The sequence below is a fragment of the Nisaea acidiphila genome (genome assembly GCF_024662015.1).
Lineage (GTDB): Bacteria > Pseudomonadota > Alphaproteobacteria > Thalassobaculales > Thalassobaculaceae > Nisaea > Nisaea acidiphila.
In genome coordinates, this window is the sequence record NZ_CP102480.1 from 453,219 (window position 1) to 566,304 (window position 113,086).

The following is a 113,086-nucleotide window of genomic DNA, read 5'->3' on the forward strand; positions in this document are numbered from 1 at the left end:
CGGAACCAGAGCCCGATCCTGAGCCGGTTCCCGTCGGCACAGGCCTCGACCGATATGGAGGCCATCGTAGACAAGCTGCTGTAGCGGCACAGAGAACAGATTGAGCACCGTACAACCCACAGCCCCGACAGCGCAGACAGGAACCGCCGGCCAGACGCAGGCGGTTCAGGTCGAAGCCCGGGTGACGAGCGGCGCTGAGGCCCTGCAGACCACCGGTGCCTCCCGGCCCGCGGCACAGCCTGCTCCCGCGCCTCAAGGGCAGGGCCAAGGTCAGGCGCAACCTCAAGCGCCTCAGTCACAAGGACCTCAGTCCCAAGCACCGCAACCTCAGACATCTCAACCGGCAGCGCAGCCTTCGCCGCCGCCGCAATCCGCTCCGCCCGCCCAAGCTCCAGCGCAACAGACGCCCGCACCGCAATCCCCTCCGCCGCAACAATCCTCTGCGCAGCCGGCGAGCCAGCCGACGCCCCAGGCGAGTTCGCAGCCCCCGGCTGCATCTTCTCCGCCATCTCAGACGCGACCGGCTCCGGCACAGACGGCGCCTCCCCCTGCCGCTCAATCCTCGGCGCCTTCGGCACTACAGCAGGATGCGACCGTTACCCGCGTGCTCACCAACGGAACCGTTTCCGTGCGGACCGCGGCCGGAGAGGCGACGCTGCAAATCAATCCGCGGCAGATCCCGGCCTTCCTGCGCGCCAATGCGGCCGTGACGTTGACCACGCGGCCGACCGACGGCGGTTTGCAGGTTTTCCTGCAGCCCCGCAACGCCGCTTCGGCGGATGACGCGGCGGCATCGGGAACCGCTCGCCCGGCCGCGACGTCGCAGGGTGCCGCAGCGCAGACGCAAGCGGCCGCGCCACGGCCACTCCCTCCTCTCACCGACGGACAGGTCGCACGGGCCATTGTGCTGCGCCCGACCTCGCTGTCGCAGGGAATAGCCAGTACGCCGTTGCCCGCAGCGGGTGGTAACCCGCAACAGGCCGCACAGGCTGCTGCGCGCTATCTTCTGGCTTCCAGTCCGCAATTTCGTCCCGCCTTCTCTCCCGCGCCCACTCTGACGTCGACTCCGGCGGCCGTGCCGAACGCGGCGCAAGCCCGGGCCCCGGCGCCGCAGGTACAAGCGCCGGCTTCGAGCGGGACGACCCCCGCCACCGCACAGCCTGTCTCTACCGGGCAACCTGCCTCGGCTGGACAGCCGGTGCCGGCGCCTCAGCAAGCACCGCAAGCCTATCCTCCGCAGGTGCCGCAGAGCTCCGGAGCGGCTGCCGCGGCAGCCCAGCCGGCGACGCCCCAACCGCCACTACCTCAAACGCCGCTGCAGCAATCGGCAACGCCGGCCGCGACCATTCCGCCATCCGGCTCACAACCGCAACAGCCGGCAGCTTCCGGCCCGGCGGTCACCGCGTCCGCGCCCGCTCAAGCTCAGCAGCCGGGAACGCCGACTGCGGCGCCCCCGGCGCCAACAGGTACCGCTCCCCCCCAAACCAGCACACCGGCTGCGGCACCTCCGACGCAGGCGGCGGCTTCCCCACTCGCACCGGCTCAGACAGCAACGACACAGACACAGTCCGCCCCACTGGCGCCGCAACCGACGCCCCAGCAACCGGCAGCACCTGCGGCCTCGTCCCAGACTGGTTCGGCGGCCTCCGCCGCCCCCCGTCCCGTCACGGCGTTACCTCCCGGCACCGACTTTCCGGTCCGGGTCCTTTCGGTCGGGCAGCCGGCAAGCAATGCCCTCGGTACGCAGCCGTCGACCGGCGGCACAGTGATCTCAGGCACCGTCGTTGCGACCGGCGGGAACGGCCAAGCGATCGTGAACTCGTCCGTCGGCCTGCTGGACGTGGCGGCCCGTACGGAGAGCAGCCAGTTGCAGTCCGAGATCCGGATGGAAATGCTGTCCCGCGCCGCTTCCGACTCCGCCGCGCGTCCGGGAACCCAGGCGCCGGCGTCCCTCGCCGTGCTCTCCCGCGAATGGCCGGCGCTGGAAGAAAGTATGCGAGCCCTGGAGCTTGCCTCGCCCCAGACGGCGGCCCAACTCGCCGCGACCGTTTCCCGGCCCGGACCGCAGCTCACCGCTTCCATGCTGTTCTTCCTCGCCGCAGTCCGTGCCGGGTCGCTGGGCGGCTGGATCGGGCGGGATGCAAGTCAGGCCCTCGGGAGTTCAAACGGACGGCTGCTCTCCGCTCTCAGCGGCGACTTCCAGTCGCTGAACAGGGCGAGCGAGGGAGGCCCCGAAAGCGGCGGCTGGCGCGCATTTTTCATGCCGCTCCAGAACAACGACGCCCTTGAGCAATTGCGCTTTTTCGTGCTGCCGGCACCGTACCAGCAACAGGATGAAAACCGGGGCGAAGAGGAGGAGGACAGGGAGGAAGAACGGCGCGACGGTGAGACCCGTTTTATCGTCGATCTTCTGCTAAGCGGGCTCGGCGCGTTTCAGATCGACGGCGCCGTCGCCCAGAAGTCGCTCTCGCTGTTGATCCGGACCCACCGCGCCCTGCCGAAGGACATGCGGGCGGACATTATCGATATCTTCGAAAAAACAGCGGCGCGCACCGGCATGGAAGGCGCCGTCAGCTTCAAGGTACAGAAGGAGTTTCCGCCGCTTCCGGTCGCGGAACTGCTCCCCGACGGGCGTCAAGGGCCGGACGTCTTCGCCTGACGGGCTATCCCTCGCGGCGCTTCATCATGTTGAGCGCGATCTCATCGAGTTCCATCTGCTCAAGCCGGGCGACGCGCTCCGCCTCGCGGGCCTCATGCTGTTCCTGCGCCGCTTCCGCCTTGCGAAGCTCCTGATAGGCATCCAGAACCTCTTCGTTGGCGGCATCGATTTCCGTGCGCTTCTGCGCGATCCGTCCGGCCAGGGCCTGCTCACGCTGCTTGAAATGGACCATGTAGGCCTCAAGCGTCCGCCGCGCTTCGAGAGAGCCGCCGGCGGCCTGTTTCTCCCGCTCGAATTCGCGGTCCATCTCCTCGGTCTCGGCGATCATTGCCGCCTCTTCCTCCAGGAGCACACCCATCGCACGGCGCTTTTCGTCCAGTTCCCAGGTCCGGAGCCGAACTAGCTGCTCGAACTGGCTCACGGCTCAGCCTGCTCCTCGTCGTCACCGGGCTCCGGCGGCGCCTCGCCGATCATGGAGAGGATCGCGTCGAGTTGGTGATACCCGGACTCAAGGGAAGCGGGTTCGTTCTTGTCCTGCGAGAGGAACCGCTCCAGCGACTCGTGATAGAGGATCGCCTCATCCACCTGCGGGTCGCTGCCTTTCCGATAAGCACCGAGCCTGATCATGTCCGCCATATTGTCGTAGGTCGCCATCAATGCCCGGGCCCGGCGGACCAATGCGTTCTCCTCGGCCGTATTGCAGTCGGGCATGGTCCGCGAGACGCTGCGCAAGATATTGATGGCCGGATAGCGCCCCCGGTCGGCGATGCCGCGCTCGAGCACGATATGCCCGTCGATAATCCCGCGCACCGCATCGGAGATCGGCTCGTTGTGATCGTCGCCCTCGACCAGGACCGTGAAGAGACCGGTGATCGAACCGTCCCCGGTCCCGGGGCCGGCGCGCTCCAGCAATTTCGGCAATTCGGCAAAGACAGTCGGCGTATAGCCCTTGGAAGCCGGCGGCTCGCCCGTTGCAAGTCCGATCTCGCGCTGGGCCATCGCGAAGCGGGTGACGCTGTCCATCATGCACATCACGGTCTTGCCCTCGTCACGGAAATACTCCGCCACGGCAAGGGTGAGATGCGCCGCCTGCCGGCGCATGAGCGGCGACTCGTCCGAGGTCGCGACGACGACGACACTGCGGGCCAGCCCTTCCTCGCCCAGATAGTCCTGAATGAACTCCTGCACCTCGCGTCCGCGTTCGCCGATCAGACCGATGACGTTCACCTCGCTGAGAGTAAACCGGGCGATCATCGACATCAGCATGGACTTGCCCACGCCGGAACCGGCGAAAATGCCCATGCGTTGGCCTTTACAGACCGAGATGAAAGTGTTGATGGCGCGCACGCCGAGATCGAGCTTCTCGCCGACACGCTGGCGAGCATGCGCGGGCGGCGGCTGGGTCTTCACAGGACAGCCCTTCGGCCCGTCGCCGAGCGGCCCCTTGCCGTCGACCGGCTCGCCCATGGCGTTGACGACGCGGCCGAGCCAGCCTTCGTGCGGATAGATTACCGGAGCGGCATCGGAGATTTCCGCACGGCTCCCGATACCGATTCCGTCAAGTGCTCCGAACGGCATCGCCAGTGCCCGCCCGTCCTTGAAACCGACGATTTCACAGCTGACTCGCTTCCCGCCGCGGGCCTGCAGATGCAGACGGTCGCCGATCGAGAGCGCACGATCCACACCGCCAACCTCGACCATCATGCCGAGCACCGCCGTTACCCGCCCATAAAGGCGGAACTCAGCGATCTTGTCGATTTCAGATGCGAGATTTCCGAGCGCTGTCGCCACGTAAGGGTCTCCGATCCGGCATCCGGCCCTTTTCGGCACCTGCCGCTAACCTATTTTGTTAATCGTACCATCAAGACAGCTATCTGGCACCTTTTCGACGGTCAGGGCTTCGAGTTAACTGTTTGTTTATCAGACGGCGTTAACGTTTATGATAATTCATTTTTAGGGAGGGTCTTATGCGAGTACTCCTTGTAGAGGACGATACGGCTACCGCGCAAAGCATCGAGCTCATGCTCAAGGCTGAAGGCTTTGTCGTCGACGTGACCGAACACGGCGAAGACGGTCTCGAGATCGGTCGTCTCTACGATTACGACATCATCCTGCTGGATCTGATGCTTCCGGATCTCGACGGGTACGAGGTCCTCCGCCGTCTGCGCAGCTCGAAGGTCGAAACGCCGATCCTCATCCTCTCCGGTCTCTCGGAAATGGATAACAAGATCAAGGGGCTCGGTTTCGGCGCCGACGACTATCTGACCAAACCGTTCGATCGGCGGGAACTGATCGCGCGGATGCAGGCGATCATCCGCCGCTCCAAGGGTCATTCGGACTCGGTTATCGAAACCGGTCCGATCTCGGTCAACCTCACAACTCGAAGCGCGGAAGTCGGGGGCAAGCCGGTTCATCTGACCGGCAAGGAATTCGCTATCCTCGAGCTGCTCTCCCTGCGCAAAGGGACGACCCTGACCAAGGAAATGTTCCTGAACCATCTCTATGGCGGGATCGATGAGCCTGAACTGAAGATCATCGACGTCTTCGTCTGCAAACTCCGCAAAAAGCTCTCGAAGGCAACCGGCGGCGCCAACCATATCGAGACCGTCTGGGGCCGCGGCTACGTCCTGCGCGATCCGGACGAAGATACTGTGAGCGAAAAGGCGAAAGTCAAGGAACCGGCCGAATAAGGCTGGGGGTCCTGCGAAAGAAAACGGGCTGAACCATACGGTTCAGCCCGTTTTCTTTTGCCTGGAAACTAGAAAGCCCCCGGAAACCAGAAAGCCCTAGATGGCAGCCTTCTGACCGGCCGCAGCGCTCGGCATATACATCCCGCGCTGTCCCTTAACCGGCTGGAACTTATCGGTAATACTGATAACCGTCTCGGCGCCGCCGAGATAGAGATAGCCATCCGGCGACATCTGCCGGGCGATACCGTCAAGCACCTGACGCTTGGTGTCCTGGTCGAAATAAATCAGCACATTGCGGCAGAAGACGATATCGAAGTTGCCGAGCGACCGCGGATCCTGCAGCAGGTTGAACTCGCGGAATGTCACCATGCGGCGGATCTTCTCGTTCAACTGCCAGCGATCGCCATCCTGCTGGAAATACTTCACCAGCAGCTGGACCGGCAGGCCGCGCTGAACTTCGAACTGCGAATAAACCCCGGACCGGGCACGGGCAATCATCTCGCTGGAAATATCCGTCGCAACGATCTCAATCCGCCAGCCCGCGAGTTTCGCTCCGAGTTCGTCAAGAACCATGGAAAGCGAATAGGGCTCCTGCCCCGAAGAGCACGCCGCGCTCCAGATCCGGATATGCTTCTTGCCGGCCCGTGACTCCATCAGCGTCGGCAGAACGACGGTCTTGAACTGCTCGAACGGCGTGCGATCGCGGAAAAAGAGCGACTCGTTCGTCGTCATCGCGTCGGTGATCGCGTTTACCAGACGCTCGTCCCGCCGGGTCCTCAGCGTCGAGACGATCTGTTCAATCGAGTTCAGACCGTGGCTGCGGGCCACCGGCTGCAAACGGGTTTCCAACAGGTACCCCTTGTCCGGCGTCAGCACGAGGCCGGACTGCTTGTACAGCAAACCGGAAAGGAATTCGAAATCTGAGCTGTTCATACCAGCCTACCCCCTCGCCAACCGCTGGACGCTGGCGCCGATATCCGCAACCGGGAGAACTTCGCAGCACAGTCCCGCTTGCGCAACCGCACCCGGCATACCCCAGACGACGCTCGTATTCTCATCCTGCGCTACCACGTCACCACCCGCTTCAACGACAGCCCGGCACCCCTCCCGGCCGTCATGCCCCATTCCGGTCAGGATGACCGCAAGGACACGGCCATAGACTTTGATGAGGCTTCTGATCATAGGATCGACCGCTGGCCGACAGAAATTCTCCGGCGGATCCTGATTCAGCGCGATGACCTTGTCCGTACCCTCGCTCTTGACGGTCATATGATAGCCGCCCGGCGCGAGGTAAATCCGTCCTGGTGCGACTACATCGCCCGACTTGGCTTCGGAGCAGACCCAACCGGAGGATTTCGTGATGTGCTCAGCAAGAATCGTCGTGAAGGTCGGCGGCATATGCTGGGTAACGAAAATCGGCAACCGGGTGGTCTTCGGAATATCCGACAGTACGCGGAAGAGCGCCTGAGGGCCGCCCGTGGAACTCCCGATCGCAATCACATCGGGTTTCCGGCCGCTCGGCTTGCGCAGCGAGATATTCCCGGAAGCCGGAGCTGCGGTGGGCCTGGCCGTCGTTCGCGCGGTTCCGGCCCGGGGCGCGGCAGCGGGAGCACCCGATGCCGCAGCGCGTGCCGTCGCAGTCGCGCCGGAGGGCGGCGCGGCGCCGGATTTCCGGCGGCGCTGCGCACCGAACGCTTTCACCTTACTCAAAAGATCGCTTGGGAAGTCCGCAGCGCCGGTCATTTCCGACGTCGAACTCGGCTTCGTCAGATAGTCCCGCGCACCGAGGGAGAGCGCCTTCAGAGAGATTTCCGCGTTACGGGCCGTCAGGGTCGAGGCCATGACGATCTGGACCTTCGGATCGACCTTCAGTAGTTCGGGAAGAGCCGTGATACCGTCCATGCGCGGCATCTCGATATCCAGAACAATAATCTCGATGTCATTATTCTTCAGGGTATCGATCGCGCGCTGCCCGTCGCCGACGGACGCAACGATCTTGACGTCCGGATCCGCTTCCAGAAACCGGGTAAACAATCCGCGGATAACCGCGGAATCATCCACCAGCATGACCCGATACGGGTCTTTCGACCGCGGCTTGGCTTCCGCGGACGCGCTCTGTCCGCGCATTTAGAGCAATCCGATCTGAGAAAACTTGGTTTCAATGATCTCGCTGTCGAAGGGCTTCATGATGTACTCATTCGCCCCCGCGGCAAGTGCTTCCTGAATATGCGCCATGTCGTTCTCCGTGGTGCAGAACACCACGAGAGGGCGGTCGCCTTGCGGAAGTTTTCGCAATTCGCGCAGGAAATCGATGCCGCTCATGATGGGCATGTTCCAGTCGAGCAAAACCGCGTCCGGCAATGCGGCCTTGCAGGCATCCAAGGCAACCTGACCGTCTTCGGCTTCCGATGTCTCGAATTTAAGCTCTTCGAGAATTTTCCGCGCCACCATACGAACGACCTTGGAGTCATCCACGATCAGACAAGTCTTCATCTAACAGCTCCGCGAATCGTCACGAGCAGATTGTTACACACTCTTTCGAGCGTTGCACACTAAGCCGCCTCTTCACCCTGGAAGCGCAATACGGACGGCACGTCGAAAACGACCAGGAGGCTATCGTCAAGACGATAAATGCCGGTCGAAACCTCTCGGATATTCTCGCTCAGCGTGGAGGGATGCTGCTCGAACATGGCCTCGTCAAGCGAAAGCACTTCGCCCACGGAATCGACCATCAGGCTGTAGAGTTCCCCCTGATCCTCGACAACCACGCTCATGCCCTCTTCATCGTCTTCGCGCGGCGGCAGATTCAGCCGGCTACGGATGTCGATCGCTGTCACAATTCGGCCGCGCAGATTGAGCGAGCCGGCCACCTCCTTCGGAGACAGCGGGATGCGGGTGATCCGCTGCGGACCGAGCACGTCATGCACCTGGAGAACGGGGATTCCGAAGAGCTGCTTGTCGATCATGATCGAGACGAACTGTTTCAGTTCACCCAGCGCGACAAGGCTTTGCCCGGTGGATTGGGTCGCAGGTAAATCCGTCATCACTCCCTCACGCGTCGATGGTTTGCGCCAGCGTTTCCAGCAGCGCGTCACGGTCAAGTTTGGCGATATAATCGGTGAAGCCGACCTCGCGGCCCCGGTCCAGATCGCGCGGCCCGGTGTGCGAGGAAAGCGCGATGATCGGCGTCTCCTCCCAGCGCTCCATCGAGCGCAGGCGCTTGGTCAATTCGAACCCGTCCATGCCCGGCATTTCGATGTCGCTGATGATGGCGTCGAACTCGCCGCCATTCTCGCAAAGCTCCAGGGCCGCTTCGGCCTGCTCCGCGACAGTGACCTCGTATCCCGCGACGGACAGAAGCGGCTTGATCAGGTTGCGGAAGAAAGCGCTGTCATCGACCAGGAGAACCCGTTTCGTCACATCCGGCTCCTGGCTGTCGGAGTCGGCGGAACCGAACCAGTCACCATAAGCCTGCGTAAGATAATAACCGGCATCGATGACTTCGGTCGCCTTGCCGGCAATCACGGCGCTGCCCATCAGCCACGGATGGTCCGGACGGACTTCGATGTGGATCCGGTCCTCGACGATATCGACGATCTCGTCGACGATCAGGCCCATCGAGCGGTCGTGATCGGTGAAGACCAGAACCGGTTGGCGGCCTTCCTTCTCGAGTTCCTTGTCCTCGAACATCGGGATGAGCGGCATCAGCTGGCCGCGATACTGCACCAGCGGCCGGCCCTCGGAATACTCGACCGACGCAAGATCGATCTCTTCCAGACGCGCGACCAGGGCGAGCGGCACGGCCTTCGGGCTCTGGCCGCCGGCACGGAACAGAAGCAGCGACGAGACGTCGGAGCGATGCGCCAGCTGGCGGGCCGTGTCCTTCGTATCTTCGTCGACCATCTTGAGCTCCCCGCTCGCGGCGGCGATACCGTTCGGGTCCAGGATCATGATCACGCTGCCGTCGCCGAGAATGGTATTCCCGGAGAAGAGCGTGATGTTCCGGAGGATCGGCGCAACCGGCTTGACCACGATTTCCTCGGTGTCGAACACCCGGTCGACCATGATCCCAACGGAATAGGTACCGACCTGGAGGACAACGATAAACGTCTCTTGCGGCATTTCCTCCGCTTCGTCATCGAGACGGAGCATGCGACGAAGCGATACCAGCGGCAGCAGGCGGTTGCGCAGGCGCAGCACCGGCGTGCCTTGGACTTCTTCGATCTTGTGCTCGCTGTTGTTGGAGGCCCGCACGAGTTCGACGACACTGAGCTGCGGAATGGCAAAACGCTCGCCGCCGGCTTCGACGATGAGAGCCGACACGATCGCCAGGGTCAGCGGGATCTTGATGATAAAGGTCGAGCCCTTGCCGAAGACCGACTTCAGCTCGATCGTGCCGCCGATCTTCTCGATATTGGTGCGCACGACATCCATACCGACGCCACGCCCGGAGACCGAGGTGACCTGGGCCGCCGTGGAAAAACCTGCACGGAAGATGAACTGCTGAATCTGCTGCTCGGACAGGGTGTCTGCTTCGGACTCGGCAACCAGACCGTTGGCGACCGCCTTGGCCTTGATCTTCTCCGGATCGAGGCCCTTACCGTCGTCCTTGATCTCGATGATGATATGGCCGCCTTCGTGATAGGCGTTCAGGGTAATGGTGCCGCCTTCGGACTTGCCTGCCGCTAGGCGGTCCGGCCCGTCCTCGATGCCATGGTCGGCTGAGTTGCGCACCATGTGGGTCAGCGGATCCTTGATCAGCTCAAGCACCTGACGGTCGAGTTCGGTATCGGCACCGAGCATCTGCAAGTCGATTTTCTTGCCCAGTTCGAGCGACAGGTCGCGGACAAGACGGGGCAGCTTCGACCAGGCGTTGCCGATCGGCTGCATGCGCGTCTTCATCACGCCTTCCTGCAGTTCGGAAGTCACCTGGCTGAGACGCTGCAGCGGGACAGTAAACTCGCTGTCCTTTTCGTTGCGGGAGATCTGCATCAGCTGGTTACGGGTCAGCACCAGCTCGCTGACCATGGTCATCAGGTTTTCGAGCAGATCGACATTCACACGAATTGTCTGGTTCGCAACCGCGGACTCGCGAACCTGCTTATCCTGTTCCGGCTGCTGCTTAGCGACGTTCTGACCGCCGCTGACAGCGACTTCCTGCTTCGGAGCCGGCGGTGCGGGCTCCGGCTCGGCTTCCGCCTCGACGGGTTCGGCCTCGGCTTCCGGCTCGGCATCGCCTCCAGCCATGTCTTCCGGCCCCGGCGCTTCCATGAAGGCGCGCTCCAGCTCGTCCAGACTTACTTCACCCGGCTTCAGCTCGCGCTCCGGCTCCTGCGGCGCAACGTCCACGTCGGCTTCCGGCTCGGCGGCGGGCGCCGCACCGGCATCGCTGAGCGCGCCGCCTTCGGCAACGACGTTCAGACGGTCGATCAGATCCTGATCGTCGCCTTCCGGCTCCACCTCGTTCTCCTCAAGAGACGAGAGCAGCCACTTGATCCGATCGAAGGATTCGAGAATGAGCGTGATCGCGTCGGCCGAAACCTCGAGGCTACCGTCGCGGATCTTGCCGAGAACATTTTCCGCCGCGTGCGCGACGGCCTCCAGCCGGGGCAAACCGAGGAACCCGCAGGTGCCTTTGATCGTGTGCACCAAGCGGAAAATGTTACTGAGCAGAGCCTGATCGTTCGGATTTTGCTCCAGTTGAACCAGTTCGACATCGAGTTCCGAGACGCTTTCGGACGTTTCGGTCAAGAACTCGCTGAGTAGCTCATCCATAAATCTAACCCCACACTTCCTCGTTCGGCCGCCGCCGGCTCCTCGGATATGCCGATATGCAAACCATCCGGGGACGCCTATGACTGAGACGGACTAACCCTAGTTCAAACCAATAAAAAAAGCGTTAACCCATTTAAGGAAACGACCTGTGCGCCAAATGGCTGGCCAGAGCCTGGCTTGTCACAGCTTCCACAACCTTACTTCGACTTTCCCCCCGGCCTCTTCGGCCCCGAAACCGAGGCCGAACCTGCGGGCGTTGCGGGCCGCAACGTAGGCGACCACCGACTTGCTCGTAAGGTCATCGGCCACGGCGTCCTCCTCCAGAGCAAACGCAACATCGGGCAGCAGGTTGGCACCGTCGCCGCTCGCAATGAGTGACATTCTTTCGCCGCCGCCATCGCCCGCGCTCAACAAGATCGTACCGCCTCGCGGCAGGCATTCGCAGAGAGCACAGATAAATCCGAGAGCAGCTTTGACGCCCCCCAGCGGCGGACGGACAAGCTTCGGTTCCTGCGCGCATTCGAGCTCAAAAGCGATCTTGCGGGCCTTGAGGTAAGGCTGCGCGAGAGCAGCACCGTCCGCGAGCGAATGATCGTCCGTCGATCCGGCGCCGCCAAAGGCGACTCGGAAAAAGGAAAGCCGCTCGGAGGCCTGTCGCGCGCTACTGCCGATCAGCGACAGCGCTTCCTGCCCGAGATCCCCGCCTCCATCCGCCCCGAGGTCGGATATCAACTCGGCGCCGTTTACCGTGGCGCTCACAGGACTGACGAGATCATGGAAAAGCCGCGATAAAAGTATATCAATCAAGCTCATATCTTCGTTCATGTTTCCTGCCCCATGGCGCCCGGCCCTCAGACCGGCACCTTATCACACATCTCTGTCGCGCCTTTATTCCGCATTTGCGAATGGCATCACATCGAAACTTGTTGAAGTTTGATTCCGCTTTCCTTCACAATTTATTAATCGCGTCTCCTTAAGTGACGCGACAGCATCGGGACGCAACTATCAAGAGGGTTAGATGTCCAATTTTCTGACACCTGGAAGTTTCGTATTGCTGGCGGATGAACCGGACTGGGGAATTGGGCAGATACAGTCGGTCGTTGGAGATCGTGTCACGGTGAATTTCGAACATCGCGGCAAGCAACTGATCAACAGCGCAAAGGTCGACCTGGTCGACGCCGACGGAATGGTCGAGGAGCGGCGCGCCGCCCGCTTCGGCTAAGTCATCTGTCCCCGCCTGAGAATGTCTCAGGGGCAAGGAATTCCTGCGCTCATGATGCCCCTACCCCGATTGTCGCCCGCGTGGGTCATATCCGAGACCGAAACCGGAACGAACAGCGCCGCCGAAGCGTTTCTCTCTCATCTTGAACGGAGACAGTGGGCGGTCGCAACGCCCGGGCCCGGAGAGCCCATCTCCGGACTTACGCCGGACCTTATCAGTATTGATTTTTCCTCGACCTCCGAGACGGTTCCCGGAAGCTTTCAGAGCGTCGTCGCCGAAGCGCAAAGGCGCGAAATCCCGCTCCTAATCCGCGGCCCGGCGTCCCTATTCGTCACCTGCAGCGAAATCTTCGCGATCAGACCCGCTCCGGTCCTTGCGGAGAACCTGTTCGATTGGTGGGGACCGGAGCGCATGGACGAGGAACTGCTCCGAAACACTCCGGAAACGCCTGTCACCGACATTACCGTCGGATCTCGCTGGGCGATGGTCGAGACGAAGAACTCGGTCGGACTCGCGGCCATGCCGATGCTTGCAGGCGGAGCGGCCGGCCCCTCATCCGAACCTGATTTCAAAGGACTCGTTGGAACGCCTCTGCGCCTGCTTGCTGCGGGATTGCGGCAAACCGCGGGAACCGAACGCACCCTCGCCTGCGCCGCCGTCAATGCCGGGATCCAGCGGTTGGACGGGCTCTCGGCCGATGATGGCCTGCTCTCCGAGCCCGGCAGAGAAGGCGGCCGCACGGTAATCGTGGGCCGCTTCCCCGAGCTCGCCCGCAAACGGCCGGGGGCGATCGTGCTGGAGAAAAACCCGGGGCCGGACGATTTGCCGTCCGATGCCGCACCGTACGTCATCCCGGGCGCGGACACGCTCGTCGTCACCGCCTCGGCATGGAGCAACGGGTCCCTCGCGGGATTGCTCCGCCTTGCCTCCGGCTGCTGCGTCAGCCTGGTCGGCCCGGGAACTCCGCTTTCCCCCTCTCTATATGCCTACGGCATCCAGAGGCTGGCAGGCTTCGTTGTCGAAGACCGGGAAACTACAAGAACAGTGATCGCAAGAGGCGACGGCGTGAAGGCGTTCAAGCCTTTCGGACGCCAGGTTCTGCTTTCGGCCGTCTAACGGCCGGTTATTCGACGGAACAGCCGATGCGCTCGCCGGCATCGGACACGACGAGAGTCTCGCCGACCTGCATGGTAACCCAGCAATCGTCCCATTGCTTGCGGCTGCGTGCCTCCACCTGAACTGTGCGCGACCCGGCCTTGAACTCCATTTTCCCTGAATCGCCGGCGGATACGACGAGAATATCCTCGGTCCAGAGTTTCACCCTGACCCGCGCTTCCGTGGAAGAGTCGTTGCGGACATTGATGTGGTCCATTTTGGGACCCGGCTTTTCCTCTTCGCCGAAGCAGGCCGTCAGGCCGAAGAGGGCCACTGCCATCAGGAAGGTCGAAACAAGTTGCGGCATGATGTTCCGCCAAGACAGAGAAGAGAGAAATTTCCTTACAGTTCTTACACCTAAGCGCCGCTCTTGAGAAGTACGTCTATTAAAAATCGAAAACAAAGCAATTATTTTATCGCTAATTTCAAAGCATTTTCAGCCCTTTGAATGTCATCCGGATGGTTAATATTGAAGAATGGATCGGTTGGCTCGTCGGCAAAATGGACAACGGAAAGCCTGAAATTCGCCGTCCAACGGTCAACTTTGCGAATCTCCTGATCCAGCACCGCGCTCCGGAGATTTCCGGCGAGCCGCACCGGCCAGAGACCGATGACCGGATGGTTTCGCCCCCCGGACTCCGCGCAGGCAAGATCCGCCCCTTCGGCCTCGATCGCCGCCGTAAGGCGGCCTGCAATATCCTCCGGAACAAACGGGGCATCGGTGGCCACCGTGAGGATCCATTCCGCGTCGAGGACATGCTCTTTCGCCCACATCATCCCCGTCAGTACTCCCGCCAGCGGCCCCTGGTGTCCGGGGATGACATCCGCCACGACCGGGAGGCCGAAGTCGGAAAAGCGCGAAGGGTCACCGTTCGCATTCAGCACCATCGTTCCGACCTGTCCCCGCACCCGTTCGATGACGTGCGAAAGGATCGGGCGTCCGGCGAGCATCCTCAGTGATTTGTCGCCACCGCCCATGCGGCGCGATTGACCGCCGGCCAGCAACACCCCGACGATGTCTTGCCGCTCAATCGGCATCGCCGGCCACACTTGATTTTCGCGCGCTCCGGGCCGGCTCCTCACTGACCGAGGAGAGGTCTGCGTCATAGACAAGCCGCTCCTCGCCCGAGAGAGCAATGAACCGCTTGCCTTTGGCCCGCCCGATCAGCGTCATTCCGGCTTCGCGCGCGAGATCGACGCCCCAGGCCGTGAAACCCGAGCGAGAAATCAGGATCGGAATCCCCATCTGTACCGTCTTGATCACCATCTCGCTGGTAAGCCGCCCCGTCGTGTAGAAAATCTTGTCGGCCGGATCGATGCTGTTCAGGAACATGTAGCCCGCGATCTTGTCGATGGCATTGTGGCGGCCCACATCCTCCATATAGATCAGAGGCTTGTCTTCGCGGCAAAGCACGCATCCATGGATCGCGCCCGCTTCCAGATAGAGACTCGGCGTGTTGTTGATCTGCCGCGACAATGCATAGATCCAGGAAGTCCGAAGCACTGCATCTTCCGGCAGCTCGATATCTTCGAACTTCTCCATCAGATCGCCGAATACCGTGCCTTGCGCACAGCCGGACGTGCGAATCTTCTTTTGCAGTTTCTCTTCGTAATTCGTTTCGCGTTCGGTACGAACCACGACGAGCTCGAGGTCCTCATCATACTCGATACCGGTAAGTACGTCGTCCGGCCGGAGCATGTTCTGGTTCAGCAGGTAGCCGACGGCGAGATAGTCCGGGAAATCGCCTATGGTCATCGCGGTGACGATTTCCTGACCGTTCAGAAAAATCGTCAACGGCCGCTCCATGATGACGGATATCTCTTGCTCCCGCCCCTCATGATCGAGGCCGGTAAGGCGCCGCGTCAGGCGTGGGTCGTCCGGATGTGGCCCGACGAGATAGTCCGGAATGTCTTGCTTCATGAGCTAACTATGGGCAGTGCTCCGGCATCAGGCAATCCACATCGCGGTAAAGCGCGACCTCGACGTTTCGTCATATCGGCGCAATATTGAAGATGGCAAAGTCGGGCGCTATATCTGGTCGTGCATATCGGCCTAGCGAAAGATCCGCCGGCCATCAGGGAGAAGACATGCTCGATCCGTTCGGACGCGACATCAGCTATCTCAGGGTTTCAGTAACCGACCGCTGCGATTTCCGCTGTGTCTATTGCATGTCGGAAAACATGACCTTCCTGCCGAAGAAGGACCTCCTGACACTGGAGGAGATGGACCGGCTTTGTTCAACCTTTGTCGATCTCGGGGTTAAGAAGCTCCGCTTTACCGGCGGCGAGCCCCTCGTCCGCCGCAATATCATGACGCTCTTCCGCAACATGCGACGCCATCTGGAAAGCGGAGCGCTCGAGGAAGTGACGGTCACCACGAACGGCAGTCAGCTCGGTCGCTTCGCTCAGGAACTCTATGACTGCGGCGTGCGGCGGGTGAACGTCTCGCTCGACACGCTGAATCCCGAAAAGTTCCAGAAGATTACCCGCTGGGGCCGGCTCGACCAGGTGCTCGAAGGCATCGAGATCGCCAGACGTGCGGGGCTGGCGATCAAGATCAATGCCGTCGCGCTCAAGGGCGTAAACGACACCGAACTCGGCGACATGCTGCAATGGTGTGGCGACAATGGCGACGACATGACCGTGATCGAGGTCATGCCGATGGGCGATATCGGCGGCGAGGATCGGCTTGACCAGTACCTGCCGCTCTCGATGGTCCGTGCGAAACTCGCCGAACGCTTCACGCTGAAAGATATCGACTACAAGACCGGTGGCCCCGCCCGGTACGTCGAGGTCGGGGAGACCGGCGGGCGGCTCGGTTTCATCACGCCGCTCACCCATAATTTCTGCGAGAGCTGCAACCGGGTGCGCCTCACCTGTACCGGCACGCTCTATATGTGCCTCGGTCAGGACGACGCCGCGGACCTGCGCGCGCCGCTGCGCGAGAGCGAGAGCAATGCGCCGCTCGTCGCCGCGATCGAGGAGGCCATCGCGCGCAAGCCGAAAGGCCACGATTTCATCATCGACCGCCGGCATAACGGCCCTGCGGTCAGCCGCCACATGAGCGTCACAGGCGGATAAATCCGCCGCTTGGCTTCACGTATCGCATAACCCGGCGTCTATACGGTTTCAGCAGATGGCCGTGGATCCCGGATCATGAGACACCGTTCCCGACAACTTCAGAGCTTTGCCTTGCGGCAGATGCAGTTCCAGTTGCCGCTCAGTGCCTTTTCCGTACTCGGCTCCCGCTGCGCCGGCTGTCGGGTGTCCATGTCCGGTCTCGACCCACGGTCGATGCTGCTCTGCCTTTATCTGCTGCGCTAGACGTCGCGTCGGTCACTCGATGACAAAACGATGGGCGTAGGTTCTCCCGTCGCTGATGGTCAGCTCGGTGAAGCCCAGCATCTTGCAGAAATCGAGAAAATTGAAGAGCGACTCAACCTGGAGCTCGCGGAGAATCTTTGTCGTTCGAGCGACATTCGTCATCAGGGCCAAGACTGCGCGGGCTTGTGCGAGCGTGGTCATATGGTCGTCGTAGAGGCTGACAATGATCAGCTTCTCCGCATCCCCTCCCTTGGCGAACATCGCCCGCTGCGGAGGGTAAGGACGCTCGCTGACACTCTTCGCGACGCCCGAAACGAAAGCCAGGCGGCTTTCCCGCGTCGCCTGGGGGATCTTCTGCGCCTTCGAGACGTACTGCTCCTCGCTCACGGTATCCGGATAATAATAACCCGCGTGCCTCGACGAGGCCGACGCCGGGAGCGATGCCGACACAAGCAGAAGCGCCGCAATGGCCGTCATCGTCAATTTACCAAACAATTTCATCTAGAAGCCCCCCGGTTCCGGAACGCGCAACGCCGCACGGTCGGCAGTCGATTGCACGTGGATCATGCCCGACGGATCATGCATAGTCGCACCAGACGAATAAAGGCCGTTGAGGCCGTCTCGCGCATTCCCGGGCATCCCGGCCCGGATCCTGAAGGATATTGCCCCGCATGAAGATCGCCTTCACAGCCTCCCGAGCGCCGGACGCGCAGGAAGCTTATGCCGCCCTGACAGCGCGCTACGGCAACGTGATGCATGCCGAGGCGGATGTCATCGTCGCGCTCGGCGGCGACGGCCAGATGCTGGACACGTTGCGCGACAATTTCGATCGGCCGGTGAAGGTCTTCGGCATGAACCGCGGTACCGTCGGCTTCCTGATGAACGAATACTCGCCCGACGATCTCGAAGCGCGGATCGAGGCGGCGGAACAGGTGACGCTGCACCCGCTCCGCATGGATGCGGAGAAAGAGAACGGGACCGTCGAGCAGGCGCTCGCGATCAACGAGGTCTCCATGCTGCGTCAGACGGCGCAGGCCGCAAAAATCAGGATCACCATCGACGGCACCGTGCGCCTTGAGGAGCTGGTCTGTGACGGAGTGATCGTCGCGACCCCGGCAGGAAGCACGGCTTACAACCTCTCGGCGCATGGCCCGATCATCCCCCTCGGCGCGGGTGTTCTCGCGCTGACGCCGATCAGCGCCTTCAGGCCTCGGCGCTGGCGCGGCGCCCTTCTTCCGCACGAAGCGAAGATCGAATTCGAAGTTCTCAATCCCGGCAAGCGCCCGGTCAGCGCGACTGCTGATTCGACGGAAGTCCGCGATGTCGTCCGCGTCCGCGTGCGCGAGGACCGCTCCGTCAAGCTCACCCTGCTCTACGACCCGCAACACAATCTGGAAGAGCGCGTTCTGAAAGAGCAGTTCGCGCCCTGATACCGCATGACAGACAAGCCCGATCTCGGTGCGCTCTTCGGAGCGACGCCAGCCGAAACTTTTCTCGGCATCGAAAAATGCAGCGATCCGAGCCGCGCCGAGGGCTCTTCCGCCTTTATCGGAGCGCCCGGCGCAACGCCTTATGGATCGGTTGGCGCCTATTGCCGGAATGCACCGGATGCCCTGAGGAAGGCCACATCCTCCCTCACCGCGAATGTCGACCGGCATAATTTCGACCTCGGCGGACCGATCTTTCCGACAGGTAGCCGCCGTGCCGTGGATTGCGGCAACCTCCCGTTCGATGAAGCGGATTTTGCCCGGAACCGCGAGGTCATTTCCGACACCGTCCGGAAAGTCGTCGGCAGCAGCGCCGTTCCGATCCTCGTCGGTGGCGACGATTCCGTGCCGATTCCCATGCTCGATGCGCTCGCCGCCACCGGCGAGCGCTATACCGTACTGCAGATCGATGCCCATATCGACTGGCGGCGAAATCATATGGGGGAGGAGTACGGTCTCTCGTCGACCATGCGACGGGCGTCCGAGATGCCGCATATCGAGAGGATCCTCCAGGTCGGCGCGCGCGGCATCGGCTCCGCCCATACGGACGATTACCAGGACGCGGTCGCCTGGGGCGCGCGTTTCTTCACCGCGCACGACATTCACCGGGACGGCATCGCGCCGGTGCTGGACCTGATCCCGGAGGGAACGGAGATTGTTGTCTGCACCGATGTCGATGCGCTCGATCCGTCGCTCGTCCCAGGCGTCATCGGCCGCACCCCCGGCGGGCTCGCTTACCACCATGTGCTTGATCTTTTTAAGGGCGCAGCGGAACGCGGAAATATCGCGGCGATGGACTTCGTCGAATATGTTCCGGAAGCGGATATCGACGGCCTGGGAGCGCTGACGACCGCTGGCCTGATTGCTGCCGCCATGGGCCTCATAGCCCGGCAGGACAGCCATTCCGGGGAAACATGAACGGGCAATCAATCGGACTATCCCACATCGACTGTCGGGGCGTTAACGATTTGATTACCAATACAAGGGTATGTTGCTGTCGGCCTGCGAGATCGGAACTCTACGTTTGTGGGGAATGAGGGATGACCGATTACTGGGACAATGTGGACACGGATGGTCCGTTCGAAACCAATGACCTGAACGCTTATCTCGAAGAGCGCAGAAGGAAAGCCGCGCAATATCTGCGCCTTGCCAAGCGTGCCCAGGCGAAGATCGAAAAGCTGCAGAAGATCGAAGAAGCGCACCGCAAGGCACTGGGCCAGAACGACTAGGCCGACCTCTCTCCCGCATATCCGGCCAGCCAGGCCGAGAACGCATCAAGATCCCGCTTCAGACCAGAGAACCCGCCATTCCGGGTCATCCGCTCGGTATCGATATAGAGAGCCCGGTTGATTTCGATCTGGATCGAGTGGCGTCCGGCAGACGGATCGCCGAACCGGCGGATCATTTCCGCGCCTTTGTAGGGATCGTTCACCGAGACCGAATATCCGCGCGCTCTCAGCCAGCCCGCGACCGCCTCGACGAATTCCGGCGCCGCCGTCCGCCCCTCGCAGTCGCTGACCACGAAATCGGGCCGCTTTGCACCTGCATCGACATTCATCTTGGCGCCGACCGGTTTCATTGAATGCCAGTCGACATGCCAAACGGCGCCATGCGCAGCGTGAAGCCGGTCCAATCCGGCCCGCACGGCGGCATGGTATGGGCGGTAGAACTCCTCGATCCGCCTCTCGACCTCGGCGACCGAGAGCGGCCCGTCGTAAATCGGGATACCTTTGAGGATCTCGCGGCGGATCAGCCCCATGCCTCGAACGCTCTTGTCCGTCGGCACAGCGCCTCCGGGCCATGGAGCGTCCAGCATGGACTCGTCGATATCGTCGTCGCCGCGGTTCACATCGATATAGGTCCGCGGAAACTCCGCCGCGACAAGCCCGATCCCGTGCCCGAGACAACCCGAAACCAGTTCGTCGACAAAGGCGTCCTCCCCGGTCCGAAGATCGGAAAGACTCACCCGGGTCACGAAGTCGTGCGGGATGGTGCGCCCCGAATGCGGAGAGTCGAACAGCACCGGAACCGCCTCGCCTCTAGGCAAGTGCTCTGTCAGGACATTGGGGATACGCCGGACCCGGGGACCCGGCGCCTTTTCAGAGACCATCGTTCAGATGACAGGCAGAGATTCGGCCAGGCGCGATTTCCCTGAGCGCCGGCTGTTCGACCCGGCAGCGCTCCGTCGCGTGCGGGCAGCGCGGATGAAAGTGGCAGCCGGGCGGCGGATCGATCGGCGACGGGATCTCGCCCTTGATCGGGACAAAGGTGCGCTTGCGCGTGTCCAGCCGCGGCACCTCGTCCAGAAGCGCCTTCGTGTAGGGATGGTTCGGTTCGCGGAACAGCTCGTCCGTCGGCGCGCTCTCGACTACGCGGCCGAGATACATGATCACGACTCGGTCGCTGAGATGCTCGACCACACCCAGATCGTGGCTGATGAAGAGATAGGTGAGGTTCAGATCCTCGCGCAGGTCCATGAACAGGTTCAGGACCTGGGCCTGGATCGAAACGTCGAGCGCGGCGACGGACTCGTCGCAGACCAGGAAGTCCGGCTTCACGGCGAGCGCGCGGGCGATGCCGATGCGCTGGCGCTGACCGCCGGAGAACTGGTGCGGATAGCGCCGGACATAGCTCGGGTCGAGCCCGACCCGCAGCATCACCGACTGCACGTAATCCTCGACCTCGCTCTGGGAAACGATGCCGTGCACGCGAGGCGCCTCGCCGATGATGTCCCGCACGCGCAGCCGCGGGTTCAGCGAACTCATCGGATCCTGGAAGATCATCTGGATCTTCAGCTGCGCATCGCGCGCTTCCGCGCCGCGCAGATCCGAGACATTGCGCCCGCGATAGAACATCGTCCCGTCGCTCGGCGCATGCACGCCGGCCACCACGCGGCCGAGCGTGGACTTGCCGCAGCCGGACTCCCCGACCAACCCCACCACCTCGCCGTCGGCGATCGAGAGCGAAACATTATCGACCGCATGCACGGTTTCCTCGCGCACATTGGCCCCCAGGCGCTGCCCGATCTTCGCGGCCAGGTCGAGATGCTTGGTGAAGCGCTTGGAGATACCGTCGAGCTGCACGATCGGCGTCGCTGCTTTGTCCATTTCCATCGCCATGATCAGACAGCCTCCGCCACAAGCGGGTGATGACAGCGGATCTGCCGTCCGCCGGCGGCACCGGAAAGCACTGGCGCCTGTTCGCAGGTCGGCGTCGCGTGACCGCAACGCGCGGAGAAGGCGCAACCCGCCGGAAGGTTCAGCAAGGAAGGCGTCATCCCGGGAATCTGCTCCAGTCTCTTGCCGCGCGCATTGCGGCTCGGCACGGAACCGATCAGGCCCGCCGTATAGGGATGCATCGGCGCATCCAGCACATCGTCGACCTCGCCGAACTCGACCACGCGGCCGGCATACATCACCGCCACCTCGTCCGCGAGACCGGCGACGACCGAAAGGTCATGGGTGATCCAGATCATCGCTGTCCCCGTTTCGGCGCAGAGCTTCTGCACCTCGTAGAGGATCTGTCCCTGGATCGTGACGTCGAGCGCCGTCGTCGGCTCGTCCGCGACGATCAGGTCCGGCTTGTTCAGCAGCGCGATCGCAATCGCCACGCGCTGCCGCATGCCGCCGGAGAACTGGTGCGGATAGCTCTTCAGCCGTTCGTCGGGAGACGGGATGCCGACCTGTCCCAGCGCATCGCGGGCCCGCTGGCGGGCCTCGTCGTCGGTCACCTTGTGATGCGCCTTGATGGCCTCGATCATCTGCGTGTCGATACGCAGGACCGGGTTCAGGGTCATCATCGGATCCTGGAAAATCATCGCGACGTTGTTGCCGCGGAGCTGGCGCATCCGCTCGTCGCTGGCACCGACGAGATTCTCCCCCCGATAGAGGATCTCCCCGCCGACCACCCGGCCCGGCTCATCGACCAGCCCGAGGATCGAGAACCCGGTCACGGTCTTGCCCGAGCCGGACTCGCCGACGAGGCCCAGGATCTTGCCCTTGCCGACGGAAAAGCTGACATCGTCCACCGCCTTCACCACACCGGCCTTGGTGAAGAAGTGGGTCTGGAGATTACGGACCTCGAGGGTCGGTAGTTCGCTCATTGACCTCGGTCCTATTTCTGCAGGCGCGGATTGAGAACGTCACGCAGACGGTCGCCCACGAGATTGATGGTGACGATCGTGAACAGCAGGGCCAGCCCCGGATAGACGCTGATCCAGTACTTGCCGCTCATGATGTATTCGAACCCGTTCGAGATCAGCAGCCCGAGCGAGGGTTCGGTCACCGGCAGGCCGAGACCAAGGAAGGAAAGCGTCGCCTCCAGGGAGATCGCGTGCGCAACCTGCATGGTGGCGACCACGATCAGCGGCGGCATGCAGTTCGGCAGCATGTGACGAAAAATCACGCGCGGCTTGGAGAGGCCGAGACAGGTCGCCGCCTCGATATATTCGCGCCGCCGCTCCACAAGGGCGGAGCCGCGCACGGTCCGCGCATAATAGGCCCACTGCACGACAACCAAGGCGACCATGATCTTGTCGACGCCCTTGCCGAGGGTCGCGAGCAGCACCAGCGCCACAAGGATCGCCGGAAAGCTCAGCTGGATATCGACGACGCGCATGATCACGGTATCGACCTTGCCGCCGAAATAGGCCGCGCTGAGACCGAAGGTGACGCCGATCAGGAGCGCGATGATACCGCTGCCGATCCCCACGCCGAGGCTGATCCTGAGGCCGTAGATCATGGCGCTGACCATATCCCGGCCGAGCCCGTCGGTACCGAGAAAGGCCGTGACGCCGCTGCCCATCTTCTCGCCCGGCTGAAGCAGGTTGTCCATGAAGGTCACCGAAGCGAGATCGTACGGATCGGTCGGCGAGATCAGCGGACCGAGCAGCGCGATGATAACCACGAGCAGCACACCGAACGCGCCGAAGACGGCGATCTTGTTTTCCGCGAAATCGGAAAGGAAACGTCGGAACGGCGTCTCCACCTCGGCGACTTTCTTTTCCCGCCCGGCGGCGCCGAGCCCGGCATCGTCCTGAACGGCCGTCATGATTTCATCTCCTGCAGGCGGACCCTCGGATCCAGAACGGAATAGAGCACGTCGACGATGAGGTTGATGACCACGAACAGCATCACGATGAACATCAGGTAGGCGACGATCACCGGGCGGTCGAGGAAGTTGATCGAGTCGATCAGCAGCTTGCCCATTCCCGGCCAGGCGAACACGGTCTCGGTCACGACCGAGAAAGCGACCAGGCCGCCGAATTCCAGACCGAGCACCGTCACAACCGGGATCATGATGTTCTTGAAGAGATGAACGCCGATGATCCGCGCTTCGCTCAGGCCCTTTGCACGGGCGAACTTGATGTAATCCTGGTGGACCACTTCGCGGGTCCCCGCGCGCGCCAGCCGGATCACCATCGACAGTTTGAAGAGGGCGAGGTTGACCGCCGGCATCAGGACATGTGACAGCCCGTCCAAGGTCAGGATGCTGATATCGATACCGAGCACCTCAACGGTGTCGCCGCGTCCCGTGGACGGCAGCAGACCGAGCATCACGGCGAACAGCAGGATCATCATGATCCCGACCCAGAAGGTCGGCAGGCTGAAGCCTAGGATGGACCCGGTCATGATCGTTTTGGAAACCCATGAATCAGGCTTCAGGCCGGCATAGATCCCGAGCGGAATCCCGATCACGACGGCGATGAAGAGCGCCGCGAAGGCAAGCTCGAAGGTCGCGGGCATGCGCTCGACGATGAGCTGCATCGCCGGCTCCTGGAACACGAAGGAGCTGCCCATATCGCCTTGCAGCGCGTTTCCGATGAAACGCAGATACTGCATGTAGAAAGGCAGATCGAGGCCCATCGACTTGATGATCGCCTCACGCTCCGCCTGGTCGGCATCGTCGCTGACAAGCATCTCGACCGGATCCCCGACAAGGAAGACACCGCCGAAAACCAGGAGCGACATAATGAGCACGACGAGCGCCGCCTGAAGCAGACGGCGAATGATGAACACAGTCATCTTTTATCTCGACACCAGCAAGGTTAGGGAAAGCGGCCGGGAACGCGCCCGGCCGCTTTCCATTGTTTTTTGTTATTCGGCGCTGAAATCGTACGCGGTTGTGCGCTCATCCGTGCGCGGCGCGTATTTCAGACCCTTCTTCGTGGCCCAGGTGTTGACCTGATAGTGCAGCGGAATGATGCCCTGGTTCTCACCGATGGCAATGTCCGTCGCCTTGGCCAGCAGCTCCTGCCGCTTCGCGTCGTCCACCGTCGCGAGCGCCTGCTTCAGCAGGTCGTCAACCTTCGGATCGGAATGACGACCGCGGTTGGACGCGCCCATGCCCTTGGACTTGTCGTGGGTCGCCAGCAGCGACTTGATCGGCGAGGAGGCCTCACCGGTGCCAGAACCCCAGCCGACCAGCACGAAGCTGAACTCCGGGGAGCCGTCCGGACCGCCCTTGGACGCGCGCTTGAAGTAGACGTTCTTCGGCATGGTCACGACCTTGGTCGGAATACCGTTGGCCGTCAGCAACTGGCCGATCGCCTCGGCGATCTTCGCGTCGTTGATGTAACGGTCGTTCGGACCATGAATCGTCAGGCCGAACCCGTCAGCCCAACCGGCTTCCGCGAGAAGCTTCTTCGCGGCCGCAGGATCGTAGGGATCCGGCTTCAGGTTCGACGACACGCCGAAGAAGCCTTTCGGCAGCAGCTGGCCGGCCGGAATGGCGATCCCTTCCATCACCCGCTCCACGATGGCGTCGCGGTTGATCATCATCGAAATCGCCTTGCGGACGCGGGCGTCCTTCAGCGGATTCTTGTCCAGCGGGTTGCCGTTCTTGTCAGTCACGAAAGGCGACTTGTCCCGGAACTGGTCCATGTGAAGGTAGATCACGCGGTTTGAGATACCGGAGCTCAGCGCGACGCGCGGATCCTTTTCCAGACGCGCGACATCGACCGTCGGCACGTTGTCGATCGCATCGACGTCACCCGCCAGCAGGGCCGCGACACGGGCCGGCTCGGACTTGATGAACTTGAAGGTCACCTTGTCCCAGGGTTGAGCGATCGGGCCGATATAGCCGTCGTACTTCTCAAGGACGATCTGCTCGCCCTTCTTCCACTCGACGAACTTATACGGGCCGGTCCCCACCGTGGCGGTGCCGTCGTTGAAGTCCTTCGCGGAGATGCCTTTGTTCGTGCCGGTGCTGTCGGTGCCCTTGGCTTCGGACGACATGATCAGGATCGTCGTCAGGTCGTTCGCCATCAGCGGATAGGGCGATTCCGTCACGATGTGGAGCGTAAGGTCGTCGACCTTCACCAGCTTCTTGCCCTTGGTGTAGGTGCGGAAGCTGGAGTTGCCGCCTTCATAGCCGTCGGCGCGCTCGAAAGAGAAAATCACGTCGTCGACGGTCAGGTCGGAGCCGTCGTGGAACTTCAGCCCCGGACGGAGTTTGAACTCCCAGGTGGTGTCGTTGACCGTCTTCCAGGATTCGGCGATCGAGCCGAAGATCTGCTGGTTGGAGTCGAAATCGACGAGACGGCCGAACACATGGCCGATCATGCCGTTGTTCGGTCCGAGATTGTGGAAGTACGGGTCCATAGAGGACGGTTCCGAGCGAACGCCGATCACGATATCGGCGGCCAGAACATTCGTGGTCATAGCGGATAGCGCCACGGCCGCAAGACCAAGCCTGCGCAGTGCCTTCATCCCTGCCTCCTGTCGTCAGTCACAGATTGATTTTGCGTCGGTTGTATAAATTTCCGGCGCTTTGGAAGGGTCGAGCATGGCGCATAAAATTCGGCACCGCAAGGCCAGTGCGGGCATACGGGAATACCACGGCTTGTCGCCCGCCAGAGCTTCGCGCTACGATCTTGAAAACGGCCGGAAAACCGTTCGATGGCAACAGGTGGGGGGAACTGCCCATGTCCGATGCCGTTCCGGCAGCGCTTTCGGACGACTATCCCGTCGAGCTTGAAGCTCCGGATATCTCGCCCTATCGGGACGGCAACTCAGGCGTTCCCTATTTCACCACGTTCGAGTCTGGCCGCGCGGGTCCCGAGGTCCTGATCACGGCGCTTGTTCACGGCAACGAGCTGTGCGGCGCTATCGCTCTCGACGATCTTTTCCGCCACGACATCCGCCCCCTCCTCGGCCGTCTCACGCTCGGCTTCTGCAATGTCGCGGCCTATGCGGAGTTCCGCGCCGATTACCCCGCCTTGTCGCGCTTCATCGACGAGGATTTCAATCGGGTCTGGGATCTCGAAATGCTTCAGGACAAGACGCGGAGCCTGGAGCGTGCCCGCGCACGGGAGATCCGGCCACTCGTCACCAAGTCGGAAATCCTGCTCGATCTGCACTCCATGCAGCATGCGACGGGCCCTCTGGTACTCGCCGGCCGGCATGCCAAAGGACGGACGCTGGCGGAACAGGTCGGGGCGCCGCCGCTGATCGTGCTCGATGCGGGACACAAGGCGGGCCGCCGCCTGCGCGACTACGATTTTTTCGACGATCCGGACGACCCGCGCACCGCCTTGCTGGTCGAGTGCGGGCAGCACTGGTCCAGTGCCGCCGCGTCGGTCGCGATCGATGTGACCTACCGTTTCCTGCACGCCGTCGGACAGATCGGGCGCGAGACGCTCGAAGAACGCTGCGGACCTTCCGCGCCGCCGGCGCAGAAGGTTGTCGAAATCGTGCGAGCGGTGACGGTGAAGACCGATGCCTTCCGGTTTCATGGCGATTTCCGAGGGATGGAGGTCATCCCCAAAGCAGGCACAGAAATCGGCCGTGACGGCGACGAACCGGTGCTGACACCGCATGACGACTGCATCCTGGTCATGCCGACAAGGCGGCTCAGCCGCGGACTGACCGCCGTCCGTCTCGGCCGTTTTATTGAATAACCACCCGTTCCCGCTTTATACTGAGACTTCCATTCCCGAATACCGAGAAAGCGCCCGGCGACCGCCGGGACGAATCACGATTTGACAGACCCCACAGCGCCCGGCGCATCAGAATCCGCCCCCTCCGGCTCGCAGGCGACACCGGAAACCCGTCAGCATGTCCTGCGAAAGGCCCTGGTTGCCATTGCCATCGGCACTGCCGGGGGATTTCTCTTCGCCTTTCTCAAACTGCCGCTCCCCTGGATGATGGGAGCGATGGTCGCAACCACGATCTGTTCCATCGCGGGTCTCAATATTGGACTGCCGCAGCCGGTGCGGATGGTGATGATCGCCATCCTCGGGGTCATGCTCGGGAGCGCCTTCAAGCCGGAGCTGCTCGATCACCTGGGCAAATGGGCCGTCTCCGTCACGGGCCTGTTTTTCTATGGGATCGTCGCCCTGGTGCTGGTCTTGCTGTTCCTGCGCAAGGTGGCGAAATACGATCCGGTCACCGCCTATTTCTCCTCCTCTCCGGGAGGACTCAACGAGATGGTCATCGTCGGCAAGGCGATGGGCGGCGACGACCGGATCATTGCCCTCACCCACGCTTCGCGCATTCTGATCGTGGTCATGATCATCCCGTTCCTGTTCCGGATATTCGGCGGCTACGAGCCGCAGTCCGGCATGCTGCCGCCCGGAAACGGTTTCGACATTCCGGCACATGAATGGGCGCTGATGGCGGGCTGCGCCATTGTCGGCCCGCTCGTCGCCCGCCGGCTGAAACTGCCCGCCGCTCCCTTGCTCGGCGCCATGGTGCTGAGCCTCGTCGTGCATCTGACGGGCTGGAGCAAGAGCGCGCCGCCCAGCATGCTGATCGCCGCGGCCCAGGTCGTGATCGGAACCGGCGTCGGCTGCCGCTTCGCGGGAACACGGGTGAGCGAGGTCCTGAAGATCATCCAGACTTCCTTCGGCGCCTCGCTGATCCTGCTTTCCACCGCCGTCGCCGCCGGCTTCCTGCTGCAGGATCTGGTGGGGCTGCCCTGGTATGTGCTCGTGCTGGCCTACGCGCCCGGCGGGCTCGCGGAAATGAGCATGGTGGCGCTCGGGATCGGGCAGGACGTCGCGTTCGTCGCCACCCACCATCTCTTCCGGATCGCTTTCATCGTGGTTCTTGCGCCGCTCGCATTCCGGCTAATACGAAAGGCTTGGACGGCCTAGACGGTGCATATTTGCACTGCGAGCAGCGCCGACGGTGAAAAGGTGGCTAGGCGCAGTCTCCGACTTCGCCGTTCGCGGCCGCGTCAATCTTGGCCGCGACCCACATCCGGGCCGTGTCAACATCCTCGAAAATGCGGAACGCCGCACCGGCCAGCGCATATACCGGGCCGAGGATCGCTTCGCACAAATGGTATCCTTCGGTTTCTGGCGAAACGACGAAAGCGGACGCGACAAGGTTTCCATTGCGCTCCGGGTCCCGCATGTTTTGCCGGATCATATCCAAGGCTTCGGCCGTGAACATCACGCTGCCGTCAATGATGGCGACAGATCCCCATGGTCCGGATTCCGTCAAGCGGATGCGCTCTTCCCGAGTCCGCTCCGTCGACAAAATAAGTGCTTCGAGATTGAAGGGACCTGTGTTTCGCGACATCAAAATCCTGCCATCTGTCCAGATTGCACGATTCCCATGCGGTGCCATTACCATGCAATTGCTCCACGGTTCCGGTCTCCCTTCAAAAACCGTAGCGTAGCTTAGCGCTTTGTACAATAGTTTCAAAAATTTGTGGCCGTAGTCGGTGTCGTCTGTCAGCTAAATTTCGCGGTAACTCCACCATCGACGACGAGTTCGGTTCCGGTGATGTAGCGCGCATCGTCCGACGCGAGGAACAGCACCGCCCTTGCCACGTCCCAGGCATCGCCCATGTGGCCCATCGGACATTGCGCGTCCCGCAGCCGGTGCATCTCGTCGATATCGCCCTCGGAATAGGCATCCGGCAGACCGACCTCGATCATCGGTGTCTTCATCAGCCCCGGCAGCACGCAGTTCGACCGGATATTGCGGGCGGCATATTCCAGCGCAACGGAGCGGGAGAACGGAATCAGCGCCCCTTTCGTGGTCGAATAGGTGATGTAATCGACGCCGGTGTGACGGATACCGGCAATCGAGGAGGTATGAACGATCGCGCCCCCGCCCCGCTCCAGCATGTGCGGAACGGCTGCCTTGGTGCAGAGGAATGCGCTTGTAAGATTGACCTTTGCGACCCGGTCCCAGGTCTCGATATCGGTTCCCTCGACACCTCCGACCACGGCAATGCCGACATTGTTGTGCAGAATGTCGATCCCACCGAAAGCCCCCAGAGCGGCCTCGGTCATCGCAGCCACCTCGGCCTTCGAGGAAACGTCGCAACGGACAGCGATCGCCTCCCCGCCCTCTCCCTCGATGATCGAGCGCGTCTCTTCCGCCGCTTCGAGATTGATATCTGCGCAGACCACTTTCGCGCCTTCGCGCGCCATCAGCGTGGCGCTTGCCTTGCCGTTACCCCATCCAGGCCCGATCGAGCCGGCCCCCGTGACGATGGCGACCTTGCCCTCCACGCGTCCCATGCGCGCCTCCCCCGTCAAATTAGTTTTTCAGTTTTCTACCGGCGGAAGCGCACCACCATCTGGGCACGCTCCGCGGCGCGCGCGCTCTCGACGTGGTGCGGTACCGGCGCGATCCCGAGTTCGCGCTCCTTGTAACGGTCGATATCGACCTGCGTCAGTTCGAATAGATCGCAAAGCCAGATCGTGATCTTGGCGAAAATACGCTCGATCAGGAGCATGAGAGTTCCTCCGAAATCGGGATTCTGGTGTCCCATTTCTCATCAAAGCATGGGCCTGCCGTGGTGGAAAGACCACCTTGGCGCACCTCACTCTTGTGAATTTGAAACCGACGCACGGCCGAGGGTGAGAAAGGCGGCGAAAGCCGAATTGGCTCTTGCCGTGACCTCTTTCTGAGTCGGTGCCTCGATTGCGTCGATGACCCGACGGATCTGCAGATCGCCGATCATCAGATCGACATACCAGTTGGCCGCGGCAGCAGCGGAGTCGAATTTTAATGTCCCGCCGCGCATTGCGCGAGCCACCAATTCCTCGATCAGAGGCACAATCTTGTTCCGTCCGCCCTCGGCGATGACACGGCCAAGTTCTCCCGTGCAGTCGGAAGCGGCGGCCCGGTTCAGCAGGATGGGGCGCTCTGAAAGCAATACGCAGATCAGGACCGGCCCGAGACGCTCCAGCGCAACCAGCGGATCTTCCGTCTCCGCCATGGCCTTTCCGAGCCCGTCACGGATCAGTCCGGCATTGTCCTCAACCATGCGCTGGAACAATCCGCGCTTGTCGCCATACCACCGGTACATGGTCTGGTTCGACGCCTTCGCCGCCTTGGCAATGCGCAGCATCGAGGTCGCGTTGTAGCCATATGCACGCAAGAGGTCATAGGCAACGCGCGATATCTCCCGATGCCGCTCCGCCCTCGTTTCCGTCCTCATCTCGAGCCTCAAATTCTGCTTGCCTCTCCATAAGCGTACATATATGTACACTAAAAATTTGGATCATCAAAGCAAGGAGCACCGGATGCGCCGCCCCGTCGAAATGTTCGCCGTGATCAGCCTCCTTTTCTGCGGAGCGATATTCGGCTTTTTCTATGCGTGGGTCTGTTCGACGATGTGGGGGCTGGACGCCGCCGATCCACGCGTCGCGATTGCCGCCATGCAGGCGATGAACGCATCGGTGCGAAATGCCGTATTCGCGCCTGCCTTTTTCGGCACGCCCCTCGTGCTCGCGCTGACGGCGCTGATCGCCTGGCCTGTACATCGTGCCGCGGCCCTCTGGTTCGCTGCATCCGGGATCGTTTATCTGCTCTTCGGAGCCGTGCTGACCATGGCAATCAACGTACCGATGAACGAAGCGCTCGCCAGGCTTGCGGTTCCAGAATCGGTCGCCGCCGCCGAAGATATCTGGACTGGGTATTCCAAGGAATGGCAATTCTGGAACGTGACGCGAACGATCGCGTCCGGTCTCGCGCTCGCCCTGGCCGGGATTGGAACATTATCCATCGTCCGCCGGAGAAAGCTCGAACTCCCTGCCACCGGCAACCGGGATGCCGCCACCGCTGCTTAATCGGCCGGGCAGATACCTTCGATGAGAAACGCGTCGACCTCCCCCCAGACCTTCTCGCGGAGTTCGTCGCGTTCGAGCAGAAGTTCATGCCGCGCGCCCTCGAAACTGACGAGCCGGCAATCCGGCAGCATCGATGCGATCTCGTGCTGGGCCGCATTGGAGACCACCATCTCGTCGCCGGCGCTCAGGATCAGAACAGGCACTGTGATCCGCGAGAGGTAGGCCTTCCGGTTTACGAGGCGAATCGACCGTAACGCGGAGTAGAACCATTGGTAACTCGGCCCGCCGAGCGCAAGGTCCGGATTGGCGTCGATCTGGGCATGGATGCGGGCGAAACGGACAGGGTCACCGGTCAGGGGGTTGCCTTCGAACCCGCGGTACTTGTCGCTATAAGGGCCGGTTCCGGGCACGTAATTCTTGCCGAAACCGACGCCGACCGCCGTCCGCGCGAGGCCGTAGGCGACCGGACGCGGCCAGGCGCCTGTTTCGATATCCGCCATCGGCGCCGAGAGGATCACGCGGCTGAAGAGCCCCGGATGATCGTGCGCGGCGCGGAGTGCGAGATGCCCACCCATGGAATGGCCATAGAGGACCAGCGGTCCAGGCTGCTCGCGGAACCGGGTCAGGGTCAGCACCTGTTCCAGATCGTTCAGGAAATGCGCCATGTCGGCGATGTGCCCCATGCGCCGGTTGGCCAAAAGCCGGTCCGAAAGCCCCTGCCCGCGCCAGTCCAGGGTAATCACCCCGTATCCGCGGGCACGCAATTCACCGATCGTCTCGAGCGCCTTCTCGATGAACTCGGTAAAGCCCGGCAGCATCAGGACGGTGCCCGCGGCAGCACCGCCCGGAGCCGGAAAGCGCGCGATCCGGATCCGCACCCCGTCGGCCATGACGGGGAACTCTATGGTGCCTCCGGTACTTTCGACCGTCGGCAGCGATTCCGGAGCGACGGCTTCAGACATTGAGCAGCAGATACTCCCGTTCCCAGGCGCTGATCACCTTCTGATACGCGTTGGATTCCGCGAGCTTCACGGCGGTGAAGACATCGACGAAACGCTGGCCGAGAATCTCCTTCAGCGGTTTGGCCCGATTGAGGCGCATCAGCGCATCTTCCAGGTGGCGCGGCAGCTTGGCGGCGAGCGAATAGGCGCTGGTCTCGATCGGGGCCGAGGGCTCGATCTCCTCGACCAGGCCGAGATAACCGCAGGCAAGCGAGGCCGCCATGGCGAGATAGGGGTTGGCGTCGGCCCCGGCGACCCGGTTCTCCACACGGCGCTGCTCCGCGCCGGAGACCGGCACGCGCAGCCCCGTGGTCCGGTTGTCGACGCCCCAATGCATGTTGATCGGCGCATCGCTGTCGGGGATGAGCCGACGGTACGAATTCACATAGGGCGCCAGAAACGGCATGCCGGCCGGCAGATACTTCTGCAACCCGCCGATAAAATGCAGGAAAGCTTCCGAATGGGTACCGTCCTCGTTGGCGAAGAGGTTCCGGCCGGTCTTGGCATCGTAAACGCTCTGATGCACATGCATCGCGCTGCCAGGCTCGCCCTGCATCGGTTTGGCCATGAAAGTCGCGTAGACCTTGTGGTCGAGGGCTGCCTGGCGGACCGTCCGCTTGAACAGAAAGGCCTGATCCGCGAGTTCGAGCGGATCGCCGTGATTGAAGTTGATCTCCATCTGCGCCGCGCCGGCCTCGTGGCTCAGCGTGTCGACATCGATCGCCTGCGCCTCGCAATAGTCGTAGATGTCCTCGAACAGCGGATCGAATTCGTTCACCGCGTCGATGCCGAAGGCCTGGCGCGCTGTCTCCGGTCGCCCGGAACGCCCGACCGGCGGCTCGAGCGGGTAATCCGGATCCGGGTTCACCTTGACGAGGAAGAATTCGAGCTCCGGCGCCACCACCGGACGCCATCCCTTTTCCTCGTAGAGCTTCAGGATGCGCTTCAGAACGCCCCGCGGGGCAATGTCCACCGGGCTGCCGTCGGCGTAGACGGCATCGTTGATGACCTGCGCCGTGGGCTCCTTGTACCAAGGCACCATGCGGACGGTGTCTGCTTGCGGGATCAGGAAAATATCGCTGCGGCGCGGGTCGAGATCCTTTTCCTCGATATAGTCCCCAGTCACGTCCTGCCCGAAGATCGCCTCCGGCAGACGCAGTCCGCGCTCTCCGATCCCCTCGAGAAATTTTGCGGCAGGCAGGATTTTGCCCCGCGGGATACCCGCGTGGTCCGAGACCATGCATTCCACTTCCGTAATTCGCCGTTCGCTGATCCAGGCCCTGAGATCGACCGACATGAGTGCTCCGAGAGCAGTTTCGACATGATCATACGGCTCGCCCGGATTGGATCGGCGTGGTAATGGCTGAGAATTCCAATCCGGACCACCGCGATGACCGACGCGACCTATTATCACGCAATCACCCCCGAATTCGAGAAGCGTCCTGCTCTGGCGGACGAAATCGAGGCAGACGTTTGTGTTATCGGCGGAGGTCTCACCGGAATCTCCGCCGCTTTGCACTTCGCCGAACGCGGATTCGACACCGTGCTGCTGGAAGCCGGCCGGATCGGCGACGGCGCCTCGGGGCGCAATGGCGGCCAGATCTGCATGGGATATAGCTGCGGCATGCCGGTCTTCGAACGCACCGCCGGCATGGAACAGGCAAAGATTGCGTGGGATATGGCGAGCGAAGCCATCGGCGATATCAATGCCCGAATAGAACGGCACGGTATCGCCGCCGGCTATCGCCGCGGCTATCTCCATGCGGCCCTCAACGCCCGCCAATTGGGCGGGCTCGAAGAGATGGCGGAAAGCTGGTCCGGAACTTACGGCTTCCGGGATATGAAACTGCTCTCGCGCGAGGAAACAGCGGCGGCGACAGGATCCGAAATCTATCGCGCGGCGTTGCTTGAACAGGGTAGCGGTCACATGAATCCGCTGGCCTATCTGCGCGGCCTCGCCTTCGCCGCAGAGAAAGCCGGCGCCCGCCTGTTCGAGGACAGCCGCGTCACCGGCCTAGCCCGCGGCAGCCGCGTGGCGTTGGAGACCGAAAAAGGCAAGGTCCGAGCGCGGCAGGTCGTTCTTGCCGGAAACGCCTATCTCGGGAGCCTTCTGCCCGAGATCGAATACCGGATCGCACCGGTCCTGAGCGCCGTTGCGGCGACGGCACCGCTGCCGCCCGAGCTTACCGCCCGCATCCTGCCCGGGGACGAGGCTGTGGCGGACAGCAACACGGCATTGAACTATTTCCGCAAGACACCGGATAACCGCCTGCTCTTCGGCGGACTTGCGAGCTATTCGGGACGGCCGCTGACAAACGCGGCGGGCGCCCTGCGCAAAAAAATCGCCGGGGTTTATCCGAAGCTCGCAGAGATCGATATCGACTATTGCTGGTCGGGCAAGATCGCCATCACCTTTACCCGGATGCCGGATTTCGGCCGGATCGACGGAAATATCTATTACGCACAGGGATATTCGGGACACGGGGTGGCCCTGACAGGACTGGCGGGCAAACTCATTGCAGAAGCAATGGCAGGAGACGCCGAGCGGTTCGACCTGTTCGCGAAACTGCCAAATTACCGCTTCCCGGGCGGGCCGGCCCGAACCGCACTGCTGGCGCTCGGAATGACCTGGTACAAATTGCGCGATCTGGTCGGGTTATCGAAATAAGGGGCGGTCTCAGCGAGCCACCGGCTTCTGCAGGTCACCAAGACGTTTCGGATTGCGGTTCACGATCGTCATGGTCTGCTGGGCGAGCCGCCGGCGCACCGCGGAGGCGAGCACGCGTGCCGCCCTCGGCGCCAGATGCAGATCCGGGCCCACGATGGATTTCAGACCGCTGTCGAACCAGTTAGCCGTTCCGGATTCGCTTGAGAGTGCATGTGCGACGATGGCGAGTTCGCCCACACTCGCGGTCCGCAGACTGGAGGGCCACGCCTCACCGTCAAATCCGCGCGCCGTAATCCGTTCGTCTTCGGCAGCCTCTTCCGGCGCCGTGCCGGAAGATGGATCGGAAGTTGATAGGTCGCTCATGTCCGGTCTCCCTTCTGGAAACAAGGTACATTTCAGCGCGCCGGCATTCTGCTTGGCTGATTTCCGCGAAATGTTGGGAAATGTTAAGCAGCGTCAGGATCGACTTCAACAATTTTATCTTTAATAAATCAAATAATTAGAAAGCGATTTATCTTTAATTTTATCTTTATTCTATCAACCACGGCGATAGCTCAGGAAAACAGGCCGAGAAGCGCGCTGGGGCGCTGGTTGGCGATGGACAGCGTCTGGGTCGAAAGCTGCTGCTGCACCTGTACCGCCGTCAATTCTGCCGCACTTCGCGCCATATCCGCGTCGACAATGTTCCCCAATCCCTCCTCCGCCGCATCCGACAGAGACTCATTGAAGCCGATCTGCGAGTCGATGAAACGGGCCGACGCCGCAAGCCCCGCCAGCGCATTGGCAACCGTATCGATCGCCTCGACCACGTAACCGTCGGACGCTTCCGAATTCGCAACATTGTCGAGATTCGCATCTGCGTTGCCGAATTGCAGATCGATCGCGCTGATCTGGTAATTGTCGATCGTAAAGGTCCCACCGCCGATATTGGTCAGCACGGTCATGGCAGAAGATCCGTTCACGATGAGGTTCTTGTCGTTGAACCGCGCGTTATTGACGAGACTGTCGAACTGGTCGCGAAGCGCGAGGAAGTCCCGTGCGACGATGGATCTCTGCTGTGCCGTCAGGCCCTCGTTTCGGCCCTGAACGGTCTTTTCCCGCATGTCGGTCAGCACATTGGAAACGCCGGTCGCAGCGGCGAGCGCGACCTGGATCACACCGCGCGCTGTATGAAGACCCTGGTTCACGGCCTTATAAGCGGCAAGCTCCGCTCTCAGCCCTTGGGCAATCGCGAAATTCGAGGCGCCGACTTCCGCACCTGTCACTTTCAGGCCGGACGAGACCCGATTCTGCACGGTTTCAACCTTGCGATTGATCGCATTGAGGGTGCGCAGCGCTGTGAAAGCGCTCGTGTTGGTCCGGATCGAATTCTCTACGGCCACGCGTACCGTCCGTTCTGGCGGTTCAGCTCCGTTCTGGAGCGACAACGTTTATTAACATTAATCGCAGTGCGGCATTAACCATTTTTTGCGTTTCGCGGCGGGCGGGCGGGAACCGTTCGGCTTCCGGCTAGAGGCCGAGCGCTTCTTCCGGCGGTTTGAATGCGAGACCGTGCGCGTCGGCGACCGCTTTATAGGTCACCTCGCCGCGATGGACATTGAGCCCGTTCAACAGATGCCGGTCCTCGCCCAGCGCTTGCCGTCCCCCCTTGTCGGCAAGCGCCAGCACGAATGGCAGCGTCGCGTTGTTGAGCGCAAAGGTAGAGGTCCGCGCGACGCCGCCCGGCATGTTGGCGACACAATAGTGCACGACATCGTCGATCAGGTAGGTCGGCTCCCGGTGCGTGGTCGGCTTCGACGTCTCGAAACAGCCGCCCTGGTCGATGGCGACATCGACGAGAACGGCCCCACGGCGCATTTTCGCGACATGCTCCCGGGTCACCAGTTTCGGCGCCGCGGCACCCGGCACCAGCACCGCGCCGACCACGAGATCCGCCTGCAGGACATGCTCCTCGATCGCATCCACCGTCGAGTAGATCGTGTTCAGCATCGGCCCGAACTGGAGGTCCAACTCGTAGAGCCGCTCCAGGTTCCGGTCGATCACCGTCACCTTGGCCTCGAGACCCATCGCCATTCGCGCGGCGTTTGTGCCAACCACCCCGCCGCCGATCACCACGACATTGCCGGCCGGAACCCCCGGTACGCCTCCGAGCAACGTCCCGCTGCCGCCCTGTGCCTTCTCGAGGCAATGGGCGCCCGCCTGGATCGCCATCCGGCCTGCCACCTCGCTCATCGGGGCCAAGAGCGGCAGACCGCCCCGCGCACTGGTGACGGTTTCGTAGGCGATCGCGATACAGCCGCTCTCGACGAGCGCGGTGGTCTGCGGCAGGTCGGGAGCGAGGTGCAGGTAAGTGAAGAGGATCTGCCCCTCTCGCAGCATTTCGCACTCGACCGCCTGCGGTTCCTTCACCATCACGATCATGTCGGCGCGCCGGAAAATCTCCCCGGCGGTGTCCGCGATCTCCGCGCCCGCCGCGACATACTGATCGTCGTCGAGACCGATGCCGTAGCCGGCATGGGTCTCGACAAGGACCTTGTGCCCGTGATGAACGAGCTCGCGAACGCTGGACGGGATCAGGCCGACCCGGTTCTCATCCGTCTTGATCTCCTTCGGAACGCCTACCAGCATCTCATGCCTCCCTTTCCGGCAATGATTCTCGCCTGGATCCTGTGTCTGCCTCACCCGCATGGCTGTCAAGTTAGACAGTCTTACACGCGCAGAAGCTGCCCTTATCCGGTCGCAAAAAAGTCATCTTTGAGCGCAAGGATTTCCTTTGTCAGGTATGTGAACACCCAATACGATGGTTCACATGAAAGGGCTGCTTTTCGTCTTCCTGGGAGTTGGCGAAGTGGCATGGGGAGAGGGTCATGGCCGTCGAAACGTATAACCTGAAGCGTTCCTGCGTCATTCTTGGCGCGATCGTTCTGAACGTTCTCGTCTGGCTCAGCGCGGCATTGCCGGGTCTGGTCGTCTAGACTGCTCGGGGAGGCACCGCCTCTTACCCTGTTCATTTATTTGCGGACGGGGTTCGCCGGAATACCGTGCTCAGGCTGGAAGCTGTCCCGGATCGGGATTAGGCTCTCCCGGTTTGGTTTTCCGGAGCGTTCTTCATGTATCGTCATATTATCGTCGGCCGCGGACTGATCGGCTCTGCCGCCGCACGGCATCTGTCTGCCTGGCAGGACGGCGTGGCCGTTGTCGGCCCCGACGAGCCGGAGTACCGGCTGAGCCATGACGGTGTGTTCGCGAGCCACTATGACGAAGGGCGCCTGACCCGGATCTACGACCCGGCACCGGAATGGTCGCTGACCGCGGCGCGCTCCATTGCCCGCTACCCCGAGATCGAGGCCGAGAGCGGGGTCGATTTCTTCACATCCGCGGGCTACCTCGGGATCGTCGGCTCGGAAGACATAGAGACGAAACCCGCAGTGGCCCTCGCACGCGAAAACGGAGGCAACACCACCGCTATCGACGCTTCCACGATGCGCGAGCTCTATCCCTTTTTGTCTCTTCCCAATGATTGCGCCGGGATTCGGGAAACCGAGACCGCTGGCTATGTCAGTCCGCGGTCCCTTGTCCGGGCGCAGACCAGAGTTGCGGAGAAGAACGGCGCCGAAATCATCCGAGCAGCCGCGAAATCGCTCGACGTCCGGGGCTCGACGGTCGCGGTGACGACAGACGACGGCCGCACCCTTGAGGCGGAACGCGTGCTGATCGCGACCGGTGGCTATACCGATGCCTGCAAGCTCCTGCCGCGCCCGCTGGCGCTCACGGTCTACGGACGGACGGTGGTTCTGTTCCGGGTGACCGACGCCGCGGCGGAAGTACTGGAGGGCATGCCGACCATCATCGACAAGTTCGCAGGCTCCTACATCCTGCCGCCGATCCGCTATCCGGACGGGCACGCCTATGTGAAGATCGGGATCGGAACCGAAGCGGACACCCAGCTGAAATCGCTTGCCGACCTGGACGGCTGGTTCAAGTCGACGGGTTCGGAGCGCAACCGGATCGAGTTCACAGATGTGATCGAACGGCTGATCCCGGTGCTGAAGGAATGCCCGGAGCGGCATACCGACACCTGCGTGACGACCTACAGCAAGTCCGGCCTGCCCTATATCGATTTCGTCGCGGGCGACCATCTCGCTGTCGCGGTCGCCGGTAATGGCAAGGGCGCGAAAGGGTCGGACGATTGGGGCTATGCCGCCGCCCGCCTGATGGAGGGCGGCGAATGGGACCACCCGATCCCGCGCTACAGGCTGAAGGCCAGCTTCGCCTGAGGCTTAGAGCGCCATCGGCGTGCCGCGGGCGGTATCGACGCAGGCCGCCGCCACCGCATCCATGATCGCCTCGGCATCGATTCCGTGAGTCTGATAAAGATCCGGCAGATCGCCCGACTGGCCGAACCCGGTCACGCCGAGCGGGAACAGACGCCGTCCGAGGGCACTGCCGATCCAGCTGAGGGTCGCCGGATGGCCGTCCTGCACGGTGACGATCCGGACCTCCGGACCGAGCTCGCCCATGAGCTTCTCCAGATGCGATTTCGGCAGGTCCGGCCGGCGGATACGGGCCTGCCAGCCAGAGTAAAGCCGGTCGGCGCTGGTGACCGCCAGCACGCCGACACCCGGCAATTCCTCTTCCAGCATCTCGCAGGCCTGCAGCACTTCGGGCGCCACAGCCCCGGTGAAAACGATCACCGCAGGTGCGTCCTGGCCCGGCTCGCGCAGCCAGTAGCCGCCCGAGACGATATCCTCGCGCAGATCCGCCGTGATCGAGCGTTCCGGCTGTTCCAGCGGGCGGGTCGAGAGCCGGAGATAGACCGCGCCGCCGTCATCGGCCTGCATATGCGCGAAGCCCCAGCCCATGATCTCCGCCAGCTCGTCCGTATAGGCCGGCTCGAAAGAGGTCAGGCCGGGCTGCCCCATGCCGATCAGCGGCGTCGAGACCGACTGATGCGCGCCGCCTTCCGGTGCCAGCGAGATGCCTGACGGGGTCGCCACCACCATGAAGCGGGCGCCCTGGTAGCAGGCATAGTTCAGGCTATCGAGCCCGCGCTGGATGAAGGGATCGTAGAGTGTGCCGACCGGCAGCAGCCGCGTGCCGAAAAGCGGGCCGGAAAGGCCGAGCGCCGCCAGCATGATGAAGAGATTGCTCTCGGCGATGCCGAGCTCGAAATGCTGTCCACCGCCGTGGCGCAGCCATTTCTGCGCCGAGGCCACCTTCTCGTCGCGGAAGACGTCGTTCCGCATGTCGAGGCTGAAGATACCGCGCTGGTTCACCCAGGGACCGAGATTGGTCGAGACCGTCACGTCCGGCGAGGTCGTCACCAGCCTTGAGGCAAGCGCGGAATTGCCGCGGGCGAGCTCGTTCAGAACGGCGCCGAAAGCCTGCTGGGTCGAGGTCCGGGACTGCTTCTTGATCGCGAGGCTGTCCGGCAGCTCGACCTTGTCCGCCTGATGAATACGCGAGCCGCCCCGGTTGAAGGAAACGCCGGCGATATAATCCCGCACCTCTTCCTTCGGCATTTCCAGATGTGCGAAAGGATCCCATTCCCCGCCTTCCGGTACACCCATATGGCTGCGGAACATCTCCATCTGATCCGGTGTCATCAGCCCCGCGTGGTTGTCTTTGTGACCCGCGAGCGGCGTGTTGAAGCCCTTGACCGTGTAGGCGATGAAACATTGCGGACTGTCGTCCTTCACGCCGTGGAAGGCGTCCAGGACGGCCTCCATGTCGTGTCCCGCGAGATTGGTCATCAGCTCATGCAGGGCATGGTCGTCATGGTCGTCGAGGATCGCCTTGATCCCCTTCACGCCGTGCAGATCCCTCTTCAGATGCTCGCGCCAGCTCCCCTCGCCTCCCGACTGGCCCTTGAAGGTCAGGGCGCTGTAGAGATCGTTCGGGCACTCATCGATCCAGTTCTCCAGCGCCTCGCCGCCCGGAAGCTCGAACACGCGCTGCAGCTTCTTGCCGTATTTCAGCATGTTGACGTTCCAGTCGACGGTTCCGAAGAACTGCCGGATCTTCTGAAACAGGCCGTCGGAGACCACGCCGTCGAGGCTCTGGCGGTTGTAGTCGATCACCCACCAGAGGTTCCGGACGTCGTATTTCCAGCCCTCGAGCATGGCCTCGTAGATATTGCCTTCGTCGAGCTCGGCATCGCCCATGATCGAGATCATGCGGCCGGCCGGCTGCTGCTGCAGGCCCTGGTCCTGGATCAGGTGATGCAGGCGGACATAGTCCTGCACCATCGAGGCGAAAAGCGTCATCGCAACGCCGAGACCGACGGAGCCGGTGGAGAAATCCACCTCGTCCCGGTCCTTTGTGCGGGACGGATAGGATTGCGCCCCGCCAAGCGACCGGAAGCGCTCCAACGCGGACTGGTCCTGCCGTCCCATCATGTACTGGATAGCGTGGAAGATGGGACTCGCATGGGGCTTCACCGCCACCCGGTCCTGCGGCTTCAGCACGTCGAAATAGAGTGCCGTCATCAGGGTCGCGACGGAGGCGCAGGATGCCTGGTGCCCGCCGACCTTGATACCGTCGCGCGAGGGGCGGATGTGGTTGGCATTGTGGATCATCCACATCGCCAGCCAGAGCACTTTTTTCTCCAGCACGCGCAGGGTCTCGATCTTGTTTTGCGGTTCCACCAAGCCCATGACGTTCCCAATCAGACGGTCGTTGATTGGGCGAATATGCTGTCGACGAAATAAAGTGTCGATAGGGGGACCGGAAATAACAAGATTCGAACCGAAGCAGTTCCCCTAGCACCTGCTATTGGCTGCGAGAACGGGACTTTGACTAAAATCCGTTCCTGACGGGACAAACCAGCAGATCGGACCGATCCGCCGCTCCCTACTTTGTCTCGCAATCAACGAAAACGGCGACCTGGGGGTGGTAGCGACCGACCACGGAAAAGAGTTCACGCCACCAGCTCGGAGGACGAACGGTCTCATGCGCGTTTTCGCCGGTCGGCAGCAGAGCCTGCGCTGGATAGCATGCGACCGCGGCATAGACGAACTTGCGTGCCTGCGAATACAGCTCCTCGACGACCCAGAGGAGATCCGACTCGGGAATATGCTCCAGCACATCCGTGCAAATGACCCCGTCCGACTGCATCGCCGGCAACTCGGAGAAATCGGGAACGCCCGGATCGTAGAGCCGGATCTCGGAAACACCCCAATAGTCCTGAACCGACCCGGTTTTACCGTTCTTGTCGCGAAGCTGGACAGAGCGGTACTGCAGACCTTTGCCACAGCCGTAATCCAGGACCGTTTCCGCTTCGTGCTTTTGCACAAGTTCGCGAACGCGCGGAAGATGGTTGAGAATCTGCTGCCCCGGATAGGCTTCCGCCGCGGCAACCCGCACTTCACCGTTCCCGGTATCCCGCACAAACCCCTCGGCATGCATCGTCTTGTAGAGCGCCAGAAGTTCGAGATAACGGGGGCTTGGATTCGAGCGGCTGTATGAATGCATCACGCGGTTCGCCTCAGAGTTCACCGACAACAGGCTTAGGCGCTCGATCCAGCGACGTCCAGTTCCCTGACGTCGGCTCCGGTTTCTTCCCGCATCTGTTCTCGCCACATTGCCGCATAGATGCCGTCCCGCGCGAGCAGTTCGGTGTGGCTGCCCCGTTCGGAGATTTCTCCGTCGCGCAGCACGATGATTTCGTCGGCATCAATCACAGTCGAGAGCCGGTGAGCGATGATCAGGGTCGTATAGTTGTGGCTGACCTCGGAGAGGCTGCTCTGGATCGCCTTCTCCGTCTGGCTGTCCAGCGCCGAGGTCGCCTCGTCGAAGAGGAAAATCTTCGGCCGCTTCAGGAGTGTGCGGGCGATCGCGACGCGCTGTTTCTCGCCGCCCGAAAGCTTCAGGCCGCGCTCGCCGACCGTGGTCTCGTACCCCTCCGGCAGCCCCAAGACAAAATCGTGGATGCTGGCGAGCCGCGCCGCCTCCTCGACCTCTTCCCGGCTCGCCGACGGACGGCCGTAGGCGATGTTGTAGTAGATCGAGTCGTTGAAGAGGACCGTGTCCTGCGGAACGATTCCGATCGCACGCCTGAGACTGTCCTGGGTCACGGTGCGAATGTCCTGACCGTCGATCCGGATCGCGCCGCTGTCGATATCGTAGAAACGGAACAGCAGGCGCGAAATGGTTGACTTGCCGGCGCCGCTCGGCCCGACCAGCGCAACGCTCTTCCCGGCCGGGACCTCGAAACTGATCCCCTTCAGGATCGGCCGCGCCGCGGAATAGCCAAACTTCACGTCCTCGAAGCGCACTTCCCCCTTGTCGACCACAAGCTCGGCCGCGTCCGGCGCGTCCTCGATTTCCCGTTCCTCATCCAACAGCCGGAACATCTGCTCCATGTCGGTCAGCGACTGCTTGATCTCGCGGTAGACGAAACCGAGAAAGTTGAGCGGCAGATAGAGCTGGATCAGGTATGTGTTCACCATGACGAAATCGCCGACCGTCGCCCGGCCCGCCGCGATGTCTCCGCCGGCAAGGATCATCACCAGCGTCAGACCGGCCGCGATGATGCCGCCCTGCCCGACATTGACCAGCGAGAGACTGGTCCTGCTCTGTACCGCGGCATCCTCGTAGGAGCGCATGGACCGGTCGAAACGCTCTTCCTCGTGCCGCTCGTTGCCGAAATACTTCACCGTCTCGTAGTTCAGCAGACTGTCGATGGCCCGCGTCGTGGCGCGATTGTCCATCGAGTTCATGCGCCGGCGGAACTTCAGCCGCCATTCCGTGACCAGCGTGGTGAAGAGGATGTAGGAGCCGATCGTCCCGAAGGTGACCACCGCATAGCGGTAGTCGAACATCGCCCAGAGGATCCCGCAGACGAGCAGGATCTCGAACAGGGTCGGCAGAATGTTGAACAGCATGAAGTTCAGCAGGAACTCGATTGCCTTCGTGCCCCGGTCGATCACCCGCGAGATGCCGCCGGTCTGCCGGTCGAGATGGAAGCGCAGGGAAAGCTGATGCAGGTGCCGGAAGGTCTTTAACGCCGCCATCCGGATGGCCCGCTGGGCGACCCGCGCAAAGAAGAACTCCCGAAGCTGTGCGAAGGCCTGTTGCCCCAGCCGCGTCAGGCCGTAGGCAAGGATGATCCAGATCAGCACCGTGAAATCGAAGGCACCGCCCGAAATCAGGTCCACCGCGTCCTTGTACAGCAGCGGAACATAGACCGACGCTCCCTTGGCAAGAGCGAGACACAGCAATGCGATCACCACGCGCGCGCGCATCTCGAACTGCCCCTGCGGCCACAGATAAGGCAGCAGCGTCTTGATGGTCTGGATATCGGCCGTCGCCGGGGCGTCAGACTCGGTGAGATTGGCGGTCGGTCGGCGAGGCATAGGATTTCCAGTCGGACGGCGCGGCAATGAGGACCGCTTGTTTATTTGTTCGATAAATATGGAACTATTTAGCAGGTGCGCAAGCCTACCTCTGTCGAGCCGCTCCGAGAACCCGCGACGCGATCGAAGTGCCATAGGCCACAGTTCGAAGTATCCGACTTCGATATTCTGGGCAACCGATGCAAGGTCCGGCTTTGTCCCCATCCCGCAGCGGACCTGCTCCACGATCCAGGAGGGACCCCTATGGCGTTTTCCCTTAGACTGGCGTTGACTGCTTCCATCATGGCGTTGCTGGCCGCCGCTTCCGCGGATGCCGAGGTCGGGAATGTCCGACTGGTGAAGATCTGGGCCTATTCGAAGGCTGCGAGCACGGCTGACTGGAACGATCTTTACCGACGCGATCCCGTCGAACTGAACGAACGGCTGCGCACGCCGGATGGAGGGGCACTACATGTTCGCTTCGTCGACGACACGGATCTGCGGCTCGGTTCGGCCGCCGAGATTCTTATCGACCGGTTCGTCTTTGATCCGTCTAACAACGCAGGCGCACTGCAGGCCGAGATGGGCAAGGGCGTCTTCCGTTTCATCAGCGGGCGCATGGCGAAGGACGGCGTCCGGCTCGGAACTCCGAGCGCCTTCATCGGCATCCGCGGAACCGACTTCATCGTCGATGTCCGCGACGACGGCTCGACAGTTGTCGCGGTGCTGGAGGGAGAAGTCGAGATCACACCCCGTGCAGGCGGGCCTGCCGTTGCCATTGCGGCAAACCAGACAGCCCTGGTCTCGCTCAACGCCACGGCCGTACAGATCGGCGTCGCAGCGGTCACGGTGGATGCCGGCCTCGATTCCGACGCCGGCATAGATGCGGATTCAGGCTCCGGCGGTGCGGGAGGTCAAGGCGGCGGAGATACCGGCGGAAACGACTGAGAAGCCGCCGCCCCGGATGACCGAATGGCTCTTCACCGGCCAATCAGAGGCCGGCTTGACCGCTTTGCGGCCGGTCCGGCCCCAATAATACCGCAATCCGAAGACCAATCTGCGCCGCTCCCTCCGCGGCATCCCGCCGGCGGGCCGGGACATTCCGTTTCGGGAGGGGAAAATGAAGCGGATCGCAGCAGCGCTGGTATTGGCCTGTATCCTGTCGCAAGTCCCGATTGCCCATGCCGCGGTCGGCATCGTCAGCCTGGTAAAGGTCTGGGGTTACAAACAAGAGCCGAGCGCCACGAACTGGGAAGCGCTTTACCGTCGTGACGCGGTCGAGATGAACCAGCGCCTGCGCACGCCAGACGGCGGCGCCCTTCATGTCCGCTTCGTTGACGATACCGAGCTGCGGCTCGGATCGGCCGCAGAGGTTACGATCGACCGCTTCGTATTCGATCCTTCGACCGGCGCCGGCAGCCTGCGCGCGGAAATGAACAAAGGCATGATGCGTTTCATCACCGGGCGCATGGCAAAGGAGGGAGTGCGGATCGGAACGCCGACGGCGGTCATAGGCATCCGCGGAACGGACTTCGTGATCGAGGTCGCGGACGACGGCACCACCACGGTTGCGGTTTATGAAGGCGAAGTCGTAATTACGCCGCGCACCGGAGGCGATAGCGAGACCGTTGCCGCAGGGCAGAATGCACGTGTCGCCTTGAATGCGGCTATTGTTGAAACCCACGTTGCGGCCCCTCCGCCCGATGAAGGGCTGGACGACGGAGCCGGGCATGACGGATACGCAGACGGCAATGGCGGAGACGGGAGCGACAGCGGCGGCGGTGACAGCGGAGGGGGTTGCTAGTTGACGCGGGATCAGGACGCGACGTTGAAGCTTTCGCCACAGCCGCAGCGACTGGTCTCGTTCGGGTTGTTGAAGACGAAGCCGGAATAGTACTTGTCTTCCTGGAAATCCATTTCGGAGCCGAGAATGAACATCACGGAGGCCGGGTCGACGAAGATCGTCACGCCCTTGTCCTCGACCATGTCCTCGAACTTTTTCCGTTCCTTGGCGTATTCGACGAAGTAGCTGAGGCCGGAGCAGCCTTTCGCCTTCACGCCGACGCGCAGTCCGAGAACGCCGTCCTCGGGATTGGCCGCCATCAGGGTCTTCACCCGATCGGCTGCGGCGTCTGTCAGTGTGATCGGGGCTTTACCGGGTTGAAACATAACGTCTCTATCCTCTGTTGGCCTTTCGACTCAATATAATGATGCGCCAGATCAGATTCTAGAACATGTTGAGGGCGAGCTTCGCCTCGTCGCTCATCCGTTCCGGAGTCCAGGGATCGTCCCAGGTAAGCTCGACCTGCACACGGCCGACGCCCTCGACCGACGCCGCTTTCTCCCCGACATCGATCGGGAGCTGCCCCGCGACCGGGCAGGCCGGCGCCGTCAGGGTCATCACGATCTTCACGTCCCCGTTCTCGGCGATCGCGATTTCGTAGATCAGTCCAAGCTCGTAGATATCGACCGGGATCTCCGGATCGTAGACCTCTTTCAGAGCGAGGATGATCGCCTCTTCCTTGGCAACCGGAACACCTTCGGCAAGCGGCTCGCCGACTTCGGCGACAATGCCCTCTTCCGGCGGCGGAAAATCGAGAAAGTCATGCATTCCGGGACCACCGGGCATCATGCGAAGATCTCCCTCACCTTTTCGAGACTGTCGGCCAGCGCGTCGATATCCTGTCGCGTGTTGTACATGCCGAGGCTGGCACGGGCCATCGCAGGCACGTCGAACCTGTCCATCAGCGGCTGGGCGCAATGGTGCCCGGCCCGGACCGCGACGCCGGCCTGGTCGATGATGGTCGAAATGTCGTGCGGATGGGCGCAATCCATGACGAAGGAGAGAACGCTCGCCTTCCCGGGCGCGGTCCCGATGAGACGCAGCCCCTCGACCGAGGCGAGGCGCTGGGTCGCGTAATTGAGGACATCGCCCTCATGCTCGCCGATCGCCGCCATGCCGATGGCGGCGACATAGTCGATCGCCGCACCGAGCCCAACCGCCTGGACGATCGGGGGCGTGCCCGCCTCGAACTTGTGCGGCAGGTCGGCCCAGGTCGATTTCTCGATGGTGACCGTATTGATCATGTCGCCGCCGCCCTGCACCGGCGGCATCTTCTCCAGCAGCTCTTCCTTGCCGTAGAGAATGCCGATCCCGGTCGGCCCGTAGAGCTTGTGGCCGGAGAAGGCGTAGAAATCGCAGTCGAGATCCTGCACGTCGACCGGCATGTGGGTGACGCCCTGGGCACCATCCACGACCAATATCGCACCGGTCTTGTGGGCCAGCGCCGCGATTTCCTTCACCGGCAGCACCGTGCCCAGCACGTTTGAAACATGCGGGACAGCGATGAGCTTCGTCTTCTCGGTGACCAGCGCTTCCATGTCGGCGATGTTGAACGCGCCCTCGTCGTCGACATCGACAGCCTTCAGCACCAGGCCCTTCTCGTCCCGGACCATCTGCCAGGGCACGATGTTGGAATGGTGCTCCATCGTGGTGATGATGATCTCGTCGCCCGGCTCCAGAAACGCGCGGGCGTAGGACTGGGCGACGAGGTTCAATGCGTCCGTGGTGCCCCGGGTGAAGATCACCTCGTGGCTGTGCTTCGCATTGATGAAGTTCTGCACTTTCTCCCGCGCGCCCTCGTAGCGCGCGGTCGCGAGTTCGCTCAGGTAATGCAGCCCGCGATGCACGTTCGCATACTCCGCCTCGTACATCCGCGTAACCGCCTCGATCACCTGCCGCGGTTTCTGGGCGGAGGCCGCAGAGTCGAGGAAGACCAGCGGCTTACCGCGGACTTCCGTCGCAAGGATCGGGAAATCCCGGCGGATCGCCTCGACGTCGTAAGCGGATTCGCTCATCACGCGGCTTCCTCCCGTGCGATCCGCGCGGCCAGCCAGCCGGAGATCTTCTCGCCGAAGGCCAACGCGACCTTGTCGACCCGGATCTCGTCCAGCGCATCGCGCAGATAGGCCTCGATCAGCATGTTGCGCGCGTCGTGCTCGTTGATGCCGCGGGCCTTCAGATAGAAGAGCTGCTCGGCATCGAGTTCACCCACGGTCGCACCGTGGGAGCATTTGACGTCGTCCGCATAGATCTCGAGTTCCGGCTTGCTGTCGATCTCCGCCTTGCGGGAGAGCAGCAGGGCCCGGTTCATCTGGTAGCCGTCGGTCTTCTGCGCCGGACGCTGCACCAGGATCTTGCCCTGGAAGACGCCGCGGCCGTTCTCGTCCAGCACACCCTTGTAGATCTCGCGGGACTCGCTGTTCGGCTTCGCGTGCTCGATGAAGGTGGTGTTGTCGAGATGCTGGTTCGCGGCCGCCATGTAAACGCCGTTCACCGCATAGAGAATCTCGGATCCGTCGAGCTTGCTGCGGATCTCGTTGCGCGCCAGCTTCGCGCCGCAGGACAGCGCGAAATTGTCGTAGATCGTCTTCTCGCCGCAATGCACGTGGGTCATCGCGACGTGATAGGCCTCGCGGGACTCGTTCTGCAGCTTGTAGTGATGGAAGACCGCCTCGTCCTCGACCGTCACATGGGTTACGGAGTTGGAGAAATAGCCGCCTTCGCCGACATGGCTTTCGACCAGCGTCGCCTTGGCGTTGGGGCCGATCCAGACCACGTTGCGCGGCGCGAAGGCGACCGGCGCGTCACCGCCGGATCCGATCGAGATGATGTGAATCGGCTTGGCGATATCGGCGTCCCGTGCGACCTCGATCAGCACGCCGCCGGTGATGCCCGCGGTGCTGAGCGCGGCGAGCGGAAGTCCTTCGGTCGCACTCTCGTCCTGCAGGGCGTGCTTTGTAACGCCGTCCTTGCGCTGCAGCGCGACCGCCAGCGGCGTGACCATCAGGCCGACCGGCAGCTTGTCGAGCGCGGAGCGGCTTTCGTCCAGACGGCCGTTCACAAGGACGATCTCGATGCCGGCGATGCCGGCGATCCGCTCCCGCGGAATCGCCACCGCCTCGGCTTCCTTGGCGAGTGCGCTGAAGGTCATGCCGCCGAGACCGCGTAGGCTGGTGTACTTCCAAGCCTCGGTCCGGTTCGTCGGCAGGCCGAGTTCAGCGAACCGGTCAGAGCCCTTCCGCGTCACCTCTCCGAACCAGTCGGGCGTCCCGTCGAGCGCCGCGGCCGCGCTGAATGCCTTCAGCAGCGGATTGTCATGTGCCATGTCGTTCGGCATGTCTCTCTCCACGCCCGATCAGGCGGCCTTGCCGGTGAAATCCGCGTAGCCCTTTTCCTCGAGCTCGAGGGCGAGTTCCTTGCCGCCGGATTTCTGGATCTTGCCGTACGCCATGACATGCACATGGTCGGGCTGAATGTAGTTCAGCAGGCGCTGGTAGTGGGTGATCACCAGCATGGAGCGACCCGTATCGCGCAGCGCGTTCACGCCGTCGGCGACAATCTTCAGCGCGTCGATATCGAGGCCGGAATCGGTCTCGTCCAGCACACAGAGCATCGGCTCTAGCACGGCCATCTGCAGGATCTCGTTCCGCTTCTTCTCGCCGCCCGAGAAGCCGACATTGACGGCGCGCTTCAGCATGTCGTCACCCATCTCAAGCGACTTCGCCTTCTCGCGCACCAGCTTCAGGAACTGCATCGCATCCAGTTCCTCCTGCTCATGGTACTTGCGCTTGGAATTCAGCGCCTCGCGCAGGAAGGTCATGCCCGGCACACCCGGGATCTCGACCGGATACTGGAAGGCGAGGAAGAGACCCTCGTTGGCCCGTTCGTCCGCTTCCAGCTCGAGCAGATCCTTGCCGCCGAAGGTGACGGAACCTTCTGTCACCTCGTAACCGTCGCGGCCGGCCAGCACGTAGGACAGCGTGCTCTTGCCGGAACCGTTCGGGCCCATGATCGCATGCACCTCGCCCGGCTGAATGGTCAGGTCGATCCCTTTCAGGATCTCCTTGTCCTCATCTTCCAGCGAAGCATGCAGGTTCTTGATTTCCAAAAGAGCCATTTCTCTCTCCGAGCGTACTTTTTTCTTTGGTTCCGGCGCGTCAGCCGACGCTGCCTTCCAGACTGATGCCGATGAGCTTCTGCGCTTCGACGGCGAATTCCATCGGCAGTTCCTTCATGACTTCCTTGCAGAAGCCGTTGACGATGATCGAAACCGCGTCCTCTTCCGAAAGGCCGCGCTGGGCGCAGTAGAAGAGCTGGTCCTCGCTGATCTTCGAGGTCGTCGCCTCATGCTCGACCCGCGCGGTCGGATTGCGGGACTCGATATAGGGGACGGTATGGGCGCCGCACTGATCGCCGATCAGCAGGCTGTCGCACTGCGTGTAGTTGCGTGCGTTCTCTGCCCCCGGCAGCACCTTTACCAGGCCGCGATAGGTATTGTCGGCCTTACCGGCGCTGATGCCCTTGGAAATGATCGTCGACTTCGTGTTCTTGCCGATATGGATCATCTTGGTGCCGGTATCGGCCTGCTGGGCGTTGTTGGTGATCGCGACCGAGTAGAACTCGCCGACCGAATTATCGCCCTGCAGGATGCAGCTCGGATATTTCCAGGTCACGGCGGAACCGGTCTCGACCTGGGTCCAGGAGATCTTCGAATTGTCGCCGCGGCAGGCACCGCGCTTGGTCACGAAATTGTAGATGCCGCCGGCGCCGGTCTCGTCGCCCGGATACCAGTTCTGAACCGTCGAATACTTGATCTCGGCATCCTTCATCGCGACCAGCTCGACCACAGCGGCGTGGAGCTGGTTCTCGTCGCGCTGCGGCGCCGTACAGCCTTCCAGATAGGAGACGTAGGAGCCTTCCTCGGCGACGATCAGGGTGCGTTCGAACTGACCCGTATTTTCCGCGTTGATCCGGAAATAGGTCGACAGCTCCATCGGGCAGCGCACGCCCTTCGGAATGTAGACAAAGGAACCGTCGGTGAAGACCGCGCAGTTCAGCGTCGCGAAGTAGTTATCCGAGTACGGAACCACCGAGCCGAGATATTTCTTCACCAGCTCCGGATATTCCTGCACCGCCTCGGAGATCGAGCAGAAGATCACGCCCTTTTCGGCCAGCTTCTTGCGATAAGTGGTCGCGACGGAGACGGAATCGAAGACCGCGTCGACAGCGACGACGCCAGCCAGAACTTCCTGCTCCTTCAACGGAATCCCAAGCTTCTCGTAAGTTCTCAGCAGTTCCGGATCGACCTCGTCGAGGCTGTTCGGGCGCTCCTTCACCTTCGGCGCGGCGTAGTAATAGATATCGTTCAGATTGATCGGCGCATACTCGACCTTGGCCCAGTCCGGCTCTTCCATGGTCTTGAAATGCTCATAGGCCTGGAGACGCCATTCGAGCAGCCATTCCGGCTCTTCCTTCTTCGCGGAGATGAACCGGATGACCTCTTCGCTGAGACCCTTCGGCGCCATCTCCGACTCGATGTCGGTGACGAAGCCGTACTTGTATTTCTCGGTCCCGAGTTGTTCGACCTGTTCGATTGTCTCGACAGTTGCCGCCATGATCTCTTGTCCCGTGTTCTAAACCGTCAAACTCAAAAACCCGTTCGGCCCGTCAGCCGTCGACCGTCGCCGGGCTCCGCGCGGCTTCCGGCGCCGCCGGGCGCAGCGGAAACATCTCCGTCGGATCCAGCAGATCGGCTAATGTCACTTCCTCAAGCGCCTTGCGCACAGCCAGGTTGACCCTGTTCCAGTTCCCGCTGATCGGGCAGGAATTACTGACTTCGCAACCGCCTTCGCCTTCGTCCACACAGGCGGTCAGAGCGATCGGACCGTCGATAGCCTGCACGATCCGCGCGACCGTCACCTCCTCGGCCGTCATATCGATCGAGTAACCGCCATTGGCCCCGCGATGCGAGGTCACGAGCCCCGTTCCCGCGAGGATTTTCAGCAGTTTGGAGACTGTCGGAAGCGGGATCGCCGTATCCTCCGAAAGCGCGGCAGCGGTCCGCACCCGGCCAGGCTCACGCGCCATCTGACCAAGCACCACAACCGCGTAATCCGTCATTTTGTTTAGCTTCAGCATTCGCCGTCCCGAAAGCGGACCAATTTTGTACCAATTAATTAAACGTACGGGCGCATAAATCAACCGCAATCTGCAGTCTCGCGGGAAAAATTTTGAAAGGTTCTAATTCCGGAAAGGCATCTTTCATGTGACACATTCGGGACGATCAGGCGAGCGAAATATTGCAGTATGCAAAACCGCGTACACCGATACGCCGGGCCGATCCCAAGCAATCAAGAACAACACCGACGTCCCGTCATGAGCTCGCCGCATCCCCCCTCGCAACCGCTACTCGCCGTGCTCTGGATGATGGGTGCGCTCGCCTCTTTCACTTCCATGGCGGTCGCCGCGCGAGAGCTCACCCAGGACCTTTCCGTCTTTCAGATCTCGTTCATGCGGACCGTGATCTGCCTCGCCCTGCTCACGCCCTATGCCTACAAGCTCGGCTGGCAGAAAATGAAGACGGACCGGCTGAAGACCCATGTCGGCCGAAACATCATCCATTTCACCGGGCAGTTCGGCTGGATCTACGGTGTCAGCATCCTGCCGCTGGCCGCCGTATTTTCGCTGGAATTCAGCGCCCCGATCTGGACTGCCATCCTCGCCGCGCTACTGCTGAAGGAGCGGATCACCCGGATACGCGCGCTCTCCATTGCGCTCGGTTTCGCCGGCATTCTGGTGATACTCCGTCCGGGGTCGGACCTGATGCAGCCGGCTTCTTTCGTCGTGATCGGCGCCGCAATCTGCTTCGCGTTCACCTACGTTTTCACCCGCGGGCTCGCAGCGACCGAGAGCGCGTTCAAGATCATTTTCTACATGAACCTGATCCAGTTTCCGATCGGCCTCGTGTTGTCCGTACCGGTTTGGATCACGCCCGGCACGGAGATGCTACCGTTCATTGCCATTCTGGGGATCGGCGGCATTACCTCGCACTACAGCATCGCGAGGGCGATGGCCCATGCCGATGCGGCCGTTGTCAGTCCGCTCGACTTCCTCCGCCTGCCCCTGGTCGCGGTGATTGGCTTCCTGCTCTACCAGGAGCCTTGGAATCCCTATGTGATCATTGGCGGCGCGATCACATTTTCCGGGAATTTGCTCAATATCCTGTCGGAGCAGAAAGCCCTGAAACGAAGGATGAGGCCGGAGCCGACACCGCCTCAAACCTGACATGAGGAACCGGGGATAAACCCGCTCCTCCCGAAACGCCTTTATCCATGCCTGTTTTCCCAATAAAATCACCGTAAATAAGGGAAAGGCATTCGGACAGAATGCGTCGAAACAAGACCTTGGAAATTCTGACCCTGCGGGACGGGTCATGGGCGATTGAGGGAGCCGCGCGCGATATCGAAAGCGCGGAGGAGACAGCTTTGAAACTAATGTCCCGTGCCGGCGTCATGGGGGTGCGTGTCGTCCGGGAAAGTATCAACGACATTCACAACCCTGAACCCGGCGATATTCTTTTCGAGAAACTCCGCGCTACGGGCGGGGGGGACCGCATCTCCGTCGGCGATGTCTCCGGCAACGCTCCGAACTGCGAGGAAGTCGAGGAACTGTTTTCAGGTCCGGGCCGCAAGACCATCAACCGCCTCTTCCGCGCCTATCTCGACAAGCAGGGCGTGACCCCCACAGAAGTCATGCACAACGCCCGCGAAATGAAGCGCGTGATGGATTTCGAGAGCATGCTCCCGTCCGCCGTAGCAAAAGTTGCACAATTGCAGACGCGTGGCGAAGACGGCGGAGACATGAACGAGCGCCGCGATATCCTTTTCGGCTTCGCGGACAAGATCAACGAGCGCGCCCGCAAGGCCGAGAACAGGTCCCTGCCCTCAATTACGAAAGACAGCATCAACGACGCGATCGAGAGCATCAACAAGTCGGCAAACGGAGAGTCTCCCGGGTATCTCTTCCGTGTCGCGGCGAGCCGCGACCTCGTCGGCGTCCGCAGCTGGTGGAGCAAGTTCGCGACGTCCGTCGACTGGGCGGAGGCTTGCGAGTCCGAGCCGGCCATCGCCAATCTCGACTGGTTCATCAGCGATGCACTCAGCAATGCCTCCGTTCTGCAAGACCTGCTCGGCGAGCAGGACAGTCTGGCCGGTGCGCTGATCGCCCTCATGGAAATCGCGGACGGCGTACGCGAGATCGATCCCGAACTGGCGAGCCAGCCGGAAAACATCGAGGCGACGGCCGCCAAGATCAACAAGCTCTTCAAGAAAGCCAAATTGCCGGAGTCGAAGCTGGCGGTGATGGACCGGGTCTGCCGACAGCTGCAGAGCAGCGGGTCTTTGACCAAAGACAAGAGCGAGGAGCCGAAGGTTTTCCGGGAAATGCTGCAGAAGCTGGTCCCCGGCACGGAACTTGTCGGCGGCCCGGAAATGGCCGAAGCCATTACCCACCGCCAATCGCACATCATAAACAAAGGCGGCGAAGGTGGCCTGAAGGCGGCAACGGCGAGCGTCCTGCCCGCATTGCGCGACCCGGGCCGCAAGGCCGGATACCTGCTCTCTCTGGCGGAAAGCGAACTCGGCCGGGATCTCCTGAAAGACGAGATCGAGCACCATCTAAACGGGCTCTTCATGACTCCCGGCTCGGTCAACCAGATTGTCCGCGGATCGGTCGCACCGAACAAGAAGATGGAGAAGGTCACCTCGATCTTCTACCGGATCCAGAAATCCAACCTGCCGGACGCGCGCAAACAGCAGCTCACGCAACACCTGGACGAGCTCCTCGCGACCTATGTCGTCGACGGCCGGATCCTCGACCGGGTCGACGACCCGGACAAGCCGCTGCATATCCGCGCCTTCATGCTTGTCAGCATGTGCCAGCCGGAAATGCTCCCCGACGGCAAGGCCTCGAAACTCGCGCGCGAAATCATCGTCAAGCATTTGCGCCGGCCCAACTTCGAGACCGAACTGGTGGCGCAAATCCCGGACCCCGCGAAGAAGGAAAAGATCCTCCGGGACTTCCACGTGCAACTGCACCGGAGCGGCTTCTTCAGCTAGTCGTCGCCGCGGTTGAGGAATTCATGCAGCTGCTGCTCGCCGATGTCGCAATTATAGCCGCCCCCGCCACTGGCCGCCGCGGGAACGCGGCGAACCGCTCTATCCGGAGTACGACCGGCGACCTCCAAAATCATCTTGCGCCGAACGGCGGCAGCGAACGACTTGATGCCTTTGGCGGCAATCACGAAGGCACCGTCTCCGCCGACGACGCATTCCTCGTAATAAATGTCGAGATCATCCAGCTTCGGAAACCCATAGGGCGACGGACGCTCGTTCAGGATGGGCAGGGCATTGATCACCAAGCCGGAGGCGATCGCCCGGTCCCGCGCATCATCGACGCGGGTTCCACTATTGTTGGGCCCGTCTCCCGAGATGTCGATAACCTGGCGTTCGGCAAAGAAACGCGAATCCCGGAAATATTTGACCGCGAAATCGAGCATGTTGCCGATTGAGGTGCGGCGACCGCCCATATGCGGTTTCACATCCAGTGTTTCCGCAAAATCAAGCGCCGCCGCCGGGCTGTCGATCACGGTCCAGCCGACAACCACCCGCTGATGATCCCCTCCCGCCCATTCGATGTAGCTGAGTGCTATCCGTCCCGTTTGCCCGGACAGCATCGTGTTGATCACGGTCGGGTCGCGCAGTGCCTGCACGTAGCCGTCACGCTGCAGGTCGGCCTCCCAGAAATCGACCGACCCCGACACGTCCACGGCCAGCATCAATTTCAGATCGACGAGCTGCAGCGGGCTTTGCGCTAAGGATGCAGTGGAGGATAGGGCGACTGCGGAAAGCGCTCCGAGCGCTGCCTTACGCCAACCTCCGATAAGAGCCGAAAACGGCATACCAGGTGACCTCCACCCGTATTACCGCGCATTTTCGGGCGGAGAGGCAACCCTATGATGCGAGGAACTCTCTCAACAATGCGTTATAGGCGTCCACATCCTCCAGATAGGGCGCGTGCCCCACTCCCTCCAGACGAACATGTCGGCCTGCCGGATAGAGCGCCGCAAGCGACTCCGATTGACGAAGGGTGACGATCTTGTCGCCGGCACCGGAAATCAGCAGAACCGGGCAGGAGATCGACGGCGCCACGGGGCGCGTATCGGCATGGTGCAGCATGGTCGCGCAAGTCCGGAGCCCCGGCGCGGTCACCCCGCGCGCGATCTCTTCCACCTCGGCCCGGACCGCTTCGGGTGCCCCTTCGGCCACCATCATGCCGGACCGGTTCGCCGCGTAGGCAGCGCTCCCCTCTTTCTCCAGCGCCGCGATCCTGGTCGCGTAGCTGCCCGAGATCGGTTCGCTCGCCGGCTTCGCATTGCCGGAATGGGTGCAGGAAAGGATCATGTGATTGACCCGGGGGCCAGCCTCGCCCGCGATCGCCTGGGCGACGACGCCGCCCATTGAATGGCCTATCACAGAGAACGACCCGACACCGAGATGATCGAGCAGCGCGAGCGCAAGGGTGGCAAAAGCGGTCTGGTCCGGTCCGACCACCATCGTTTCGCCATAGCCCGGTGCGTCCCAGCCGATCACGTGCCAGCTGTCCGAGAGCGCGGCATATTGCGCCCGCCAGGTCGCGGAATTGCCGCCCAGCCCGTGCAGTGCCAGCAGCACCGGCTTGCCCGCGCCGTCCCCGGCCTCGCGGTAGGATACGTGCCCGGCAGCCGTATCCGCCCTCTTGCGTTCAGGATCCTGTGACATTCCCTGCTCCTCCGGCTCAGCCGCGCCCCGCATGATGATAGGCTTCGTTCGGCATCATATGCACGGCGCTGGCGACACGGTTCGACATATTGAAGAACCCCGCGACATTCGCGATGTCCCAGATATCCCGGTCAGTGAAACCCGCGTCCCGCAGGGCTTGCCGGTCTGCCTCGACAATTTCATAGGGCGTCCGCGTCAGTTTTTCGGCAAAGGCGACCATCTCCCGCTGCCGCGCATCCAGCTCGGCATAACGGTGATTGAATGCGAGCGCCTCGCCAAGCGCAGGCGCCCCCGACAGTTCGCGGACCGCCGCACCGTGCGCCACAAGGCAGTAATAACAGTGATTTATGGAGGAAACGACAACCGCAATCATCTCCCGTTCCAGCTTGCTGAGTCCGGACGGGCCGAGCATCAGCGTGTTGTAGAGCGTGGTGAATCCCTTCAGATGGGTGTCGTCGAAACTGTAGGCCTTGATCACGTTCGGCACGAGGCCGAGCTTTTCGGCGCAGAGATCCCAGTATTTTCGGGTTTCCTCGGAGAGTTCCCCCGCGTCCGGCACCGGCAGCCCCAATTCCAGGGCATGCACCTTTTCCTTGCTCACTCTTTCCTCCCGGTCAGTCCGCACCGTCGAGCGCCGCCAGTTCACCGAGCGTGACCGGCTTGATTGGCGGACGAATGCGGTAGTAGCCGATCTCTTCCGGATGCTTTCCGTGTGCGTCGGCCAAGATTTCGGTCACCGTGAGGCCGCACATGCGCCCCTGACAAGGGCCCATTCCGGCCCGCAGAAAGGCCTTGGCCTGGTTAGGCCCCGGCGCGCCGAGCGCCGCCGCCTTGCGGACATCCGCGGCGGTCACTTCCTCGCATCGGCAAATCACCTCTCCACCGTCCAGCTCGCCGATCCACCGCGGCGGCGGGAACATGGCGTCGAGCAGGGGCCGGACCGCGAGCTCCGCCCGCAGGGCGTCCCGCGCCTTGACGATCTCGACATCGCCGTTGGGGCGGTTGACCGCGCCGAACCGCTCCGCGACCTCAAGTGCCGCGATGCGCCCCGCATGGACCGCCGCCATCGCACCGCCGATACCGCCGCCGTCGCCCGCGACGAACACATTTTCGACGCTTGTCTCGCCCCGGTCGCTGAGCTCCGGACGGAAACATCGCTGCGCCCGGTCCCAGCGATGCTCGCAGCGCAAAAGCCGGGTCAGCTGCGGGTTCGGCACGACCCCTTCATGGAGCAGAAGGCTTGCCGTCTCCAATTCGGCAGGCCCGCCCACGCTCTGGAAGCGCACCCGCTCGAGATGCTCGGCGCCCAGCGCCTCGATCTTCGTCACCTCGCGGTAAATCCGCACGCCGGAGCGGGACAGCGTTCTCATCAGGCGGCGGCCCTTGAGCAAGGTGCGCCACCCAAGCAGAGCTTTCGGCAAGTGCGGCAGGCCACGAAGCCGCGCACCGGCGGGCGTGGTGTCGAGCACGGCAGCGATCTCGATCCCGGCCGCCAGACATTGCGCCGCGAAGAGCAGCAAGAGCGGACCGCTACCGGCAAGCAGCAGAGGTGCTTCCGGGAACAGCCCGGAGCTTTTCAGTACGGTCTGCGCCGCGCCGACGGTCATCACCCCCGGCAGGGTCCAGCCCGGCACGGGAACGGGCCGCTCCATCGCTCCGCTCGCAATCAGCAGAGCGCCGCACCGCACCTGTCGCGTGGCTCCGTCCCAGGCGAGCGTCACCGTCTTGTCGCCGTCCTCCGGGCTCTCGACATGCCAGACGGTCGAGCCCGGCCAGTGCTGCGCGCCTGAAGCGGCGAAACGCGCGGCAAGCTCCGCGCCTTTCACGTAATCTTCCCCTAAGAAGGCAAGATTTCCCGGCCGCAATCGCGCATTCCGCTCGATCGCCCGCCAGATCTGCCCTCCGGCTGCCGGTTGCTCGTCCACGACGATCACGTCGAGCCCGGCCTCGCGCGCGGCGACCGCAGCGGACATGCCGGCCGGGCCGGCGCCGATGATGGCGAGATCAGTCCGGATCATCGCCCGCCTCCCCTGGGAGTCCCGGCGCGCCCCGCTGGCGCCGCACCGCCATGCCGCCGCGCACCTCGGTGAGGCACGCCTGCCGGTTCGGAATGCCGTCGATCTCGACCAGGCATTCGAAACAGACCCCCATCATGCAATAGGGCGCGCGGCCGGAGCCGCTCTTCGGCGTCATGCGCAAGATTCTGTTGCCTGCGGCCAGAAGAGCCGCCGCCACGCTGTCTCCCTCGAGGGCATCGACGGGCTCACCCTCGAAACGGAAGCGGACCTTGCGTCCGCTCTGATCAGGCAGCCGACGCAGCACGGAACCTCTCCGGCGAGAAGGCGGCGAAACGTTCGTTGAACCTGCCACCGAGGATGACCGGCGCCAGTTCCAGCGCATGTGCCGCCGCGAGCGTGACACCGCTGTGGCAGGAAATGCTGAAGGCGCCCGGCATGCTCTCGCTTTCCCGATAGATCGGAAAGCCGTCCGGCGACATCACCCGGAGCGCGCTCCAGGTGCGGACGATCCGGGCGTCTTTCAGGATCGGGAAACAGCGGATGATGGAGCGGGCGATCTCGCCGAGCTTGGCGGGATTGATCCGCGTGCTGTAGCCGGCGCTTTCCTTGGAATTGCCGAAATTGATCGTGCCGTCTGCTGTCTGCCGCGCATTGACCAGAAGTGTCGGGATCACCGGCTGCATGCGCTCGGTGATCAGGATATGCCCCCGGTTCGGCTCTACCGGGATGTCGAGACCGACCATCTCGGCCAGCCACTTGTTGGCGAGTCCTGCCGCGATTACGACCTTCTGGCCCAGAAAGACACCGGCCTCGCTGATCACCCGGAAGCCGCCGCCATCCTTTTCGATATGGCGGACACGGCCGCCGCTGACATAGCGCGCCCCGAGCGCCTGGGCGTTGCCGTGCAGACCGCGCAGGAGATAGAGCGGGTTCACATGGCCGTCATGGGGGCTGTAGCTCGCGCCTGTGACCTCGGGCCCGACCAGCGGCAACATTCGCCGGACCTCGTCCGCGTCGAGCATCACCCGGTCGTTCTCGCCGACGCCCGGCTGGTTGTGCATGCGTCGGATCTCGTCTTCGTTGGTGCGGAATTCCTCCTCCCCGAGGCAGAGTTCGAGGCCGCCGTCCTGTTTCAGCTCGATATCGGTGCCGTCGCGCTCCTGGATGCCATCCGCGAAACCCTGATAGAGCTCCTTCGAGCGCCGGGTCCAGCTCGCATATTCATGCATGCCGTCGCCCTTGCCCTGGACCCAGACCAAGCCGAAATTGCCGCGCGAGGCGCGCAGCGCGACATCCCCCTCGTCGAGGATCGTGACCGACGCGCCCTCGCGGGCGAGCCCGTAGGCAATGGAGGAGCCGACAAGCCCGCCGCCGATCACGATGACGTCGCTGCCGCCCCGCATTTCTGGGTCAGTCGAGCAGAGCTTCGAGGTCGGCCTGCACCGATTTGTCGAAGCCGATCAGGCGGATCTCACCGAGATCGATCACCGGGCGTTTGACCAGCGAGGTATGGCTCGCGAGCAAGGCCGGCGCGGTCGTGTCGGTCACGCTCTCCTGGATTGCCGGGTCGAGCTTCTTCCAGGTGGTGCCGCGCTTGTTCACAACCTTCTCGACGCCGAGCTCGGCGATCCAGTCCGCGGCGCGCTCCGGCGTCAGACCGCCTTTCTTGAAATCGTGAAAGCTGTAAGTGACGCCGCGCTCATCGAGCCATTTGCGCGCCTTCTTCACCGTGTCGCAATTCGGAATGCCATAGACCGTGATCATTGCCTCAGTTCCTTTCCATGCGCGCCGGCAACTCGTCCACCGTCGCGAGCAAGACATCCACCAGACTGCGGCCGAGCGCTTTCGAGCGCGCCCCGTCCCAGCCATGTACCGGGTCCGGCTGGTTGTCCGCGTCCTTGAACGGCATCTCCAGCGTCATGGACAGCGCGCCCAGCCTGTTTGCGATATGCCCGGTCGAGGTCGTGAGATTGCCCTTGCCCGGTGCCGGTTTCGGGTAACCGTGTTCGGTCTGGAAGTCCGGGTTGATCGCGGCATAGACGGCCTGGAACCGGTCCAGCATCGTAACATGGGCGTCGGCGATGCCCGGAACGCCATAGCTTCCGGCTATGAAGTTGTAGGGAATCGCCTCGTCGCCGTGCACGTCGAAGGAGAGATCGATGCCACGCGCCGCCATCTCTTCCAGGACGCAGAGAACCTCGGGGCTCTTCTCCTCGCTCGGCTCGGCCCATTCGCGGTTCAGGTTCACTCCGAGCGCGTTGGTCCGCAGGTGCCCGCGCCGGGTTCCGTCCGGGTTCATGTTCGGCACGGCGTAGATCACCGCCTTTTCAAGCAGCGCCCGGCTGGTCCCGTCCGTCTCGTCGAGCAGGCGCTCGACGAAGCCCTCCATGTACCATTCCGCCATCGGCTCGCCCGGATGCTGGCGTGCGAATACCCAGAGCGCCTTCTTCCCGTCCGCCGCCTCGCCGAGGGTCAGAAGATCGATCGTCTGCCCCTCGTAGGTTTCGCCGATCACTTCGGCCGTGCAGCGACCGGAGAGCTGGGCGGAGGCGATCAGGTCCTGATGCCGCTCCATGGAATAGGGCTCGAAATAGGCGTACCAGACATAGTCCGCCTCCGGGACGTGGCGGATGGTCAGCTCGGTGCCGTCATAGGAGGTCGGGACCCGGAACCAGGTTTCCCGGTCGTAGGAGGCACAGACGCGGTAATTCTCCCAGCCCTTCGGATAGCTCGATCCGCCCGCGTTCAGGATCCGCATCGTCACCCCGCGCCCGGCCGCCCCGGAGAGGCGGAAATGGAACCACTGGTAAAAGTCCGACTGGTTGTCCTTGCGGATGCGGAGCTGGATGTCGTTCGGATCGTCCAGCGAGACGGTCTCGATATTGCCGCTGTCGAAAGCGGCGTCGATACGCAGCATGGGAACTCCCGGCATGTGTGAGCGGGCGAGGTTACTGATGCGCGTACCGTTTGAGAAGGTGAAAGCAAGCGACGGTTCTGTGCGGTGGAGGAATGAAAGGAATATCGGTCCTCCGCCGGGTCAAAAACGCTCCGGGCGCACGACGTCCACGTTCGAAACCGTGATCAGTCCGGCGCGCGCATTGACGAACTCGAAGACGGATTTGAGCACCGCCTCTTTGTGCTGGGCGTCGAGAATGCACCAGATCATCATCATGCCCTCCGCTCCGGCGATCTGGCCGTCGCGTGTCCAGATCCCGTTGAGACCGCTGCCGCCCTGCACCGGAAGGATTGTATATCCATTCACGCCGGGAAGAGTGTCGAGGAGCGTTCCCAGCCTCGGCACGGCAAGCTGCTCGATCAGTATATCCAGACGGACTTTCGGATGGGTTTCCATGGCGCTCCTCATTGGCTGCCGCCGGCAAACAGCCTATCCGCGATCGCGATGTAGAGCGGAATACCGACGATGACATTGAAAGGAAAGGTAATGCCCAGCGACAGCGTCGTGTAGATGACGGGGTTCGCCTTCGGCAGCGCGAGCCGCATGGCCGCCGGAACGGCGATATAGGATGCGCTTGCAGCCAGCACCATCAAGAGGGCCTTCCCGGCCGGCGAGAGATCGATCGGCCAGACGGCGAGCGCCATGAGCGCGGCCCCAACGAGGGGCATGTAGAGTCCGAAGAGAACGGTCCCGGTACCGATCGCGCGGCGGTTCTGCGCCAGCCCACGCCCGGCGACCGCACCCATATCGAGGAGGAACAGGCACAGCACCCCCTTGAAGGGATCGACCACGAACGGCTTGATATCCGTCATCCCCTTCTCCCCGGTAATCCAGCCAATGGCCAGGGCACCGAGCAGGACGACCACGGAACTGTTCAGAACCGCTTCGCGTACGGAGAGACGGGCCTCTTCCGGCGCCGGTCCGGCGGCCGCTCCGGTCTCCGACCGCCCACGTGACGCGAGCCAGAGACCGACGATGATGGCCGGTGCCTCCATGGCGGCCGCGACGGCGACAAGGATGCCTTCCGCTTGCTCACCGCGGTCCGTGAGGACCTGGATCGCGGTCAGAAACGTCACGATGCTGATCGATCCATAATGCGCGGCGACCGCCGCCGCATCCGTACGCCCGAGCCCGCTGGCTGCCCGCAACGCGGCGAAGCCGAGGATCGGGAAGGCCGCGCTGAAAGCTACGCCAATCAGTAGCGGTGCGATGCTGGCCGGGCCGACCCCGCTATCCGCCATGCCGACGCCCCCTTTGAAGCCGATCGCCAGCATCAGATAGAGCGCGACCGTTTTGGCGATCGGTTGCGGCAGGGAAAGATCGACGCGGGCAAGTGCTGCGAGGAAGCCAAGGAGGAAGAAAAGGACGACCGGAGAGCCCAGAGTGCCGCCGGCGATCGACAGAAGATTGCTGAATTCCATAGACACGCACTTTGAATAAGATTTGCCCCGGCCGCACGACGCGACCGGGGCAAGTGGGAGGGTCTAAGCCGTCGCCGGCGCAGCCCGCGTGGTCACTGCAGACCGGGCGGTCGCCCATTTGAGCACCGCAAAGCCGAGCAGACCGGAAAGTATGCTGCCGCTCATTACGCCGAGACGTACGGCGCGCGCATGTTCAACGTCGCTGAAGGCGAGCGTGCCGATGAAGAGGCTCATGGTGAAGCCGATACCGGCCAGCAGCGAGACACCGTAGATCTGCCGGAAATCCGTACCTTTCGGCAAGCGGCTGAGACCGGATCTCACGGCGAGGTAAGCAAAGCCGAAAACCCCGATCTGCTTGCCGACAAACAATCCCAGCGCAATGCCGAGCGGAAGCGGCGCCAAAAGGTCGGCAAAGGAAAGGCCCGCGAGCGGAATGCCCGCATTGGCGAAGGCGAAGACCGGCATGATGAAGAAACCGACCCAGGGCTTCAGGCCGTGCTCGAGGCGAACCAGCGGAGAATCCTCGTCTTCCCTGGAATTCAGCGGGATCGTCAGACCGATGATGACGCCTGCCAGCGTGGCGTGAACGCCGGATTTCAAGACCGCCACCCACATCACCGCGCCGACCAGCACGTACGGAGCAACCCTTGTGACACCGAGCCGGTTCATAGCGACGAGCACGGCGGCGCCAAGCGCGCCCGAGAGCAGCGCAATTTCGGAAAGGTCGGCGGTATAGAACAGCGCGATGATCACGATGGCACCGAGATCGTCGATGATTGCCAGCGAGAGCAGGAAGACCTTGAGCGCCGGCGGCACGCCCTTGCCGAGCAGGGCGAGGACGCCGAGCGCAAAGGCGATATCGGTCGCGGCGGGGATCGCCCAGCCCTGCATTTCCACTGTCATGCCCCAGGTGAAGAACAGAAAGACCAGAGCGGGCATCGCCATACCGCCGATCGCAGCGACGGTCGGCAGCGCCGCCTCACGGGGATCGGAGAGATGTCCCTCCACCAGCTCGCGTTTGATCTCGAGGGCGACATAGAAGAAGAAAATCGCCATCAGACCGTCGTTGATCCACAAGAGCAGCGGCTTATCGATCAGGAGTTCGCCGACCGCGAAGGTTACCGGCGTTTCCAGCAGCCCGTCATAGAGCCAGGCGAGCGAGGAGTTATCGAGCACCAGCGCGACGATCGCGGACAGAAACAAGAGAACGCCGGGAGCTGCCTCGTGGCGCAGCAAGGCGAACGGGGAACGCAAAGCAGCGGAAGCCGACATGTGATATCCTGCGATAGAAAAGCAACAAACCGCTACTTATTTAGAGCACCGAATAAGAATTTCAATAAACAGCTATAAAATGATACAAACGGATGAAAACAAGAAAATGACGTCATGCTCAGCAAGCCGCTCCTGACCATCCACGAGGTCTCGGACCTCTTGAAAATGAAGGAAAGCACGGTCCGCAATTGGATCCGCGACGGCGAACTGCGCGCGATCAAGATGGGTCGGGACTGGCGGGTGGCGGTTAAGGACCTGGAGGCCTATCTGAACGCTCACGCTAACAGACCGGAGACGTAGGAGACGTTTGAGGCGGCGTCCGCGCCCGTCGCGGGTCCGCGATTGCGCAGGAACCGGTCTCCGGTTTCCGCCAGCGGGAGAAAGCGGAAAAAACTCAGCGCTTGCGGACGAATTCGGTCCGGAGCACCAGGCCCTTGATGCCTTCGTACTTGCAGTCGATCTCTTCCGGATTGCCGGTCAGCCGGATCGACTTGATGACCGTGCCCTGCTTCAGGGTCTGCCCGGCGCCTTTCACCTTGAGATCCTTGATCAGCGTCACCGAGTCTCCGTCGGCCAGCTCGTTGCCGGCCGCGTCGCGCACGGCATTCGCCGCCGCCTGTTCGGCTGCGACCTCGGAGGCCGGGCGCCATTCGCCGGTCGCCTCGTCATAGACGTATTCGTCATCCTGATCGGACATGGGATCTCTTTCCGGAAGGAAGTTGAAGGCCTTCCTTATACGCCGGGACACCGCAGAGGCAATCCCGCCCCTGCCTCAGACCTCCTCTTCCGGCACGCCCTGCCGGCCCGGATAATCGATCACGGTGATCAGCTGGTCGACCGCGTCGCTGCCCTGGCCCATCGGGGCCGTCACGGATTCGAAGGAGGTCCAGGAATTGCTCGGCGCCCAGATCATCCGGCCCTTGCGGAACACCGGCACCGCCCGGCCGGCCGTCTCGCGGTAGCGTTCCAGCATGGCCTCGGCGCCGATCCCGTAACTGCTTTCGGAGACGTATTTCCGGCTGAGGTCGCGCCCGACCGCCTCGACGATCTCGGTACCGATGATCCGGTGATAGAAGTCACGCCCGCCGTCGATGACCTCGACGATCTGCACATGGCCGATCCAGGGCCTGAGGCTCTCCGGCGTGAAATGTTCGCGGTCCGGCACCGGGCTGTCGCCACAACATTCCTTCCAGAACTCATAGAAGGAGTGGATGAGCGGGCTGGTCATCTCGGCCTCGGAGACGATATCGGAGACGGCGGTGTTCAAATCCGTTCCGCCCCGTCTCGGACGTCACTGTGCTGTGCGTGCCCGCGCACCGCGCCCCACCGGCTTGCTCTCATCTAAGAACCGTCCCACAACATAAACTGGTAATCGAATCTATCGAATTCGAGAGAGCCGGGCAAACATGTCCGGAAACACGTTCCCGTCAGCCTTTCAGCGCGAGGTAGCCCCCGGCGGCGACGAAGAACCCGCCCGCCAGCATCTTCGCCTTGCGGGCATGGGCGAAGCCGGACGCCCGAGCGGCCAGCCTTTGCGCGGCGAAGGCATAGACCACTTTCACGCTCCCGACCGCGGCGACGCAGAGCGCCGAAAGCAGCGCGATATCGCCGCTGGAGAGCGCCGCGAGGTCGAGGAAGGTCGGCAGCAGACTCGCATAGAAGAAGATCGCCTTCACGTCGCCGAGCGTCAGCAGCAGCCCCGCCACGAAGCTTCCCGGAAGACCGCCCCATGCGGCGCGTGGCACCTCCGGCACGGCCTGCTCTTGCTCTCGACGGAGCTGGCCGCGGATCAGGGAAATTCCGAACCAGACGAGATAGGCCGCCGCGGCGTAGCGGATCAGCGCGAAGAACGCGCCGAGCTCCGCCGCCAGCGCCGTCATGCCGAGCACCGCCAGCGCGATGAAGATCAGATCCCCCGCGACGATCCCGAGCGACACCGCGAGCCCGTACGGCACACCCGAGACGGCCGAACGCGCCACCACCAGCGCGACGCTGGAACTCGGCAGCGCGGCCATGGCGGCCAGAACGAGGAAGAGCGTGAGCGCGCTGAACAGGGTCATCGGCGGGAGATCCCGGACAAGAAAAAGGAGCATGCCAGAATAGGCATGCTCCCCGATCTTTGGAAATCCGCCGCGTCGCGGCGCTTAGCCTAGTAGTGGACGGAGAAGCCGCCCGGCCCCTTCTGCGTCGGCGGAGCGAACTTGGTGAGGTTGATACCCTCGACGGCCGCCTTGTACTCGTCCAGGTTCGGCGTCCGCCCGAGAATGGCGGAGAGCACGACGACCGGCGTCGAGGCGAGCAGGGACTCGCCCTTCTTCTCCGAGGAATCCTCCACCACGCGGCCCTTGAAGAGACGCGTCGAGGTGGCCAGCACGGTATCGCCCTTCTCCGCCTTTTCCTGGTTGCCCATGCAGAGGTTGCAGCCCGGGCGCTCGAGATAGAGCACGTTCTCGTATTCGGTCCGCGCGGCCTGCTTCGGTGCGCTGTCGTCGAACTCGAACGCGGAGTATTTCTGCAGGACCTCCCAGTCCCCCTCTTCCTTCAACTCGTCGATGATGTTGTAGGTCGGGGCGGCGAGCACCAGCGGGGCATTGAACTTCACCTCGCCGTTCTGCTTCTCCAGGTTGCGCAGCATCTGGGCGACGATCTTCACATCGCCCTTGTGCACCATGCAGGAGCCGACGAAGCCGAGATCGACCTTCTTCTCCGCGCCGTAATAGGAGATCGGCCGGATGGTGTCGTGGGTGTAGCGCTTGGAGACGTCGATATTGTTGACGTCCGGGTCCGCGATCATCGGCTCCTCGATCTTGTCCAGATCGACGACGACCTCGGCGAAGTATTTCGCGGTCTCGTCCGGCGCGAGGGCCGGCTTCTCGCCGGACTTCACCTCGGCGATGCGCTTGTTCGCCTTGTCGACCAGCCCTTTGAGGACCTGCGCCTCGTTGTCCATGCCGTTGTCGATCATGGTCTGGATGCGGCCTTTCGCGATCTCCAGGGACTCGATCAGGGTCTCGTCCTGGGAAATGCAGATCGAGGCCTTCGCCTTCATCTCCGCGGTCCAGTCCGTGAAGGTGAAGGCCTGGTCGGCGAGCAGCGTGCCGATATGGACCTCGATGATCCGGCCCTGGAAGACGTTGTCGCCGCACTGCTCCAGCATCTGCGCCTGGGTGGCGTGAACCACGTCGCGGAAGTCCATGTGATCCTTCATCGAGCCCGTGAAGGTGACCTTCACGGTTTCCGGGATCGGCATGGTCGCCTCGCCCGTCGCCAGCGCCAGCGCGACCGTGCCGGAATCGGCGCCGAAGGCGACGCCCTTGGACATGCGGGTGTGGGAGTCGCCGCCGATGATGATCGCCCAGTCGTCGACCGTGATGTCGTTCAGCACCTTGTGGATGACGTCGGTCATCGAGTGGTAGACGCCGTTCGGGTCGCGCGCCGTGATCAGGCCGAACTTGTGCATGAACTTCATCAGCTTCGGCGTGTTGGCCTGCGCCTTCGCGTCCCAGACGGACGCGGTGTGGCAGCCGGACTGGTAGGCGCCGTCGACCGTCGGCGAGATCACCGTCGCGGCCATCGCCTCCAGTTCCTGCGAGGTCATCAGGCCGGTCGTGTCCTGCGAGCCGACGATGTTCACCTTCACCCGGACGTCGGAGCCCGCATGCAGGACCTTGCCTTCCGGCACGCCGAGGGCGTTCGCGTTGAAGATCTTCTCGACCGCGGTCAGGCCCTGGCCCGGATGGGAGATTTCCTTCGACGGCGCATAGGCGGATTTCAGCTCGACGCCGAGGATGTCGCAGGCGACGGTCTGCAGCTTCTTGCCGAAGACGACGGCGTAGGAGCTGCCGGCCTTCATGAACTCGACCTTCTGCGGCGTGAAGGAGGAGGACACGTCGACCAGCTCCTCGCTGCCGTCCTCGCTGTAGAGCTTCTGGTCCTTGGAATTGATCGAGAGCACGGTCCCGGTCTCGACGGAATAGACCTGCTCGAGGATCGGGTTGCCGTCGTTGTTCAGGATCGGATTGCCGTTGTCGTCCCGCTTCTTGACCCAGTTCTTCAGGTCGATCCCGATTCCGCCGGTGACGCCGACGGTGGTCAGGAAGATCGGCGAGATGCCGTTGGTGCCGGCGACGATCGGCGCGTAGTTCACGAACGGCACGTAGGGACTCGCCTGCTTGCCGGTCCAGAGCGCGACGTTGTTCACGCCGGACATGCGCGAGGAGCCGACGCCCATCGTGCCCTTCTCGGCGATCAGCATCACCCGCTTGTCGGGATGCTGCTTCTGCAGTTCGCGGATTTCCTTCTGCGCTTCCTCGGAGATCATGCACTTGCCGTGCAGCTCGCGGTCGGAGCGGGAATGCGCCTGGTTGCCCGGCGACAGCAGGTCGGTGGAAATATCGCCTTCGGCCGCGATATAGGTCACGACCTTGATGTCTTCCTCGATCTCGGGAAGCTTGGTGAAGAACTCGGCCTTGGAATAGCTCTCCAGGATGTCCTTCGCGACCGCGTTGCCGGCCTCGTACGCTTCCTTGAGACGGTCCGTGTCCGCCTCGTAGAGGAAGACCTGCGTCTTCAGGACCTCGGCCGCATCCTTTGCGATCGCCTCGTCCGCGCCCAGCGCCAGGTCGAGCAGCACCTCGACCGAGGGACCGCCCTTCATGTGGGAGAGCAGCTCGAAGGCGAAGGCCGGCGCGATTTCCGCGACATTCTCCTCGCCGAGGATGATCTGCTTCAGGAACTTCGCCTTCACGCCCGCGGCGCTCGTCGTGCCGGGCAGCGTGTTGTAAGTGAAGAAATGGAGGGCATCCTTGCGGTACGGGCTCTTCGCGTCCTTGATTTCCGCGATGACCGCTTCCAGAAGCGCGCCGTCCTCGATCGGCTTGGGGCTCAAATCTTGGGTTTTGCGAGTTTCGATCTCTGCCAAGTAGTCCTGATACAAGCTCATATCTGTCCCGACGCGTTAAATGTTGTTTGGAGCTCAAACGCCGGGGTCTCGGAAGCTTCCAGCGATCCAGCGAAAAGCTCGGCAGCGGGCATGAGTAGTGCAGCCGCGAAGGGCTTGCAAGTGTTTCCGGAAAGCTGGGAGAACCGCAACCGGTCGCTTATATCGTCAAAAGGGCGAAGCGTAATCGAGCGGGGAAATCAGTGAACTTTCGGCAATTCCTGCGAGGGCGCCTGTTTACCGCCCTCCTCCTTGGCGCGATCGCGGCTTTCCTCACCGCTCTCTTCGCAAGCGACGCCTTCTTCGACTGGGCCTTCGCGCGGCACCACAGCACGCTTTCCTGGGCGGCGCGGCCGCTGTTGGTGCTGCCTTATATCTACTTCGCCCGGCGCCGCAGCCTGAACGGCATCCTCGCCTCCGTGCTCGCGCTCCTGACCTCGATGCTCTGGTTCCCCGCCCCGGCGGAGACCGATCCCCGCGTCGCGGAATTCCTCGCCATGGAACAGGAACGCCTGCAAGCCGGCCTCGACCTCAAGAACCTCCTCGGCCTCGCCGCCGTGCTCGGCTACGGCTGGGCCCTGGCCGCAGCCTTCTGGAAACGCTCACTGCTGATTGGAGGGGCGGTCGTGGTAGCCGGGGCGGCGGGGAAGATGGTCTGGAGCTTGGTCGAGGGCGGCGAGAGCGGGACTGCGCTATTGCCGTTTGCGGTCGGCGGGGCGGTTGTAACTGTTGTGACGCTTGCTCTACTTGCGATGCGGCGAAAGCCCCTCGGCCGTTGAGCCGTCACCCCGATGAAAATCGGGATCCACTGGAACGGCCATGCGCAAGTGTCGAAAGTGGATCCCGGATCGGGGTCCGGGATGACAGTTATGACTGAGGAAATAAAATAAGGCCTGTGTCCCCTCAATTCCCAAAATAAGGCCTGTGTCCCCTCAATTCCCCTTCTGTGTCCCCTCAATTCCCCTTCTGTGTCCCCTCAATTCCCCTTACGTAGCGTGTCCCCTTAACTCTCCCCCCAATTCTGGCCGCCAACGTTGTGCCACCCAAATCCCCCATCAAGTTCTGACAACTCTCAAAACCAATTTTGAAGCCCAAAAAAGTGCCCCCCCCAAAAGACCGACTTAAAACATCAATCCAAAACCACATTTATCATAATTTTTTCTATTAAAAATTGACTAAATGTGTCACAGTTTAGAGGAATGAGTAGGGATGGGAGGATTCAAGATGCGCGACCAAGAAGGTAGCCCCGTTGACTCGGTTATGGACCAACCGACCAATGACATTGCTTTAGAGATGTTTCAAGGGTTCGATAGTATTGAAAACACATCTCGCAATACCGCCGCTGTCGGATCAATTTTTACGGGTGGAGCAACTTCAGAAGCATCATTTCAGATTTGCCGGTCTCTTGAAGAAATCGAGCATTCTCTCAATGTTCACGGCAGACTGGATGCACAAAAATTTTTTGGGAGTTTCTCTGCCAGAATGGGACTGATTGACAAATTCAATATAACTAGATTTTCAACAAGCCTCATTATTCACTCATTTCATCATACATCACATTTCGCAAAATCTGTCAAAGTTCCCATTGAACACCTACCAAGCGGAAATTCTTTTACATTAAATGACTTTTTTCAATATTATGGCGATTCTTATGTCAAAGAAACTCAGCTTGGACATGAATATATTGCGATCTATCATTTTGACTCAGTTGACAAATCACAACAAACCAGCATTGAATCAGAATTAAAAGGAAATCATTCTGGATTGACTGGTAGCATTGACGCCTCCTTGGCGCTAAACATACAAAATGCAATCAAAAAGAGTGAAGTAAGAGTAAATTGCCATCAGATTCTACGTGGAATTAATCAACAGCTCCCACCATACAGACCCGATAAAATTATCGAATTCGCTTTGAAAGTACCTTATTTACCAGCGAGCAAAACAGATTCTGTTTGTATAGATTTTAGCACCGAAAGCTACATACATGCCATTAATGTTCCTTCTGGCGAATTTAAATGCCTCGAATATAGCGTTCAAGCATCAGATTCCGTATCAAAAAAATTAGAAAGCAAAAACAATTTATTGAAAGAAATTCAATATATCGAATCAATATACAACACTTATCATTATTATCATGACGATTTATTGAAGACGCGAAAAAACATCATAAAAGACGACATCTCTAAACTAGAAAAATTCCTTTCGGAAATAAAAGACGATCCAACAACTGAACATAAATTACCTATAATGAAATCAAGGCAATTTGGATTTCCGCATCTAAATAAAGAAATTTCAAAATATAACATGGGAGGAACACACGCCTCAAGATCAACCTTCAATGATTATAGCGATATTAAGAATTTTGTTGAGAATCGCACCACGATCTCTGGTTTTTCTGGACAAGGCGACAATGTAATTAGGTATTTATTCACAAAGTACAAGGACGCCAATGGAATTGAGTACGAAAAAACGCATGGCTCAAAGGAAGGCCCCGGGTTTCCTTGGTTACAAATCAATGACGATGTTTTTGTCAAAGAAATTAAAGTAACAAGAGGCGATTATGTAAACTCAATCAAATTGACGTTGTCGGACGGAACAAACGAAAAAATTCCGAAAGACCCGGAGTCTGCAGATTCTGCGGTTTGGGAGGCCTCCACATCGAATACACATCAGTTTTTTTTGGCGTTCTCTGGCTCAAGCGGATCGCGCATAAACCAAGTAGATCTGGTTGTATTGAGATTAAGGCCCGCGTCCTGGTCTTAGGTTCTGAATATACAACCAATATCAAAAGGCGGCGGCGAGTAACAAGAGTGACAAAATGGGGACACAAGGACACATCTATTGCGGGAACAAACTCCGGATACGACATACACTCAATCCGCATCCCCAACCCGATACCCCAACACCAACTCGTCCCCCGTCTTCCCCCGGATCCCCCAGTTCGCCATCGGCGTTTCGAAGACCGTGATCTCCACATCCTCGACCGGGATGCCGAGCCCCTCGGGCACCCGCGCCATGATCCCGTGCAGCAGCGCCTTCTTGGTTTCCGGCGCCCTGCCCTCGAACATGGAGATCTCGATCACCGTGTAGGCCGCGCTCCGGTCCGCCGGGCGGATGAAATCCTCCGGCTCCAGCGGGATGAAGCGGTGGAAGCGCTTCTCCTCGGGGAGCTTCAGGAACTCGATCGAGCAGCCGTGCAGGATGTCGGACAGGCGGGTGCGGACGCGGGCGAGATGCGCGCGTTCGCCGTAGATCTTGTACTGGGCCATCGTCGAACCTTGGGGGTCAGCTCTCGTCGCGCTTCTCGAGATCGGCTTCGACCCGCTCTTTCGCCGCCTCGGCGGCCGCGTTGCGGGCCTTCTGCTGCCGCTTCTCGCGCCAGAGCGAGTAGACATACATGACCGCGCCGAACACCACGCCGTAGACCACGGCGCGGTAGACATCCTCACCGGCGATCTCGGTGTTCGGGCCGAGCCAGCCCTGGGACTGGGCGCCGAGCATCAGGAGGCAGAGCACGGCGCCATTGAAAACGCCGCGCCAGAGCGGCTTTTCCAGGATGAAGGGTTTGCGCTCTTCCGTCCCTGTCCCGGGCCCGGTTTCCTTCTCGCCGCTCATGGCACTCCCTCACTCACGTCAATTGGGCGTTTTGATATCCAGACCCAATTGTGCCCGACGGCGGAGCCAGAGGCTAGGCCGGTAACGGTCGTCGCCGCTGACGGCATGCATCGCCGCCATGATGACGAAGGCGCGCTCGACGCCGAGATCGGCGACGATCTCCAGCGGGCCGAGCGGATAGTTAAGGCCGAGCTTCATGGCGAGGTCGATGCTGTCCGGATCGGCGATGCCGATCTGCGCCATCTCGCAGCCGAGATTGCCGACCATGCCGCGGATGCGCTGGGCGATGAAGCCCGCGCTGTCCTTGATCGCCGTCACCTTGCGCCCGTTCTTCTGCAGCGCCGCCGAGACCGCGTTCAGCGCCTCTTCGGAGGCCCCCGGCGCGGACATGATGGTGACGCGCTTGGAGATGTCGCCGGTCACGTCGATGGCGACGAGACGGGTATGGTCGATCCCCATGCGGCTCGCGAAGGTGGCGCAATCCTCGCCGAACAGCGCGGCGACGATCGGCGAGGAGCCGTCGTCGGTCTCGTCCAGCGCGACGCCCGCGAGCAGGTCTTCCAGCTCCGGCGCCTCGGCGGCCACATGAACCTGCACCGCCGGGGCGGCCGAGGTCTCGTGGTCCGGGCTGGGCGGGTCGATCTCCTGGCCCTTGTCGTCATAGCGGAAATGGCCGATGCCGGTCTTCCGCCCGAAGCGGCCCGCGTCGTAGAGCGCCTTGTGCAGCGGCACGGTGCGCAGGCGCGGATCGTAGCTGTACTGCTCGTGCACGATCAGCGAGACCGGGTAGTTCACGTCGATGCCGGTGAGGTCCATGAGCTGGAACGGGCCCATGCGGAAATGCCCGCAATCGCGCATCACCGCGTCGACCTGGGCCGGTGTCGCCACGCCCTCATGCACCACGGCGAGTCCTTCGGTGGTGAAGGCGCGGCCGCCGAAATTCACCAGAAAGCCCGGCGCGTCCTTCACCTTCACCGGGGTACGCCCCATGCGCTCGCCGAGGGCGCAGAGGCCGTCCATCACCCATTCCTCCGTGCCCGGCCCCCGGATCACCTCGACGAGGCGCATCAGCGGCACGGGGTTGAAGAAATGGAAGCCCGCGACCCGCTCGGGCTTCTTGCAGACCCGCGCGATGGAGCCGATCGGCAGCGAGGAGGTGTTGGAGGTCAAGAGGCAGTCGTCGGCGACATGCTCTTCCAGCTCGGCGAAGACCTGACGCTTCACTTCGATATTCTCGAAGATCGCCTCGACCACGCAGGAGCAGTCCCTGAAGTCGGCGAGGCTGGAGGCGACCGTCACCCGGTCCTTCATCGCCGCGACCGCGTCCGCCGTCCGCTTGCCCTTCTCGACCAGCCGCTCCAGGCGCTTGACCACCTGCTCCTTGCCGTTGGCGGCGGCGCCGTCCTTGGCATCGAACAGCACGACATTCATCTCGCCCTGAAGGGAGACCTGCACGATCCCCTGCCCCATGGCTCCCGCACCGATCACCCCGACGGTGAGACCGGCTTTACCCGCATCGAAACCCATCGGATCAGACCTTTTCGATGATCGTCGCCATGCCCTGGCCGACGCCGATGCACATGGTGCAGAGCGCGTATTTCCCGCCCTTGTCCTGCAGCTCCTCGGTCGCCGTCATGATGAGCCGCGCGCCGGATGCTCCGAGCGGATGGCCGAGCGCGATGGCGCCGCCGTTCGGGTTCACCCGCTCGTCGTCGTCGGCAATGCCGAGATCGCGCAGCGAGGCAATCACCTGGGCCGCGAAGGCCTCGTTCAGCTCCATCACGGAAAGGTCGTCGACCTTGAGGCCGGCGCGCTCCAGAACCTTGCGGCTGGCCGGGATCGGGCCGACGCCCATGATCCGCGGCTCGACGCCGGCGGCGGCGCCGGTGACGATGCGGGCGCGCGGGGTGAGGCCGTGGCGCTTGGCCGCTTCCTCGGTGCAGACGATCATCGCCGCCGCGCCGTCATTGACGCCGCTGGCATTGCCGGCGGTGACCGAGCCGCCTTCCTTGCGGAACGGGGTGCCGAGCTTGGCGAGCGCTTCCATCGTCGTCGACGGGCGCGGATGCTCGTCCGTGTCGACCACCGTGACAGCGCCCTTGCGGCCCTGGATTTCGACCGCCGCGATCTCGCGGGCGAGACGGCCGTTTTCCATCGCCTTGCCCGCCTTCTGCTGCGAGCGCAGGGCGAAGGCGTCCTGGTCCTCGCGGCTGATCTGGAACTGCTGGGCCACGTTCTCCGCGGTTTCCGGCATGGAGTCGGTGCCGTACTGCTTCTCCATCTGCGGGTTGACGAAACGCCAGCCGATGGTGGTGTCGTAGATCTCCGCATTACGGTCGAAGGCGCTGGTCGCCTTGCCCATCACGAAAGGCGCGCGGGACATGCTCTCGACGCCGCCGGCGATGAAGAAATCGCCCTCGCCGGAGCGGATCGCGCGGGCCGCGGCATTCACCGCCTCCATGCCCGAGGCGCAGAGCCGGTTGACGGTCGCGCCGGGGACTTCGGTGGAGAGGCCCGCCAGCAGCAGTGCCATGCGGGCGACGTTGCGGTTGTCCTCGCCGGCCTGGTTGACGCAGCCGTAATAAACGTCGTCGAGATCGTCCCAGTCGACCGAGCCGTTGCGGGCCATCAGGCTCTTCAGCGGATGCGCAGCGAGATCGTCCGCGCGCACCGGCGAGAGCGCGCCGCCATAGCGGCCAATGGGGGTGCGGATCGCATCGCAGATGAAGGCTTCGGTCATGTCGGCGGCTCCCAATGAGTTTTTTGCGAAACTGAATTTCGCAGCTTATTGTCGCGTGCAGTATGCACAGCCTAATATCCCGGTCAATTTCCAGTCGGGAAGCATAATCTTGCCGTTCCACCCTCCTCCGGAACGGCGCCGAAACCAAGGGAGTAAACCGTGTCCGTCGTCATCCTCGATCATCCGCGCGAGCGCGAAGACAACGACCGTATCGCCATAGTCCGCATCAACCGCCCGGATGCGCTGAACGCGCTCAATCTGGAGGTGCGCCAGGAGCTGGCCCGCATCTTCCGCGAGCTGACCGAGGACGACGAGGTACTGGCGGTCGTGCTGACCGGCGACGAGAAGGCGTTTGCCGCCGGCGCCGACCTGAAGGACATGGCCGATCGCACCACGGTCGAGATGTTCCACCGCAAGACCGAGCGGCTCTGGCAGGCGATCGCCGACTATCCGAAGCCGGTGATCGCCGCGATCAACGGCTACGCCCTCGGCGGCGGGCTGGAGCTGGCGATGCATTCCGACATCATCGTGATCGGCGAGACCGCCCAGGTCGGCCAGCCGGAGGTCCGGGTCGGCATCATGCCGGGTGCCGGGGGCACCCAGCGCCTGACCCGCGCCGTCGGCAAGTTCCAGGCGATGCGGATCTGCCTCACCGGCCGGCCGATCGACGGCAGGGAGGCCTTCGCCATCGGGCTCGCCAGCCAGGTGGTGCCGGACACGGAGGTCTACGAGACCGCCTACAAGATGGCGAAGGACATCACCCGCATGCCGCCGATCGCCGTGCAGCAGATCAAGTCGGCGATCCTGAAGGGCCAGGATGCCTCGCTGGAGACCGGCATGGCGCTGGAGCGGGCGATGTTCCAGGGACTTTTCGCCACCGCCGACCAGAGCGAGGGCATGCATGCCTTCATCGAGAAGCGCCGCCCCGACTTCAAGGGCGAGTAGGGCCCCCGATGGAGCGGACGGCTATCCGCCGTCCGCCGCCGTCCCCCAGTTCTGCGCCAGCAACTGCCTGAGACCCGCGCCCTCGATCATGTCCTCGCCGATGGCATTGCCGAGTTCCCGGTAGGCTTCGAACTGGGACGGATCGAAGAACTGGTCCGCCGTCGACTGGTGCGGGAAGTCCGGGTGGTCGGTCTTGTAGCCGCGGGTCTCGAGACTGAGCCCGTCCAGCATCGCCGCCTTCACATAGATCAGCACGCCCTCTTCCTGCGGCGCGTTACCGCGGGCCGGATAGGTGATGCGGCCGATGATGTAACCGTGGTCCGCCACCTTGCCGTCGACCGGGAAGCCGGTCTTCCGCTGCGGCACCAGGCTCGAGACCCGGTTGCGGTAATGGTCGTAGGTCAGCCGCTCGCCGAGTTCCGGCGGTTTGCCATCCTTCTCGTGGGCCTTGACGTAGGTGTCGCGGTCCTGGAACGCCCGCCCGAACTCGATCTTCACGCCAAAATCCTGGCTGACCCGGCGCACGGAGTTCTGCAGGTCGCCGAACTCGAACTTCGGGTCGGCGCCGGCGTCCGAGACAAGGATCAGGGGACAGCGGCGCCGGATCAGTTCGTAGATGGCGAGATTCTCGAAATGCCCGCCATCGCTCAGCTGGAACCATTTCCCCCCTTCCCGCTTCGGTGTGAGACCGATTTCCGAGAGCATGATGTCGAAATGGCTGGGCTTGTCGCTGTACCAGAGAAATTTCCGCGCGTGGCGGTTCCGGACCCAGTAGCCGAGGCGGATATTGAGCAGGCTCATCAGCCAGGAAACGGAGCGCAACCGGGTCGGTCCGGTCCCGGCCCAGCCGGAATTCGGGTTGGCGGCGGCGCCGGAAATCGTCATGGCGGTCGCAAGCGTCATATCGCCCCCGGAGAACAGCGCCGTCGGGTGATATCCTCCGGCATCGCCGCCGCAATAGATCCTGGAGAAGACGAAATTGTCGCCCCCGCGGCGCCGGTAAAGCGCATCCTCCGACTCCACTAGGATCAGGTTGGTATTCACGAGGTGATAGGGCGCCCCGGTTTCAGGCGCGCTGATGTCCAGCAAGCGCTCCTCGTTCGCGCCCGAAGCCTTGTGGATCCGGTTCTCGCGGACCGCTTCCGGCATGGGCATGAAGGCCTCCATCAGCCGGTCCCGGTAGAAACGGTGCAACGAGATGTAGTTGGCGTTGACGAAATAGCCGCTGACGATCGCAAGAACCAGAAAACCGAGAAAGACCTTGTCTCCAACCCCCGCTTTCAAAAGCTCGATCTCGTCCAGATCGGAAACGGTCACGAAGAAGCCGCCCTCCCGGACAATGATGGCGAGGCAGCAGGTGGAAATAAGACCACCGACCAGCACGACGATCGCGATTGCAGGAAGAACCAGGGTCTGGACCATTGAGTTCTGAGATTTCTTCGCCGCGTACAGCCCGCTCAGCAGACCGGAAACGAGTGCCCCCGCGCCGGCCTGCCCCACGGAATCGATGAATTCGAAGGACCGCGCGGCGACATAGGGCAGGATTCCGACACCGACCAAAAGCAGACCGGCCGGCACCAGATTCTTCGTCCACCGGTCGAACCGGCGGCGCATCGCGTACGAGAAACGCGCGCCCCAGTTGTCGGCGGCCCCGCTCCCTCCGGTACGCCGCTTGATGAAGAAAGTCGCCGCGGAAAAGACGAGCGAGATCGCGCAGAACCAGATCAGGAAGAACAGTCCAAGGATCAGAATAAGCTCGTGAAGATTGATGAATCCGGGCCGCAGCAGATCCATTATCTCCGGCGAATTCTCCAAGGCACTCGCCTCGGTCGCGGTCTGCCCCCCGAACAGCAGGGTCGGTAGATCGATCCACGTATCCCATTTGAAGCCGGTCATCAACACCAGAAATAGGAAGGTGAAGATCGGAATCCATACGAGCAGGTTCAGGATGATCCCTCGCAGCACCACGGCAATTCCGGAAAGCAGATCGATATCCGGACCGGGAGCCAGATATTCCGCGTGGTCGCGCAGAAAGCGCAGCATGCCGGTCCAGTGCGCGGACTGGGAACGGTCTTTCGGCGGCGCCGTTCCATAGGGAAAATCCCCGGAACCCAGCCCATAAGGCCCGAACGCCCCCGGAATTGCCTTGCGCGCCGCCTCGTAGTTCTTGCCTGTGAGCCAGCTCAGGGACGCACCGATATAACCGCCTCCCGAAACTGTCGACAGGTAGTCGAAGCCTTTCAGCAGATCGCGGCGGGCAAGCGCCTGAAGCAGCCCCAGTGCGAAAGTCGCGGAGCGAACACCGCCGCCGGAAATTGCGAGACCGGCAAACCGGTCCGCCTCGCCGCCGCCGAATTCCCGACGTCGGGCGGACAGTTCGGCACGCTCGCGCGCATAGATCTCGCTATCGCAGAAATTTTCGTCCCGGATCTCGTCCTTGGACCGCGATCCGAGCGAACAGAAAGGTTCACTACCTGCCATCGCTCCTCCACCATCAAAAATGGCAAAGAGCAATTATTTATGCAACCATTAATTATTTTCTGCGTTTCGCGCCCGGCAATCAGATTTGCACCACCAGCTTACCAAAATGGCCGGCCGCCCGCATGGCGTGGAAGGCATCGCGCGCGTCGGCGAAATCGAAAGTCTCGCTGATCACGGGCTTCAACTCGTGTTGCGAAATCGCCGCGTTCATCTCCTCGAACATGCGGCGTGAGCCGACATAGATGCCTTGCAGCCGGATCGATTTGCGCATTACAGCCACCGGATTCACCTGCCCGCCGGTCAAAATACCGATCAGCCCGATACTGCCGGCAATGCGCGTGGCGGAGATGGAGCGTTCGAGCGTGCCCGCGCCGCCGACCTCGACCGTGTGGTCGACACCCTTGCCGTTCGTCAGCTCAAGCACCTTCTCGTGCCATTCCGGATGGGTCCGGTAATTGATCACCTCATCGGCGCCCATCCGCTTCAGGCGTTCGATCTTCTCGTCGCTGGAAGAGGTGCAGATCGTGCGCACGCCCATCAGCTTGCAGAATTGCAGGGCGAAGACGGAGACACCGCCGGTACCGAGTAGCAGTACGGTCGTGCCGGATTTGACCCGCGCCACCTCGACCAGCGAATGCCAGGCCGTCAGCGCGGCGCAGGGCAGCGTGGCCCCTTCCTCGAAGCTCATATGATCCGGCAGGGCGACGAGACCGTCCTCACCGAGCACCCTATATTCCGTCAGCATGCCGTCGAGTGCCCCGCCGAGCGCGCGGGTGGTCAGCTCCGCGTTCACGTCGCCGTCGATCCAGCCCTGGAAAAAGCAACCGCAGACCCGGTCGCCGGCCTTCCAGCGGGTGACGCCCTCGCCGACCTCGACCACCTCGCCCGCGCCGTCCGAATTCGGAATGCGCGGATAGGGAATGTTGCGCGGCACCGGATCCTCGATTGTCGAGAGATCGCGATAGTTAATCGAGGAGGCCCGCACCCGCACCAGCACCTGGCCGAAACCTGGCTTCGGATTCGGACGCTCGTTCAGCGCCAGCGCATCGACGCCGCCGTCGGAGACGATCTCATAGGCTTTCATCGCAACTCTCCCGGTGAATGTCGGATCAGGCGCCGAAGCGGCCGCAATCGATCAGCAGGGTCTGCCCGGTCACGGCACCGTTGGCGCAGAAGAACAGCATGGTCTCGGCGATGTCTTCCGGCTCCACCATGCGCTTCAGCAGCGAATTGGCAACCGAGGTGTCCTTGCGCGACTGCGGCCAGACATCGGTCCAGGGCGTCCTGACCAGCCCCGGCGCCACCGCGTTCACACGGACTTCCGGCGCCATCGCCTTGGCGAGGTTCTTGGTCAGGTTCATCAGCGCGCCCTTGGATGCCGCATAGGCGATCGAACTGCCGATCCCGCCGAAGGCCGCGATGGAGGCCGTATTGACGATGCAGCCCCGGCTCTCCGTCAGCGCCGGACGCGCGGCGCGGGCGCAGCGGAACGGACCCAGCAGGTTGGTGTGCAGTATCTGCGACCAGAACTCCTCCGTCATCGCCTCGAGATCCTCGAACGGGATCGGCTCGATGGAGACCGGCGTGCCGGCATTGTTGATCAGAATGTCCAGCCCGCCGAGCGCATCGATGGCGTCGGCGACCATGCGGTCCGCGTCCTTCGGGTCGGCGACATTGCCGGCAATGGCCTGGGCCGTGAGGCCGGCCTGGCGGAAGGCCGCCACCGTCTCCTCGCCGCGCACATCGTCTGGCAGATGGTTGACCGCGACCTCGGCGCCGCACTCGGCCAGCAGTTTCGCCGCAGCCCGCCCGATGCCCGACGCGCCGCCGGTGACGAGGGCCTTCTTGCCGCTCAGATCGGCCTTCAGCATATCCCTCTCCCCGGTCAGGCGTTGCTGCCGAGCTTGAAGGCGGCGCGCGCCTCGCTCGGATCCGCGACTTCGCCGCCGATATTCTCGATGATCTGCACCGCGCGCTCGACCAGCTGGCCGTTATTCTTCGCGAGTTCTCCCCGGGCCATATAGAGATTGTCCTCAAGCCCGACACGGGTATGACCGCCGAGCATCGCGGCCTGCGCCACCATCGGGAATTCGGTGCGCGAGATGCCGAAGCCGGACCAGATCGCGTCCTCGGGCAGCAGGCTCTTCATGAAAGCCATGCTTTCCGGCGTCGCCGGCGCCCCCCACGGAATACCGAGGCAGAGCTGGAAGAGCGCCGGGGATTCGAGATGGCCTTCCTTGATCAGCTGTTTCGCCAGCAGAACATGGCCGCTGTCGAACACTTCCAGCTCCGGCTTCACCCCGAGCTCCTTCGCCCGGTCGGCCATGGCACGGAGATGCTTCGGCACATTGACCATCGCGCGCTCGCCGAAATTCAGTGTCGCGACATCGAGCGTACAGATATCCGGCAGCAGATCCGCAATGTGCTGCATGCGGACATCCGGCGTCTTCATATTCGTGCCTGCATCGAACGCGATCGGCTCCACATCGCCCGGAATGAAACTGCCGCCCGGGCCGGTCGTGAGGTTTATGACGACGTCCGAGCCACTGTCCCGGATGCGCCCGACGGTTTCACGATAGAGTTCCAGATCCATGCTCGCCTTTCCGGTCTCCGGATCGCGGACATGGATATGGACGACGGCAGCGCCCGCCTTGCGCGCCTCCAGCGCGGCATCGGCTATCTGCTTCGGCGTGACCGGCACGGCGTCGCTCTTGCCGGCGGTGTCGGCGCTGCCCGTCAGGGCACAGGTAATCACGGTTTTCTGGCTCATTTCGCTCCCCATGCGGATGCCGTCTGGTTGCGCCTTCCGAAGTGTGGAAAGATATTCCACGGCGCTTGTCTCTAAAGGCGCCGCATCTTAGGGAAGCCCTCTTTCCGGAGTCCACGCCGGTTCGAGCATGGATTTCCCCCCGCCCGCGCACGAATGCGCTCCGATCAGACGAGTCATGAGATCATGAGAAACCTTCAGCTTCCCGGCCGCTCCCCCGTTTTCGCGCGCAATGCGGCGATCGCGACCAGCCATCCGCTTGCGACGGCCGCCGGCCTCTCGATCCTGAAATCCGGCGGCAACGCGGTCGACGCGGCCATCGCGGCCTGCGCCGTGATGTGCGTGGTGGAGCCGGCCATGACTGGTATCGGCGGCGACTGTTTCGCACTCTATGCGCCGAAGGGCGCCTCGAAGCCGGTCGCGCTCAACGGCTCGGGCAAGGCCCCGAAAGCCGCCACGCTCGCGAAACTGAAAGAGCTCGGCATCGAGGACGAGATCCCGCTGCACAGCCCGCACGCGGTGACCGTGCCGGGCGCCATCGCCGCCTGGTCCAAACTGCTGGCCGATCACGGCTCCAAGAGCTTTGCCGAGATCCTGGCTCCGGCGATCGAATATGCCGAACACGGCTATGTCGTGCATTCCCGCGTCGCCTTCGACTGGGAAGGCGAGGTCGAGGAGCTTGCCGCCGATCCGGACACCGCCCGGGTCATGCTGGTCGACGGCAAGGCACCGAAAGCCGGATCGATCCACAGCCAACCGCAGCTCGCCGAGACGCTGAAGAAGATCGCCGCCGGCGGCCGCGACGCCTTCTATACGGGCGAGGTCGCGGAAGATATGGTCGCGAAACTGAATTCCGTCGGCGGCCTGCACACGATGGAGGATTTCGCAGCGGCCGACGCCGAATATGTCGAGCCGATCAGGACCGACTATCGCGGCTACGACATCTACGAATGCCCGCCGAACGGCCAGGGCATCTGCGCCCTTATGATCCTCAACATCCTTTCGGGCTTCGACGTCGCGTCATTGAGCGAGGCCGACCGGGTGCACCTGATCGCGGAAGCGACCAAGATCGGCTACAACCAGCGCAACGCCTATGTCGCCGACCCGAAATTCGCCGACGTGCCGGTCGAGTGGATGCTGGGCGAAGAGCACACGGCGCAGATGCGCGCCATGGTCGACATGACGAAGGCCGGGAACTTCAAGGACAGCGACTTCCCCGTCCATCGCGACACGATTTATCTCTCCTGCATCGACGAGCAGGGCAACGCGGTCTCCTTCATCAACTCGCTCTTCTCCGGCTTCGGCAGCATGATCATGGCGCCGAAGTCAGGCGTCATGCTGCACAGCCGGGGCAACAGCTTCCATGTGAAGGAAGGCCATCCGAACTGCATCGAGCCGCGCAAGCGCCCGATGCACACCATCATCCCGGGCTTCGTCTTCAAGGGCGGCACCCCGGTCGCCCCGTTCGGCGTGATGGGCGGGCAATACCAGTCCACCGGGCAGGCCAACTTCATTTCCAACGTGGTCGACCGCGGCCTCGACATGCAGGAGGCGATGGACGCGCCGCGCAGCTTCGCCACCACCGAAGGCGTGCTTCAGGTCGAATGCACTTTCGAGGAGGCGACCTACGCCACCCTTGAAGCGCGCGGCCACACGCTGGAGCGGGTCGACAAACCGATCGGCGGTAGCCAGTGCATCTGGCGCGATCCGGAAACCGGTATCCTTCAGGCGGGTTCCGACCCGCGCAAGGACGGCCACGCCTCCGGTTACTGACCGACACTCAGCGAAAGACCTGAAGACATATGAGCAAGCGTTACAATCTCGTCGTCATCGGCCTCGGCATCATGGGCCGCCGGATGATCCAGTACATGATCCCGCATGACCGGTTCGCGGTTGTCGGCGCGTGGGATCCGTCGGCGGAGTCCGTGGCTGCAGCGAAGGCCGAGTTCCCCGACCTCAAGATCTGGGACAGCGCCGAGGCGATGATCGCGGCGGCGGAGACGGAGCTGGTCTACATCGCCTGCCCGCCGGCCTTCCACAAGCACTATGCCGACCTCGCGATGGACGCGGGCAAGCCGGTCTATTGCGAGAAGCCGCTCGGCATCTCCGTGCCGGAGAGCGAGGCGATGGTCCGCCGTCTGGAAGAGACGAAGACACCGAACGTCGTCAATTTCTCGCAGGCGTCCCTTGAGGGTGTCGAGATCATCGAAGCCGCGATGAAGAACGGCGAGATGGGCGAGATCGTCGGCGCCGAGCTGGTGATGCATTTCTCGCAATGGCCGCGCGATTGGCAGGCCGACGCCGACTGGCTGCGCTTCCGCGACCAGGGCGGATACACGCGCGAGGTGACCTCCCACTATCTCTACATCACCGAGCGTTTCCTCGGCCGCGCCAAGCTGCTCTGGAGCAAGCCGACCTACCAGGCCGATCCGAAGCTCTGCGAGACCCATGTCCACGCCATGCTGGATTGCAGCGGCGTGCCGGTGAGCTATGGCGGGGCCGTGGGCGGCATTGGCCCGGACCGGATCGAGGGGACCTTTTACGGCACCAAGAAGAGCTTCCGGCTCAGCACCTTCTACATTCTCGAGCAAACCACAGGCGGCGCCTGGGAGCTGGCGATGGAATTGCCGGAAGACCCGCGTGCAGTCTCCGTCCCACGTCAGATCGACAATGTGGCCCGCTGGATGGACGGCGGCGCCCACACCATGCCGTCGGCGGCGGACGCGCTCTCGGTGCAGAAGCTCGTCGAAGGCATTCTTGCCGACTGACCGAAGATTCGGCTCCCGGCGGTTCAGACTGCCGGGAGCTGTTCCCTCAAGGCATCGAGTTTGGCCGAGCGATATCCCCGACGCGTGACCATCAGCGTCCGGATGGCAGCAAACTTGCCGGCAAGCGGCTTGCGGCTGAACCGTCCGCTCGAATTGATCGCCTCCAACACCGACTGGGGCACGACGCAGAAGCCGGTCCCGGCCGAAACGCAGGCCAGCATCGCGAGATAGGAGCCGACAGACAGCACCGTGCCCGGCGCAATGCCGGACTCAAGCAACCAGTCCTCCAAGTAGCGCCGGTAGGCGCAGCCCTGCTCGAAGGCGATCATGGTGCAGCCGCTCAAGTCGCCCGGATCGTCCAGCGGGCCGAAACTTTCCGGTGCCACCAGCACCAGTGCCTCCTCGAAGACCGGCTCGGAGACTAGGTCCTCATGCCGGACCGGTTCCGCGACGAAACCGACATCGATCTCCCGCCCGAGAAGCTTTCCGACGATTTCGCCTGCCGTCCCGGTCACGACATTGGCCGCGACCTCGGGACAGGCAGCGTGAAAGCGCGACAGCAGATCCGGCAACCGCGCGGCGGCGGTGCTTTCCATCGTCCCGATCCGGAACGGCCCGCGCGGCACGTCTCGGCTGAGCGCGTCTGACGCCTCCTCCGAGAGATCCAGGAGGCGTTGCGCGTAGCTCAGCAGCAGTTCGCCTTCCGGCGTCAGTGCGATACCACGCTTGCGGCGCTGGAACAGGGTTTTCTCCAATTGTTCCTCAAGCTGCTTCATCCGGGTGCTGACATTCGACTGCACACGGTTCAGCTTCTTCGCGGCGCCGGAGACACTGCCTTCCCGGGCGACCGCACGGAACATCTCAAGAGTTCTGAGGTCCAGGCCCTGCATAGCTTTCTCAATTTGAGATATCTTGCTTCACTATAATTCATTTTCCGGAAAGATCGAGAGGCCCTAGAGTTTTCCCATTGTGAACGTCCGATGGAGCCTCCGCATGCCGGAGAACACGCGGCCAGCCCGTACTGCCACCCTTGGCCTGCTCTCCCTGGCGCTGGCCATGGGGATCGGACGGTTCGCCTTTACGCCGCTCTTCCCGATGATGCAGCAGGACGGCACGCTCGATATTCCAGGCGGCAGCCTGCTCGCGGCGGCGAATTTCGTCGGTTACTGGATGGGCGCGCTCTCCGCCGCCGCCTTGCCGATGCCGCCCCGGAACGCGCTCCGCCTCGCGCTGATCGCGACGGGCCTCGTCACAGCCGCGATGGGTTTCACCGAGCACTACTGGCTCTGGCTGGCGCTGCGCTGGCTCGCGGGCCTCTTCAGCGCTTGGACGCTGATCATCGTCTCAAACCATGTCATCCGCGCGCTCGCCGAAGCGGGAGAGACCGGGCGGCAGGGCTGGGTCTTCGCGGGTGTCGGAACCGGCATCGCGCTTGCCGGCATCGCCTGTCTCGGTTTCATGGTCGCCGGGCTTTCCGCGAACGCCTCCTGGATCGCGCTCGGCGGCGGTACTTTGCTGCTCGCCGGCCTCCTCTCTCTCCTCATAGGCGCCGAGGTCCCGACGATCCGCAAGCGCGCGGCAGATGGAGCTTCCGAGAGAACGCCGCTCGTCTGGCGCGTCGTGATCGCTTACGGCACCATGGGGCTCGGATACATCATCCCGGCGACCTACCTGCCGCTGATGGCGCGGCAGATCGTTCCGGACCCTATGGTCTTCGGCTGGAGTTGGCCGGTCTTCGGGCTTGCCGCCGCGCTCTCCACCATCGCCGCGCGGAACCTGTTCGCCCGTCACGGCAATCGCAAGGTCTGGGCCGCCGGGCAGGCCGTGATGGCGCTCGGCCTCCTCCTCCCGGCCCTGGCGCCCAACATGGCGACGATCATTCTTTCCGGGCTGATGGTCGGCGGGACCTTCATGGTCATCACCATGGCCGGCATGAAGGAAGCCCATGTCATCGCGCCGCCGGGCGATGTCAGCCGCCATATCGCTGTGCTGACTACCGCTTTCGCGACAGGGCAGATCGTCGGTCCGCCGGCGGCAAGCTTGCTGCGCGAGCTGACCGGAAGCTTCTCGACGGGTTTGCTCGGGGCAGCCGTTCTGCTGCTGCTGACGGCCCTGCCGATCGCGACGCGATGTGGTTACGCAACCAGCCGCGGGACCGCACCGACATCGTAGGCGATCCGGCGCGAGCCTTCCTCGAAACGATCGAGAGATTGTTCCCAGACCTCACCGCCCCAGCGGAACCCGACCGCTCTATCTGCAGGGTGATATTCGGCGGTGTAGAGGGTGCCGAGCCAGCCGTCGTAATCGTCGAGGCAAAGCTTTCCGGCCACGAACACCTCCCGCGCCGTGTCCGCATCGTCCGGCAGCATACATGCGGTTTCGAAGCGCCAAAGCGAACTCTCTCCCGGCTCGACCTCGGCCTGGTGATTGGTCACCGCAGCCGCCTCGACGATCAGCGGCGCGCGGTCCGGCGCCAGCTCGGCACGGATCGACCGGCCGCTGCTGTCCTGCACCAGGACGTTATGCGCCCAAACGCAGGGCACCCGCCTGAGCACCTCCGCAGCATCCTTCAGATCCCGCGCCACCTGCAGCAGATAGCGGATGATCAGGATGATGCCGAAACCGCGCCCATAGACGTGGCGCCCGCCGAATGTCAGCGCCGCCGCCAGCCCATGCTCGTTCACTCCGTCGAGCAAACCGCTCACCCCCTCGCCCATGCCGAGCACCCTGGTTCCGGCCCAGTCGGTCCGAAGGATGGTTCCGGATGTCGCATCGGGATGGAAATCGTAGTTCCGGAGCATCGTCGCCCGCGGCGCGGTGAATGCGCGAACCGTGCAGCCGGCCGGGATCAGCGGCGGCGGATCGATTGCGGCGAGCGCCGCGATCACCGCCGGATCGTCGCCCGCCATTTCGGCCAGGATATCGAATACCGGCAGCATCTCCGGCATCGTCGCCGCGACCCGGCGCCTGCACTCCTCCGGGGGTGGAATGCGCTCGGCCTTGGCGTACCAGCCGCGCAAGAAGTCACGGCTTTCCTCGATGGCCTGGCGCGAGAATGGTCCCGGGACCGGCTCGTCGACAGCGCGAAACAACTTTTCCATGGCGCTACCCCTTCACCGGGATGCAGATCAGGGTCCGCAGTTCGTGCTCGGAAACCTCCATCGGGTCGTTCAGGTACCATTCCATACAGGGCCGCGCGTCCGGCTCCTCCCCGCTTTCCGGCAGCCAATGACCGAACAGACGATGGAAGGTGTCCTGCATGCCCGTATAGGAGCCTTCGAGCAGGGCGCAGGCATAGCGGCCGGACGACAATGTATCGAAGCGCATGCCGTCCGGCAGGCTCCCCTCCGGCAGCTCTGCACCCGCGCGCAAGGCGGCGCAGGCGTCGTAACGCAGATCCGCCGCCGCCACGCTCTCCGGATCGTCGTAGGAGATCCCGTAACTGCCGATGACCATGTCATCCAGCCCCTGCTTCCCGAGCCAGCCCTTCAGCTCGGAGAAGGCCCGTCCGACTTCGTGATACGGACCGAGATGGCGCAGCGCCAGCATCGGCTGCGCCTCGACCTCTTTGATCTCGACCTTCATTCCGTGCTCCTTCCTGTCCGCGATCAGGCGGATCTCTCCCGTCTCGGGGCGAAAATGAATGTTGATGTTGGTCGGCCGGAACGGCGTCGCCGCGCGCGATTTCCGGTATTGGCTCGGCGATAGCTCGAACCCCTGTTTGAAGGCCCGTGCGAAGCCTTCGGGGCTCTCGTACCCCGCCTCGAGCGCGATCTCAGTCACACTCCGCCCTCCGGACCGGAGCGCGTATCCGGCACGCATCATGCGCACCCTGCGCAACGTCTCCTGCACTGTCTCCCCGGCGATGCCGCGGTAAACCCGGTGAAAGTGGAAGGGCGAGAGGGCGGCCGTCTCCGCCAGGGCGGCAAGCGGAAGGGGCGCGTCGACATTGTCGGCAACCTGCTTCAGGACGCGGCCGATCCGTTCGACATAGGAGGCTTGGGTCTGCTTTCTCATGGACGCCAGCATGCCACCGCTTGACCCTCGCCGCCCGACGGATCTTGCGGTTATGATCGCCCCCGGCCTTTCGCCGCTTCTCCTTCCAAGACGGTCACATGCCCACGCTTCTCGCCTCAGCGCCGCTCGTCCTTGCAACACTCGCCATCCTGCTGGCGCGGCAATCCGCCATGCGGGCGGGCGGGATCGGACTTGCCACGGCAATCCTGATCGCGGCCCTCGCTCCTGACTTCACCCTGTCGGCAGAGGGAATTCTGACGGCCGTAACCGACGGACTACTGACCACGGCGACGGTCGCCTATGTGTTGCTCGGCGGGGTCACGCTCTACTGGGTGCTGAGGACCGGCGGCGCGCTGGATCGCCTCGGCCGCGCGGCAGCGGAGGCGATCCCCGATCCGGCCGAGCGCGTCCTCGTTCTGGTTCTCGGCGTCTCGGTCTTTTTCGAGAGCGCGACCGGGTTCGGCGTCGGGATCATCGTCACCGTGCCGCTGCTGATCGCGCTCGGCTACAGCCCGGTGCGGGCGGCTCTAATGGCGCTACTCGGGCAATGCGCGGTGCCTTGGGGGGCGCTCGCCATCGGCACGGTGCTCGGCGCCGAGCTCTCGGATCTCTCCGCCGCCGCGACCGCGATGAAAGCGGTCTGGCTCAGCCTTCCTTTCATTCTGCTCTGCGCCTTCGCCGCTCTCCGCTTCGCTGACGAAAGCATTTTCCGCCCTCGCCATATCCTGGCCGCCGCCTTCTACAGCGCCTTGCTGGCAGCCCTGCTGTGGATGGGCAGCGCCTGGATCAGCGTCGAGCTGGCGGGTTGCATTGCAGGACTTGGCGTCACGCTGGCCGGTCTTGCCCTAGCCCGGATCAGGACCCGCGCCCGGGCCGAGACCAGCGGCCTCGCCGCGGCCGCCCTGCCGCTCGCGGTACTGATGGGAGCACTCAGCCTGACCCGGCTTGTCCCTGAGATCGGCGGTGTCACCGCCAGTGTGCTGCGGATCGAATTCCCCTCCTTCGAGTTTTCGCTCTCGCTGGTCCACCATCCCGGATTCTGGATGCTGTGCGCCGCCGCAACCGGCATTCTCAGCCTTCGCATTCCGTCGAGCGAGGTTCGCATCCTGCTTCCGAGCGCGCTCCGGCAATGGCTGACCGCGAGCCTCTCCGTCGCCGGTTTCATCTGTTTCGGGCATGTGATGCTGCATTCCGGCATGACGGACCGGCTGGCCGAAACCGTCGCAACGAGTGCGGGTGCCGCCTATCTCTTCGCCGTCCCCGCCATCGGCGGCCTCGGCGGGTTCCTGACCGCCAGCAATGCCGGCTCCAACGCCATCTTCATGGCCTTCCAGAGCACCGTCGCAAACCGGCTCGCGCTCGACCCGGTCGCGGTCGCGGCGGCGCAGAACGCGTCCGGGGCGAACATTACCATGGCCTCGCCCGGCCGGATCGTGCTCGCGGCCTCGGTCTCGGGACTGACAGGAGAGGAGAACAGGCTCATGCGCCCGGCGCTCGCCATCGGGCTCGCCGGCCTGCTGATGATGCTGCCGGTGTTGGCCTTGCTATAGCTCGCCAGCGATCAGGTCGCGCGTCGCCCGGTCGCGTGCGCCGTCATAAAACCGGTCGAGCGCGCGGGCGAACAGCATCCGATCCGCCCCCTCCCCGGCCGCCGCTTCGAAGAGCGTCAGGCAGGAGCAGAGTTTCATATCGTCGGGAGAGCCCAGGATCTCGAAGGCCGACAGACCTGAGTGGGACAGCATTGCCTCGACGCAGGCGCGCAGACGCGGCCCGAGCACCGGGTCTGCGAGATAGCGCCGGGCCTGATCCAGTCCGGTGATGCCGTAATGAACGGCACGCTGGCTGCGCCCCAGTTCGGCCAGCTGCGGCAGCACAAACCAGATCCAGTGGCTGGTCTTGCGACCGGCGCGGAGTTCGCCAAGCGCGCGCTCGTAGTCCCGCTCCTGGGCCTCGACGAACTTTCTCAGATCCTCGTCGGTCACGGCGTCGCTCCCCCTACCGCCCTCAGGCCTCGTCGGCGGGACCGACCCAGGCGAACGGATTGTAGCAGATCTCCCAAAGATGGCCGTCCGGGTCGCTGAAATAGGCGTGGAAGCCGCCCCAGTGAGCATCCTGCGGCGGCTTGACGATCTTCCCGCCGGCCGCAACCACTTCCTCCAACGTCCGCGTGACCTCTTCGGGCGAATGGACGTTGTAGGCAAGGCTGAAGCCGCGATACCCACTGCCCTCGGAGGGCACACCCGCATCCGCTGCCAGATCCTCGCGTTCGGACAGCCCGAGCCAGGTGCCGTTGAGATTGAAGAAAGCGACGGTTGGCGGGGATTCGAGGCGCGGAAATCCGAGCCCTTTCTCGTAGAAGTCGCGCGAGACCGCGAGATTCTTCACCGCCAGGGCCACCATGCTGATTCTGGGCTTCATGCCGCTCCCCTTTTCGGACTTCAGGATTGTCGCCACCCTGTAGCACGTCGCGGGAGGGAAAGGCCCTAGCAAAAACGGAGGATCACCCGCCGCCAACCTCCAGCATGATCTTGCCGATATGGCCGGCACTTTCCATGTAGGCGTGCGCGGCGGCCGCCTCGGCGAGTGGGAAGGTCCGGTTCACCACCGGCTTCAGCTTGCCTTGCTCGAACATCGGCCAGACATTGAGCGCGAGGCTGTCGCGGATCTCCGCCTTGTTCTCCGGCGTGCGCGAGCGCAGCGTCGAGCCGGTATAGGTCAGGCGTTTCAGCATCACCGGCATCAGGTCCACCTCGACCTTGGAGCCGGCATTGAAGGCAAGCTGCACGATCCGGCCGTCCGGCTTCGAGGCCTTGATGTTCTTGGCGATATTCGGGCCGCCGATGATGTCGAGGATGACATCCGCGCCTTTGTATTCACCGCGCACGATCTCGACGAAATCGTCCGTTTTGAAATCGATCGCGAGATCCGCACCGAGATCCTTGCAGACCTGACAGCGTTCCGCCGGGCTATCGACCGCAACGGCCGTCGCGCCTATCGCCTTGGCGAGCTGGATGGATGTCGTGCCGAGCCCGCCGGCGCCCCCGTGGACGAGGAAGACCTCGCCGCGAGAGAGCTTCGCCCCCATGAAGACGTTGGACCAAATGGTGAAGTAGGTCTCCGGTACCGACGCCGCCTCGAGCAGGCTGAACCCGTGCGGCAGCGGCAGACAATGCCGGGCGTCGACCGCGCAATAGTCCGCGTAGCCGCCGCCGTTGGTCAGTGCGCAGAGCCGGTCGCCGGCCGACCAGTTGCCGACGCCGGCGCCGACCGCGACCACCTCACCTGAGATCTCGAGACCGAGCAGGTCCGAGGCGCCTTTCGGCGGCGGGTAATGCCCCCGCCGCTGCACCAGGTCCGGACCGTTCACGCCGGCATAGGCGACCTTCACCAGCACCTCGCCCGGTGCCGCTTCGGGCACCGGCCGCGTACCGGGGACAAGTGCGTCCGGCCCTCCGGGTTCAGTGATCTCGATGACGTTCATTTCCGCCGGAAGGATGGCGTCACTCATTTCGCTTGGCTCCGTGTCCTCAGTCGACCACCAGGGATTCGGGGCTGCCGGCTTCCTCCGGGAAGACCGGGTAAAGCCCCTGGGTGCGACCCAGTTGTTGCACGAGGGCGAGCACGGAGTCGATGTGCGGGGTCTGAAGATCGACGAGACGGCCCATCTCCTGCACCGCTGTCAGCAATGCGTCGATCTCGAGCTGGCGCCCCTTTTCCAGATCCTGCAACATCGACGTGCGGTGCGCGCCAACGCGGGCCGCGCCGTTGATCCGGCGTTCCACATCGACACGGAAATGCACGCCGAGGCGGGCACCGATGCGCTGCGCCTCTTCCATCATATTGCGCGACAGCGCCCGGGTGCCCGGATCGGTGGCGACCACGTCCAGCGTCGCACGGGTCAGCGCGCTGATCGGATTGAAGCAGAGATTGCCCCAGAGCTTCAGCCAGATCTCGTCGCGGATGTTCGGCAGCACCGGGGCCTTGAATCCGGCCTTCTCCAGCACCTCACTCAAGCGCTGGCAGCGCTCGGAGATGGAGCCGTCCGGCTCGCCGATGGCGAACTTGTTGCCGTAGGTGTGCTTGATAACGCCCGGCGCGGTGATCTCGGTCGCCGGATAGACGACGCAGCCGATCGCACGCTGCGGACCGATCAGATCCCATTGCCGGTCGTCCGGATCGACGGTGTTGAGACGCAGGTTGCGGTAGGCATTGTCGACGCCATGGAAATACCACCAGGGAACGCCGTTTTGGCAGGTCACGACCGCCGTGTCGGGTCCGAGCAGCGGCACCATCTGGTCCGCGATCTCCCATGCCTGGTGGGTTTTGAGCGCCACGATAACGAAGTCCTGCGGCCCGAGTTCCTTCGGATCGTCGGTCGCGGTCACCTTAGCGACATGCTGCTCCTCGCCGATATCGAGCTTCAGCCCGTTCTCGCGGATCGCAGCCAGGTGCGAGCCGCGCGCGATCAGCGATACCTCAACACCCTCGACCTGAGCCAATTCGACGCCGAGATAGCCGCCGATAGCACCAGCGCCATAGATACAAACTTTCATACCCAGATATTCCCCTTGTATTCGTCAGTATGAAAACGGCGCCGACACTAGCCGCCGACGCCGCGCTCGTTTTATCCCTGACGGCCTGGTGCCTTTTAGACGGCGCCTTCAGCCTTGGCGGCTTCGATATCCGCGGCCGACATTCCGAGCACTGCGCCCAGAATCTCGTCGGTATGCTCTCCCAGCAGCGGAGAGCGGTCGACCTTGGCCGGCGACGCGGAGAGTTTAATCGGATTACCCACCGTGAGGTAGCTGCCCCGGGTCGGGTGCGGCACTTCGACCACCGTACCGGTCGCGCGCAGCGACTGGTCTTCGGCCAGCTCCTTCATACTGAGGATCGGACCGCACGGTACGTTGAGCGCGTTAAGCGTCTCCATGACCTCGAACTTGCTCTTGGTCTTGGTCCATTCCTCGATCATGGCGAAGCACTGGTCGAGCTTCGGCAAGCGGACCTCCGGGGTCGCCCATTCCGGATCCTCGATCAGCTCCTCGCGGCCGATGGTCTTCATCAGCGGCGCCCAGCCCGGCGGCTGGATGATGACGTAGATATAGTCGTTCGGGCCCCCGCCCTTGGTCTGCACCGCCCATCCAGGCTGGCCGCCGCCCGACGCGTTGCCCGCGCGGGGCGTCGCCTCGCCGAACTCGCCGTTCGGATACTGCGGATATTCCTTCAGCGGGCCGTGCGCGAGACGCTGCTGGTCGCGCAGCTTCACACGGCAGAGGTTGAGCACACCGTCCTGCATGGCGCATTCGACGCGCTGCCCCTTGCCGGAATGGGTCCGGTGATAAAGTGCGGTGACGATGCCGAGGGCGAGATGCAGGCCGGTGCCGCTGTCGCCGATCTGCGCGCCTGTGACGACCGGCGGGCCATCATCGAACCCGGTGGTCGAAGCGGAGCCGCCGGTGCATTGCGCGACATTCTCGTAAACCTTGCAGTCCTCGTATGCACCCGGCCCGAAACCCTTGATGCTGGCATAGACGATCTTCGGGTTGATCTCCTGGATCCGCTCCCAGGTGAAGCCCATGCGGTCGAGCGCGCCCGGCGCGAAATTCTCGACCATGACGTCGCACTCTTCGATGAGGCGGGTCAGGATCTCCTTGCCCTTTTCGGTCTTCGTGTTGAGCGTGACGCTGCGTTTGTTGCTGTTCAGCATCGTGAAATAGAGGCTGTCCGCATCCGGCAGATCGCGGAGCTGGCCGCGGGTGATATCACCGACGCCCGGGCGCTCCACCTTGATCACATCGGCCCCGAACCAAGCCAGCAGCTGCGTGCAGGTCGGCCCCGACTGCACGTGCGTCATGTCCAGAATGCGGACACCTTTCAACGCTTCGCTCATTGTCTTTCTCTTCCCCCTTGGCGGATTGAACGGAAAAAGGGCGCGCCGGCAACCGGCGCGCCCTCCCGCTTACTTGTACATGGTCTGGTTCTTGGTACCCGGCGCGTACTCGTTCGGATCGACCCAGATATTGACGACGGCCGACTTCCCGGTGCTTTTCACCGCCTCGCGGGCGCGCTGCAGGGCCGCTGCGATCTGGCCGGCCTCGTGCACTTCCTCGCCATGGCCGCCGAGCATCTCGGCGAACTTGGAAAACGGAATGTCTCCCAGCTTGTTGCCGACATTGCCGCGCTGCTCGCCATACTTGGCGATCTGGCCGTAGCGGATCTGGTTCATCGAGGAGTTGTTGCCGATCACAGCGATGTACGGCACGCCGAAGCGATTGGCGGTCTCCATGTCGAAGGCGGTCATGCCAAAGGAGCCGTCGCCGTAGTAGCAGAGGATTTCCTTGTCCGGATTGGCAAGGCCGGCAGCAATGGCGAAGCCGGTGCCGACACCGAGCGAGCCGAGCGCGCCCGGATCCATCCAGTTGCCCGGCGCTTTCGGCGCCACGGCCTGTGCTGAGATCGTCACAACGTCGCCGCCGTCGCCGATATAAACCGTCTTGTCGGTCAGGAACTCGTTCAGCTCCCAGGCCACCCGGTAGGGATGGATCGGCGACTGGTCGGAGAGGAAGAGCGGCATCAGCTTTTCGGTCGCCGCTTCTTCCGCCGCCTTCAGTTCTTTCAGCCAGCCTTCGCGGCCCTTGGAGCCGTTGTCGACCCGGCCCTTGATCGCCGCGTGGACGGCAGCGAGGATCGCACCCGGATCGCCGGCGAGGCCGAGATCCACGTCGCGGTTCTTGCCGACCGTGCGGTAATCCTGATCGATCTGTACCAGCGTCAGATCCTCGCGGATCCGCTTGCCGTAACCCATACGGAAGTCGAACGGCGTGCCGACGATCAGCAGCAGGTCCGCCTTCTGGAAGGCAAGACGCCGGGTGCGGTTGAAATAGTGGCTGTCGGTCTGGGGCAGCATGCCGCGCGCCGCGCCGTTCATGTAGCAGGCGATGTTCAGGTCCTTGACCAGATCGATCGCTTCCTGGTGGCCGCGGCTCATCCAGACCTGGGAGCCGACGAGGATCGCCGGACGTTCCGCCTTGACGATCAGGTCGGCCAGCTTCTCGATATCGGCCGGATCACCGATCGACTTCACCGAGGCGCGATACTTGCCCGGCTCCGGAATGACGGCGCTGGAGATCGGCACCTCACGATCGAGCACATCGCGCGGGATCTCGAGATAGGACGGCCCGTAAGCGCCGGCGAAACATTCGCGCGCCGCCATGGAGACCATGTCGCCGGCCCGTTCGGTCGAGCGCACGCCGGCGGAGAATTTGGTGATCGGCGCCATGATATCGACATGCGGCAGATCCTGCAGCGAGCCCATCTTGTGCTGGGTCAGCGCGCCCTGGCCGCCGATATGCAGCACCGGGCTCTCGGAGCGGAACGCGGTCGCAACACCGGTGATGGCGTTGGTGCAACCGGGGCCCGCCGTGGTGACGACACAACCGAGCTTGCCGGTCTGACGGGCATAGCCGTCCGCGGCATGGGCCGCGACCTGCTCGTGCCGGACGTCGATGATGCGGATGCCTTCGTCGACGCAGCCGTCATAGATGTCGATGATATGCCCGCCGCAAAGCGTGAAGATCGTGTCCACACCCTCGTTCTTCAGGGCCTTGGCGACCAGATGGCCGCCGGAAACGACCTCGCCGGAGCGATCTTTTTCTTTAAGGGTATCGGTGGCGGTATCGCTCATTATTTCTAGCTCCCTTTATTATAGGCGCCCGTTACCGTGCGGCGCGCCTCTTGATCTTTGGTTATCCGAGATAGTCCACGTTGTCGGCGACATGCCGGGCGAGCGCGAGGGCATGGTCACGGACCAGCCGTTCGGCCGCCTCCGCATCGCGTGCCTCGATCGCCTCGACAATGTGCATGTGATCCTGCATCGACCGTGCAATCCGGTCCTGCTCACCGATGGTCCGGTTTCGGATCGCGCGAACATGCAGGAAGATCTTATCGATCATTTCCTCGATCAGCGGCGAATGGCCGAGTTTCAGGATGGCCTGATGAAACTCGATATTCCGGGTCGAATACTCGTCGATCTCCAGTCGCCCTTTCTCCGTCTCCTGGAAAATCCGGCGAAGCTGGCTGATCTCGCTGTCTGTAGCGACTTCCGTCGCCAGCCGTGCCGCCATGCCTTCCAAAGCGGCCCAGACCTTGATCATCTCAATGATCTCGGCCTTGGTCTTGCGGACGATGAAAACGCCGCGGCGCGGCTGGATGTCGACCAAGCCTTCCTGGGCAAGACGGGCGAGCGCCTCGCGCAGGGGCGTACGGCTGATTCCGAGCTGTTCCGACAACTGACGCTCGTCGAGCCGGAGATTGGCGTCGGGATCGTAGATATTCATCGAGACGATGCCGTCCTTCAGGGCCGCATAGGTCTTGTCCTTGAGACTGACCTCGGCCGCGATGGGCGTCACCATCAACGCGGAAGTGTCGTTCATTCAGAGTTCCCCGGCCGTTCGACCAACGGAGGATGCACCCTTAACCGGGAGCGTGGGCTCTGGTATACCACACACTTTATGCCATGGAATACATAAATTGCGTCGCCGATGTCGCAGCTTTGCCAGGTCAGCGGCGGGCCTGTTTCACCAGTGCGCGAAGGTCGCAATCCGGGTCCGCGGCCTGCTCCGGCGTCAAGGGGACGGCAGCCGCGATCAGGCGGCGGGCAAGCGCATGGTCGCCTGCCTTGTTCACGGATTCGACGCAGCGCAACTTACCGTCTGCAAAGAGAAATGCCGAAAAGGAACCGCTCTCGGGATCACCGCGAAGCACGCCCTCTTCACTGCCGTCGGAGAGGCCGGCGATCTGCAATTTGGCCTCCCCCTGATCCGACCAGAACCAGGGAACCTCATGGTACGGCGCGGCTTCTCCAAGCAGGGCCGCAGCAGCGGTCTTCGCCTGATCCACCGCATTCTGCACGGATTCGAGACGAACCCGCCGGCCGAGTTGCCAATGGACATAGCTCGCGCAATCGCCGATTGCGGCGATCTCCGGAATCGAGCTCAGCATCGTCTCACCGACAGAAATTCCGTTCTCGATCTCAAGCCCGGCTGCCTCGGCAAGCTCCGTGCAGGGCACGACCCCGGTGCCGGAAATCACGCAATCGGCCTCGATCGACGAACCGTCGGCGAGATCGGCGCCCGATGCCTTGCCACCGGAAACCCGGATCCCGGCAACTCTCGCATTCAGGCGGATATCCGCGCCGAGCCCCGACAGATAGGCGAGGAAGTATGCGGAAACCGCAGGCGAGACCGCGCGCGCCATCAACCGCGCTTCGGCTTCCAGGACGGTAACCGACTTGCCGAGCAACGCCGCCGTCGCAGCGATTTCAAGCCCGATGAAGCCTCCGCCGATCACCAGTACCGACGAAGAGGCGTCGAAAGCCGCCTTGATCGCTTGACTGTCTGCATAGGTCCGGAGTTCGAGCACGCCCGGCGCATCGATATTCGGCACCGGTATCCGGCGCGGGCGCGAGCCCACCGCCAGCGCGATCCGCGAACACGGAATAGAGCTTCCGTCGGCCAGCGTGAAGGATCCCGCGACCTTGTCGATAGCGGTCGCTTCGGTTCCGAGGCGCAGGTCGATGTCCCGGTCGGTGTAGAACTTTTCCGGACGCAGCACAGTCGGCTTCGGGTCCGGTTCCTTGATATAGCCTTTGGAGAGCGGCGGCTTCTGGTAAGGCAAGTCCGGCTCGCTCGTCAGCATGGTCAGCGGACCTTCATATCCCTTTTCCCTGAGACTGGCCGCCAGTTGCACACCACCATGGCTGGCGCCGACGATCACGATGCCCTTGTCCGTCACGGGCTTCCTCCCTGCACTGAACTATAGTGCAGATTCCTAGCCTATTCTTTCAGCAAAGCGGAGTAGATTTCGCCGTCGCCGATTTCGCCGATCACCTTGCCGTCGGCAATCACGCGGATCGTCTCCGCGGTGCGGGTCCGCGCACGCATCAAATCCGCCAGCGGCGTGTCGGGTTCCGCGATCGGGATCGCCCCTTCGGGCCAGTCTTCCGCGGTGAGAGCGACGGCCCCGCCCGGAACCGGTCCTCCGGTATCCACCGGACGCATGACCGTTGCGGCCTGAAGCACGTTCAGGGGGTTCATATGGGAGACGAAATCGGCGACATACCTGTTCGCCGGCTGCAGTACGATCTCCTGCGGCGTGCCGAACTGGACAATACGCCCCCCCTCCATGATCGCAACCTTAGACCCGAGTTTCAGCGCCTCGTCGAGATCGTGGCTGACGAAGATGATCGTGCGCTGCAACTGCGCCTGAAGATCGAGCAACTCGTCCTGCAGCTTCGCCCGGATCAGCGGATCGAGAGCCGAGAACGGCTCGTCCATCAGCAGGATCGGCGCTTCCGTCGCGAAGGCCCGTGCAAGCCCGACACGCTGCTGCATCCCGCCCGAGAGCTCGTGCACCTTTCGGTCCGCCCATTGGTCCAGCCCAACCAGTTCGAGCTGCTTCGCCACGCGTTCCTCGCGCTCCCCCCTGGCAATGCCCGCGAGTTCGAGCCCGAGCCCGACATTCTCCGCCACGGTCCGCCATGGCAGCAGGGCAAAATTCTGGAATACCATGGTGACCCGGCTGGTCCGGAGCCGGCGCAACGTTGCCTCGTCCGCGGTCGCGACATCGATTTCCGCCGAGCCGTCATCCACCCAGACCGCGCCGCGCACCACCGGATTGAGACCGTTCACAGCGCGCAGCAAGGTCGACTTTCCGGATCCGGACAGGCCCATGATGACGACGATTTCGCCGGGTTCGACCGTGAGGCTGCAATTGTGCACGCCGAGGATCTGACCGGTCTCCTCCTGGATCTCGGCCCGCTCCATGTCGCGGTCCATCAACGGCAGAGCGGAAGCCGGGTCCTTACCGAAGACGATATTCACCTCGTCGAAGCGGACTGCGGACCGGCTCATTTCCCGTCTCCCTCCCGGCCGCGGAACATCCGGTCTAGAATGATTGCGATCAGCACGATCGCCAGCCCGACCTCGAAGCCCTTGGCGATATTGACCTGGTTCAGCGCCCGCAGCGTCGGGACCCCGAGCCCGTCGGCGCCGACCAGCGCGGCGATGACGACCATGGAGAGCGAAAGCATGATCGTCTGGGTCAGGCCCGCCATAATCTGCGGCAGGGCATAGGGCAGCTCCACCTTCCAGAGCAATTGCATGCGCGTCGCGCCGAAGGCCTCGCCGGCCTCGATCAACATCTTTGGCGTGGAGGAGATGCCGAGATGCGTCAGCCGGATCGGTGCCGGAATGGCGAAGATGACCGTCGCGATCAGCCCCGGCACCATACCGAGGCCGAAGAGGATCAGGGCCGGGATCAGATAGACGAAGGTCGGGATGGTCTGCATCAGGTCGAGTACCGGGCGCATGGCGGAGAACAGCCAGGGCCGGCGCGCGGCGGCGATGCCAAGAGGTACTCCGACCCCCATGCAGACGACGGAAGAAGCCAGCACCAGAGCGACCGTCTCCGTCGTCTCTTCCCAGTAGCCCTGATTGATGATCAACAGGAGGCCCACAGCGACCAGTAGCGGGAACCAGAGATTGCGGCGAACGGCATAGGCAATGCCGGTCGCGATCGCGACTGCGACCAGCGGGTGTGGCGCCTGTAGCACCCAGAGTATGGCCTCGATCATGAATTCGAGCCCAGCGGCAAGCCCGTCAAAAAACCACGCGCCGTGATCGGTCAGCCAGTCGACGAAAGCTTTCGCCGCCTTGCCTACCGGCAGCTTGTTATCGGTCAGCCATTCCATGATACGCCCTCTCCCGCACCGTCACGACAAGACGGCTGAACGGGAAGCGGCCGCACCGCTTCCCGCAACATGCGGAGTTTCAGAGACCGAGGGCCTTACGAACGGCCGGCAGAGCCGCCTGACCGTCGAGCGTGCTGACGCCGGAGAGCCAGGCGTCGAGAATACCGGCATTGGCCTTCAGCCACTTCTTCGCCGCATCCTTCGGCTCCTCGCCGTCATTCAGGATCGCGCCCATGATCTCGTTTTCCATGCGAAGCGAGAACATCAGATTGTCGAGCAGACGGCCGACATTCGGGCATTCGTCGGAATAGCCGGCGCGCGTGTTGGTGTAGACCGTCGCACCGCCCAGATCCGGGCCGAAATAGTCATCTCCGCCGGAGAGATAGGCCATCTCGAAATTGGCGTTCATCGGGTGCGGCTCCCAGCCGAGGAAGACCACCGGCTCCTCTTTCTTCACCGCGCGGGCGACCTGGGCCAGCATGCCCTGCTCGGAGGATTCGACCACGTCGAAGCCTTTCAGGCCGAAGGCATCCTTCTCGATCATGTCGAGGATCAGGCGGTTGCCGTCATTGCCCGGCTCGATGCCGTAGATCTTGCCGTCGAGCTTGTCCTTGAACTTGGCAATGTCGGCGAAGCTCTTCAGGCCCGCGTCATAGGCGTATTTCGGGACCGCGAGAGTGTATTTCGCGCCGTAGAGATTGACCCCGGTGGTGTCGACCGAGCCTTCGTCGCGGTATTTCGCGATATCGCCTTCCATGGTCGGCATCCAGTTGCCGAGGAAGACGTCGATATCCTTGTTCTTCATCGAGGCGTAGGTGACCGGAACGGACAGAACCTTCACGTCCGTCTTGTAGCCCATCGCCTCGAGCACGGTCGTCGTCGCCGCAGTGGTGGCCGTGATGTCGGTCCAGCCGACATCGGAGAAGCGGACGGTCTCGCAATGTCCGTCGGCGAAAGCGGCGCCGGAGGACAGCAGTCCCACGGTCAGCGCGGCAGCGAATACAGCTTTGGATTTCAGCATGACTTTGGCTCCCTGTTTGTAGTGCCCCCATTTATCGTTCCGGTCAGGCAAACATCATAACTGATCGGGCGCAAGATTTTTATTGATTGAGCAGTCAATCAAAAATACGGTCAGCGCGAAAGGAAGCGCTCGGAATGCCCAAAGTCGGAATGGAGCCGATCCGCCGTCAGGCGTTGATTTCTGCCGCGATCGAGGCGATCCACGCACGTGGATCCTTCGAAGTGACGATGAGCGAGATCGCCCGGCAGGCCGGGGTCTCGACCGCTCTCGCCCACCATTATTTCGGCAGCAAGGATCAGCTGATCGTCGCCACAATGCGGCATCTGCTGGACGAACTGAACGGCGAGATCGTAGCCGCGTTGCGCACTGCCCGGACGCCACGGGAGCGTATCACCGGCATCATCCGCGCGAATTTCGGCTCCGACCAGTTCCGCCCGGCGACAATCTCGGCCTGGCTGACATTCTACGTGAAGGCGCAGAGCATGGGCGGCGCCCGCCGCGTCCTCTCGATCTATGCCCGCCGCCTGCGCAGCAACCTGCGTCACGCACTGTCCCAGCTTACCGACAAAGAAAGCGCCAAACGGATTGCCGAAGGGACCGCCGCGATGATCGACGGTCTCTATCTCCGCCACGCCCTGCTGGACAGCGACCCCGACCGGGAAGCCGCGATCCGGCTCACTGAAGATTACATCGACGCGCAACTCGCCGCCGGGACGAGCTGAGTGACCAAGAAGCCCAACATCCTGATCCTGATGGTCGACCAGCTGAACGGCACGCTGTTTCCGGACGGTCCGGCTGAGTTCCTACATGTCCCGGCTCTGCGCGAACTGGCGTCACGCTCCGTTCGCTTCGCCAACAGCTATACGGCAAGCCCGCTCTGCGCGCCCGGCCGCGCTTCCTTCATGTCCGGCCGCCTTCCCTCGCGCACGCGGGTCTATGACAACGCGGCCGAGTTCACTTCGGACATTCCGACCTACGCACATCACCTGCGCCGCGCCGGCTACTACACCTGCCTTTCCGGCAAAATGCATTTCGTCGGTCCGGACCAGCTGCACGGTTTCGAGGAGCGCCTGACGACCGATATCTATCCGGCCGATTTCGGCTGGACGCCGGACTACCGCAAGCCGGGAGAACGGATCGACTGGTGGTATCACAATCTCGGTTCGGTCACCGGCGCGGGCGTCGCCGAGATCTCCAATCAAATGGAGTATGACGACGAAGTCGCGTTCAACGCGGAGCAGAAGCTCTACCAGCTCTCCCGCGGTACCGACGAACGCCCCTGGTGCCTGACCGTAAGTTTCACCCATCCACACGATCCCTACGTTACGAGACGCAAGTTCTGGGATCTGTACGAAGACTGCCCGGCGCTGCTGCCGCGGGTTCCTGAAATGGCCTTCGAGGTCCAGGACCCGCACAGCAAGCGGCTATATCTCGCGAACGACTACCGCAATTTCGACATCACGGTAGAGAATGTACGCCGCTCGCGCCGGGCCTATTTCTCCAACATCTCCTATCTCGACGAGAAGATCGCGGCGCTGCTGGATACGCTCAAACGCTGCCGGATGGACGAGGACACGCTGGTGATCTTCGTTTCCGACCACGGCGATATGCTCGGAGAGCGGGGACTCTGGTTCAAGATGAGCTTCTACGAAGGCTCCGCCCGGGTGCCTATGATGATCGCCGGGCCTGGGATCGAGGGCCGGACGGTGACAGAGCCCGTCTCGACCATAGATCTCACGCCGACACTTGCGGAATTTGCAGGCATCGACCTCTCGGAAGTCGCGCCCTGGACCGACGGCCATTCGCTCGTTCCGCAGACAAGAGGCGAGGCACGTGAGGAGCCGGTCTATATGGAATATGCCGCCGAGGGCTCCTACGCCCCTCTCGTCTCGATCCGGCGCGGAAAGTACAAGTTCAACCACTGCGAACTCGATCCGCCGCAGCTGTTCGACCTGGAGGCGGACCCGGAAGAGCTGGTGAACCTCGCTGAAGATCCGGCTCATCAGGGGATGCTGAACGCCTTCATCGGCGAGATGCGGGCACGCTGGGACATGGAGCAGTTCGACCGCGAGGTGCGGGACAGCCAGGCCCGGCGCTGGGTGGTGTACGAGTCGTTGCGCAACGGGGCCTATTTCCCCTGGGATTTCCAGCCGCTCCAGAAAGCATCGGAGCGCTACATGCGCAACCACATGGATCTCAACGTGCTCGAGGAGAACGCGCGGTTCCCGCGCGGAGAGTAACGCCAATGCAGGCAGATTTCGTCATCGTGGGCTCCGGCTCGGCCGGCGCGGTCATGGCCGACCGGCTTTCCGCCGACGGCAAGCATTCCGTCATCGTCATCGAGTACGGCGGGACCGATATCGGTCCCTTCATTCAGATGCCGGCGGCGCTCTCCTATCCTATGAACATAAGCCGTTACGACTGGGGCTACGAGAGCGAGCCGGAGCCGCATCTCGGCGGCCGCCGTCTCGCCTGCCCGCGCGGCAAGGTGATCGGCGGCTCCTCTTCGATCAACGGCATGGTCTATGTCCGAGGCCACGCGCGCGATTACGATCACTGGGAGGAACAGGGCGCCAAGGGCTGGGCCTACAAGGACGTCCTGCCCTATTTCGAGCGCATGGAGACCAGTCACGGGGGCCAGGAAGGCTGGCGCGGCACGAACGGCCCGCTGCATGTCAGCCGCGGCCCGCGCAAGAACCCGCTCTACCACGCCTTCGTCGAGGCCGGAAAACAGGCCGGCTTCGAGCTGACAGAGGATTATAACGGCGAGAAGCAGGAAGGCTTCGGACCGATGGAAATGACCGTCCATCGGGGGCGCCGCTGGTCGGCCGCGAATGCCTATCTGAAACCGGCACTGAAGCGGCCCAACCTGACGCTGGTGAACGGCCTCGCCCGCAAGGTCGTGTTCGACGGCAAGCGCGCGACCGGGGTCGAGATCAGCCGCGGCGGCAGCATCGAGACCGTCACCGCGACCTGCGAGGTGGTCCTCGCCGCCTCCTCCATCAACTCGCCGAAGCTTCTGAAACTCTCCGGCATCGGTCCCGCGGCGGAGCTCAAACAGCACGGCATCGATGTGCTCGCGGATCGGCCCGGCGTCGGCGCGAACCTGCAGGACCATCTCGAACTCTATATCCAGCAGGAATGCACCCAACCGATCAGCCTCTACTCGAAGCTGAACCTGGTCTCGAAAGGCCTGATCGGTCTTGAGTGGCTGCTCTTCAAGTCCGGCCTCGGCGCGACCAACCATTTCGAGAGCGCGGCCTTCCTACGCTCCAAGCCCGGCGTCGAATATCCCGACATCCAGTACCATTTCCTCCCCGTCGCGATCCGCTATGACGGCAAGGCGCCGGCGAAGAGCCACGGCTTCCAGGCCCATGTCGGACCGATGCGCTCGAAGTCGCGCGGCTCGGTGACCCTGCGCTCCGCCGATCCGCTGGACGCGCCGAGGATCCAGTTCAACTACATGAGCCACGCGGAGGACTGGGCCGATTTCCGGCACTGCATCCGGCTGACCCGCGAGATCTTCGGCCAGGACGCCTTCACGCCTTTCCGCGGCAAGGAGATCGCTCCCGGCGACGGCGTCACCAGCGACGAGGCCCTCGACGACTTCATCCGCGAGGCCGTCGAAAGCGCATACCATCCGAGCGGCACCTGCCGCATGGGCGCGGCGGAAGATCCTATGGCCGTGGTTGACCCGGAGAACCGCGTGATCGGGGTCGAGGGGCTCCGCCTCGCCGACAGCTCGATTTTTCCCCGGATCCCGAACGGCAATCTGAACGGCCCGTCGATCATGGTCGGCGAGAAGGCCTCGGACCATATTCTCGGCAAGGCGCCACTCGCGCCGTCGAACAAGCAGCCCTGGATCAATCCGCGCTGGCAGACGTCAGACCGCTGAGCTGCTCCGCGACCAGAAGGACCAAGAGATGCGCGCGCAACCGATAGCCTCCCACTTCATCGCCGGCTCCTATGTCGAGAGCCCCGGCGGCAAGGGCTTCGACAGCCTCTATCCGGTGACTGGCGAGGTGATCGCCAAGATGCATGCCGCCGCCGGCTCCACCATAGACAAGACTGTGGCCGCCGCCCGCGCGGCACAGAAGGAATGGGCAGCCCTCAGCGGCGCCGAGCGCGGCCGGGTCCTGCGCCGGGCAGCCGAGATCATCCGGGAGCGCAATAGGGAGCTCTCCGAGCTTGAGACACTCGACACCGGTAAGCCATTGCAGGAGACATTGGTCGCCGACGCCGCCTCGGGCGCCGACTGCCTCGAGTATTTCGGCGGTATCGCCGCCGACATCCATGGCGAGTTCACCGATCTCGGCGGCTCCTTCGCCTACACGAAGCGCGAGCCGCTCGGCGTCTGCGTCGGGATCGGAGCCTGGAACTACCCGATCCAGATCGCCTGCTGGAAATCCGCGCCGGCGCTTGCCTGCGGCAACGCGATGATCTTCAAACCGTCGGAAACCACGCCATTGACCGCGCTGAAGCTGGCCGAGATCTACAAGGAGGCAGGCCTGCCCGACGGTGTCTTCAACGTGGTGCAGGGTTTCGGCGATGTCGGCGCCAAGCTGGTCGCGCATCCGGGTGTCGCCAAGGTGTCCGTTACCGGATCAGTTCCGACCGGCGCACGCGTGATGGCGGCGGCGGCCGAGGGACTGAAGCACGTGACGCTCGAACTCGGCGGCAAGTCCCCGCTGATCGTTTTCGAGGACGCCGAAATCGAGAACGCGATCTCCGGCGCGATGCTCGGCAATTTTTATTCGAGCGGACAGATCTGCTCCAACGGCACCCGCGTCTTCGTGCAGAAGGACATCAAACAGAAGTTCCTCGACCGGCTGCGCGAACGCACCTCGAAGATCCGGCTCGGCGACCCGATGGACGAGGAAACCCATCTCGGCCCCCTCGTCTCAAAACCGCAGTTCGAGAAGGTGCTCGGCTATATCGGAAAAGGCCGAGAGGAAGGCGCCCGCGTGATCATCGGCGGCGATGCCGCGACTGTTCCCTCCTTCAAGGAAGGCTGGTTCGTCGCGCCGACCGTCTTCGCGGACGTGACGGACAACATGACCATCGCGCGCGAAGAGATCTTCGGCCCGGTCATGTGCGTGCTCGATTTCGATACCGAGGAGGAAGTCGTTGCCCGTGCCAACGCGACCGAATTTGGTCTCGCCGCCGGTGTCTTCACGAAGGACATCCAGCGCGGGCACCGGGTCGTCGCCGCGCTGGAAGCCGGCACCTGCTGGATCAACGCCTACAACCTCACCCCGATCGAGATGCCCTTCGGCGGGGTTAAGAAATCCGGCATCGGCCGCGAAAACGCCCGCGCCGCGATCGAGCACTACACGCAGCTGAAGAGCGTCTATGTCGAGATGGGGGACGTCGAGAGCCCTTACTGAAGGGCGAGAGCAAGCTTGGGACAGCGGCGCCAACACTCTGACGGCAGGAAATCTAATTGATCGGGTAGAAGGCTGGATCTTCAAGGTAGCAATAAAGATCGAAACCGCTCACGGTCAGAATGAGTACAGGTCCGACCGTGGAAATTTTCCACAGCAACGAATAAGCCCTGCTTTCGGCAGTCGCCTGAAGTACCGACCTGCATCTCCTGTAGAAATCCATGACCCAATACCGAATCAAGAGGTCCATGTCCGCGCCGCATGACCGGAACCGTTCGGCGAAGTCACTAATATGGTCTGACGGATCCACGCATCCCACCGATCCGGCGCGCCATCCGCCAAGAACTGAAAAGCCGGACTGTCCAAATATGTCGGCAGGTGCCACCGGTTCGATTCATACCTTATGGTTTCCTCAGGCAATTTTTCTGCTTGTCCGGTTCGCAATTGGCAAAATAGATCTCCTATCTGATAGGATTTTTCATATACCCATGATGGAAACGGTTTCAACCCAGGCTCGGTGTTGTCAGAGCGATCGACAGCGGAAAGAATGCCGGCAACGAATCTGGGGAAATGCTCATGCGTATCGCGGTTGTCGGCGGCGGACCTGCCGGACTCTATTTCTCGTACCTGATGAAACGCCGGAGGCCGGAGACCGAGATCCGGCTCTACGAGCGCAATCCGGAAGGCGCTACCTTCGGCTTCGGCGTCGTCTTTTCCGACACGGCGCTCGCCTTCATGGCGGCGGACGATCCGGAGACCCACGACGCGATCCTCCCCGCCATGGAAACCTGGCGGGACCTCACGCTCGATCTCGAAGGCGAGCGGATTGCGATCGACGGCATCGGTTTCGCCGCCATCGGGCGGCTGGAACTGATCCGGATCCTCACGGATCGTGCGCGATCTGCCGGTATCGATCCGCGTTTCGAGACCGAACTGACGGACCTCGCCGAAATTGAAGGCGCGGATCTGATCGTTGGCGCCGACGGCCTGAACTCACTGGTCCGAGGCGACGGCTCGGTCTTCGGTGCCGAACTGCCGGAACTGGAGAACCGCTTCATCTGGTACGGGACGGATCGCCCATTCGATACTCTGACCCAGTCCTTCCGCCGGTCCGCAGACGGTCCGTTCAACGCGCACCATTATCGCTACACCGCCGACCTCAGCACTTTCATTGTCGAGACGGATGCCGCGACCTGGAACGCGGCCGGCTTCGACGGCATGGACGAAGCCGGGAACCGGTCATATTGCGAGGATGTTTTCTCGGACGTTCTCGCCGGCCATCGCCTAATCTCGAACAAGTCACACTGGCGCCGCTTCCCCAAACTCTCCTGCCAGACCTGGCATGACGGAAAATGCGTGCTGATCGGAGACGCGGCTCACACCGCGCATTTCTCCATCGGCTCCGGGACACGGCTTGCCATGGAAGATGCCCTGGCGCTCGCTTCGGCCCTGCTTGCGCAGCCGGACAATATTCCGGCCGCCCTCACCAACTTCGAGACGGCCCGAAAGCCGATATGCGACAAGATCGTCGGCGCCGCAAATCGCAGTGCCGAATGGTATGAGGATTTCGCCCGGCACTTGGAACTTGGACCCGCCGAATTTGCGCACAGCTACATTCAGCGCAGCGGGCGCATCAGCGACGAGCGGCTGAGAAGCCTGGCACCGCGGTTTTTCGAGCGATACAGCGGCGCCTGGGACAGCACCGAAGCGGCTCAGATGGGATAATGCTGATCCGGGTCTTCGACCGTGATCCAGCGAAGTTCCGTAAATTCCGCCACGCCGGCGACTCCGCCGAAACGGCCATAGCCCGACGCTTTCACACCGCCGAAGGGGATCTGCGCCTCGTCCGCGACCGTCGGCCCGTTCACATGGCAGATGCCCGACTCGATCCGCCGAGCGACATCCATGGCCCGGCGGATGTCGGAGCCATAGACAGAAGCGCTCAATCCGTATTCGGTGTCGTTGGCCACCGCCACTGCCGCATCGACATCGTCGACCCGGATGATCGTGGTCACCGGACCGAAACTCTCGGCCGAATAGATCTCCATCTCGGGCGTCACATGATCGACGATGGTTGCCGGCATGATGGTTCCGATATCCGGCGCGCCGCCCGCAATGACCTGCGCCCCCTTGGCCACCGCGTCCTCGATCAGACGCGTCACATGGTCGATGGTGCTCCGGTCGATCACCGACCCGAGATGGACCTGCTCCTCGGGCCGGCCGGTCTTCAATGACGCTGCCTTTTCAGCGAAGGCGGCCGCGAACTCGTCGGCGACCGCATCAAGGACGATCACCTTCTCGGTCGACATACAGATCTGACCCTGGTTCATGAAGGCGCCGAAAGCGGCGCCGCGCACCGCCGCGCCGATATCCGCATCGTCAAGAACGACGAAAGGCGCCTTGCCGCCGAGTTCCAGGAGGCAGGGTTTCAAATGCTTCGCGGCGCGCTCCGCGATGATCCGGCCGACATGGGAAGACCCTGTGAAATTGATCCGCCTCGTCAGAGGATGATCGATCAGCGCGTTGACCACTTCCGGCGCGTCCTCTGCCGCATGCGTCACGATATTCAGCACGCCTTCCGGCAGACCACCCTCCACCATGCAGTCACCAATCAGCCTGTGCAGGCCTGGACAGCGTTCGGAGGCTTTCATGACGACGGTGTTGCCGCAGGCGATCGGCATAGCGAAACAGCGGACACCGAGGATCGTCGGCGCGTTCCAGGGCGCCATTCCGACCAGCACGCCGATCGGCTGCCGATGCCCCATGGACAGCGTCCCGGGCTTGTCGGACGGGATGATCTCACCCTTGATTTGGGTTGTCATGGCTGCCGCCTCGCGCAGTATCTTCACGGCAAGCATGACGTTGAAGCCGTGCCACGGCCCGGTGCCCCCGGTTTCCCGGCGGCCTATCTCGATGAAATCCGGTGTCCTGGCTTCAAGCGCATCGGCGCATTTGTTCAAAACGGCGCGGCGTTCAGACGGACCGGTGCGGGACCATGTCTCGAATGCGGCGGCAGCAGCGCGGACGGCCTTGTCGACATCGGCCTGAGAAGCCGCAGCCGCGGTCGTGACGACCTCGCCCGACACGGGATCCCTGCGCGCGAAGCTCTTGCCGCTCGTCGCCGCTACGGCTTCATTAGAAATGAGCAAACCGATTTCCATCCCGTCCTCGTTTTCTTGTTTATTGAAATTGCCGCGAAGGTATGGGGAACGGCGCGTCGATCTGTCAAGATCGCCAAGGATGCCTTATCCCCGGCTCATCCGCCGAATCTGCACCCAGGTCGCCCCCCCGGCCGCGAGCGCCACGGCGCCGATCAGCAGCGTGGCGAGCGCGTTGATTTCCGGCGTCACCCCGAGCCGGACCTTGGAAAAAATCACCATCGGCAAAGTCGAGGAGCCCGGCCCCGAGGCAAAACTGGCGATGACCAGATCGTCGAGCGAGAGCGTGAAGGCGAGCAGCCATCCGGACGCCAGGGCCGGCGCGAGCATCGGCAATGTCACCAGCAGAAAAGCGGTCAGCGGCCGCGCGCCAAGATCCATCGCGGCCTCCTCGATCGAACGGTCGAGCCCGCCGGCCCGCGCCTGCACCACAACGGCGACAAATGCAGTCGAGAAAGTGATATGGGCGATCAGGATCGTGTCTACGCCGCGCCCCGCCGGCCAGCCGATCAGCTGCTCCATGGAGACGAAGGTCAGCAGCAGGCTGATGCCGATGATTACATCCGGCATCACCAGCGGCGCGGCGATCAGGCCAGTGAAGAGCAATCGCCCGCCGAACCTTCCGAAACGCGCCAGCGCAAGTCCCGCCATGGTGCCGAGCAGGGTCGCTCCGGTCGCGTTGATCACCGCGATTTTGATCGAGAGCCAGGCCGCCATCAGCACCTGCTCGTTCCGGAGCAGTTCTCCGTACCATTTTACGGACCACCCGCCCCAGACACTCACCAGCTTGGAGGCATTGAAGCTGAACAGGACGAGCACGATCAGCGGGAGATAGAGAAAGGCAAATCCGCCGGCCACCAGGGTCAGCAGCGCGACGCGGCCGCCGGTCCTTCTCATGACGTGGCACCCCGGCGTTGCTGGACGACCTGAAACAGCATGATGGGCAGGACCAGGAAGAGCAGCAGCACCACGGCAAGCGCGGAGGCCAGCGTCCAATCCCTCTCGTTAAAGAAGGTGTCCCAGAGCATCCGTCCGACCATCAGCGTGTCGGAAGCGCCGAGCAGGTTCGGAATGACGAACTCTCCGGTCGCCGGAATGAAGACGAGCATGGCGCCGGCAATGATCCCCGGTATCGAAAGCGGCAGGGTGATCAGCAGGAATGCCTTCCAGGGCCGGCAGCCGAGATCCTCCGCCGCCTCAACCAGCGACCAGTCGAGCCGCTCCAGCGTGGCGTAGAGCGGCAAAATCATGAACGGCAGATAGGTGTAGGAAATCCCGACATAGAGCGCGAAATCGGTCTGCAACATGCGGATCGGACTGTCGATCACGCCGAGAGAGAGAAGCAGAGCGTTTACCAGGCCGGTATCGGCCATCAGCGTCTTCAGCGCATAGACCCGGAGCAGGAAGGAACTCCAGAACGGCAGCATCACCGCCATCAGCAACAGGTTGCGGGCCAGCGCGCCCGCCCGCGCGATGGCATAGGCCATCGGGTAGCCGATCAGCAATGTGACCAGCGTCGCGCAGCCCGCGACCCAGAGCGAATTGAGATACCCCGCCCGGTAGAGCGCATCGTCGAACAGCAGTTCGTAATTGAAGAACGATCCCTGATAGCCACCATCCGCCCCAAACAGGGGCGAATAAGGCGGTTGCGCGATCATCGGCTCCGAGAGCGAGATGCGGAACACGATGGCGAAAGGAACAAGGAAGAAGACGAAGAGCCAGAGATAGGGAATGCCGGTCACCACCCCCCTGCCGGAGAGCCAGAACGGGCGGCGTCCTTCGGAGACGGCAGCCATCTCAGTCGGTCCCGAGCAGCATTGCGTGGGCAGGCTCGAACCAGATCTCGACCCGGTCGTCCCAGTCGACGTCGCGGTCCGCCGCATTCTCGCTGTTCGCGCGCGTCACCTCGACCAGATGTCCCTGCCTCGTACGCACCCGGTAGGAGGTGACGTCGCCGAGATAAGCAAGCCCCTCGACGGTCCCCTGAAGCCGGTTCACCAATCTCGGCGGCGCCATGCCCTCAAGGGCGATCCGTACCTTCTCCGGACGCACCGCGACCGCACCGGGCATGCCCTCAGAGACGTCTCCCGCCGAGGCGAAAAGCGGATTGTCCATACCCTCCACCGCCAGTTCCGCGATGCCGTCGCGGATCGCGGTCACCACGCCTTCGAAGAGCGAGATATTGCCGAGAAAGGCCGCGACGAAACGCGAACCCGGCCGTTCGTAAAGCGCCTCCGGCGTCCCGACCTGCCGGATCAGCCCCTTGTCCATCACCGCCGCCCGGGTCGAGAGCACCATCGCCTCCTCCTGGTCGTGGGTGACGACGATCATTGTGATGCCGGTATCGTCCGCCAGCTTCATCAGGCGGTACTGAGCGCTTTCCCGAAGCCTCTTGTCGAGCGCGCCCAGCGGCTCGTCGAGCAGCAGGATCTTCGGCCGCTTGACGATGGCGCGGGCGAGCGCCACGCGCTGGCGCTGCCCGCCGGAGAGCTGATCCGGCTTGCGGGTTGCGAAGTCGGTGAGTTCCAGTTGCGCCAACGCGTCGGCCACCCGGTCTTCGAGTTCCGTTCCGCGCACCCCGTCGCGCTTCAACCCGAAGGCGACGTTCGACGCGACATTCATATGCGGGAACAGCGCATAGCTCTGAAACATCATGTTGACCGGCCGGTCGTAGGGCGCGAGTTCCGTCACATCCTCGCCGTCGATCTCGACCCGGCCCTCGCTCGGCGTTTCGAGCCCGGCCAACATCCGAAGCAAAGTCGTCTTGCCGCAACCCGAGCCGCCGAGCAGCGAGAAGATCTCGCCGCGATAGACATCGAGATC

General features: G+C 62.7%; 111 protein-coding genes (2 of these 111 only partly in view). 32 read left to right on the forward strand and 79 right to left on the reverse strand.

All coding sequences use genetic code 11. The features are described 5' to 3' along the window. Positions 1-84 carry the end of a MinD/ParA family protein gene (locus tag NUH88_RS02235; RefSeq protein ID WP_372743577.1) on the forward strand. Its footprint begins 705 nt before the window's first position, so 84 of the gene's 789 nt are visible here — the last part of the coding sequence; the start codon falls outside the window, past its left edge; its stop codon occupies positions 82-84. A gap of 1,458 nt (positions 85-1,542) precedes the next feature. On the opposite strand, the gene NUH88_RS02240 is transcribed toward NUH88_RS02235, so the two are convergent. Then, positions 1,543-1,779, reverse strand: coding sequence for a hypothetical protein (locus NUH88_RS02240; RefSeq protein ID WP_257769700.1), 237 nt, complete (start codon positions 1,777-1,779; stop codon positions 1,543-1,545). On the opposite strand from NUH88_RS02240, the gene NUH88_RS02245 reads away from it, so the two are divergent. Then, positions 1,766-2,659, forward strand: a complete 894-nt coding sequence (locus NUH88_RS02245) for a hypothetical protein (RefSeq protein ID WP_257769701.1) — start codon at positions 1,766-1,768, stop codon at positions 2,657-2,659. The genes NUH88_RS02240 and NUH88_RS02245 overlap by 14 nt on opposite strands. A gap of 4 nt (positions 2,660-2,663) precedes the next feature. Here NUH88_RS02245 and NUH88_RS02250 read toward each other — a convergent pair whose 3' ends face one another. Both NUH88_RS02250 and fliI read right to left on the reverse strand, forming a co-directional pair. Continuing rightward, complete coding sequence (locus tag NUH88_RS02250; protein WP_257769702.1) at positions 2,664-3,080, reverse strand: flagellar FliJ family protein; 417 nt, start codon at positions 3,078-3,080, stop codon at positions 2,664-2,666. Continuing rightward, complete coding sequence (gene fliI / locus NUH88_RS02255) at positions 3,077-4,450, reverse strand: flagellar protein export ATPase FliI (protein ID WP_257769703.1); 1,374 nt, start codon at positions 4,448-4,450, stop codon at positions 3,077-3,079. The genes NUH88_RS02250 and fliI overlap by 4 nt, the downstream gene beginning before the upstream one ends. A gap of 176 nt (positions 4,451-4,626) precedes the next feature. On the opposite strand from fliI, the gene ctrA reads away from it, so the two are divergent. Further along, positions 4,627-5,349, forward strand: coding sequence for a response regulator transcription factor CtrA (gene ctrA / locus NUH88_RS02260; protein WP_257769704.1), 723 nt, complete (start codon positions 4,627-4,629; stop codon positions 5,347-5,349). 96 nt (positions 5,350-5,445) lie between these two features. Here ctrA and NUH88_RS02265 read toward each other — a convergent pair whose 3' ends face one another. The 6 genes from NUH88_RS02265 to NUH88_RS02290 form a co-directional block, all read right to left on the reverse strand. Beyond that, positions 5,446-6,282, reverse strand: coding sequence for a CheR family methyltransferase (locus tag NUH88_RS02265; RefSeq protein WP_257769705.1), 837 nt, complete (start codon positions 6,280-6,282; stop codon positions 5,446-5,448). A gap of 6 nt (positions 6,283-6,288) precedes the next feature. Continuing rightward, entirely contained in the window at positions 6,289-7,476 is a 1,188-nt protein-coding gene (locus tag NUH88_RS02270; RefSeq protein WP_257769706.1) for a protein-glutamate methylesterase/protein-glutamine glutaminase, read from the reverse strand. Then, the gene (locus NUH88_RS02275; protein WP_257769707.1) at positions 7,477-7,842 is read right to left on the reverse strand and encodes a response regulator; all 366 of its coding nucleotides are present in this window, start codon (positions 7,840-7,842) and stop codon (positions 7,477-7,479) included. It lies immediately after the preceding gene. Positions 7,843-7,901: 59 nt separating this feature from the next. Further along, positions 7,902-8,393 (reverse strand): chemotaxis protein CheW, encoded by a 492-nt coding sequence (locus NUH88_RS02280; RefSeq protein ID WP_257769708.1) that lies wholly within the window; start codon positions 8,391-8,393, stop codon positions 7,902-7,904. 7 nt (positions 8,394-8,400) lie between these two features. After that, the gene (locus NUH88_RS02285) at positions 8,401-11,124 is read right to left on the reverse strand and encodes a hybrid sensor histidine kinase/response regulator (RefSeq protein WP_257769709.1); all 2,724 of its coding nucleotides are present in this window, start codon (positions 11,122-11,124) and stop codon (positions 8,401-8,403) included. A 180-nt stretch (positions 11,125-11,304) separates the two neighbouring features. Further along, complete coding sequence (locus NUH88_RS02290; RefSeq protein WP_257769711.1) at positions 11,305-11,949, reverse strand: histidine phosphotransferase family protein; 645 nt, start codon at positions 11,947-11,949, stop codon at positions 11,305-11,307. A 193-nt stretch (positions 11,950-12,142) separates the two neighbouring features. Between NUH88_RS02290 and NUH88_RS02295 the strand changes: the two genes are divergently transcribed. Both NUH88_RS02295 and NUH88_RS02300 read left to right on the forward strand, forming a co-directional pair. Next, positions 12,143-12,346 (forward strand): DUF3553 domain-containing protein, encoded by a 204-nt coding sequence (locus NUH88_RS02295; RefSeq protein WP_257769713.1) that lies wholly within the window; start codon positions 12,143-12,145, stop codon positions 12,344-12,346. Positions 12,347-12,757: 411 nt separating this feature from the next. Next, positions 12,758-13,462, forward strand: a complete 705-nt coding sequence (locus tag NUH88_RS02300; protein WP_257769714.1) for a Rossmann-like domain-containing protein — start codon at positions 12,758-12,760, stop codon at positions 13,460-13,462. 7 nt (positions 13,463-13,469) lie between these two features. Here the strand turns inward: NUH88_RS02300 and NUH88_RS02305 are convergent, their stop codons facing one another. The 3 genes from NUH88_RS02305 to NUH88_RS02315 form a co-directional block, all read right to left on the reverse strand. Then, positions 13,470-13,808 carry a hypothetical protein gene (locus NUH88_RS02305; RefSeq protein ID WP_257769715.1) on the reverse strand — a complete coding sequence of 113 codons (339 nt, stop codon included), beginning with the start codon at positions 13,806-13,808 and terminating at the stop codon, positions 13,470-13,472. 101 nt (positions 13,809-13,909) lie between these two features. After that, positions 13,910-14,539 (reverse strand): molybdenum cofactor guanylyltransferase MobA, encoded by a 630-nt coding sequence (mobA, locus tag NUH88_RS02310; protein ID WP_257769716.1) that lies wholly within the window; start codon positions 14,537-14,539, stop codon positions 13,910-13,912. Further along, positions 14,529-15,422 (reverse strand): formate dehydrogenase accessory sulfurtransferase FdhD, encoded by an 894-nt coding sequence (locus tag NUH88_RS02315; RefSeq protein ID WP_257769717.1) that lies wholly within the window; start codon positions 15,420-15,422, stop codon positions 14,529-14,531. Before NUH88_RS02315 ends, mobA begins: the two co-directional genes overlap by 11 nt. A gap of 167 nt (positions 15,423-15,589) precedes the next feature. Here NUH88_RS02315 and moaA point away from each other — a divergent pair, with 167 nt between their 5' ends. Further along, complete coding sequence (gene moaA, locus NUH88_RS02320) at positions 15,590-16,582, forward strand: GTP 3',8-cyclase MoaA (RefSeq protein WP_257769718.1); 993 nt, start codon at positions 15,590-15,592, stop codon at positions 16,580-16,582. A gap of 75 nt (positions 16,583-16,657) precedes the next feature. Then, positions 16,658-16,825, forward strand: coding sequence for a hypothetical protein (locus NUH88_RS02325; RefSeq protein ID WP_257769719.1), 168 nt, complete (start codon positions 16,658-16,660; stop codon positions 16,823-16,825). A gap of 12 nt (positions 16,826-16,837) precedes the next feature. Here NUH88_RS02325 and NUH88_RS02330 read toward each other — a convergent pair whose 3' ends face one another. Further along, positions 16,838-17,302, reverse strand: a complete 465-nt coding sequence (locus tag NUH88_RS02330; RefSeq protein ID WP_257769720.1) for a molybdopterin-guanine dinucleotide biosynthesis protein A — start codon at positions 17,300-17,302, stop codon at positions 16,838-16,840. A 194-nt stretch (positions 17,303-17,496) separates the two neighbouring features. On the opposite strand from NUH88_RS02330, the gene NUH88_RS02335 reads away from it, so the two are divergent. From NUH88_RS02335 to NUH88_RS02345, 3 genes are all read left to right on the forward strand, one after another. Further along, positions 17,497-18,255 carry an NAD kinase gene (locus NUH88_RS02335; RefSeq protein WP_257769721.1) on the forward strand — a complete coding sequence of 253 codons (759 nt, stop codon included), beginning with the start codon at positions 17,497-17,499 and terminating at the stop codon, positions 18,253-18,255. A 6-nt stretch (positions 18,256-18,261) separates the two neighbouring features. Beyond that, positions 18,262-19,230, forward strand: a complete 969-nt coding sequence (locus NUH88_RS02340; protein ID WP_257769722.1) for an arginase family protein — start codon at positions 18,262-18,264, stop codon at positions 19,228-19,230. Positions 19,231-19,352: 122 nt separating this feature from the next. After that, positions 19,353-19,541 (forward strand): hypothetical protein, encoded by a 189-nt coding sequence (locus NUH88_RS02345; RefSeq protein ID WP_257769723.1) that lies wholly within the window; start codon positions 19,353-19,355, stop codon positions 19,539-19,541. Here the strand turns inward: NUH88_RS02345 and NUH88_RS02350 are convergent. From NUH88_RS02350 to NUH88_RS02375, 6 genes are all read right to left on the reverse strand, one after another. After that, positions 19,538-20,335, reverse strand: coding sequence for an N-formylglutamate amidohydrolase (locus NUH88_RS02350; RefSeq protein ID WP_257769725.1), 798 nt, complete (start codon positions 20,333-20,335; stop codon positions 19,538-19,540). The two genes, NUH88_RS02345 and NUH88_RS02350, sit on opposite strands and share 4 nt — an antisense overlap. 76 nt (positions 20,336-20,411) lie before the next feature. Beyond that, positions 20,412-21,431 (reverse strand): ABC transporter ATP-binding protein, encoded by a 1,020-nt coding sequence (locus NUH88_RS02355; RefSeq protein ID WP_257769726.1) that lies wholly within the window; start codon positions 21,429-21,431, stop codon positions 20,412-20,414. 2 nt (positions 21,432-21,433) lie between these two features. Next, positions 21,434-22,414: an ABC transporter ATP-binding protein gene (locus tag NUH88_RS02360; protein ID WP_257769728.1), complete on the reverse strand. Its 981-nt coding sequence runs from the start codon at positions 22,412-22,414 to the stop codon at positions 21,434-21,436. An 11-nt stretch (positions 22,415-22,425) separates the two neighbouring features. Continuing rightward, positions 22,426-23,361, reverse strand: a complete 936-nt coding sequence (locus NUH88_RS02365; protein ID WP_257769730.1) for an ABC transporter permease — start codon at positions 23,359-23,361, stop codon at positions 22,426-22,428. Beyond that, entirely contained in the window at positions 23,358-24,335 is a 978-nt protein-coding gene (locus NUH88_RS02370) for an ABC transporter permease (protein WP_257769731.1), read from the reverse strand. The genes NUH88_RS02365 and NUH88_RS02370 overlap by 4 nt, the downstream gene beginning before the upstream one ends. 72 nt (positions 24,336-24,407) lie before the next feature. Continuing rightward, complete coding sequence (locus NUH88_RS02375; RefSeq protein WP_257769732.1) at positions 24,408-26,021, reverse strand: ABC transporter substrate-binding protein; 1,614 nt, start codon at positions 26,019-26,021, stop codon at positions 24,408-24,410. Positions 26,022-26,236: 215 nt separating this feature from the next. On the opposite strand from NUH88_RS02375, the gene NUH88_RS02380 reads away from it, so the two are divergent. Together NUH88_RS02380 and NUH88_RS02385 are read left to right on the forward strand one after the other, a co-directional pair. After that, positions 26,237-27,211 (forward strand): M14 family metallopeptidase, encoded by a 975-nt coding sequence (locus tag NUH88_RS02380; RefSeq protein WP_257769733.1) that lies wholly within the window; start codon positions 26,237-26,239, stop codon positions 27,209-27,211. Positions 27,212-27,292: 81 nt separating this feature from the next. Next, the gene (locus NUH88_RS02385) at positions 27,293-28,408 is read left to right on the forward strand and encodes an AbrB family transcriptional regulator (protein ID WP_257769734.1); all 1,116 of its coding nucleotides are present in this window, start codon (positions 27,293-27,295) and stop codon (positions 28,406-28,408) included. Positions 28,409-28,454: 46 nt separating this feature from the next. Here NUH88_RS02385 and NUH88_RS02390 read toward each other — a convergent pair whose 3' ends face one another. From NUH88_RS02390 to NUH88_RS02405, 4 genes are all read right to left on the reverse strand, one after another. After that, complete coding sequence (locus tag NUH88_RS02390) at positions 28,455-28,892, reverse strand: hypothetical protein (RefSeq protein ID WP_257769735.1); 438 nt, start codon at positions 28,890-28,892, stop codon at positions 28,455-28,457. Positions 28,893-28,993: 101 nt separating this feature from the next. Then, positions 28,994-29,791: an SDR family NAD(P)-dependent oxidoreductase gene (locus NUH88_RS02395; RefSeq protein ID WP_257769736.1), complete on the reverse strand. Its 798-nt coding sequence runs from the start codon at positions 29,789-29,791 to the stop codon at positions 28,994-28,996. A 35-nt stretch (positions 29,792-29,826) separates the two neighbouring features. Beyond that, entirely contained in the window at positions 29,827-30,009 is a 183-nt protein-coding gene (locus NUH88_RS02400; RefSeq protein ID WP_257769737.1) for a hypothetical protein, read from the reverse strand. Positions 30,010-30,096: 87 nt separating this feature from the next. Beyond that, positions 30,097-30,717 carry a TetR/AcrR family transcriptional regulator gene (locus NUH88_RS02405; RefSeq protein WP_257769738.1) on the reverse strand — a complete coding sequence of 207 codons (621 nt, stop codon included), beginning with the start codon at positions 30,715-30,717 and terminating at the stop codon, positions 30,097-30,099. Between the two features lie 85 nt (positions 30,718-30,802). On the opposite strand from NUH88_RS02405, the gene NUH88_RS02410 reads away from it, so the two are divergent. Continuing rightward, on the forward strand, positions 30,803-31,348 hold the full coding sequence (locus NUH88_RS02410) for an anthrone oxygenase family protein (RefSeq protein ID WP_257769739.1): 546 nt from the start codon (positions 30,803-30,805) through the stop codon (positions 31,346-31,348). Here the strand turns inward: NUH88_RS02410 and NUH88_RS02415 are convergent. Together NUH88_RS02415 and NUH88_RS02420 are read right to left on the reverse strand one after the other, a co-directional pair. After that, the gene (locus NUH88_RS02415) at positions 31,345-32,310 is read right to left on the reverse strand and encodes an alpha/beta fold hydrolase (protein WP_257769741.1); all 966 of its coding nucleotides are present in this window, start codon (positions 32,308-32,310) and stop codon (positions 31,345-31,347) included. The two genes, NUH88_RS02410 and NUH88_RS02415, sit on opposite strands and share 4 nt — an antisense overlap. Beyond that, the gene (locus NUH88_RS02420) at positions 32,303-33,646 is read right to left on the reverse strand and encodes a glutamine synthetase family protein (protein ID WP_257769742.1); all 1,344 of its coding nucleotides are present in this window, start codon (positions 33,644-33,646) and stop codon (positions 32,303-32,305) included. Before NUH88_RS02420 ends, NUH88_RS02415 begins: the two co-directional genes overlap by 8 nt. Positions 33,647-33,739: 93 nt before the next feature. Here NUH88_RS02420 and NUH88_RS02425 point away from each other — a divergent pair, with 93 nt between their 5' ends. After that, positions 33,740-35,017: an NAD(P)/FAD-dependent oxidoreductase gene (locus NUH88_RS02425; protein WP_257769743.1), complete on the forward strand. Its 1,278-nt coding sequence runs from the start codon at positions 33,740-33,742 to the stop codon at positions 35,015-35,017. 9 nt (positions 35,018-35,026) lie between these two features. Here NUH88_RS02425 and NUH88_RS02430 read toward each other — a convergent pair whose 3' ends face one another. The 3 genes from NUH88_RS02430 to ald form a co-directional block, all read right to left on the reverse strand. Continuing rightward, positions 35,027-35,380, reverse strand: a complete 354-nt coding sequence (locus tag NUH88_RS02430) for a hypothetical protein (RefSeq protein ID WP_257769744.1) — start codon at positions 35,378-35,380, stop codon at positions 35,027-35,029. A gap of 191 nt (positions 35,381-35,571) precedes the next feature. Continuing rightward, complete coding sequence (locus NUH88_RS02435) at positions 35,572-36,399, reverse strand: flagellin (RefSeq protein ID WP_257769745.1); 828 nt, start codon at positions 36,397-36,399, stop codon at positions 35,572-35,574. A gap of 127 nt (positions 36,400-36,526) precedes the next feature. Next, positions 36,527-37,645: an alanine dehydrogenase gene (ald, locus tag NUH88_RS02440; RefSeq protein ID WP_257769746.1), complete on the reverse strand. Its 1,119-nt coding sequence runs from the start codon at positions 37,643-37,645 to the stop codon at positions 36,527-36,529. Positions 37,646-38,127: 482 nt separating this feature from the next. Here ald and NUH88_RS02445 point away from each other — a divergent pair, with 482 nt between their 5' ends. Continuing rightward, complete coding sequence (locus NUH88_RS02445) at positions 38,128-39,294, forward strand: NAD(P)/FAD-dependent oxidoreductase (RefSeq protein WP_257769747.1); 1,167 nt, start codon at positions 38,128-38,130, stop codon at positions 39,292-39,294. Between the two features lie 3 nt (positions 39,295-39,297). On the opposite strand, the gene NUH88_RS02450 is transcribed toward NUH88_RS02445, so the two are convergent. The 3 genes from NUH88_RS02450 to NUH88_RS02460 form a co-directional block, all read right to left on the reverse strand. Further along, complete coding sequence (locus NUH88_RS02450) at positions 39,298-41,673, reverse strand: thiamine pyrophosphate-binding protein (RefSeq protein WP_372743541.1); 2,376 nt, start codon at positions 41,671-41,673, stop codon at positions 39,298-39,300. Between the two features lie 196 nt (positions 41,674-41,869). Then, on the reverse strand, positions 41,870-42,490 hold the full coding sequence (locus NUH88_RS02455) for a class I SAM-dependent methyltransferase (protein ID WP_257769748.1): 621 nt from the start codon (positions 42,488-42,490) through the stop codon (positions 41,870-41,872). Positions 42,491-42,525: 35 nt separating this feature from the next. Then, on the reverse strand, positions 42,526-44,373 hold the full coding sequence (locus NUH88_RS02460) for an ABCB family ABC transporter ATP-binding protein/permease (protein WP_257769749.1): 1,848 nt from the start codon (positions 44,371-44,373) through the stop codon (positions 42,526-42,528). Positions 44,374-44,616: 243 nt separating this feature from the next. Here NUH88_RS02460 and NUH88_RS02465 point away from each other — a divergent pair, with 243 nt between their 5' ends. Together NUH88_RS02465 and NUH88_RS02470 are read left to right on the forward strand one after the other, a co-directional pair. Further along, positions 44,617-45,300, forward strand: a complete 684-nt coding sequence (locus NUH88_RS02465; protein WP_257769750.1) for a FecR family protein — start codon at positions 44,617-44,619, stop codon at positions 45,298-45,300. Positions 45,301-45,472: 172 nt separating this feature from the next. Continuing rightward, entirely contained in the window at positions 45,473-46,156 is a 684-nt protein-coding gene (locus NUH88_RS02470; RefSeq protein ID WP_257769752.1) for a FecR family protein, read from the forward strand. An 11-nt stretch (positions 46,157-46,167) separates the two neighbouring features. Here the strand turns inward: NUH88_RS02470 and NUH88_RS02475 are convergent, their stop codons facing one another. From NUH88_RS02475 to NUH88_RS02505, 7 genes are read right to left on the reverse strand one after another with little or no spacing between them, the layout of a single operon-like run. Next, complete coding sequence (locus NUH88_RS02475; protein ID WP_257769753.1) at positions 46,168-46,521, reverse strand: HesB/IscA family protein; 354 nt, start codon at positions 46,519-46,521, stop codon at positions 46,168-46,170. Between the two features lie 58 nt (positions 46,522-46,579). Beyond that, entirely contained in the window at positions 46,580-46,984 is a 405-nt protein-coding gene (locus tag NUH88_RS02480) for an SUF system Fe-S cluster assembly protein (RefSeq protein ID WP_257769754.1), read from the reverse strand. Next, positions 46,981-48,210, reverse strand: coding sequence for a cysteine desulfurase (locus NUH88_RS02485; protein WP_257769755.1), 1,230 nt, complete (start codon positions 48,208-48,210; stop codon positions 46,981-46,983). The genes NUH88_RS02480 and NUH88_RS02485 overlap by 4 nt, the downstream gene beginning before the upstream one ends. Further along, positions 48,210-49,532, reverse strand: coding sequence for a Fe-S cluster assembly protein SufD (gene sufD, locus NUH88_RS02490; RefSeq protein ID WP_257769756.1), 1,323 nt, complete (start codon positions 49,530-49,532; stop codon positions 48,210-48,212). Before sufD ends, NUH88_RS02485 begins: the two co-directional genes overlap by 1 nt. An 18-nt stretch (positions 49,533-49,550) precedes the next feature. Further along, positions 49,551-50,312, reverse strand: coding sequence for a Fe-S cluster assembly ATPase SufC (gene sufC / locus NUH88_RS02495; protein WP_257769757.1), 762 nt, complete (start codon positions 50,310-50,312; stop codon positions 49,551-49,553). 40 nt (positions 50,313-50,352) lie between these two features. Continuing rightward, on the reverse strand, positions 50,353-51,810 hold the full coding sequence (gene sufB, locus NUH88_RS02500; protein WP_257769758.1) for a Fe-S cluster assembly protein SufB: 1,458 nt from the start codon (positions 51,808-51,810) through the stop codon (positions 50,353-50,355). Between the two features lie 52 nt (positions 51,811-51,862). Then, positions 51,863-52,333 carry an SUF system Fe-S cluster assembly regulator gene (locus NUH88_RS02505; protein ID WP_257769759.1) on the reverse strand — a complete coding sequence of 157 codons (471 nt, stop codon included), beginning with the start codon at positions 52,331-52,333 and terminating at the stop codon, positions 51,863-51,865. A gap of 237 nt (positions 52,334-52,570) precedes the next feature. Between NUH88_RS02505 and NUH88_RS02510 the strand changes: the two genes are divergently transcribed. Together NUH88_RS02510 and NUH88_RS02515 are read left to right on the forward strand one after the other, a co-directional pair. After that, positions 52,571-53,479 carry a DMT family transporter gene (locus NUH88_RS02510; protein WP_257769760.1) on the forward strand — a complete coding sequence of 303 codons (909 nt, stop codon included), beginning with the start codon at positions 52,571-52,573 and terminating at the stop codon, positions 53,477-53,479. Positions 53,480-53,580: 101 nt separating this feature from the next. Beyond that, positions 53,581-55,311: a hypothetical protein gene (locus NUH88_RS02515; protein WP_257769761.1), complete on the forward strand. Its 1,731-nt coding sequence runs from the start codon at positions 53,581-53,583 to the stop codon at positions 55,309-55,311. Here the strand turns inward: NUH88_RS02515 and NUH88_RS02520 are convergent. From NUH88_RS02520 to nhaA, 11 genes are all read right to left on the reverse strand, one after another. Beyond that, positions 55,308-56,153: a DUF1194 domain-containing protein gene (locus NUH88_RS02520; RefSeq protein ID WP_257769762.1), complete on the reverse strand. Its 846-nt coding sequence runs from the start codon at positions 56,151-56,153 to the stop codon at positions 55,308-55,310. The two genes, NUH88_RS02515 and NUH88_RS02520, sit on opposite strands and share 4 nt — an antisense overlap. Before the next feature lie 52 nt (positions 56,154-56,205). Next, on the reverse strand, positions 56,206-57,012 hold the full coding sequence (locus tag NUH88_RS02525) for an alpha/beta fold hydrolase (protein ID WP_257769764.1): 807 nt from the start codon (positions 57,010-57,012) through the stop codon (positions 56,206-56,208). Between the two features lie 16 nt (positions 57,013-57,028). After that, positions 57,029-57,613 (reverse strand): peroxidase-related enzyme, encoded by a 585-nt coding sequence (locus NUH88_RS02530; RefSeq protein ID WP_257769765.1) that lies wholly within the window; start codon positions 57,611-57,613, stop codon positions 57,029-57,031. Between the two features lie 13 nt (positions 57,614-57,626). Further along, a complete protein-coding gene (locus NUH88_RS02535) occupies positions 57,627-59,030 on the reverse strand; it encodes an FAD-dependent oxidoreductase (RefSeq protein WP_257769766.1) in 1,404 nt (467 codons plus the stop codon). Then, on the reverse strand, positions 59,017-59,334 hold the full coding sequence (locus NUH88_RS02540) for a (2Fe-2S)-binding protein (RefSeq protein ID WP_257769767.1): 318 nt from the start codon (positions 59,332-59,334) through the stop codon (positions 59,017-59,019). Before NUH88_RS02540 ends, NUH88_RS02535 begins: the two co-directional genes overlap by 14 nt. After that, a complete protein-coding gene (locus tag NUH88_RS02545) occupies positions 59,315-60,433 on the reverse strand; it encodes an NAD(P)/FAD-dependent oxidoreductase (protein ID WP_257769768.1) in 1,119 nt (372 codons plus the stop codon). Before NUH88_RS02545 ends, NUH88_RS02540 begins: the two co-directional genes overlap by 20 nt. A gap of 7 nt (positions 60,434-60,440) precedes the next feature. Next, positions 60,441-60,794 (reverse strand): arsenate reductase, encoded by a 354-nt coding sequence (locus NUH88_RS02550; RefSeq protein WP_257769769.1) that lies wholly within the window; start codon positions 60,792-60,794, stop codon positions 60,441-60,443. A gap of 4 nt (positions 60,795-60,798) precedes the next feature. Then, entirely contained in the window at positions 60,799-61,947 is a 1,149-nt protein-coding gene (locus tag NUH88_RS02555) for a M14 family metallopeptidase (RefSeq protein WP_257769770.1), read from the reverse strand. A gap of 120 nt (positions 61,948-62,067) precedes the next feature. Beyond that, positions 62,068-62,394, reverse strand: a complete 327-nt coding sequence (locus NUH88_RS02560) for a P-II family nitrogen regulator (RefSeq protein WP_257769771.1) — start codon at positions 62,392-62,394, stop codon at positions 62,068-62,070. After that, entirely contained in the window at positions 62,391-63,407 is a 1,017-nt protein-coding gene (locus NUH88_RS02565; protein ID WP_257769772.1) for a sodium-dependent bicarbonate transport family permease, read from the reverse strand. The genes NUH88_RS02560 and NUH88_RS02565 overlap by 4 nt, the downstream gene beginning before the upstream one ends. Positions 63,408-63,470: 63 nt before the next feature. Beyond that, positions 63,471-64,679, reverse strand: a complete 1,209-nt coding sequence (gene nhaA / locus NUH88_RS02570; RefSeq protein WP_257769773.1) for a Na+/H+ antiporter NhaA — start codon at positions 64,677-64,679, stop codon at positions 63,471-63,473. A gap of 114 nt (positions 64,680-64,793) precedes the next feature. On the opposite strand from nhaA, the gene NUH88_RS02575 reads away from it, so the two are divergent. Continuing rightward, on the forward strand, positions 64,794-64,979 hold the full coding sequence (locus tag NUH88_RS02575) for a helix-turn-helix domain-containing protein (protein ID WP_257769774.1): 186 nt from the start codon (positions 64,794-64,796) through the stop codon (positions 64,977-64,979). A gap of 94 nt (positions 64,980-65,073) precedes the next feature. Here NUH88_RS02575 and NUH88_RS02580 read toward each other — a convergent pair whose 3' ends face one another. The 4 genes from NUH88_RS02580 to NUH88_RS02595 all read right to left on the reverse strand — a co-directional run bounded on the left by NUH88_RS02580 (position 65,074) and on the right by NUH88_RS02595 (position 69,621). Further along, the gene (locus tag NUH88_RS02580) at positions 65,074-65,376 is read right to left on the reverse strand and encodes an alkylphosphonate utilization protein (protein WP_257769776.1); all 303 of its coding nucleotides are present in this window, start codon (positions 65,374-65,376) and stop codon (positions 65,074-65,076) included. Between the two features lie 75 nt (positions 65,377-65,451). Next, positions 65,452-65,946: a PAS domain-containing protein gene (locus NUH88_RS02585; protein WP_257769778.1), complete on the reverse strand. Its 495-nt coding sequence runs from the start codon at positions 65,944-65,946 to the stop codon at positions 65,452-65,454. A 160-nt stretch (positions 65,947-66,106) separates the two neighbouring features. Further along, a complete protein-coding gene (locus NUH88_RS02590; protein ID WP_257769779.1) occupies positions 66,107-66,739 on the reverse strand; it encodes a LysE family translocator in 633 nt (210 codons plus the stop codon). Positions 66,740-66,828: 89 nt separating this feature from the next. Then, positions 66,829-69,621, reverse strand: a complete 2,793-nt coding sequence (locus tag NUH88_RS02595; RefSeq protein ID WP_257769780.1) for a bifunctional aconitate hydratase 2/2-methylisocitrate dehydratase — start codon at positions 69,619-69,621, stop codon at positions 66,829-66,831. Positions 69,622-69,821: 200 nt separating this feature from the next. Here NUH88_RS02595 and NUH88_RS02600 point away from each other — a divergent pair, with 200 nt between their 5' ends. Together NUH88_RS02600 and NUH88_RS02605 are read left to right on the forward strand one after the other, a co-directional pair. Further along, the gene (locus NUH88_RS02600) at positions 69,822-70,397 is read left to right on the forward strand and encodes a hypothetical protein (protein WP_257769781.1); all 576 of its coding nucleotides are present in this window, start codon (positions 69,822-69,824) and stop codon (positions 70,395-70,397) included. A gap of 445 nt (positions 70,398-70,842) precedes the next feature. Further along, complete coding sequence (locus tag NUH88_RS02605) at positions 70,843-72,381, forward strand: jacalin family lectin (RefSeq protein WP_257769782.1); 1,539 nt, start codon at positions 70,843-70,845, stop codon at positions 72,379-72,381. A 110-nt stretch (positions 72,382-72,491) separates the two neighbouring features. Here NUH88_RS02605 and NUH88_RS02610 read toward each other — a convergent pair whose 3' ends face one another. The 4 genes from NUH88_RS02610 to pcaF are packed head-to-tail and all read right to left on the reverse strand — an operon-like array spanning position 72,492 to position 75,973. Then, the gene (locus NUH88_RS02610; RefSeq protein WP_257769783.1) at positions 72,492-72,887 is read right to left on the reverse strand and encodes a tautomerase family protein; all 396 of its coding nucleotides are present in this window, start codon (positions 72,885-72,887) and stop codon (positions 72,492-72,494) included. A 16-nt stretch (positions 72,888-72,903) separates the two neighbouring features. Further along, on the reverse strand, positions 72,904-73,233 hold the full coding sequence (locus NUH88_RS02615; protein WP_257769784.1) for a hypothetical protein: 330 nt from the start codon (positions 73,231-73,233) through the stop codon (positions 72,904-72,906). Between the two features lie 18 nt (positions 73,234-73,251). After that, positions 73,252-74,760 (reverse strand): 3-hydroxyacyl-CoA dehydrogenase, encoded by a 1,509-nt coding sequence (locus NUH88_RS02620; protein ID WP_257769785.1) that lies wholly within the window; start codon positions 74,758-74,760, stop codon positions 73,252-73,254. Positions 74,761-74,764: 4 nt separating this feature from the next. After that, a complete protein-coding gene (pcaF, locus tag NUH88_RS02625) occupies positions 74,765-75,973 on the reverse strand; it encodes a 3-oxoadipyl-CoA thiolase (RefSeq protein ID WP_257769786.1) in 1,209 nt (402 codons plus the stop codon). A 159-nt stretch (positions 75,974-76,132) separates the two neighbouring features. On the opposite strand from pcaF, the gene NUH88_RS02630 reads away from it, so the two are divergent. Beyond that, a complete protein-coding gene (locus tag NUH88_RS02630) occupies positions 76,133-76,918 on the forward strand; it encodes an enoyl-CoA hydratase-related protein (protein ID WP_257769787.1) in 786 nt (261 codons plus the stop codon). A gap of 21 nt (positions 76,919-76,939) precedes the next feature. Here NUH88_RS02630 and NUH88_RS02635 read toward each other — a convergent pair whose 3' ends face one another. The 4 genes from NUH88_RS02635 to NUH88_RS02650 form a co-directional block, all read right to left on the reverse strand. Next, the gene (locus NUH88_RS02635; RefSeq protein ID WP_257769788.1) at positions 76,940-79,399 is read right to left on the reverse strand and encodes a patatin-like phospholipase domain-containing protein; all 2,460 of its coding nucleotides are present in this window, start codon (positions 79,397-79,399) and stop codon (positions 76,940-76,942) included. A 79-nt stretch (positions 79,400-79,478) separates the two neighbouring features. Beyond that, on the reverse strand, positions 79,479-80,483 hold the full coding sequence (locus NUH88_RS02640; RefSeq protein WP_257769790.1) for a zinc-dependent alcohol dehydrogenase family protein: 1,005 nt from the start codon (positions 80,481-80,483) through the stop codon (positions 79,479-79,481). Between the two features lie 25 nt (positions 80,484-80,508). Beyond that, the gene (locus NUH88_RS02645; RefSeq protein ID WP_257769792.1) at positions 80,509-81,270 is read right to left on the reverse strand and encodes an SDR family NAD(P)-dependent oxidoreductase; all 762 of its coding nucleotides are present in this window, start codon (positions 81,268-81,270) and stop codon (positions 80,509-80,511) included. A 14-nt stretch (positions 81,271-81,284) separates the two neighbouring features. Continuing rightward, on the reverse strand, positions 81,285-82,169 hold the full coding sequence (locus NUH88_RS02650) for a beta-keto acid cleavage family enzyme (protein WP_257769794.1): 885 nt from the start codon (positions 82,167-82,169) through the stop codon (positions 81,285-81,287). Between the two features lie 183 nt (positions 82,170-82,352). On the opposite strand from NUH88_RS02650, the gene ggt reads away from it, so the two are divergent. Both ggt and NUH88_RS02660 read left to right on the forward strand, forming a co-directional pair. Beyond that, positions 82,353-83,939: a gamma-glutamyltransferase gene (ggt, locus tag NUH88_RS02655; RefSeq protein ID WP_257769796.1), complete on the forward strand. Its 1,587-nt coding sequence runs from the start codon at positions 82,353-82,355 to the stop codon at positions 83,937-83,939. Between the two features lie 29 nt (positions 83,940-83,968). Then, entirely contained in the window at positions 83,969-84,934 is a 966-nt protein-coding gene (locus NUH88_RS02660; RefSeq protein ID WP_257769797.1) for a Gfo/Idh/MocA family protein, read from the forward strand. A 23-nt stretch (positions 84,935-84,957) separates the two neighbouring features. Here the strand turns inward: NUH88_RS02660 and NUH88_RS02665 are convergent, their stop codons facing one another. Then, positions 84,958-85,824: a LysR family transcriptional regulator gene (locus NUH88_RS02665; RefSeq protein ID WP_257769798.1), complete on the reverse strand. Its 867-nt coding sequence runs from the start codon at positions 85,822-85,824 to the stop codon at positions 84,958-84,960. A 103-nt stretch (positions 85,825-85,927) separates the two neighbouring features. Between NUH88_RS02665 and NUH88_RS02670 the strand changes: the two genes are divergently transcribed. Next, the gene (locus NUH88_RS02670; RefSeq protein WP_257769799.1) at positions 85,928-87,106 is read left to right on the forward strand and encodes a YbfB/YjiJ family MFS transporter; all 1,179 of its coding nucleotides are present in this window, start codon (positions 85,928-85,930) and stop codon (positions 87,104-87,106) included. Here the strand turns inward: NUH88_RS02670 and NUH88_RS02675 are convergent. Together NUH88_RS02675 and NUH88_RS02680 are read right to left on the reverse strand one after the other, a co-directional pair. Next, the gene (locus NUH88_RS02675; protein WP_257769800.1) at positions 87,070-88,035 is read right to left on the reverse strand and encodes a C45 family peptidase; all 966 of its coding nucleotides are present in this window, start codon (positions 88,033-88,035) and stop codon (positions 87,070-87,072) included. The genes NUH88_RS02670 and NUH88_RS02675 overlap by 37 nt on opposite strands. Positions 88,036-88,039: 4 nt before the next feature. Then, positions 88,040-88,951, reverse strand: coding sequence for an AraC family transcriptional regulator (locus NUH88_RS02680; protein ID WP_257769801.1), 912 nt, complete (start codon positions 88,949-88,951; stop codon positions 88,040-88,042). 98 nt (positions 88,952-89,049) lie between these two features. Here NUH88_RS02680 and NUH88_RS02685 point away from each other — a divergent pair, with 98 nt between their 5' ends. Next, positions 89,050-90,501 (forward strand): L-lactate permease, encoded by a 1,452-nt coding sequence (locus NUH88_RS02685; protein WP_257769802.1) that lies wholly within the window; start codon positions 89,050-89,052, stop codon positions 90,499-90,501. On the opposite strand, the gene NUH88_RS02690 is transcribed toward NUH88_RS02685, so the two are convergent. From NUH88_RS02690 to NUH88_RS02740, 11 genes are all read right to left on the reverse strand, one after another. Continuing rightward, positions 90,496-90,933 carry a DUF1810 domain-containing protein gene (locus NUH88_RS02690; protein ID WP_257769803.1) on the reverse strand — a complete coding sequence of 146 codons (438 nt, stop codon included), beginning with the start codon at positions 90,931-90,933 and terminating at the stop codon, positions 90,496-90,498. The two genes, NUH88_RS02685 and NUH88_RS02690, sit on opposite strands and share 6 nt — an antisense overlap. 22 nt (positions 90,934-90,955) lie before the next feature. After that, positions 90,956-91,369 carry a VOC family protein gene (locus NUH88_RS02695; RefSeq protein ID WP_257769804.1) on the reverse strand — a complete coding sequence of 138 codons (414 nt, stop codon included), beginning with the start codon at positions 91,367-91,369 and terminating at the stop codon, positions 90,956-90,958. A gap of 82 nt (positions 91,370-91,451) precedes the next feature. Beyond that, entirely contained in the window at positions 91,452-92,459 is a 1,008-nt protein-coding gene (locus NUH88_RS02700; RefSeq protein ID WP_257769805.1) for an NAD(P)H-quinone oxidoreductase, read from the reverse strand. Positions 92,460-92,478: 19 nt separating this feature from the next. After that, complete coding sequence (locus NUH88_RS02705; protein WP_257769806.1) at positions 92,479-93,504, reverse strand: 2-dehydropantoate 2-reductase; 1,026 nt, start codon at positions 93,502-93,504, stop codon at positions 92,479-92,481. A 95-nt stretch (positions 93,505-93,599) separates the two neighbouring features. Further along, positions 93,600-94,841 carry a formyl-CoA transferase gene (gene frc, locus NUH88_RS02710; RefSeq protein WP_257769807.1) on the reverse strand — a complete coding sequence of 414 codons (1,242 nt, stop codon included), beginning with the start codon at positions 94,839-94,841 and terminating at the stop codon, positions 93,600-93,602. Positions 94,842-94,910: 69 nt separating this feature from the next. Further along, entirely contained in the window at positions 94,911-96,635 is a 1,725-nt protein-coding gene (locus NUH88_RS02715) for a thiamine pyrophosphate-binding protein (RefSeq protein ID WP_257769808.1), read from the reverse strand. Positions 96,636-96,696: 61 nt separating this feature from the next. After that, on the reverse strand, positions 96,697-97,383 hold the full coding sequence (locus tag NUH88_RS02720; RefSeq protein ID WP_257769810.1) for a GntR family transcriptional regulator: 687 nt from the start codon (positions 97,381-97,383) through the stop codon (positions 96,697-96,699). A 127-nt stretch (positions 97,384-97,510) separates the two neighbouring features. Then, positions 97,511-98,743 carry an NAD(P)/FAD-dependent oxidoreductase gene (locus tag NUH88_RS02725; protein ID WP_257769811.1) on the reverse strand — a complete coding sequence of 411 codons (1,233 nt, stop codon included), beginning with the start codon at positions 98,741-98,743 and terminating at the stop codon, positions 97,511-97,513. Positions 98,744-98,784: 41 nt separating this feature from the next. Next, positions 98,785-99,861: a choline ABC transporter ATP-binding protein gene (gene choV / locus NUH88_RS02730; protein ID WP_257769813.1), complete on the reverse strand. Its 1,077-nt coding sequence runs from the start codon at positions 99,859-99,861 to the stop codon at positions 98,785-98,787. Continuing rightward, positions 99,858-100,700, reverse strand: coding sequence for a choline ABC transporter permease subunit (choW, locus tag NUH88_RS02735; RefSeq protein ID WP_257769814.1), 843 nt, complete (start codon positions 100,698-100,700; stop codon positions 99,858-99,860). The genes choV and choW overlap by 4 nt, the downstream gene beginning before the upstream one ends. Positions 100,701-100,779: 79 nt before the next feature. Further along, positions 100,780-101,721: a choline ABC transporter substrate-binding protein gene (locus NUH88_RS02740; RefSeq protein WP_257769815.1), complete on the reverse strand. Its 942-nt coding sequence runs from the start codon at positions 101,719-101,721 to the stop codon at positions 100,780-100,782. Positions 101,722-101,855: 134 nt separating this feature from the next. Here NUH88_RS02740 and betI point away from each other — a divergent pair, with 134 nt between their 5' ends. The 5 genes from betI to NUH88_RS02765 all read left to right on the forward strand — a co-directional run bounded on the left by betI (position 101,856) and on the right by NUH88_RS02765 (position 108,830). Next, positions 101,856-102,443, forward strand: a complete 588-nt coding sequence (gene betI / locus NUH88_RS02745) for a transcriptional regulator BetI (RefSeq protein WP_257769816.1) — start codon at positions 101,856-101,858, stop codon at positions 102,441-102,443. Next, positions 102,444-103,961 carry a choline-sulfatase gene (betC, locus tag NUH88_RS02750; RefSeq protein ID WP_257769817.1) on the forward strand — a complete coding sequence of 506 codons (1,518 nt, stop codon included), beginning with the start codon at positions 102,444-102,446 and terminating at the stop codon, positions 103,959-103,961. 5 nt (positions 103,962-103,966) lie between these two features. After that, positions 103,967-105,616 (forward strand): choline dehydrogenase, encoded by a 1,650-nt coding sequence (betA, locus tag NUH88_RS02755; RefSeq protein ID WP_257769818.1) that lies wholly within the window; start codon positions 103,967-103,969, stop codon positions 105,614-105,616. A 28-nt stretch (positions 105,617-105,644) separates the two neighbouring features. Continuing rightward, entirely contained in the window at positions 105,645-107,108 is a 1,464-nt protein-coding gene (betB, locus tag NUH88_RS02760; protein ID WP_257769819.1) for a betaine-aldehyde dehydrogenase, read from the forward strand. A 573-nt stretch (positions 107,109-107,681) separates the two neighbouring features. Continuing rightward, positions 107,682-108,830, forward strand: coding sequence for an FAD-dependent monooxygenase (locus tag NUH88_RS02765; RefSeq protein ID WP_257769820.1), 1,149 nt, complete (start codon positions 107,682-107,684; stop codon positions 108,828-108,830). Here the strand turns inward: NUH88_RS02765 and NUH88_RS02770 are convergent. The 4 genes from NUH88_RS02770 to NUH88_RS02785 all read right to left on the reverse strand — a co-directional run. Then, positions 108,818-110,266 (reverse strand): aldehyde dehydrogenase, encoded by a 1,449-nt coding sequence (locus tag NUH88_RS02770; protein ID WP_257769821.1) that lies wholly within the window; start codon positions 110,264-110,266, stop codon positions 108,818-108,820. The two genes, NUH88_RS02765 and NUH88_RS02770, sit on opposite strands and share 13 nt — an antisense overlap. An 84-nt stretch (positions 110,267-110,350) precedes the next feature. Then, positions 110,351-111,160, reverse strand: coding sequence for an ABC transporter permease subunit (locus NUH88_RS02775; RefSeq protein WP_257769822.1), 810 nt, complete (start codon positions 111,158-111,160; stop codon positions 110,351-110,353). Further along, on the reverse strand, positions 111,157-112,059 hold the full coding sequence (locus NUH88_RS02780; RefSeq protein ID WP_257769823.1) for an ABC transporter permease subunit: 903 nt from the start codon (positions 112,057-112,059) through the stop codon (positions 111,157-111,159). The genes NUH88_RS02775 and NUH88_RS02780 overlap by 4 nt, the downstream gene beginning before the upstream one ends. 1 nt (position 112,060) lies before the next feature. Beyond that, a protein-coding gene (locus NUH88_RS02785; protein ID WP_257769825.1) for an ABC transporter ATP-binding protein crosses the window boundary here: on the reverse strand, positions 112,061-113,086 show its 3' portion. 129 nt of this gene lie beyond the right edge of the window; the window shows 1,026 of its 1,155 coding nt (coding positions 130-1,155); the start codon falls outside the window, past its right edge; the stop codon is at positions 112,061-112,063.

Bases quoted from the DNA above. Each gene is read 5' to 3' on its own strand.
- ctrA (WP_257769704.1), top strand. From the start codon at position 4,627: ATGCGAGTACTCCTTGTAGAGGACGATACGGCTACCGCGCAAAGCATC.
- NUH88_RS02265 (WP_257769705.1), bottom strand. From the start codon at position 6,282: ATGAACAGCTCAGATTTCGAATTCCTTTCCGGTTTGCTGTACAAGCAG.
- NUH88_RS02270 (WP_257769706.1), bottom strand. From the start codon at position 7,476: ATGCGCGGACAGAGCGCGTCCGCGGAAGCCAAGCCGCGGTCGAAAGAC.
- NUH88_RS02275 (WP_257769707.1), bottom strand. From the start codon at position 7,842: ATGAAGACTTGTCTGATCGTGGATGACTCCAAGGTCGTTCGTATGGTG.
- NUH88_RS02280 (WP_257769708.1), bottom strand. From the start codon at position 8,393: ATGACGGATTTACCTGCGACCCAATCCACCGGGCAAAGCCTTGTCGCG.
- NUH88_RS02285 (WP_257769709.1), bottom strand. From the start codon at position 11,124: ATGGATGAGCTACTCAGCGAGTTCTTGACCGAAACGTCCGAAAGCGTC.
- NUH88_RS02290 (WP_257769711.1), bottom strand. From the start codon at position 11,949: ATGAACGAAGATATGAGCTTGATTGATATACTTTTATCGCGGCTTTTC.
- NUH88_RS02295 (WP_257769713.1), top strand. From the start codon at position 12,143: ATGTCCAATTTTCTGACACCTGGAAGTTTCGTATTGCTGGCGGATGAA.
- NUH88_RS02300 (WP_257769714.1), top strand. From the start codon at position 12,758: ATGGACGAGGAACTGCTCCGAAACACTCCGGAAACGCCTGTCACCGAC.
- NUH88_RS02305 (WP_257769715.1), bottom strand. From the start codon at position 13,808: ATGCCGCAACTTGTTTCGACCTTCCTGATGGCAGTGGCCCTCTTCGGC.
- mobA (WP_257769716.1), bottom strand. From the start codon at position 14,539: ATGCCGATTGAGCGGCAAGACATCGTCGGGGTGTTGCTGGCCGGCGGT.
- NUH88_RS02315 (WP_257769717.1), bottom strand. From the start codon at position 15,422: ATGAAGCAAGACATTCCGGACTATCTCGTCGGGCCACATCCGGACGAC.
- moaA (WP_257769718.1), top strand. From the start codon at position 15,590: ATGCTCGATCCGTTCGGACGCGACATCAGCTATCTCAGGGTTTCAGTA.
- NUH88_RS02325 (WP_257769719.1), top strand. From the start codon at position 16,658: ATGAGACACCGTTCCCGACAACTTCAGAGCTTTGCCTTGCGGCAGATG.
- NUH88_RS02330 (WP_257769720.1), bottom strand. From the start codon at position 17,302: ATGACGGCCATTGCGGCGCTTCTGCTTGTGTCGGCATCGCTCCCGGCG.
- NUH88_RS02335 (WP_257769721.1), top strand. From the start codon at position 17,497: ATGAAGATCGCCTTCACAGCCTCCCGAGCGCCGGACGCGCAGGAAGCT.
- NUH88_RS02340 (WP_257769722.1), top strand. From the start codon at position 18,262: ATGACAGACAAGCCCGATCTCGGTGCGCTCTTCGGAGCGACGCCAGCC.
- NUH88_RS02345 (WP_257769723.1), top strand. From the start codon at position 19,353: ATGACCGATTACTGGGACAATGTGGACACGGATGGTCCGTTCGAAACC.
- NUH88_RS02355 (WP_257769726.1), bottom strand. From the start codon at position 21,431: ATGGCGATGGAAATGGACAAAGCAGCGACGCCGATCGTGCAGCTCGAC.
- NUH88_RS02360 (WP_257769728.1), bottom strand. From the start codon at position 22,414: ATGAGCGAACTACCGACCCTCGAGGTCCGTAATCTCCAGACCCACTTC.
- NUH88_RS02365 (WP_257769730.1), bottom strand. From the start codon at position 23,361: ATGACGGCCGTTCAGGACGATGCCGGGCTCGGCGCCGCCGGGCGGGAA.
- NUH88_RS02370 (WP_257769731.1), bottom strand. From the start codon at position 24,335: ATGACTGTGTTCATCATTCGCCGTCTGCTTCAGGCGGCGCTCGTCGTG.
- NUH88_RS02375 (WP_257769732.1), bottom strand. From the start codon at position 26,021: ATGAAGGCACTGCGCAGGCTTGGTCTTGCGGCCGTGGCGCTATCCGCT.
- NUH88_RS02380 (WP_257769733.1), top strand. From the start codon at position 26,237: ATGTCCGATGCCGTTCCGGCAGCGCTTTCGGACGACTATCCCGTCGAG.
- NUH88_RS02390 (WP_257769735.1), bottom strand. From the start codon at position 28,892: ATGGTAATGGCACCGCATGGGAATCGTGCAATCTGGACAGATGGCAGG.
- NUH88_RS02395 (WP_257769736.1), bottom strand. From the start codon at position 29,791: ATGGGACGCGTGGAGGGCAAGGTCGCCATCGTCACGGGGGCCGGCTCG.
- NUH88_RS02400 (WP_257769737.1), bottom strand. From the start codon at position 30,009: ATGCTCCTGATCGAGCGTATTTTCGCCAAGATCACGATCTGGCTTTGC.
- NUH88_RS02405 (WP_257769738.1), bottom strand. From the start codon at position 30,717: ATGAGGACGGAAACGAGGGCGGAGCGGCATCGGGAGATATCGCGCGTT.
- NUH88_RS02410 (WP_257769739.1), top strand. From the start codon at position 30,803: ATGCGCCGCCCCGTCGAAATGTTCGCCGTGATCAGCCTCCTTTTCTGC.
- NUH88_RS02415 (WP_257769741.1), bottom strand. From the start codon at position 32,310: ATGTCTGAAGCCGTCGCTCCGGAATCGCTGCCGACGGTCGAAAGTACC.
- NUH88_RS02420 (WP_257769742.1), bottom strand. From the start codon at position 33,646: ATGTCGGTCGATCTCAGGGCCTGGATCAGCGAACGGCGAATTACGGAA.
- NUH88_RS02425 (WP_257769743.1), top strand. From the start codon at position 33,740: ATGACCGACGCGACCTATTATCACGCAATCACCCCCGAATTCGAGAAG.
- NUH88_RS02430 (WP_257769744.1), bottom strand. From the start codon at position 35,380: ATGAGCGACCTATCAACTTCCGATCCATCTTCCGGCACGGCGCCGGAA.
- ald (WP_257769746.1), bottom strand. From the start codon at position 37,645: ATGCTGGTAGGCGTTCCGAAGGAGATCAAGACGGATGAGAACCGGGTC.
- NUH88_RS02445 (WP_257769747.1), top strand. From the start codon at position 38,128: ATGTATCGTCATATTATCGTCGGCCGCGGACTGATCGGCTCTGCCGCC.
- NUH88_RS02450 (WP_372743541.1), bottom strand. From the start codon at position 41,673: ATGGGCTTGGTGGAACCGCAAAACAAGATCGAGACCCTGCGCGTGCTG.
- NUH88_RS02455 (WP_257769748.1), bottom strand. From the start codon at position 42,490: ATGCATTCATACAGCCGCTCGAATCCAAGCCCCCGTTATCTCGAACTT.
- NUH88_RS02460 (WP_257769749.1), bottom strand. From the start codon at position 44,373: ATGCCTCGCCGACCGACCGCCAATCTCACCGAGTCTGACGCCCCGGCG.
- NUH88_RS02465 (WP_257769750.1), top strand. From the start codon at position 44,617: ATGGCGTTTTCCCTTAGACTGGCGTTGACTGCTTCCATCATGGCGTTG.
- NUH88_RS02470 (WP_257769752.1), top strand. From the start codon at position 45,473: ATGAAGCGGATCGCAGCAGCGCTGGTATTGGCCTGTATCCTGTCGCAA.
- NUH88_RS02475 (WP_257769753.1), bottom strand. From the start codon at position 46,521: ATGTTTCAACCCGGTAAAGCCCCGATCACACTGACAGACGCCGCAGCC.
- NUH88_RS02480 (WP_257769754.1), bottom strand. From the start codon at position 46,984: ATGATGCCCGGTGGTCCCGGAATGCATGACTTTCTCGATTTTCCGCCG.
- NUH88_RS02485 (WP_257769755.1), bottom strand. From the start codon at position 48,210: ATGAGCGAATCCGCTTACGACGTCGAGGCGATCCGCCGGGATTTCCCG.
- sufD (WP_257769756.1), bottom strand. From the start codon at position 49,532: ATGCCGAACGACATGGCACATGACAATCCGCTGCTGAAGGCATTCAGC.
- sufC (WP_257769757.1), bottom strand. From the start codon at position 50,312: ATGGCTCTTTTGGAAATCAAGAACCTGCATGCTTCGCTGGAAGATGAG.
- sufB (WP_257769758.1), bottom strand. From the start codon at position 51,810: ATGGCGGCAACTGTCGAGACAATCGAACAGGTCGAACAACTCGGGACC.
- NUH88_RS02505 (WP_257769759.1), bottom strand. From the start codon at position 52,333: ATGCTGAAGCTAAACAAAATGACGGATTACGCGGTTGTGGTGCTTGGT.
- NUH88_RS02510 (WP_257769760.1), top strand. From the start codon at position 52,571: ATGAGCTCGCCGCATCCCCCCTCGCAACCGCTACTCGCCGTGCTCTGG.
- NUH88_RS02515 (WP_257769761.1), top strand. From the start codon at position 53,581: ATGCGTCGAAACAAGACCTTGGAAATTCTGACCCTGCGGGACGGGTCA.
- NUH88_RS02520 (WP_257769762.1), bottom strand. From the start codon at position 56,153: ATGCCGTTTTCGGCTCTTATCGGAGGTTGGCGTAAGGCAGCGCTCGGA.
- NUH88_RS02525 (WP_257769764.1), bottom strand. From the start codon at position 57,012: ATGTCACAGGATCCTGAACGCAAGAGGGCGGATACGGCTGCCGGGCAC.
- NUH88_RS02535 (WP_257769766.1), bottom strand. From the start codon at position 59,030: ATGATCCGGACTGATCTCGCCATCATCGGCGCCGGCCCGGCCGGCATG.
- NUH88_RS02545 (WP_257769768.1), bottom strand. From the start codon at position 60,433: ATGCGGGGCGGCAGCGACGTCATCGTGATCGGCGGCGGGCTTGTCGGC.
- NUH88_RS02550 (WP_257769769.1), bottom strand. From the start codon at position 60,794: ATGATCACGGTCTATGGCATTCCGAATTGCGACACGGTGAAGAAGGCG.
- NUH88_RS02555 (WP_257769770.1), bottom strand. From the start codon at position 61,947: ATGCTGCGTATCGACGCCGCTTTCGACAGCGGCAATATCGAGACCGTC.
- NUH88_RS02560 (WP_257769771.1), bottom strand. From the start codon at position 62,394: ATGAGGAGCGCCATGGAAACCCATCCGAAAGTCCGTCTGGATATACTG.
- NUH88_RS02565 (WP_257769772.1), bottom strand. From the start codon at position 63,407: ATGGAATTCAGCAATCTTCTGTCGATCGCCGGCGGCACTCTGGGCTCT.
- nhaA (WP_257769773.1), bottom strand. From the start codon at position 64,679: ATGTCGGCTTCCGCTGCTTTGCGTTCCCCGTTCGCCTTGCTGCGCCAC.
- NUH88_RS02575 (WP_257769774.1), top strand. From the start codon at position 64,794: ATGCTCAGCAAGCCGCTCCTGACCATCCACGAGGTCTCGGACCTCTTG.
- NUH88_RS02580 (WP_257769776.1), bottom strand. From the start codon at position 65,376: ATGTCCGATCAGGATGACGAATACGTCTATGACGAGGCGACCGGCGAA.
- NUH88_RS02590 (WP_257769779.1), bottom strand. From the start codon at position 66,739: ATGACCCTGTTCAGCGCGCTCACGCTCTTCCTCGTTCTGGCCGCCATG.
- NUH88_RS02595 (WP_257769780.1), bottom strand. From the start codon at position 69,621: ATGAGCTTGTATCAGGACTACTTGGCAGAGATCGAAACTCGCAAAACC.
- NUH88_RS02605 (WP_257769782.1), top strand. From the start codon at position 70,843: ATGCGCGACCAAGAAGGTAGCCCCGTTGACTCGGTTATGGACCAACCG.
- NUH88_RS02610 (WP_257769783.1), bottom strand. From the start codon at position 72,887: ATGGCCCAGTACAAGATCTACGGCGAACGCGCGCATCTCGCCCGCGTC.
- NUH88_RS02615 (WP_257769784.1), bottom strand. From the start codon at position 73,233: ATGAGCGGCGAGAAGGAAACCGGGCCCGGGACAGGGACGGAAGAGCGC.
- NUH88_RS02620 (WP_257769785.1), bottom strand. From the start codon at position 74,760: ATGGGTTTCGATGCGGGTAAAGCCGGTCTCACCGTCGGGGTGATCGGT.
- pcaF (WP_257769786.1), bottom strand. From the start codon at position 75,973: ATGACCGAAGCCTTCATCTGCGATGCGATCCGCACCCCCATTGGCCGC.
- NUH88_RS02635 (WP_257769788.1), bottom strand. From the start codon at position 79,399: ATGGCAGGTAGTGAACCTTTCTGTTCGCTCGGATCGCGGTCCAAGGAC.
- NUH88_RS02640 (WP_257769790.1), bottom strand. From the start codon at position 80,483: ATGAAAGCCTATGAGATCGTCTCCGACGGCGGCGTCGATGCGCTGGCG.
- NUH88_RS02645 (WP_257769792.1), bottom strand. From the start codon at position 81,270: ATGCTGAAGGCCGATCTGAGCGGCAAGAAGGCCCTCGTCACCGGCGGC.
- NUH88_RS02650 (WP_257769794.1), bottom strand. From the start codon at position 82,169: ATGAGCCAGAAAACCGTGATTACCTGTGCCCTGACGGGCAGCGCCGAC.
- ggt (WP_257769796.1), top strand. From the start codon at position 82,353: ATGAGAAACCTTCAGCTTCCCGGCCGCTCCCCCGTTTTCGCGCGCAAT.
- NUH88_RS02660 (WP_257769797.1), top strand. From the start codon at position 83,969: ATGAGCAAGCGTTACAATCTCGTCGTCATCGGCCTCGGCATCATGGGC.
- NUH88_RS02665 (WP_257769798.1), bottom strand. From the start codon at position 85,824: ATGCAGGGCCTGGACCTCAGAACTCTTGAGATGTTCCGTGCGGTCGCC.
- NUH88_RS02670 (WP_257769799.1), top strand. From the start codon at position 85,928: ATGCCGGAGAACACGCGGCCAGCCCGTACTGCCACCCTTGGCCTGCTC.
- NUH88_RS02675 (WP_257769800.1), bottom strand. From the start codon at position 88,035: ATGGAAAAGTTGTTTCGCGCTGTCGACGAGCCGGTCCCGGGACCATTC.
- NUH88_RS02680 (WP_257769801.1), bottom strand. From the start codon at position 88,951: ATGAGAAAGCAGACCCAAGCCTCCTATGTCGAACGGATCGGCCGCGTC.
- NUH88_RS02685 (WP_257769802.1), top strand. From the start codon at position 89,050: ATGCCCACGCTTCTCGCCTCAGCGCCGCTCGTCCTTGCAACACTCGCC.
- NUH88_RS02695 (WP_257769804.1), bottom strand. From the start codon at position 91,369: ATGAAGCCCAGAATCAGCATGGTGGCCCTGGCGGTGAAGAATCTCGCG.
- NUH88_RS02700 (WP_257769805.1), bottom strand. From the start codon at position 92,459: ATGAGTGACGCCATCCTTCCGGCGGAAATGAACGTCATCGAGATCACT.
- NUH88_RS02705 (WP_257769806.1), bottom strand. From the start codon at position 93,504: ATGAAAGTTTGTATCTATGGCGCTGGTGCTATCGGCGGCTATCTCGGC.
- frc (WP_257769807.1), bottom strand. From the start codon at position 94,841: ATGAGCGAAGCGTTGAAAGGTGTCCGCATTCTGGACATGACGCACGTG.
- NUH88_RS02715 (WP_257769808.1), bottom strand. From the start codon at position 96,635: ATGAGCGATACCGCCACCGATACCCTTAAAGAAAAAGATCGCTCCGGC.
- NUH88_RS02720 (WP_257769810.1), bottom strand. From the start codon at position 97,383: ATGAACGACACTTCCGCGTTGATGGTGACGCCCATCGCGGCCGAGGTC.
- choV (WP_257769813.1), bottom strand. From the start codon at position 99,861: ATGAGCCGGTCCGCAGTCCGCTTCGACGAGGTGAATATCGTCTTCGGT.
- choW (WP_257769814.1), bottom strand. From the start codon at position 100,700: ATGGAATGGCTGACCGATAACAAGCTGCCGGTAGGCAAGGCGGCGAAA.
- NUH88_RS02740 (WP_257769815.1), bottom strand. From the start codon at position 101,721: ATGCTGAAATCCAAAGCTGTATTCGCTGCCGCGCTGACCGTGGGACTG.
- betI (WP_257769816.1), top strand. From the start codon at position 101,856: ATGCCCAAAGTCGGAATGGAGCCGATCCGCCGTCAGGCGTTGATTTCT.
- betA (WP_257769818.1), top strand. From the start codon at position 103,967: ATGCAGGCAGATTTCGTCATCGTGGGCTCCGGCTCGGCCGGCGCGGTC.
- betB (WP_257769819.1), top strand. From the start codon at position 105,645: ATGCGCGCGCAACCGATAGCCTCCCACTTCATCGCCGGCTCCTATGTC.
- NUH88_RS02765 (WP_257769820.1), top strand. From the start codon at position 107,682: ATGCGTATCGCGGTTGTCGGCGGCGGACCTGCCGGACTCTATTTCTCG.
- NUH88_RS02770 (WP_257769821.1), bottom strand. From the start codon at position 110,266: ATGGAAATCGGTTTGCTCATTTCTAATGAAGCCGTAGCGGCGACGAGC.
- NUH88_RS02775 (WP_257769822.1), bottom strand. From the start codon at position 111,160: ATGAGAAGGACCGGCGGCCGCGTCGCGCTGCTGACCCTGGTGGCCGGC.
- NUH88_RS02780 (WP_257769823.1), bottom strand. From the start codon at position 112,059: ATGGCTGCCGTCTCCGAAGGACGCCGCCCGTTCTGGCTCTCCGGCAGG.